This is a genomic window from Flavobacterium sp. UM26 (assembly GCF_057922445.1).
This window is the reverse complement of the sequence record NZ_JBVHCY010000009.1, coordinates 57,672-165,576: the sequence shown is the minus strand read 5'-3', so window position 1 is coordinate 165,576 and position 107,905 is coordinate 57,672. Positions and strand designations below refer to the sequence as shown.

At 34.4% G+C, this 107,905-nt stretch carries 106 protein-coding genes (1 of these 106 running past the window's edge); 4 read left to right on the top strand and 102 right to left on the bottom strand.

The annotated features are described in order from the left end of the window. The 4 genes from ACZ1AQ_RS11930 to ACZ1AQ_RS11915 all read right to left on the bottom strand — a co-directional run. Positions 1–2,477 (bottom strand): DUF7507 domain-containing protein (locus ACZ1AQ_RS11930; protein ID WP_489633116.1); only part of this gene is annotated, 2,477 nt, incomplete at its 3' end. 522 nt (positions 2,478–2,999) lie between these two features. Continuing rightward, positions 3,000–6,875, bottom strand: coding sequence for a DUF8693 domain-containing protein (locus ACZ1AQ_RS11925; RefSeq protein WP_489633115.1), 3,876 nt, complete (start codon positions 6,873–6,875; stop codon positions 3,000–3,002). An 817-nt stretch (positions 6,876–7,692) separates the two neighbouring features. Further along, a complete protein-coding gene (locus ACZ1AQ_RS11920; RefSeq protein ID WP_489633114.1) occupies positions 7,693–8,535 on the bottom strand; it encodes a glycoside hydrolase family 25 protein in 843 nt (280 codons plus the stop codon). 11 nt (positions 8,536–8,546) lie between these two features. Then, positions 8,547–9,272 carry a CDP-alcohol phosphatidyltransferase family protein gene (locus tag ACZ1AQ_RS11915; RefSeq protein ID WP_489633113.1) on the bottom strand — a complete coding sequence of 242 codons (726 nt, stop codon included), beginning with the start codon at positions 9,270–9,272 and terminating at the stop codon, positions 8,547–8,549. Between the two features lie 187 nt (positions 9,273–9,459). On the opposite strand from ACZ1AQ_RS11915, the gene ACZ1AQ_RS11910 reads away from it, so the two are divergent. Then, entirely contained in the window at positions 9,460–10,530 is a 1,071-nt protein-coding gene (locus tag ACZ1AQ_RS11910) for a putative type IX sorting system protein PorV2 (protein WP_489633112.1), read from the top strand. Positions 10,531–11,090: 560 nt separating this feature from the next. After that, entirely contained in the window at positions 11,091–12,218 is a 1,128-nt protein-coding gene (locus tag ACZ1AQ_RS11905) for a lipoprotein N-acyltransferase Lnb domain-containing protein (RefSeq protein ID WP_489633111.1), read from the top strand. A gap of 109 nt (positions 12,219–12,327) precedes the next feature. Here the strand turns inward: ACZ1AQ_RS11905 and ACZ1AQ_RS11900 are convergent, their stop codons facing one another. The 29 genes from ACZ1AQ_RS11900 to rfbC form a co-directional block, all read right to left on the bottom strand. Then, the gene (locus ACZ1AQ_RS11900) at positions 12,328–13,719 is read right to left on the bottom strand and encodes a sugar transferase (RefSeq protein WP_489633110.1); all 1,392 of its coding nucleotides are present in this window, start codon (positions 13,717–13,719) and stop codon (positions 12,328–12,330) included. Positions 13,720–13,762: 43 nt separating this feature from the next. Continuing rightward, positions 13,763–14,779, bottom strand: a complete 1,017-nt coding sequence (locus tag ACZ1AQ_RS11895) for a glycosyltransferase family 4 protein (protein WP_489633109.1) — start codon at positions 14,777–14,779, stop codon at positions 13,763–13,765. Then, positions 14,754–16,091, bottom strand: a complete 1,338-nt coding sequence (locus ACZ1AQ_RS11890) for an O-antigen ligase family protein (protein WP_489633108.1) — start codon at positions 16,089–16,091, stop codon at positions 14,754–14,756. Before ACZ1AQ_RS11890 ends, ACZ1AQ_RS11895 begins: the two co-directional genes overlap by 26 nt. Before the next feature lies 1 nt (position 16,092). Next, positions 16,093–17,169, bottom strand: a complete 1,077-nt coding sequence (locus ACZ1AQ_RS11885; RefSeq protein WP_489633107.1) for a glycosyltransferase — start codon at positions 17,167–17,169, stop codon at positions 16,093–16,095. A gap of 43 nt (positions 17,170–17,212) precedes the next feature. Continuing rightward, complete coding sequence (locus ACZ1AQ_RS11880) at positions 17,213–18,337, bottom strand: glycosyltransferase family 4 protein (protein ID WP_489633106.1); 1,125 nt, start codon at positions 18,335–18,337, stop codon at positions 17,213–17,215. Next, a complete protein-coding gene (locus tag ACZ1AQ_RS11875; protein ID WP_489633105.1) occupies positions 18,337–18,858 on the bottom strand; it encodes a serine O-acetyltransferase in 522 nt (173 codons plus the stop codon). Before ACZ1AQ_RS11875 ends, ACZ1AQ_RS11880 begins: the two co-directional genes overlap by 1 nt. 41 nt (positions 18,859–18,899) lie before the next feature. Further along, positions 18,900–19,892, bottom strand: a complete 993-nt coding sequence (locus tag ACZ1AQ_RS11870) for a glycosyltransferase family 2 protein (protein ID WP_489633104.1) — start codon at positions 19,890–19,892, stop codon at positions 18,900–18,902. Next, positions 19,882–21,435, bottom strand: a complete 1,554-nt coding sequence (locus ACZ1AQ_RS11865; RefSeq protein ID WP_489633103.1) for a glycosyltransferase family 2 protein — start codon at positions 21,433–21,435, stop codon at positions 19,882–19,884. The genes ACZ1AQ_RS11870 and ACZ1AQ_RS11865 overlap by 11 nt, the downstream gene beginning before the upstream one ends. Continuing rightward, positions 21,435–22,583, bottom strand: coding sequence for a glycosyltransferase family 4 protein (locus ACZ1AQ_RS11860; RefSeq protein ID WP_489633102.1), 1,149 nt, complete (start codon positions 22,581–22,583; stop codon positions 21,435–21,437). The genes ACZ1AQ_RS11865 and ACZ1AQ_RS11860 overlap by 1 nt, the downstream gene beginning before the upstream one ends. Before the next feature lie 10 nt (positions 22,584–22,593). Next, complete coding sequence (locus ACZ1AQ_RS11855; protein ID WP_489633101.1) at positions 22,594–23,469, bottom strand: hypothetical protein; 876 nt, start codon at positions 23,467–23,469, stop codon at positions 22,594–22,596. A gap of 187 nt (positions 23,470–23,656) precedes the next feature. Beyond that, on the bottom strand, positions 23,657–25,090 hold the full coding sequence (locus ACZ1AQ_RS11850; protein ID WP_489633100.1) for an MBOAT family O-acyltransferase: 1,434 nt from the start codon (positions 25,088–25,090) through the stop codon (positions 23,657–23,659). A gap of 116 nt (positions 25,091–25,206) precedes the next feature. Beyond that, on the bottom strand, positions 25,207–26,610 hold the full coding sequence (locus ACZ1AQ_RS11845; RefSeq protein WP_489633099.1) for a UDP-glycosyltransferase: 1,404 nt from the start codon (positions 26,608–26,610) through the stop codon (positions 25,207–25,209). Positions 26,611–26,693: 83 nt separating this feature from the next. Then, positions 26,694–27,815 carry a UDP-N-acetylglucosamine 2-epimerase gene (gene neuC, locus ACZ1AQ_RS11840; protein WP_489633098.1) on the bottom strand — a complete coding sequence of 374 codons (1,122 nt, stop codon included), beginning with the start codon at positions 27,813–27,815 and terminating at the stop codon, positions 26,694–26,696. Between the two features lie 432 nt (positions 27,816–28,247). Continuing rightward, on the bottom strand, positions 28,248–29,288 hold the full coding sequence (locus ACZ1AQ_RS11835; RefSeq protein WP_489633097.1) for an N-acetylneuraminate synthase family protein: 1,041 nt from the start codon (positions 29,286–29,288) through the stop codon (positions 28,248–28,250). Between the two features lie 75 nt (positions 29,289–29,363). Further along, positions 29,364–30,032, bottom strand: a complete 669-nt coding sequence (locus tag ACZ1AQ_RS11830) for an acylneuraminate cytidylyltransferase family protein (RefSeq protein WP_489633096.1) — start codon at positions 30,030–30,032, stop codon at positions 29,364–29,366. 264 nt (positions 30,033–30,296) lie between these two features. Continuing rightward, complete coding sequence (locus tag ACZ1AQ_RS11825; RefSeq protein ID WP_489633095.1) at positions 30,297–31,385, bottom strand: glycosyltransferase family 4 protein; 1,089 nt, start codon at positions 31,383–31,385, stop codon at positions 30,297–30,299. A gap of 15 nt (positions 31,386–31,400) precedes the next feature. Beyond that, complete coding sequence (locus ACZ1AQ_RS11820; protein WP_489633094.1) at positions 31,401–32,477, bottom strand: glycosyltransferase family 2 protein; 1,077 nt, start codon at positions 32,475–32,477, stop codon at positions 31,401–31,403. Further along, positions 32,474–33,493 (bottom strand): glycosyltransferase family protein, encoded by a 1,020-nt coding sequence (locus ACZ1AQ_RS11815; RefSeq protein WP_489633093.1) that lies wholly within the window; start codon positions 33,491–33,493, stop codon positions 32,474–32,476. The genes ACZ1AQ_RS11820 and ACZ1AQ_RS11815 overlap by 4 nt, the downstream gene beginning before the upstream one ends. A 2-nt stretch (positions 33,494–33,495) precedes the next feature. Next, entirely contained in the window at positions 33,496–34,485 is a 990-nt protein-coding gene (locus ACZ1AQ_RS11810) for a glycosyltransferase family 2 protein (RefSeq protein WP_489633092.1), read from the bottom strand. Further along, entirely contained in the window at positions 34,478–35,416 is a 939-nt protein-coding gene (locus ACZ1AQ_RS11805) for a glycosyltransferase family 2 protein (protein ID WP_489633091.1), read from the bottom strand. Before ACZ1AQ_RS11805 ends, ACZ1AQ_RS11810 begins: the two co-directional genes overlap by 8 nt. Next, the gene (locus ACZ1AQ_RS11800; RefSeq protein WP_489633090.1) at positions 35,416–36,291 is read right to left on the bottom strand and encodes a glycosyltransferase family 2 protein; all 876 of its coding nucleotides are present in this window, start codon (positions 36,289–36,291) and stop codon (positions 35,416–35,418) included. Before ACZ1AQ_RS11800 ends, ACZ1AQ_RS11805 begins: the two co-directional genes overlap by 1 nt. Positions 36,292–36,295: 4 nt before the next feature. Continuing rightward, entirely contained in the window at positions 36,296–37,147 is an 852-nt protein-coding gene (locus tag ACZ1AQ_RS11795) for a class I SAM-dependent methyltransferase (protein ID WP_489633089.1), read from the bottom strand. Positions 37,148–37,151: 4 nt separating this feature from the next. After that, on the bottom strand, positions 37,152–38,441 hold the full coding sequence (locus ACZ1AQ_RS11790; RefSeq protein WP_489633088.1) for an ABC transporter ATP-binding protein: 1,290 nt from the start codon (positions 38,439–38,441) through the stop codon (positions 37,152–37,154). Between the two features lie 103 nt (positions 38,442–38,544). Beyond that, positions 38,545–38,919, bottom strand: a complete 375-nt coding sequence (locus tag ACZ1AQ_RS11785; protein WP_489633087.1) for a four helix bundle protein — start codon at positions 38,917–38,919, stop codon at positions 38,545–38,547. Positions 38,920–39,116: 197 nt separating this feature from the next. Then, positions 39,117–39,986, bottom strand: coding sequence for an ABC transporter permease (locus ACZ1AQ_RS11780; protein ID WP_489633086.1), 870 nt, complete (start codon positions 39,984–39,986; stop codon positions 39,117–39,119). An 855-nt stretch (positions 39,987–40,841) separates the two neighbouring features. After that, positions 40,842–42,785 carry a polysaccharide biosynthesis protein gene (locus ACZ1AQ_RS11775; protein ID WP_489633085.1) on the bottom strand — a complete coding sequence of 648 codons (1,944 nt, stop codon included), beginning with the start codon at positions 42,783–42,785 and terminating at the stop codon, positions 40,842–40,844. 579 nt (positions 42,786–43,364) lie between these two features. After that, positions 43,365–44,234 carry a glucose-1-phosphate thymidylyltransferase RfbA gene (gene rfbA, locus ACZ1AQ_RS11770; RefSeq protein ID WP_489633084.1) on the bottom strand — a complete coding sequence of 290 codons (870 nt, stop codon included), beginning with the start codon at positions 44,232–44,234 and terminating at the stop codon, positions 43,365–43,367. A 99-nt stretch (positions 44,235–44,333) separates the two neighbouring features. Next, positions 44,334–45,188 carry a dTDP-4-dehydrorhamnose reductase gene (gene rfbD, locus ACZ1AQ_RS11765; protein ID WP_489633083.1) on the bottom strand — a complete coding sequence of 285 codons (855 nt, stop codon included), beginning with the start codon at positions 45,186–45,188 and terminating at the stop codon, positions 44,334–44,336. Positions 45,189–45,980: 792 nt separating this feature from the next. After that, the gene (gene rfbC, locus ACZ1AQ_RS11760) at positions 45,981–46,529 is read right to left on the bottom strand and encodes a dTDP-4-dehydrorhamnose 3,5-epimerase (protein WP_489633082.1); all 549 of its coding nucleotides are present in this window, start codon (positions 46,527–46,529) and stop codon (positions 45,981–45,983) included. An 832-nt stretch (positions 46,530–47,361) separates the two neighbouring features. Between rfbC and ACZ1AQ_RS11755 the strand changes: the two genes are divergently transcribed. Next, positions 47,362–48,195, top strand: a complete 834-nt coding sequence (locus ACZ1AQ_RS11755; RefSeq protein WP_489633081.1) for a hypothetical protein — start codon at positions 47,362–47,364, stop codon at positions 48,193–48,195. Between the two features lie 448 nt (positions 48,196–48,643). On the opposite strand, the gene ACZ1AQ_RS11750 is transcribed toward ACZ1AQ_RS11755, so the two are convergent. The 34 genes from ACZ1AQ_RS11750 to ACZ1AQ_RS11585 form a co-directional block, all read right to left on the bottom strand. Next, complete coding sequence (locus ACZ1AQ_RS11750; RefSeq protein WP_489633080.1) at positions 48,644–48,916, bottom strand: hypothetical protein; 273 nt, start codon at positions 48,914–48,916, stop codon at positions 48,644–48,646. A gap of 238 nt (positions 48,917–49,154) precedes the next feature. After that, positions 49,155–50,315: a DegT/DnrJ/EryC1/StrS family aminotransferase gene (locus ACZ1AQ_RS11745; protein ID WP_489633079.1), complete on the bottom strand. Its 1,161-nt coding sequence runs from the start codon at positions 50,313–50,315 to the stop codon at positions 49,155–49,157. Next, on the bottom strand, positions 50,312–50,902 hold the full coding sequence (locus tag ACZ1AQ_RS11740; protein WP_489633078.1) for a sugar transferase: 591 nt from the start codon (positions 50,900–50,902) through the stop codon (positions 50,312–50,314). Before ACZ1AQ_RS11740 ends, ACZ1AQ_RS11745 begins: the two co-directional genes overlap by 4 nt. After that, positions 50,886–51,497, bottom strand: a complete 612-nt coding sequence (locus ACZ1AQ_RS11735; RefSeq protein ID WP_489633077.1) for a GNAT family N-acetyltransferase — start codon at positions 51,495–51,497, stop codon at positions 50,886–50,888. The genes ACZ1AQ_RS11740 and ACZ1AQ_RS11735 overlap by 17 nt, the downstream gene beginning before the upstream one ends. Positions 51,498–51,603: 106 nt before the next feature. Next, on the bottom strand, positions 51,604–52,731 hold the full coding sequence (locus tag ACZ1AQ_RS11730) for an N-acetyl sugar amidotransferase (protein ID WP_489633076.1): 1,128 nt from the start codon (positions 52,729–52,731) through the stop codon (positions 51,604–51,606). Positions 52,732–52,748: 17 nt separating this feature from the next. Beyond that, positions 52,749–53,510, bottom strand: a complete 762-nt coding sequence (locus ACZ1AQ_RS11725; protein ID WP_489633075.1) for an AglZ/HisF2 family acetamidino modification protein — start codon at positions 53,508–53,510, stop codon at positions 52,749–52,751. A gap of 2 nt (positions 53,511–53,512) precedes the next feature. Then, entirely contained in the window at positions 53,513–54,142 is a 630-nt protein-coding gene (gene hisH, locus ACZ1AQ_RS11720; protein ID WP_489633074.1) for an imidazole glycerol phosphate synthase subunit HisH, read from the bottom strand. A gap of 11 nt (positions 54,143–54,153) precedes the next feature. Continuing rightward, positions 54,154–55,398: a glycosyltransferase family 4 protein gene (locus ACZ1AQ_RS11715; RefSeq protein WP_489633073.1), complete on the bottom strand. Its 1,245-nt coding sequence runs from the start codon at positions 55,396–55,398 to the stop codon at positions 54,154–54,156. After that, a complete protein-coding gene (locus ACZ1AQ_RS11710) occupies positions 55,398–56,501 on the bottom strand; it encodes a DegT/DnrJ/EryC1/StrS family aminotransferase (protein WP_489633072.1) in 1,104 nt (367 codons plus the stop codon). The genes ACZ1AQ_RS11715 and ACZ1AQ_RS11710 overlap by 1 nt, the downstream gene beginning before the upstream one ends. Position 56,502: 1 nt before the next feature. After that, on the bottom strand, positions 56,503–56,958 hold the full coding sequence (locus tag ACZ1AQ_RS11705; protein ID WP_489633071.1) for an acyltransferase: 456 nt from the start codon (positions 56,956–56,958) through the stop codon (positions 56,503–56,505). After that, the gene (locus tag ACZ1AQ_RS11700) at positions 56,959–57,372 is read right to left on the bottom strand and encodes a sugar 3,4-ketoisomerase (protein ID WP_489633070.1); all 414 of its coding nucleotides are present in this window, start codon (positions 57,370–57,372) and stop codon (positions 56,959–56,961) included. After that, positions 57,369–57,776 (bottom strand): sugar 3,4-ketoisomerase, encoded by a 408-nt coding sequence (locus ACZ1AQ_RS11695; RefSeq protein ID WP_489633069.1) that lies wholly within the window; start codon positions 57,774–57,776, stop codon positions 57,369–57,371. Before ACZ1AQ_RS11695 ends, ACZ1AQ_RS11700 begins: the two co-directional genes overlap by 4 nt. Positions 57,777–57,786: 10 nt before the next feature. Continuing rightward, entirely contained in the window at positions 57,787–58,995 is a 1,209-nt protein-coding gene (locus tag ACZ1AQ_RS11690; RefSeq protein ID WP_489633068.1) for a glycosyltransferase family 4 protein, read from the bottom strand. A 46-nt stretch (positions 58,996–59,041) separates the two neighbouring features. After that, positions 59,042–60,169 carry a non-hydrolyzing UDP-N-acetylglucosamine 2-epimerase gene (gene wecB / locus ACZ1AQ_RS11685; protein ID WP_489633067.1) on the bottom strand — a complete coding sequence of 376 codons (1,128 nt, stop codon included), beginning with the start codon at positions 60,167–60,169 and terminating at the stop codon, positions 59,042–59,044. Then, positions 60,166–61,035 (bottom strand): SDR family oxidoreductase, encoded by an 870-nt coding sequence (locus ACZ1AQ_RS11680; protein ID WP_489633066.1) that lies wholly within the window; start codon positions 61,033–61,035, stop codon positions 60,166–60,168. The genes wecB and ACZ1AQ_RS11680 overlap by 4 nt, the downstream gene beginning before the upstream one ends. Before the next feature lie 12 nt (positions 61,036–61,047). Further along, positions 61,048–62,085: a polysaccharide biosynthesis protein gene (locus tag ACZ1AQ_RS11675; protein WP_489633065.1), complete on the bottom strand. Its 1,038-nt coding sequence runs from the start codon at positions 62,083–62,085 to the stop codon at positions 61,048–61,050. 17 nt (positions 62,086–62,102) lie between these two features. Then, complete coding sequence (locus ACZ1AQ_RS11670; RefSeq protein ID WP_489633064.1) at positions 62,103–63,395, bottom strand: glycosyltransferase family 2 protein; 1,293 nt, start codon at positions 63,393–63,395, stop codon at positions 62,103–62,105. Between the two features lie 62 nt (positions 63,396–63,457). Continuing rightward, positions 63,458–64,750: an O-antigen polymerase gene (locus ACZ1AQ_RS11665; RefSeq protein ID WP_489633063.1), complete on the bottom strand. Its 1,293-nt coding sequence runs from the start codon at positions 64,748–64,750 to the stop codon at positions 63,458–63,460. Continuing rightward, positions 64,747–66,258, bottom strand: coding sequence for a lipopolysaccharide biosynthesis protein (locus ACZ1AQ_RS11660; protein WP_489633062.1), 1,512 nt, complete (start codon positions 66,256–66,258; stop codon positions 64,747–64,749). Before ACZ1AQ_RS11660 ends, ACZ1AQ_RS11665 begins: the two co-directional genes overlap by 4 nt. A gap of 133 nt (positions 66,259–66,391) precedes the next feature. After that, on the bottom strand, positions 66,392–67,684 hold the full coding sequence (locus tag ACZ1AQ_RS11655; RefSeq protein ID WP_489633061.1) for a nucleotide sugar dehydrogenase: 1,293 nt from the start codon (positions 67,682–67,684) through the stop codon (positions 66,392–66,394). A 464-nt stretch (positions 67,685–68,148) separates the two neighbouring features. Next, entirely contained in the window at positions 68,149–69,225 is a 1,077-nt protein-coding gene (locus tag ACZ1AQ_RS11650; RefSeq protein WP_489633060.1) for a Wzz/FepE/Etk N-terminal domain-containing protein, read from the bottom strand. A 543-nt stretch (positions 69,226–69,768) separates the two neighbouring features. Then, positions 69,769–72,183, bottom strand: a complete 2,415-nt coding sequence (locus tag ACZ1AQ_RS11645) for an SLBB domain-containing protein (RefSeq protein WP_489633059.1) — start codon at positions 72,181–72,183, stop codon at positions 69,769–69,771. A 491-nt stretch (positions 72,184–72,674) separates the two neighbouring features. Continuing rightward, entirely contained in the window at positions 72,675–73,067 is a 393-nt protein-coding gene (locus tag ACZ1AQ_RS11640) for a four helix bundle protein (protein ID WP_489633058.1), read from the bottom strand. A 260-nt stretch (positions 73,068–73,327) separates the two neighbouring features. Continuing rightward, entirely contained in the window at positions 73,328–73,807 is a 480-nt protein-coding gene (locus ACZ1AQ_RS11635; RefSeq protein ID WP_489633057.1) for a UpxY family transcription antiterminator, read from the bottom strand. Positions 73,808–74,104: 297 nt separating this feature from the next. Further along, the gene (locus tag ACZ1AQ_RS11630; protein WP_489633056.1) at positions 74,105–74,332 is read right to left on the bottom strand and encodes a four helix bundle protein; all 228 of its coding nucleotides are present in this window, start codon (positions 74,330–74,332) and stop codon (positions 74,105–74,107) included. 215 nt (positions 74,333–74,547) lie between these two features. Beyond that, positions 74,548–75,594 (bottom strand): dTDP-glucose 4,6-dehydratase, encoded by a 1,047-nt coding sequence (gene rfbB / locus ACZ1AQ_RS11625; protein ID WP_489633055.1) that lies wholly within the window; start codon positions 75,592–75,594, stop codon positions 74,548–74,550. Positions 75,595–75,909: 315 nt separating this feature from the next. After that, on the bottom strand, positions 75,910–77,196 hold the full coding sequence (locus tag ACZ1AQ_RS11620) for a nucleotide sugar dehydrogenase (protein ID WP_489633054.1): 1,287 nt from the start codon (positions 77,194–77,196) through the stop codon (positions 75,910–75,912). Positions 77,197–78,624: 1,428 nt separating this feature from the next. Then, positions 78,625–80,016, bottom strand: a complete 1,392-nt coding sequence (locus ACZ1AQ_RS11615; protein WP_489633053.1) for a UDP-glucose 6-dehydrogenase — start codon at positions 80,014–80,016, stop codon at positions 78,625–78,627. Between the two features lie 98 nt (positions 80,017–80,114). Then, positions 80,115–81,086: an SDR family oxidoreductase gene (locus ACZ1AQ_RS11610; RefSeq protein WP_489633052.1), complete on the bottom strand. Its 972-nt coding sequence runs from the start codon at positions 81,084–81,086 to the stop codon at positions 80,115–80,117. Further along, positions 81,086–83,554: a polysaccharide biosynthesis tyrosine autokinase gene (locus ACZ1AQ_RS11605; RefSeq protein WP_489633051.1), complete on the bottom strand. Its 2,469-nt coding sequence runs from the start codon at positions 83,552–83,554 to the stop codon at positions 81,086–81,088. The genes ACZ1AQ_RS11610 and ACZ1AQ_RS11605 overlap by 1 nt, the downstream gene beginning before the upstream one ends. Positions 83,555–83,570: 16 nt before the next feature. After that, entirely contained in the window at positions 83,571–84,368 is a 798-nt protein-coding gene (locus tag ACZ1AQ_RS11600) for a polysaccharide biosynthesis/export family protein (RefSeq protein WP_489633050.1), read from the bottom strand. Positions 84,369–84,427: 59 nt separating this feature from the next. Next, on the bottom strand, positions 84,428–85,057 hold the full coding sequence (gene recR, locus ACZ1AQ_RS11595; RefSeq protein WP_489633049.1) for a recombination mediator RecR: 630 nt from the start codon (positions 85,055–85,057) through the stop codon (positions 84,428–84,430). Positions 85,058–85,135: 78 nt separating this feature from the next. Next, positions 85,136–86,290 (bottom strand): DegT/DnrJ/EryC1/StrS family aminotransferase, encoded by a 1,155-nt coding sequence (locus tag ACZ1AQ_RS11590; RefSeq protein ID WP_489633048.1) that lies wholly within the window; start codon positions 86,288–86,290, stop codon positions 85,136–85,138. A 150-nt stretch (positions 86,291–86,440) separates the two neighbouring features. Beyond that, positions 86,441–86,809, bottom strand: a complete 369-nt coding sequence (locus tag ACZ1AQ_RS11585; protein WP_489633047.1) for a CoA-binding protein — start codon at positions 86,807–86,809, stop codon at positions 86,441–86,443. 151 nt (positions 86,810–86,960) lie between these two features. On the opposite strand from ACZ1AQ_RS11585, the gene ACZ1AQ_RS11580 reads away from it, so the two are divergent. Further along, on the top strand, positions 86,961–87,587 hold the full coding sequence (locus ACZ1AQ_RS11580; protein ID WP_489633046.1) for a MarC family NAAT transporter: 627 nt from the start codon (positions 86,961–86,963) through the stop codon (positions 87,585–87,587). A gap of 57 nt (positions 87,588–87,644) precedes the next feature. Here the strand turns inward: ACZ1AQ_RS11580 and ctlX are convergent, their stop codons facing one another. The 35 genes from ctlX to fusA form a co-directional block, all read right to left on the bottom strand. After that, positions 87,645–88,580: a citrulline utilization hydrolase CtlX gene (gene ctlX, locus ACZ1AQ_RS11575; protein ID WP_489633045.1), complete on the bottom strand. Its 936-nt coding sequence runs from the start codon at positions 88,578–88,580 to the stop codon at positions 87,645–87,647. 54 nt (positions 88,581–88,634) lie between these two features. Beyond that, entirely contained in the window at positions 88,635–89,549 is a 915-nt protein-coding gene (locus tag ACZ1AQ_RS11570; RefSeq protein ID WP_489633044.1) for a dimethylarginine dimethylaminohydrolase family protein, read from the bottom strand. A gap of 66 nt (positions 89,550–89,615) precedes the next feature. Beyond that, positions 89,616–90,899, bottom strand: a complete 1,284-nt coding sequence (locus ACZ1AQ_RS11565; RefSeq protein WP_489633043.1) for a citrate synthase — start codon at positions 90,897–90,899, stop codon at positions 89,616–89,618. Between the two features lie 153 nt (positions 90,900–91,052). After that, complete coding sequence (eno, locus tag ACZ1AQ_RS11560) at positions 91,053–92,345, bottom strand: phosphopyruvate hydratase (RefSeq protein ID WP_489633042.1); 1,293 nt, start codon at positions 92,343–92,345, stop codon at positions 91,053–91,055. Between the two features lie 111 nt (positions 92,346–92,456). After that, the gene (gene carA / locus ACZ1AQ_RS11555; RefSeq protein ID WP_489633041.1) at positions 92,457–93,566 is read right to left on the bottom strand and encodes a glutamine-hydrolyzing carbamoyl-phosphate synthase small subunit; all 1,110 of its coding nucleotides are present in this window, start codon (positions 93,564–93,566) and stop codon (positions 92,457–92,459) included. Positions 93,567–93,723: 157 nt separating this feature from the next. Beyond that, positions 93,724–94,209, bottom strand: coding sequence for a 50S ribosomal protein L17 (gene rplQ / locus ACZ1AQ_RS11550; protein WP_489633040.1), 486 nt, complete (start codon positions 94,207–94,209; stop codon positions 93,724–93,726). Positions 94,210–94,248: 39 nt separating this feature from the next. Then, a complete protein-coding gene (locus tag ACZ1AQ_RS11545; protein WP_064716169.1) occupies positions 94,249–95,241 on the bottom strand; it encodes a DNA-directed RNA polymerase subunit alpha in 993 nt (330 codons plus the stop codon). A gap of 21 nt (positions 95,242–95,262) precedes the next feature. Further along, entirely contained in the window at positions 95,263–95,868 is a 606-nt protein-coding gene (rpsD, locus tag ACZ1AQ_RS11540) for a 30S ribosomal protein S4 (protein WP_064716170.1), read from the bottom strand. 92 nt (positions 95,869–95,960) lie between these two features. Continuing rightward, the gene (rpsK, locus tag ACZ1AQ_RS11535; protein WP_007803677.1) at positions 95,961–96,344 is read right to left on the bottom strand and encodes a 30S ribosomal protein S11; all 384 of its coding nucleotides are present in this window, start codon (positions 96,342–96,344) and stop codon (positions 95,961–95,963) included. A gap of 8 nt (positions 96,345–96,352) precedes the next feature. Beyond that, positions 96,353–96,727 carry a 30S ribosomal protein S13 gene (gene rpsM, locus ACZ1AQ_RS11530; RefSeq protein ID WP_064716171.1) on the bottom strand — a complete coding sequence of 125 codons (375 nt, stop codon included), beginning with the start codon at positions 96,725–96,727 and terminating at the stop codon, positions 96,353–96,355. Positions 96,728–96,729: 2 nt separating this feature from the next. After that, positions 96,730–96,846, bottom strand: a complete 117-nt coding sequence (gene ykgO / locus ACZ1AQ_RS11525) for a type B 50S ribosomal protein L36 (RefSeq protein ID WP_002987490.1) — start codon at positions 96,844–96,846, stop codon at positions 96,730–96,732. A gap of 11 nt (positions 96,847–96,857) precedes the next feature. After that, positions 96,858–97,073 (bottom strand): translation initiation factor IF-1, encoded by a 216-nt coding sequence (gene infA, locus ACZ1AQ_RS11520; protein ID WP_026714631.1) that lies wholly within the window; start codon positions 97,071–97,073, stop codon positions 96,858–96,860. A gap of 4 nt (positions 97,074–97,077) precedes the next feature. Further along, complete coding sequence (gene secY / locus ACZ1AQ_RS11515; RefSeq protein WP_489633039.1) at positions 97,078–98,424, bottom strand: preprotein translocase subunit SecY; 1,347 nt, start codon at positions 98,422–98,424, stop codon at positions 97,078–97,080. Between the two features lie 13 nt (positions 98,425–98,437). Beyond that, entirely contained in the window at positions 98,438–98,890 is a 453-nt protein-coding gene (rplO, locus tag ACZ1AQ_RS11510; protein WP_489633038.1) for a 50S ribosomal protein L15, read from the bottom strand. An 11-nt stretch (positions 98,891–98,901) separates the two neighbouring features. Next, positions 98,902–99,084 (bottom strand): 50S ribosomal protein L30, encoded by a 183-nt coding sequence (gene rpmD / locus ACZ1AQ_RS11505; protein WP_024981523.1) that lies wholly within the window; start codon positions 99,082–99,084, stop codon positions 98,902–98,904. A 12-nt stretch (positions 99,085–99,096) separates the two neighbouring features. Then, the gene (gene rpsE / locus ACZ1AQ_RS11500) at positions 99,097–99,621 is read right to left on the bottom strand and encodes a 30S ribosomal protein S5 (RefSeq protein ID WP_064716174.1); all 525 of its coding nucleotides are present in this window, start codon (positions 99,619–99,621) and stop codon (positions 99,097–99,099) included. Positions 99,622–99,627: 6 nt separating this feature from the next. After that, the gene (rplR, locus tag ACZ1AQ_RS11495) at positions 99,628–99,978 is read right to left on the bottom strand and encodes a 50S ribosomal protein L18 (protein ID WP_489633037.1); all 351 of its coding nucleotides are present in this window, start codon (positions 99,976–99,978) and stop codon (positions 99,628–99,630) included. An 11-nt stretch (positions 99,979–99,989) separates the two neighbouring features. Continuing rightward, complete coding sequence (gene rplF, locus ACZ1AQ_RS11490) at positions 99,990–100,532, bottom strand: 50S ribosomal protein L6 (protein ID WP_489633036.1); 543 nt, start codon at positions 100,530–100,532, stop codon at positions 99,990–99,992. A gap of 19 nt (positions 100,533–100,551) precedes the next feature. After that, the gene (gene rpsH, locus ACZ1AQ_RS11485; RefSeq protein ID WP_489633035.1) at positions 100,552–100,950 is read right to left on the bottom strand and encodes a 30S ribosomal protein S8; all 399 of its coding nucleotides are present in this window, start codon (positions 100,948–100,950) and stop codon (positions 100,552–100,554) included. A gap of 102 nt (positions 100,951–101,052) precedes the next feature. Next, complete coding sequence (gene rpsN / locus ACZ1AQ_RS11480) at positions 101,053–101,322, bottom strand: 30S ribosomal protein S14 (RefSeq protein ID WP_026707007.1); 270 nt, start codon at positions 101,320–101,322, stop codon at positions 101,053–101,055. Positions 101,323–101,325: 3 nt separating this feature from the next. Beyond that, on the bottom strand, positions 101,326–101,877 hold the full coding sequence (gene rplE / locus ACZ1AQ_RS11475; protein WP_489633034.1) for a 50S ribosomal protein L5: 552 nt from the start codon (positions 101,875–101,877) through the stop codon (positions 101,326–101,328). Positions 101,878–101,879: 2 nt separating this feature from the next. Then, entirely contained in the window at positions 101,880–102,194 is a 315-nt protein-coding gene (gene rplX, locus ACZ1AQ_RS11470; protein ID WP_026727873.1) for a 50S ribosomal protein L24, read from the bottom strand. Between the two features lie 11 nt (positions 102,195–102,205). Next, positions 102,206–102,574: a 50S ribosomal protein L14 gene (rplN, locus tag ACZ1AQ_RS11465; protein ID WP_007803649.1), complete on the bottom strand. Its 369-nt coding sequence runs from the start codon at positions 102,572–102,574 to the stop codon at positions 102,206–102,208. 2 nt (positions 102,575–102,576) lie between these two features. Then, positions 102,577–102,834, bottom strand: coding sequence for a 30S ribosomal protein S17 (gene rpsQ / locus ACZ1AQ_RS11460; RefSeq protein WP_159687102.1), 258 nt, complete (start codon positions 102,832–102,834; stop codon positions 102,577–102,579). A gap of 17 nt (positions 102,835–102,851) precedes the next feature. After that, positions 102,852–103,043 (bottom strand): 50S ribosomal protein L29, encoded by a 192-nt coding sequence (gene rpmC / locus ACZ1AQ_RS11455; protein WP_031456038.1) that lies wholly within the window; start codon positions 103,041–103,043, stop codon positions 102,852–102,854. An 11-nt stretch (positions 103,044–103,054) separates the two neighbouring features. Next, positions 103,055–103,480 (bottom strand): 50S ribosomal protein L16, encoded by a 426-nt coding sequence (gene rplP / locus ACZ1AQ_RS11450; RefSeq protein WP_017495016.1) that lies wholly within the window; start codon positions 103,478–103,480, stop codon positions 103,055–103,057. A gap of 19 nt (positions 103,481–103,499) precedes the next feature. After that, a complete protein-coding gene (gene rpsC, locus ACZ1AQ_RS11445; protein ID WP_489633033.1) occupies positions 103,500–104,252 on the bottom strand; it encodes a 30S ribosomal protein S3 in 753 nt (250 codons plus the stop codon). A gap of 5 nt (positions 104,253–104,257) precedes the next feature. After that, a complete protein-coding gene (gene rplV / locus ACZ1AQ_RS11440; protein WP_024981512.1) occupies positions 104,258–104,671 on the bottom strand; it encodes a 50S ribosomal protein L22 in 414 nt (137 codons plus the stop codon). A gap of 6 nt (positions 104,672–104,677) precedes the next feature. After that, positions 104,678–104,956, bottom strand: coding sequence for a 30S ribosomal protein S19 (gene rpsS, locus ACZ1AQ_RS11435; protein WP_024981511.1), 279 nt, complete (start codon positions 104,954–104,956; stop codon positions 104,678–104,680). 6 nt (positions 104,957–104,962) lie between these two features. Further along, the gene (gene rplB, locus ACZ1AQ_RS11430; protein ID WP_489633032.1) at positions 104,963–105,787 is read right to left on the bottom strand and encodes a 50S ribosomal protein L2; all 825 of its coding nucleotides are present in this window, start codon (positions 105,785–105,787) and stop codon (positions 104,963–104,965) included. Between the two features lie 9 nt (positions 105,788–105,796). After that, the gene (gene rplW / locus ACZ1AQ_RS11425) at positions 105,797–106,087 is read right to left on the bottom strand and encodes a 50S ribosomal protein L23 (RefSeq protein WP_489633031.1); all 291 of its coding nucleotides are present in this window, start codon (positions 106,085–106,087) and stop codon (positions 105,797–105,799) included. A 7-nt stretch (positions 106,088–106,094) separates the two neighbouring features. Beyond that, positions 106,095–106,724 carry a 50S ribosomal protein L4 gene (rplD, locus tag ACZ1AQ_RS11420; RefSeq protein ID WP_489633030.1) on the bottom strand — a complete coding sequence of 210 codons (630 nt, stop codon included), beginning with the start codon at positions 106,722–106,724 and terminating at the stop codon, positions 106,095–106,097. Continuing rightward, complete coding sequence (gene rplC / locus ACZ1AQ_RS11415; RefSeq protein WP_489633029.1) at positions 106,724–107,341, bottom strand: 50S ribosomal protein L3; 618 nt, start codon at positions 107,339–107,341, stop codon at positions 106,724–106,726. The genes rplD and rplC overlap by 1 nt, the downstream gene beginning before the upstream one ends. A 155-nt stretch (positions 107,342–107,496) precedes the next feature. Continuing rightward, the gene (gene rpsJ / locus ACZ1AQ_RS11410; RefSeq protein ID WP_007803605.1) at positions 107,497–107,802 is read right to left on the bottom strand and encodes a 30S ribosomal protein S10; all 306 of its coding nucleotides are present in this window, start codon (positions 107,800–107,802) and stop codon (positions 107,497–107,499) included. Positions 107,803–107,813: 11 nt separating this feature from the next. Then, positions 107,814–107,905, bottom strand: partial view of an elongation factor G gene (fusA, locus tag ACZ1AQ_RS11405; RefSeq protein WP_489633028.1) — the 3' portion only. 2,065 nt of this gene lie beyond the right edge of the window; 92 of the gene's 2,157 nt are visible here — the last part of the coding sequence; the start codon falls outside the window, past its right edge; the stop codon is at positions 107,814–107,816.

Here is a 107,905-nt window from a genome sequence, read left to right as displayed (position 1 = left end):
CAAGCCGTCAAATTAGAGCCAAAAGGAGAAGTGGGAACCACTGCTGTCACTATAGCATTTTTTGTTGCATCTGGTGCACCATTACTCCATGATGAACCATTCCAAGTAGTACTGGAAGCATCAACAATGGGAACATTAATAGAGCTTGGAGAAATACAACCACTTTCACTTGTTACTCTAAAAGTATAATTTCCAACGGGTAAACCACTTATGATTGTAGTTACTCCTGAACCTGAAGTACCCGATAATCCCATCACAGTTGGTGTTGACGAAATCGACCAATTTCCTGTGGCAGGCAAATTATTTAATACAACACTACCACTTGTTACAGAAGAACAAGTTACATTAGAAATCGTTCCAATAGTAGGCGGATCTAGTAAATTAATCACCGTAGGAACATTATTAAACTCATTAGTTCCTGAAATATCGGATACTTTGCTAAGAGAAGGATCCTCTCCTTCTACTTCGGCACTATTCTCTAACTTTCCAATAGCTACATCGGCAGCAGTAATAATATAGGTTCCTGTAACAGTAGCCGTTGCTCCTGGTGCCAAAAGTGCAATGGTATTAGAAGGAATACTTACTGCTGGATTAAAATCATTTACTTTAATTTTATTAATTGGGACATCTCCTGTATTTTTAACTTCAAAAGTATAGGTTACCGTATCACCCGTTTTACCACAGTCTGTAATAGAGGCTGTTTTGACAAGACTCAATTCAGATCGTTTGAGGGAGCCCTCATTAACCCCAATAAAAGCGCAATCTGAACTTCCTGAAAAAGTAATCACTAAACGATCTACCAAGGCTTCATTCGATGCATTAATTCCAAAATCAGAAAAATCGTAGCCTAACATTCGAATATCTCTAGTTTCATTTGGTGCAAAACCATTAGCTGTACTCCCATCGGCAGCGTTAAACAAATCCAAACGATAAGTACCTACCGCATTGATAGAAGGGAAAGAAATCGTTATGGGATTTCCAATAGTATTTCCATTTACATCCACAAACTTAAAAACATCGGCGATAGCATTGGGTTGTGCGACTTGTGTAATAATAATATCTGGCTTGCCATCTCCTACTCCTGAAATATTGATATTCCCTGTACCGATTTTAAATTCTGAGGTACCTGCTTTAATATTTGCGATACCAGTTCCCAAAGACAAACCCTTCTTCCCATCGGTCAATCGCTGTGCTAATTCAGCCGGAGTTGAACTACTCCCAATTAGCGCAGGTGTCAGTACTCTATTCGACAATGAACCATCAATAGCTGCACCTTGCAAAAAATAGGTAGCTCCTGGAGTAGCATCAATACTGAAAATTTTTAGGGCTCTGAATTTTGTATCTTCGAAAACAACCCCATTGCTTGTCAATACTGCATTATCAACCCCTGTAGCCCAAATTTTACCATACCATTCAAAAGCCAACAAATTGTTCTCTGTATCAGGCTGATTGGCTGCCACTGAAGTAGTTCCTGCTGAAGTAAAAAAACCATTATAATCTGTATAAATGCGATTTACTTCTCGAATAATCAAAATCAAACCTGTTGATGATTCAAAAAAAACATCATTCTTATTGGTGGCGGTAGAAGCACTGCTTCCCCATGTTTGTCCAGTCGAGATTGTACCTCCCAAATTGATGGAACGAGTAGTATGCGTAAAAGTACCTAAATGGGCTTTTACCCCTGTAGCAATAGATAAGGCACTAGCTACAGAAACACTTGATAAAAACGTTTTTGTACCACTATTAGAAAAAGTCAAATTTGTATAGTTGGTACTGAAAACATTTTGACTTAGTCCGTCATAATTCACTGTAGCACTAGTTCCATTTAGAACAATTACATTGGTCGTATTGGTAGACAGGTTAAACGGATTGGCATTACTTAACAACAATACCCCTGTTTGAGCACCTGATGCCATCGTAAAGGTTGAAACCACCCCTGAAGCTTGATTTGTGGTAGTAATTTGTCCGTCGATATCCAATACACCACTTTCTAATCTAAAGTTTGCATTATTACTAAATGATCCAGCTCTTCTACTCACTAACCCAACATTTCCTGAAACATTAAAATTTGAAATTGTTGCTATTAACACTGTCGAAAAATTACCGGAAGGTGTCGCATTCGTTCCTACCTGTACACTAGAACAATTTAATGTTCCCGCACCTTGTATTGCTGTAGTACGATTGCTACTATTAGACGAGTCTACTATTATCGAAGTGATAACATTTAAAATTGAACCTGAATTTACCCTTAATGTACCATTCCCCGAGAACGTTATTGACTGACAAGTTACAGTTGGCGATGATACCGTAATGACATAGCTTGAATTTATAATTACAACATCGTTCACCCCTGGTATTCCAGTCCCACTCCAAGTAGCATCAGAGTTCCAATCTCCTGAGGCAATAGAGGTAAATGTAGCCGCTTTTGAAAAAGAAAAAATAAAGAACAGAATAAAAAAAAGTAATACTTTCTTCATAAAAAAAATTTAGATTTTAAGCTATATAAAGATTTGTTGTGTTAAATAACCAGATTCAACATACTTGTTGAAAATGAGGCAAAAGTAACCATTCAAGACTACTAAACAAATGAAACAACTCATATAAATTCATTAAAAAATTATCCATGACATGCAGACGTGAAAGAACACTATACTTATCAATGATGGCGTTTTGCAAAAAAAGATTAAATGACATGACCTGCCTCTAAACATGGGCAACCCAAAAAAGAACTAATCTGCACAAAAACTTAACTGCAAAGACGCATGATTTAAATTCGTGTATTTTTCTTGCAGAGTCGCAGAACCGCAAAATATAAATTGTGTATTCTGTTTAAAAAATTCAAATAAAATAAAATAAAATATATAAGGCAAAAAAGTTTTTGATTAATGCAGCAATCTTTGAACCATAGAGACAAATAAGAACATATTAAGTGTAAATACCAGTCGAAAACTTTTAACAATAAACAACTAACCATTAACCGATTAAACAATTAAACCCTTCTAAAAAACAATCTTCTTGTTGCTAATCGCGCCGTTGGCCAAAGTGGTTTTGACAATCAAGGTTTGCTCGCTCGAAGGCAAAGTCGAAATGGACCATTCTTGGGCGTTGATTTTCGATTTATCGTACACTTTTCTGCCTAACAAATCAAATACCTGTACTTGGGTAATCGCTTCAGCCGAAGAAGTTAGTGTGATTTTTTTGTTTTTCACACTTACGATAAGCGATGTATCCACCACTTCGTTATCATCAGTACCTAAAGTCTTGTTGGTGTACTTCAACACAAAACGATCGTTCTCTACTCCATTGATGGCGGTAAACGTGTATTTCCCTTTACTCAATTCATGAAGGGTATTCGTTTTTTTATCTTCTAACCAAATGGCTTGATTCGTCAAAGCGCCATCTCTATTATCGATGCTAATATCGAAAGTGCCAGCAATTGTGCTACGGTAGCCTAAAGGCACCACATCGGTATCTACAAACGGCAATGCTCGACCTTGTATCGTGAGGTTTTGTCCTTGGTTGATGCTATAAAAATCCACAAACTCTTGTCCGTCAAATGTTGGTCCATCATACAAGTTGTCCCAATCATTCGTAGCGCCTTCTATATAACCCACCAACAACTGTTTGAAAGCCCCTCCACTATTAGTCAAGTTCAACCAAACTCTGCTTTTCTCGATTCCTATTGCTTTTTTTGCATTAGCCTGTTTGAAGAATTGGGTATTTTGATCTATTATTCGCATACCATTTTTAAATTGAAAACGGCTATTTGCGGCAATCCCCGAGGTAGTTCCCACAAAAAAAGATTGACCTGATGCGATTTTTCCAGAAGGGACTTGCCCTCCAGACAGCGCTGCTCCTTTTGTCGTTCCCGTACCACCCGTTCGGTTATAGGTCGCATAATCATCGGCAGTATAAATGTAATCCGAACCACTTTGTTGGATAGGTGTATTGTGCGTCCAGAAATACAAAGCCCCATACATAATCCCAGCATTATTGGTGTCAGTCATAAACAAATCAGCATCAATAGCCGATGGATAAGGATTGCCTATCAAATTGTATTGATCACTTCCTACTGCAAAATCGTAGACCCCATTATTCGGAATTCCTGAAAAAACCGCTTCAAACACCGAAGGGAGCGTGGTCGAAAAATGTTGAGGCCCTCGGATGATATAGCCCTTTGCCATAGTCATTACCGATGTCGGAGCTTCGTTTTTCCAAGTACCATTGGCTCCATCAAAAGAGAAAAATTTATCCGAAAGTGTTGCAGGAGACACATCGATTAATCGCTGACTTTGAACAGGACTCGACCAATAGGTGTAATCCATTTTCCGAATGGGAGTTGTCTTCCTGTTCAATTGAATGACACCAGAATTACTAATCTGATCGTCTATTTGATGCAAACTGGCTCCATCTTCGATAACCAAAAGTCCAGTTCCTTCATATTGATAGCGCAAGGCTAAAGTTGTTCCAGCACTCACTTTTACTTCAACACCTGAAGCAATTGCACAATGACACGCGTAAGTTGTATAGGTAATAGTGTAATCTTCTTCAAAAAGCAATTCCTTTCCGGGTGTAGGTCCGCCATTGCTCCAATTCCCCGCCACTCGTTTCGTTTGATCCACACAGAGCAACAGTCTAGCAATTCGATGTTTGGTCGTGCCAGAAACAGAATTAAAAGCACCACCAATCAACACTTTCTCATCGGAAGTCATTGCCGTTGTCGACAAGGTGCCATTCAAATTGACCGAAAAACTTCCATCAACAGCGCCATCCGCTTGGACTCGAAGCATTCGTTTCACCCCTACTCCATTATAGGTACCAGAAAATGTACCTCCAATTAGTATTTTACCATTGGGTTGTACCAAAATAGTTCTCACCGTTCCGTTACTGAATCCTGTCCCGATGTCGAAACCCGCATCCAAAGCACCATCAGATTGTAGCCGGACAATTCTTCGCCTTGCATTTCCATTAAAAGCAGTAAAAGAACCGCCCACTAAGATTTTACCATCCGATTGCAAGCTCACATTATAAACAATTGCATCAAATCCAGTACCTACTGAAAAACTGGAATCCACACTTCCATCAGCATTCAAACGAATAAGTTTTGAGGACGAAATCCCATTGAATAGTGTAAAATGTCCTCCCAAAATCATCTTCCCATCCGACTGCAAAGCTACTGTTTCGACTATTCCGTCTTCGGCACCAGAACCGGTAACAAAACTAGTGTCTAAAGTTCCATCGGGTAATAAACGAGCAATTTTTACAGCAGGAATTCCATTGTAAGTAGAAAAATTACCCACGATAACAATCTTACCGTCCGACTGAATCGCTACTCCATACACCTGTCCGTTGCAACCCAAACCCACATTGAATGTAGTATCTAAACTTCCATCGGGTAATAGACGAGCTATTCGATTAACCACTATTTCGTTATATGCCGTAAAATTTCCAACAATAATAATCTTCCCATCTACTTGTAGCGCCGCATTACGAATAGTTGCATTGGCTCCTTCTTCTAAGGCATTAAATGAACTATTCCTTTCGCCTGACTCGTTGAGTTTGGTTATTCTTGGGGCTGCTTCACCATTAAATTGGGTAAAATTTCCAACCACAATTACACTTTTATCAGATAATGGGAGTACTTTCGAAACACTGTTATTAAAACCCACTCCCGAGGTTAAATATCCAATATCCAAAGTGCCTTGGAAATCAATTTTAGCTAACTTGCCTTGATTCTGGTCATCAAAAACCGAGAAAGAACCACCAATATACCAAGAAGTATCCATAAAATTTTCTAAAGCATATACTGTGGCTGAAGCGGGACCATTACCAATATCAAATCCAGTATTGATCGTTCCATCGGGATGAAAAAGTTGCACTCTGTTAACCGCTACACCATTATAAGTTCCAGAAAAAGAACCTCCCAGCATAAATGCTCCACTCGAATTCATCTTAATCGTCTCCACCGCTCCTGAATTAAATCCAGTACCAGAGGCAAAAGAAGCATCTACAGTTCCATCCACGTTTATCCTTACAATTCGATTTGCAGCAGTGCCATTAAAGGTGGTAAATGAACCTCCCAAAATAATTTTACCATCTGATTGAATACCAATAGCACTAACATTGTTATCAAAACCAACACCAGTCACAAAGCTAGTATCCAAAGTTCCATTGGCATTCAATCGAGCAATTTTTCCCACGCTAACCCCATTGAACGAACTAAAACCTCCACCAATGATAATTTTTCCATCGGACTGGAGTGCAATTTTTTCAATCAAACCAGAAGCGCCCGAACCAACGACAAAGCTTGTATCAACAGCTCCGTTTGGTAAAATTTTCACTATTCTATTGGAGGTTGTTCCATTAAAATTCGTAAAACTTCCCACCAAAAGAATACTGCCATCGGATTGCAAAGCCATATTATAAATGATGTTATTGCTAGCGCCAGGAGTAGCCATAAATGAGGCATCCCGAGTTCCATCTGGATTCAAACGAACCAAACGTCCTACTGCCGTACCGTTATACTGTGTAAAGGAACCCGCAACTAAAATTTTACCATCAGGTTGCAGCAAAGAAGTGTAGACTTTATTATTAAAGCCCATTCCTAAGAAAAAAGATGCATCCTTGGACCCATCGGGCAACAATCGGCATAAATAAGGTGTAGCCACACCATTAAAATTTAGAAAATCGCCCCCAACGATTAATTTGCCATCGTCTTGTACCGACAATGTTCTGACCGTGTTATCAAAACCATCGCCCAAAAGGCCATCATCATAGGTATTAAAAGTAGGGTCAACTTTTCCTTGTTGGCCAAAAACAGAAGCACAACCAAAACTAAAAACTAAAAGTAAGAACAGAGTATTCTTTATTTTCAAAAGCTTTTCAATTAAAATTAGACAATATGCACCATTAACAATAATTAACAGTATTTGTAGTAATAAAAATAAAAAGCCAGACTAAAATAGTCAATACCCAGATTTAGTGATATTTACAATGTTTTGAAAAAAATTTTTAACCGCAAGGAGCGCAAAGAATTACGCATGGAACGCAAAGGTTAAAACCTATAAGCCATTGAAGTTTATGGATTTATGCAGCAATCTTTGAACCATATAAGGCAAATAAGGACATATAAGTGTAAAGATTTATCGAAAATTTTTAACAACAAACAATAAACAATAAACCATAAACAATAAGGCGATTAACCAATAACCAATTAACCTTTTTTTAAATCTGTGAAAATCCGAGTAATCTGCGTGAAAAATTAAACTACTAGAACGCAAAATTGTTAAACATATAAACCATTGAAGTTTATGGATTTATGCAGCAATCTTTGAACCACATAAAGCAAATAAGGGTATATAAGTGTAAAGATTTATCGAAAATTTTTAACAACAAACAATAAACAATAAACCATAAACAATAAGCCGATTAAACATTAACCGATTAACCATTTTTAAATCTGTGAAAATCCGAGTAATCAGCGTGAAAAATTAAACTTCTAGAATGCAAAATTGTTATACATACAAGCCATTGAAGTTTATGGATTTATGCAGCAATCTTTAAACCATATAAGGCAAATTAGGATATATAAGTGTAAAGACTTATCGAAAATTTTTAACAACAAACAATAAACAATAAATAATAAACAACAAACAATAAACAACAAACAATAAACAACAAACAATTAACCTTTTACTCGACCGTAATGAATTGCAATTGTTGCAAATCGCCGTTGTAAATATTGACATCTACGTTGCCCTGAATTCCGGGAACGGCAGCACGTTCTGTAAACTGCCAAAACAACCAATCGTCTTGAATTTCTTCTCGATAAAAATTATAATTGGCTATCCAAAAGAGGTAATCACTGAATTCTTCTTTCAAAAAATCATCATAATATTTCTCTCCAGTGTATATAATGGGTTTGACTTTATAATGATTTTCTATGGCTTGCAACCATCTTCGAAGTCCTTTCTTGAGGTTGGTCATCGACTGATTTTTGGGTAATTTTTCAATGTCCAATACAGGAGGCAAATCTCCCTTTTGCAATCGTACCGTTTTGATAAATAACTCAGCTTGCTCTAAAGAGTTCTCATTCGGACGGTAATAATGATACGCGCCACGAATCATTTTGTTCTTTTTGGCTCCCTCCCAATTTCGTTTGAAACGTCTGTCTACCAAATCATTACCCGCAGTTGCACGGATAAATACAAAATGTAAAGGATATTGGTTCTCAATCGTATCGACATACGACCAACTTATTTTTCCTTGGTATTCCGATACATCAATCCCTACGGTTTTTCCCTCGTGTTTTTCGAGTACTCGCAAATTTCTGGCTTCAGAAAAAACATCGGTTTTACTGAGTTTGTCTGATTTAAAACCTAAATAATACGCAAAAGCCGTACGATAATGATAGATGACACTTCCTAAAAACAGTAATCCAAGAGCTGCCCAGATATATTTCTTGAGGGTAGCTATACCTTGATTGTTTTTCTTATTCGGTCGACGTCTGGGATAGTTTTTGGTCACTTTCCTCATATTGTAATCCCCTATTGCTTGATAAATTTATTGTTAAGGATAGAAAGAAAAATATAAAAAAGGATGACCAATGGAATGCCTAAAAATTGTAGCATAACCAACAGCAAAAGTGAAACCGCCAGAAAGAAAAAGGTCAACTTATTATCTTGAAAGGTCAGTTTTTTGACTTTCAAAGAAAACAGAGGAATTTCAGCATTCAAAATGTAAGCACTCCCAATACTAATCGCCAAAAGCACACCATAATTCGACAATAATTCGAATAACATAAACGAATCGAAATGACGAACAACCAAGGGCAAACTCAGAATAAACAAAGCGTTGGCTGGAGTAGGCAAACCAATAAAAGAGTCGGTTTGACGGGTATCAATATTAAAATTAGCCAATCGATAACAAGAACCCAGTGTGACCAAAAAACCCAAAAAAGCCAACGCATATTGACCTGAAAACGGGTCACTAATCTGTAAACCAAAGGCTTCTAACATCATATAAAACATGGTCAATCCTGGAACTACGCCACTAGTAACCATATCAGCCAAAGAATCCAATTGTAAGCCCAAAGGACTGGCTACCTGAAAGAGACGAGCAAAGAAGCCATCAAAAAAATCAAGAAAAATTCCTAAGCAAACAAAATAAAAGGCCATTTCGAATTGTTGTTGCACCACAAAAGTGATGGCGATACAACCACAAAATAAGTTCAATAAGGTAATAATATTAGGAATGTGTTTTTTGAAAGCCATCGGAATCGGTATTAAAAAAATTGTACCAGCAAAAGTAAGATAATAAGTGGAAGAGAAGTGCGTTTTTTATCAGAGTTTCTTCAGCAATTTTTAAAGAAAAGAGAATTCTCTTGAAAGTGAGGAATAAGCTCCCTAAAAAATTCTATTTTTGAAAAAAAATATTCACACCAACTAGCTCTGCTTGCTTTTGAAAAAGATTCTTTCGTTTTTTTTAGTACTAGGTACTTGCTCCTTATCTGCTCAAACGGTCCGAAAATACTCCAATGAGTTTCTCAATATTGGTGTAGATGCGGCTGCGCTAGGAATGTCGAATACTGCAGTTTCATTTACAGCCGATGTTAATGCGGGCTATTGGAATCCTGCTGGTTTGACGCATCTTAAAGACCATCAAGTAGCGGCTATGCACGCTAATTATTTTGCCAATATTGCCCAATACGACTATTTGGCCTATGCCTCACCCATAGATGACAGAAGCAGCTGGGGTATCTCAATGATTCGATTTGGAGTAGATGATATATTGAACACCACCGAACTCATCGACAATCAGGGAAACATCGATTATAACCGTATTGAATTATTCTCTACTGCCGATTATGGTTTTACTTTTTCTTATGCTAGAAAACTCCCAGTTCCTGGTTTTCAATATGGAGTTAACGCCAAAGTAGTACGTCGAATCATAGGAGATTTTGCCAATTCATGGGGCTTTGGTTTTGATGTAGGTTTGCAATTCGAACGCAATAATTGGCAATTTGGCTTACTCGTTCGTGACTTAACAACCACTTACAATATTTGGAATATTGATGAAGAAAAATACCAAGCCATAGCCGATGCCATTCCTGGTCAAAACCAAGAACTCCCAGAAAGCACCGAAATTACAGCTCCAAAAGCACAACTTGGCATTTCTAAAAAATTCGTTTTTCACTATGACTATAGTCTTTTAGCCGCAGCCAACTTGAATATGCGCTTTACCAAAACTAATGACATTATAGCCACAGACTTCGTGAGTATCGACCCTGCCTTGGGATTTGAATTGGGCTATACAGATTTGGTTTTTCTGAGAGCAGGTGTTGGAAATTTTCAAAAAGTAACCCAATTGGACGCTAGCGAAAAAACCAATTTTCAACCCAATGTCGGACTGGGATTTCAGTACCGAGGCATTCAAATAGATTATGCTTTGACCAATTTAGGTAACCAAGGTGTGGCTTTATATTCGAATATTTTTTCGGTAAAAGTGGATTTGGGACAGTTTAGAAGGTAAAAAGCATTTATCAGTTATCAGCTAACCGCAAGGACGCTAAATTTTAAAACATATAAGTCATTGAAGTTTTGGATTACTGCAGCAAGCGTTAAACCATATAAGGCAAGTAAGGGCATTTAAGCATAAAGACCAATCAAAAACTCTTAACAATAAACAATAAATCATTAACCGATTAAACATTTTAAATCTGTACAATCTGCGTGAAAAATTGAACCGCGAGGGTGCTAAATTTTAAAACATATAAGTCACTGAAGTTTTTTTATTTATTCAACAAGCTTTGAACCATATAAGGCAAATAAGGGCATTTAAGCATAAAGACCAATCAAAAACTCTTAACAATAAACGATTAACCAATAACCAATTAAACAACAAACAATAAACAATAAACAATAAACAATAAACAATAAACAATAAACAATAAACAATAAACAATAAAAAATTAACCGATTAACCGAATCAAACACCCTCCCTCTTGAGAACGTAAATATATTTTCTTTGCGAATACTAACAACTCAAGAGAATGCGCTATTTTTACACCACTTACAAATTTTGCCTTTTTTATGACTAGGACTACAGCATCTACTGCTCTGAATATTTTTTTATTATTCGCACTTTGCTTAATGAGTTTAAATACTTCTGCACAACTTTTACCTCTTTCACCAAAAGCTACAGTAAGTGTATTGACTTGTGCTACAGGAAATGAATCGTATACACTTTTTGGGCATACTGCACTCCGAATTAGTGACCCGAATCAAGCTCTAGACGTAGTGTATAATTACGGAGCCTTTGACTTTTCAACACCCAACTTTGTGGCTAAATTTGCCAAAGGAGATTTAGAATATTTTGTTGTGGCGCATTCGTATTTAGACTTTATCAGTCAATATCAATACGAAGGAAGAAGTGTATATGAACAAAAATTACGTATAACACTTCCGTTGAAACAACAACTTTTTGAAGAACTCACCAGTACTTTACAATCGGAAAAACGGTATTATACCTATAAATTCATCGATAAAAATTGTACTACTATGGTGGTCGATTTACTAAACAAAACATTAGGTTCGAAAGTAATTACCAAAACCAAAGCGACCGATACGACCTATCGAAGCGTTTTGTTTCCTTACTTTGAAAATCATTTTTATGAACAGTTGGGCACCAGTATCATCTTTGGCACCAAAGTAGATGAAAAAGCAACTACCCTTTTTCTTCCTTTTGATTTGTTAGAAAGTCTTAAAGACACAACTTACAAAAATGCCCCACTTAGTGAACCTGTAGTCTCCCTGTTGACAGTAGCTCCCAACAAAGCTCACTCATGGTGGAATAATGCCTATACCTATGGTGCTTTTTTATTACTAATTGTTATCTGGAAAAAAAGAAATGTTGCGTTAACATTTTTGACCCTGATGGGAATCTTGGGATTATTCTTCCTATTCATGGGATGGTATTCATGGCATCCCGAATTAGCCAATAATTATAATGTGCTTTTGTTTAATCCTACTTTGCTCTTATTGGTCTTTTTTGTACTTCAAAAAAACAAAAAAGCTACAAAATGGCTGACTTTTTTTACGTGGGGATGCTTTTTAATATACACTTTGCTACTTATCAACAAAGCACCATTTTTGTTCCTGTTGCCCTTGATCAGTGTCAATTCTTTGGTAGTTTATCGAATTTATAAAGAGAATCTTTAGACTTTAGACTTTGAAATTGAGAACTTAGAATTTGATTTGAGATTTGGGATTTGTGATTTGGAATTTAGGATTTGGAATTTGGAATTTTGAATTTGGGATTTGGATTTTTTTACTGCCCACGATAAAAAATTACGGTAGAAATGGTTTTAAAAATAATACTAATATCGATAAAGACACTACGGTGTTTAATGTAATACAAATCGTATTGGAGTTTGACTAAACTCTCCTCTATAGATTCTCCATAATTGTAATTCACTTGCGCCCATCCTGTTAATCCCGGTTTGATAATATGACGGGTTTCGTAAAAAGGCATAATGGCCGAAATCTCTTCTACAAACATAGGTCGTTCAGGACGTGGACCAATCACTCCCATATCGCCTTTAAGAATGTTCAAAAACTGAGGTATTTCGTCGATGCGCGTTTTTCGTAAAAATTTACCAAAAGGAGTCACTCTAGTATCCCCTACTTTAGAAAATACAGCCCCATTTACCTCAGCATTCGTTACCATACTTCTGAACTTATAAATTTTGAATAAAACCCCATCTTTTCCTACGCGCTCCTGAGTATAAAACAAAGGACCTCGATTCCAAAACCAATTCGCTACCACTAAAAAAGGAACTAAAAGTGCCCCAATTATAATACCGAGGATTGAAAATAGTAGTTCAAAAAAACGTACTTGATACAAGTATAACTTGTTTTGATTGCTACGACTAAATGGGAAAAAACGATAAAAATCTTCGGCAATCTGATGAACGGGTATGCGCTGGGTTTTATTCTCATAGACATGAACATACTCTCGTATACTTTTTCCTGATTCGAGCAAATGCAAAAGTTGCTGATACAGTTCTGTAGTAATTCCATCCGTTTTTTGTGAAGCCACTACAATCTCAGAAACCCCACTTCTGGAAACAAATTTGGTCAATTGCTCTACTGAAATCTCACGTTTGAGCTTGTATTTTGGATCATCCAAATTCGCTTTATCAGAATTAACATAGCCAATAATTTTGTAATAGGGATCGGCTTCTTCTAAATCGAGAACCAATTGCTCTAGCTGACCTTTATCACAAATAAGCACGACATTTTGAACAAAACGATTCGATGCCAAAAACTTTACATAGAAAATACGCCAAAGATATAATGCAAAAAAAACAGCCCCATAAAATACTAATAGTTGCCACCTACTTTTAGGCAATTGAGGCGATAAAATTGGTGTCAATAAATAAACCAATACCGTAGCAGTAGTGGTTAAAATAGTGCTTTTTAAAACCTGAAAAGGATTACTCGCTACTTGAAGATTATACATTTCAAAAACACCACCAAAAAGCAATAAATAAGTAGAAAAAACTAAGGTCCAATAAAAGGTTTTTGTAGAAAATTCGAAATAAGTAAATGAAAAAAAAACCGTTAACAAATACAATACTCCTAGCACCACAATAAGGTCTACTATACGTAATAGAACTTTTCTTTCCGAAAGTTCGAAATGCATTCTCTTCTTATTCATATAACTGTGGTATTGAGACGCAAGTTACTGAATTTTACCTATACTAGCTGTGATTATTAAAAATTATGAACCATTTTTGTTTTACCCTTTCCCATTCAAAAAACAATACCTTTTCTCTCGCTTTTTTGGTAATTTTACTAAATTCGGAAGGATTTTTCAATAAAAATTGAATTGCATTGCACATGGCTTGTGTCTCATTATCACCTACCAAGAGTCCCTCTTTACGATCTTCAATCAAAAAAGGTATTCCTCCTACTCTTGTAGAAACTACAGCCAACCCCAAACTCATGGCTTCAATTACACTCACAGGCATATTATCAAAATGGGTCGTATTCAGAAAAATATCGTATTGTTCTGAAAGTAGCACCCATTCCTTTTTTGACAATTGACCATAGAAAGTAACGGTAAGACCTAAAGCTAGAGCCAACTCTTTTGTTTTTATAAGACTTCCATCCTTATCTGGTCCAATCATACCAAGTTTGGCATCGGGAAATTCTTTAGCCAATGCAGCCAAAACCTCAACTGCCATCGTAGGATTATATATTTCGGCAAAAGCACGCACCCATAATAATTTAGGTTGAATACTTGTTCTTGATTTGAAAGAATAATCCGTTGGCACAACTGGATTGGATATGGCTACTAAGTTAGGACACCCCACTTTCTCAAAAGCATCCATCAAATATAAAGATGGACAAACATTTTGATAGGCATGACAAAAGAGGCGTTGACAACTTTTGGGGTGTGTTTGCCATCTTTGCGGCAAATTACCTCCGTGCAAAATAGGAATATACTTTAGCCTTCGTAAGCGACACAATTGTCCCACCCAGTAAGCATACCAAAAATTAGTGGTGCTATAGGTATCAATCAACACATAATCGACTTTTCTTACCAATGCTGTCGTGATCATCATATGAAGAAATCTTACCCATTTACTTTTATATTCTGAGGCATACGTCAGCTTATAGCCTTCCCCTTCTAACAGTGGCCCCAAAGTATCTATAGCTGTGGGATTTGCTCCCGTACGGGCTAGCTTATTACCTATGTACAGCAGGTGCTTCACGATAGACTTTTAAAAGAGATAAGGCATAGACAAATGCAGGTGCCGATAAACGCATAGCGGCATGATTGATAGTTAACAACCAAAAAATAAAGAAAGAAAGCGCGAGTATATTTTGTCGATCAACTGCAAATAAGTAAAGTGGTGTCACTAACAGAATCAACAATCCTACTACTCCCAACGTACCATGCTCAGCCAACATTCGAGTCATCTCGTTATGTGAAGCGGCTGTTACACCAGTCTCAGTTTCTCGTATTTCTTTATTTTTTCCAACGCCAACTCCTAAAATTGGATTTTCATAAAACATATTGAGCTCCGATTCTATTAATACTTCTCTCCCTGAAAGTTGACTTTGTTTTTCTCTCCCTGCCGCATCCTGATTGGCATAACGCTTATCTAACAACCCATTCGTTTTTATGGAACTATAACTCCAAACCGCCAAAGTTGCTAAAAAAGACAACAGTATAATCCCTGCAATTTTGGGTTTCGTTTGAAAATTAGCTTGAAAATATAAGACTGCTAATAACACCAAAATCATGGCTACACCAGTGTACACACCTCCTCTAGAGAACGTAACCAATCCTCTAAAAGCAAACACTAGCACTAAGCCACCATTGACTAACTGTAGCAATCCATTAGAGGAATTAAGCATCAATTGCACAAAAAAAATAAATATGCCAAACCCCAAAATAGTAGAAACTTGATTAGGGCCAAATCCTCCCGAAGTTTCAAAATTAGATTGCGTACCCGTAACCACATCTTGTATGTTGGGCGTGTAAAAATATAAATAGGTGACCAAACAAAGCAAAGGCAAAGAAAAAGCAGTGATTACACAAAGGAGTCGATTAAAAGTCAGTTCCCGCTTAAAGCAATAAATAGCTGCGATTCCCAAACAAAGAGGACCAGAAATATTAAATACGATGGCCTTTTTGACATCAGTAGTGATATCTAAAGTGACTGTTGATAGCACTACACTAGGCACTAAAAAAAACAAGAACAACCAATAAACCAAAGCACTCCTTGAAAAACCTGAAAAAAGCATTCCTATAAAAAGAAAAATCATAACCAGGTATTTTCCATATTCATTTACAAAAGTTCCGCCTGTCATTCGGAGCATAATTTCGGCACTTACTGCATAAGCCGCCATTACTAATGCTTCGTTATGTTTGTTTTTAGATTGAATAATGAAATACATACCAAAAACCAGTAGCACAATACCATATACTTTACTCAAAAAAGGAAACAAAAAAATGACAAATCCTAGAAAAGCATGTAGGGCTAATAAGTAAAGATAAACAACCTCTTCTTTTTTCATTTTATAAACTTTCTAACCATTGTAAATATTTTTGCAAAACCCCTTTTGAAGAATATCCTTCAAAAACCGTTTGTTGTAAAGCCAATCCCATCCTCGTTCTCATGGAGGAATCCGAAATTAAAGCCAGTAAAGCCTTGTAAAAAGACACCGCGTCGTTAGAAGGCACTAACCATCCTGTAACATTATTATCAATAATACTCGGCAACTCACCAACTGCAGTAACTACTACCGGTATTTGATGCATTCCGTACTCTAGCAAAGCCACAGGTAAGCCCTCTGAAGCAGATGTCAAAATTCCAATATCGCATTGTTTCAAGATGAAATTGACATCCGTTCTTGAACCATACAAAAATACTTGATTTTCTAATTGAAATGTTTTTATAGTATCCTTAATTGACAAAGAATAGGCATCTTCAAAATCTTTTCCCACCAAATGAAACGTCCAATCTGGATGAGAAGCCTTGAGCATTCTTGCGACCTCTAAAAGTAAAAAATGATTTTTTTGAGGTCTTAAATTGGCCAAAAACACAATTCTTTTACCCACATGACCTTCCAAATAAGTAGTTCTTGTATCACATACTTGTTCCGAAGGGATAAAATTAGGAAGATAAATAACATTTTTGGAGTTTAACTTCTGCTCAGCCCATACTTTCAATTGCTGATTTACCGCAATTACACCACTAAAAAAAAACGAAGTACATCGCAATACTCCTGAAGGACGTTCCGATAAAAAAGAAGCATTCCCATAATGATCATGCCGAATAATCTTTATAGATGGTAAAGTCAGTTTGAGAACAAAGGCCATAAAAAAAGAAGTGCTATGAGCATGAACATGGGTGATAGCATGTTGCAAAACAAAAGAACGCAAACGCCACAATGCTCCAAAGTCTAATGCTTTTTTTTTATTCAAAAAGAGATAATTCACTTTCGAATCGATTTGTTCTAACAAACTCCCTTCTTTTCGAGTGGCTACTAGCGCCGAAAACCCAAGTGCATCACCAAGCGCATTGGCATAATTTACTGCCATTCGCTCTGCACCACCAGCCTCTAAGGAGTCAATAAGTTGTAAAATACGCATAAGTACTATTACAGTTAAAGTTAAAATTAAGACTAAAAACCCCTTACTCAGAACCAGAAACAATTCGCTCTATTTCATTTTCAAACACATCCAAAGTGTAATATCGGGACCACTCGGAAGCTTGTTTTCTCTTTTTTAAATAGTCAACCTCATCATTCAGCATAGCCTCAATTTGCTGTACATCTTGGTCTAAATCAGTAGTAAGTAAAACTCCTCTATTGCCATAATCCAACATAAAGGGAACGCAAGAAATTGAAGTCGCCAGCGGGACACATCCCCAAAACATACCCTCTGCTATGGCTTTAGGCCAGCCCTCACTTTGAGAAGGCAAAATCACAAAATGACTGTTTTGATAAGCTGATGTAATGATTTCCTGTGGTTGATTGCCTTCCAATTCGATGAAGTTTTTCAAATGATGGGTTTCAATATACTGTTCTAATACTGCTCTTTCTGTTCCTTCGCCATACAATTCTAACTGAACGTTGTACCCTAATTTAAACAAAGCTTCAACCAAACTTACAGCATACAAAGGACGCTTCCCTTCAGATAAAGTCCCAACAAAAAGAAATCGAATAGTGTTAGAAAAGCCAAGAGGTTGTAGCTGATTTTTCTCACTTTCCCAATAGGTAGCAGTAAAAAATGGTTTGATATTCTTTGAACTTCCCTCCCATTCGCCATATACCAAAACCTGCATATTACGAGTTAGAAAGGGATTACTCAAAAGCCATTTTTGCAAGCGATAGCTCCAAGGTTGCTTCGCTTTAGGGTCCCAGTTACCAGCATATTTCGCAGTTTTAGGCTTGAAAGGAAATAAAATTTGTACCAAACATCCTAATAGTCCAATATTCCCAGGACAACGTAAGTGAATATGATCGGCTTGATACATGGCTTTGAAAATAGTAAAACTGTTCCTGAAAACATAAAAAAAAGCCTGAACGAGATTTGCAAAGTTAATTAAGTTAAACTCAATTAATTTAAAATGCTTTTCTATTTCAAATGAAACTTCTTCAACTAATAATCCATTTTGATTTTGCCAAACTGGACAGCAAAATAAAATTTCATTAGCATATTTTTTCCAAATGACTAACTCCTTTACATACGGACTGTAAGCAAAACATTTTTCATCTTTAAAAATGAATGGAGCTGTTGAAACAATAAGTAACTTCATTAGATATATCCTTTAGATCCCTTTTGAGAAATGATTACGGCTGGAACACCCAAAACCACCGAATTATCAGGAATAGATTTATTTACTAATGAACAAGCCCCAATCAAAACTTCATTACCGATGGTAATATTTCCTAAAACAACTGCGTTGGCACCAACATACACTTTATCACCTATGATTGGAGTCCCTCTTTTTGCTTCTCTTCCACTAACACCAATAGTAACCCCTTGTGAAATATTACAATCATTCCCAATTAAAGCATCAGCATTAATGATGATTCCCCCAAAATGCCCAATATAAAATGAATGTCCTATTCTTACAGAAGCAGGAATTGAAATTCCAGTAGTAATTTCTATAACTTTTTGCCATATCAGAAATAACAACAAAAATAAAAAACGAAAAGGTTGCCATTTTATTTGGCAATAAGCAAAATGAGCTAATCGATATTGAAAAATAGCCCAAAACCCTTGAGTAAAAAATACAATACCAAAAAAATGTCCTCCATATTTTTTATACTTCATAAAATCAGAATATAGAAGTTGACATAAATTCATATATTTTATTATTTTGGTTTATTAAACATCAAACTCCACCACCCTAGAGTTCTACCACAAGCTTCAGTAAAAGCCGCTTTGCGTTGGTTGGAAGTAAAGGTATTGCTAAATCGAATGAAAGTCAATAGCAAAGTAATCGCATGCCATCTCCATCGATCTTTAAATATGGGGTTGGGATTTTTAACCCGCCAAACGTACCAACCATTGCGCACCACCATTTCCCCATAATGGAATTGATTCGGGCGACCAGAGGTAGCATGATAATGGTTCAATCTTGCGGCTGTATTCAAATACAACTTACCTGTTTTAGCAACTCGCAAACAAAAATCTGCATCTTCATACAAACCATAACCTTCAAAATAAATCGAAAACTGATGGGTTTCAAACACCTTTTTTCTAAACGAAGAAACGCCTCCCATCAATTGTTCTACTTCATAAATTTTACCGCTTGGAGGTAAAAAACCTACACTTCTTCCGTGTGAATACAAGGAAGAAAATCCTGGCGGGCAATCACTGTCTAATCCTAACTTTTTCCTTAAAATAAATCGACTTCCGTCTTTTCTTTTCCATCCATCAAAACAAAACTCATTGATTTGAGGTTTATAAATAGCATCTACAGGTTCCCACTTGGTTTCGTTGTGAATGTACCCACCTACTCCTAACGCATCAGGATATTTTTGGTATGTGCTTAATAATTGCTCAAAATAATCGTTAGATAAAACCGTATCATCATCCAAAAAGCAAACAATTTCTATTGCTGCACCTACTCTAGCGATACCAAAATTGCGTTGCTTGGTCAATCCTCTTTGGTCTTTAGGGACTAAAAAATAGTGTAAGTTGTTGAAATGATTTTGCTCCAAAATAACCTGAGTCGCCTCGTTAGTTGACCCATCAATAATCAGAATTTCATCGGGATACAAAGTTTGTTCCTGAACCGATTGCAACAATTGCAACAAAGGCTTCGGACGCTGGTAGGTACAAATGATTAAACTAAATTTCATTTATTTTTCTTAATTGTTTAGCCCAAAAAACGCTTTTATTCCATTGCCTTTTAATTTTTCTAAGGTATGCAAAAGGGTTTCTACTATTTTGCAACTTATAAAACTTTAGAAACAAAACCGTTTTATAGCCTAAAATCTGCTCGTTGGTATCGTATTTTTGCTTAACATACATAATTGTTGGCGAAGGTTTCGGTTGTATAACTTCCATATGCCACTGCAGCACAGGCTTAGTTCGAAAACCTCCTATAGGCGCTTTAAGATGTAGAATTTCTGGGTATGGTGTAAAAACAACATCTATTCCTTCATTTCGCAATTGCAAACCAAATTCTGTATCTTCACCATATCCAAACTCAAGTGAAGTAGTATATCTTAATTCATTATTTCCCTTTAATTGAACAATACTACATCCGGAACCAAATGATTTCCACTGCATTATATGTTGTATTTTTTTTTCTTTTGAATAGTTAGCCTGATAGCAACCAAATGTAACAGCTTTAGTGGCATACAATTTTACAAAAGATAGACCTTTTTCTATAAATTGAGCTTCTATCCTAATATCATCATCTGCCATGAATACCGACTCACTTTCTACTTCTTCCAGAGCCAAATTCCTAGCATTACAAGCTCCGGCTTGATGAGTAAAGATATGTTTGATTTTGAATGGCCAGTTTTCATTTTTTAAATAATCCAATTCAGATACACTTCCCTCCATCGGGTTTTGTTCTACTATGATTACCTGATTCGGCAAATGGGTTTGTAGTGATAAATCCTTTAGTACATCATACAAATAGATTTTCCTACCTATCGTAGGTATAATTACATCAATTGTAGTATCATACATCTCTTCTTTACTCGACTGAACAACAATACTATCCAAAGAAATTCCAATATTATTTCTCTTTCTGTACAACAGTGCTCTCAAAAAAGCAAAAAACGGAAATCGTTTTTCGTATACCATCAAATTGAACAACAATAAGAATAACCATCTCGTTTTATAATGTTGGTATACGAATTGAAAAAGAGTGTAAATAGTTACTTTGGGTTGATAACATTTGGGAATAATCTTAAATAATTTAGGCTCCGAATAACAGAACAACCCCAATGGCATTCCCAATTTTGCCATACTATTTAAAAAATAATCAAAATTATGACTCTCCTTAATTTTTCCCTTAAATTGCACTACTACAGAAGCGTGCATCCCTCCGACACTACTACTCATCTGCCAAGTAGGATAGGTTACCTGTTTATTTACATTTATAAAAGGAGAGTCCTCTACATAGCCAATTTCCCTACCTAAATAAATTTCAACACTAGGTGAAAATGATGCCATAATTTTGTCATGGTGCAATACTTTTGGAAATTCATTCCAGTCAACAAAATCCTCAAAATCTTGATGACACCAAGCTATTTTTTTATCAGGAAATCGAAAGGCTATATGCATGAGTACCGAAGCTATTGACTTTGAACCATCAAAATCAATTACTTCAAGAGTATCAGACACAACTCGAGTAACTTGCTTGCTATTGTGGTAGATAACAATCACTATTTACTAATTATAGATTCATAAAACTCAATATTCTGTTGTGCAATTTTTTGGATATCAAAAATAGTTTCGACTCTTTGTCTGGCTGCATCTCCTATTTTTTTACAAAGATGCTCATCTTCTAATAGTGTTACAATAGTTTTAGCAAACTCAGCGTGGTTTGTAGGATGGACTAAAAAGCCACTCTCACCATCTATAATTAATTCTTGTGACCAACCTATATTACTGTTCACTACTGCTTTACTTAAAGCCATAGCTTCAATCGTTACCATCCCAAAAGTTTCTGCAAACGTAGGAAATACGGACACATTGGCTTTTCGAATATACTCTTGTACCTTTGTATAGGGCATCTTACCCAAATACGACACTCGCTCTAGATCATCCTTTTCAAATTCTTTTTTCAGTAATTCCCACGTCGATGAAGATTGTGTTTGAATATCGGCAGCATCACTTCCAATGAGTATCAATTGAGCTTCTGGAATTGCTTCTCTCACTTTATTAAAAATTGCAGGTAGTTCTAATACCCCCTTTTTTCGAATAATCGTTCCAACATATAAAATTACTCCTTTTTCATAAAACAGAGGAGCATCATTTTTAAACGCATTCAAGTCTAAACCATTATAAACAACTTTTACATTTTCACGAGCCAGTCCAAATAATTCCTTTGTCACATCAGCAGCGAAAGCTGTTGGTGCTACAAAGGCACTTGCTTGCATCATTGCTAATTTCTCAAACCAATAATTTTTTTGCTTTTGCTTTCTTCTATCCAAATGACAAAAATACGCATCACTCCCATGAAAACGAATGACCAAAGGTACTTTCAGATGCATAAAAGCAGTGATGCCCGTCCAATCGGGAGCCTCTACCAGATCAATTTTTTCTGAAAGAATATGTTTGTTGAGGTATTTTTGAATATATTTTCGATGCAAATACCAACCAAAAATTTTATACCTCCTACTTTTTAACAAATGAATAGTAACTCCTGTATCCTCAAAAACAGCCGCTTCACTTTGCCCATAAACAAAAACAGAAACTTGTACTCCTTTTATAACTAAAGCCTCAACTAAGTTTTTGATACTAGTACCAATTCCCGCTGCGTATACTACACGAGGATGAGGATATTCAGGAGTTAAGAAAGCGATATGCATAGTCTATTTATTAAAAAAAATCCTTTAAAATTCTGGCCGTATACAATCTCGCACCAGCATCATTCAAATGTCCGCAAGATGAAAAATACTGCTCTCCAATCACTACATTTTCATAATTGTGAATTTCCGGATAGTATTTCTTCACTTTATCAAAATAATCCATCCCTTTTGTGTTTTCACACATCGGAGTCATGACTGCAATAAATGTAATGCCTTTTTGTGCACAAAGTTGCTTTATTTCATAATAATATTGATTCCTTTGCAAAGGGTTCAAATTCGCAATATTATTCTTCATATTGGCATTTGGTTTCTTGCCTAAAGGATAGTAGCCTTTATTGTCTAGATGTGATGTTTTTTTTCCAGTTGAAGTAAAGAAAATTTCACGCACTCCTATTTTAGCATCGTATTTCACATAACGATAAAATGGTATATAATACAACTCCATAAAATCAGCTTCTTTTTCAAAATGCCTTCTTATGGTTTCGGATTCGTGAAGATACGGTAAGAACTTAGCTGATATTCCTTCCGCTTGATGGTCGTTGGACAAATTCAAATCGGCTTCTAAAATGACGTTTTTAATTTGGTAGTTGCGCTCTATCATCAATTTCAATAATAAAGAAGCTTCAAACAAATGCCCGCCACTCATTCCATAATTAAACGTTTTCAACCCTTTGTCTTCAAACAGTTGTGACACAAAATGATTGTTCGCCCTTGATGACCCTAAAATAACCACATCATATTTTTCGTCTTTGGAATTGAAGACTTTTTCAATTTTCCCTCTATTCGTGGACTGTAAAAAAACCTTGGTATAACCAAAATCCAATACTACAGCGATAAGTACTGTAAGTAGCAGTATTTTTAATGTATATCGCAAAAAATGTTTCATTTTTTATTTTTGTACTTATATTTTATTCCTAATATATTTTGATGCTCTCTGTCAGGTCGAGCGCAGTCGAGACCCTTTCATAACAAGAAATTTTATTTACAAACAAACAATCTCGACTGCGCTCAATTTGACATCTAAACCTCTCAACTCACGCTGTCAGGTCGAGCGCAGTCGAGACGCTTTATTCTTAAAACTGAAAATAAATAAACGCCTTATAATCCGAAAAAGTACCTAAAGCCATAATAGCCGCAATAGCTAAACCAAATTTAAGAAGACTAAAGCGTCCTGATAAAGGCTCTACTCGATTTCTATTGTTCCATTCTACCACTACAAAAGCACCAATTAAAAGGAGTATTTCGTAGTTATAGCGTTCGTTAGACAAATATTGCGAACTAAAATCACCATTATCAACCAATTGTTTTAAATACAAAACCGCATCGGTTATGGATTTTGCTCTAAAAAAGACCCAAGCAATAGTACTTAAAAGAAAAGTAATTAAGATGTTCCCTATAGTTTTTAACCCCTTCCAATCGAAGTTAACTACTACAGGACCAGTATTGTTTCTGTTTTTTTGTAACACCAATAAAGGCAGAAAGTAAATGGCATTCAATAAGCCCCAAACTACGTAGGTCCAATTGGCACCGTGCCAAAAACCACTCACCAAAAAAATAATAAAGGTATTGCGAATCTTGAACCACATTCCGCCCTGGCTGCCTCCCAAAGGAATGTATAAATAATCCCTGAACCAAGAGGACAACGAAATATGCCAACGTCTCCAGAACTCGGCGATGTCTCTCGAAAAATAAGGATAATTGAAGTTTTTCAATAAATCAATGCCAAAGAGCTTTGACATCCCCAAAGCCATATCCGAATAGCCTGAAAAATCACCATAAATTTGAAACGCAAAATAAATAGCACCAAGCATCAAGGATAACGAATTCATTGCCGAATAGTTATCAAAAACTGCATTGGCATATGTAGCACAAGTATCTGCTATCACAACTTTTTTGACCAATCCCCAAACGAATTGGGCCAGGCCTTCTTTGGCTTTTTCTAAATCGAAACTACGTTTTACTTTGACCTGTGGCAACAGATGGGTGGCTCTTTCGATTGGCCCTGCCACCAACAAAGGAAAATAACTTACAAACAAAGAATAATCAACAAAGTTATACTCCGCTTTAATGCGTTTGTAATAAATATCAATGACATAAGATAAGCCATGAAAGGTGTAAAAGGATATCCCAACGGGAAGAATCACATCAAGCAGTAGTGGACTAGATTTAAACCCAACAGAAGTAAGTAGTTGAGCAAACGAAGCAGCAAAAAAATTGAAGTATTTAAAAACCCCTAAAAATCCTAAATTGACCACAATGCTGAGCCAAAACCAAAACTTTCGCGCTTTTTCATTAGCGCTTTTTTCGATTCGGATACCCGTGTAATAATCCAAAAAAGTAGAAAATACCAATAGGAATAAAAAACGCCAATCCCAGCAGGAATAAAAGTAATAACTGGCAAGTATCAGTAAAGCATTTTGAGTATTTTTTGTTTTATTGAAAACAAACCAGTACAAAAAAAACACTAAGGGCAGAAATATGGCAAAAGCCAAAGAGTTGAAAAACATATTTTATAGTAAAATAACTAACACAAATCTCACTAATTCCCACTAATTCATTGGGTAAATTACAGATAATGTAGTAGTCTTGATTTGAATTGATTTTTGCTTTGCAAAGAAAAGCATTATTCTTTAGAAATGATAGTTTTTATGGCTTTCCAAATGCGTTGAGAAGCCAATTGCGGTGGATGTTGATTGATCACTTCAAACCATTTTTGAGCATTTTCGATTACCGATGAAGAGGTTGTAATTCCTTTCTCAATGATAGCCGCGATATCATTTGAACTATTAATCCACAAAACGGCTTCTTTGTTGGGCATAGATCTAAAATGAACGTATTGGTATATTTTTTTAACCGACCAATTGGAAATTATCTTTTGGTCAACATCATAATTGATAAAAGCACACGGTTTGTGATGCGCAACATAATCAAATACCATAGAAGAGCCCAAATTGACAACCATTTCCGTATGCTCAATGGTTGCATTTTGTAGCGCAATGTCATCAGACGTAGGCAATATAGTATTCCAACCTTCTCCGATTCGTTCCCAAAGGGGAGAAATTGAAGTAATTACATCTTTATAATTTTTCAGTACTTGATCATAACGAGCAGAAAAATCAACGGGACAACGTCTAAATATAATCCCTAATGCATATCCTTTTTTATTCAATTCACGAACTGCCAAAGCTACATCTTCTAAATATTTTGGATCATCTGGACAAGTAGTCACATCATCACCCGAGTAGCAGATGTATTTTTTATCAAAATCCAAGTGGTGCTGTATACAAAAATCTTCTCTAGAAAGGATTTTGCTATGATCAAAATGCGACTCAAACTGTGGGGTTCCAGTGATGAAAACTTGCGATGCTTTGATGTAAGGATAATACAATAGCAATTCCTTTTTCATCAAATCACTCCAAACAAAATAATAATCCGTTTCAACCACCATTGTGGCTTTGGGCAAATTATCCCAAGAAAAAATAAAAGTGGCTGTCGGAATACCCAATTCTTGAGCTGCTAATAAAGGAGCAATAGCCGTCATCGGACGTTGATTGGTACAAAACACAAGAGCTGGTTGTTCCTTTTGTAAGGTTTCCAAACACTGATGGTAATACAAGGTTTTACGTTCGTTTTGTTTTATTTTTTCCCGAATATGAGTCAATCCAAATGGTGAAGAATGCGTAAAAGTCAATAATTGAGTGATACTACTCTTGATTGCCTTTTTTATACTATTGTAAGAAAAAGGGAAGCGATAGGTATCATAAACCTTGTCTTTAGTTATACGAATAGTAAGGTTTAACTCTATTTGCTTGCGCGCATTCTTATAGGTCTCGGTTAGAGGATGTGATTTGGAATTTACGATTTTAATTTCGGTAAAACCAAGTGTCTTCAAATCAAATGGGGTATTGTTCCAAAACACGAGCTCAAAATTTTCTTTTTCGCCCATAGCATGAAATTCTGAATAAGCAAAGTTTCGGAGTCCAATACCATCAGGCAGTAAGATTACTATTTTGGGTTTTGTTGTCATTAGTTATCTCTTATAAAAATCTTTTTAACCCTGTATTTAACCCTTTCAGAGTTCGAAACTCTGAAAGGGTTAGCGAATAAATCCTACCGATCCCTAAACTGCTTTTGTTGATTCATTTGCCAAAAATTAGTCATCTGAAGACATTCCAAAAACAACTGTGCGCTGTCCCCTTGGCCAAAATCCGAATCACCGATAGTTATTGTATGAGAATCAATAGCTTTAAGCGCCTCTGAAATCGCCTCTTTTTCATAATCCACATGAAGGATATCCGCATGAACCGCTCTATTTTGTTGGCGAGTTCCTATATTGATAATCGGAATTCCGTAGTAGGGTGCTTCACGAATACCTGCACTACTATTACCAATAATAAATTGACTATTTTTCAACAAGGTCAAAAAATATTCAAAACGCAAAGAAGGTATGATGCGGAATCTTGGATTGCCTTTCAAAACTTCATAAGCTTTTAAAATTAATCGGCTTCCCAAATCATTATTGGGATAGACCACCAAATAATTATGATGATCAGCAAGCAGTGCCCCAACAAAGTTTTGAGCGTAAGCTTCCATCTGATCAATCTCGGTCGTTACAGGATGAAACATCGCAATGGCATACGCATCAAAATCCAATTGATAATAGTTTTTAGCAACAGTCACTTCGGGAAGTTGGTCTGAGAACATAATATCGATATCTGGTGAACCGATAGTAAAAATAGATTCCTTGATTTCGCCCATCTGTTGCAATCGTTGCGCCGCCTCAGTATTGGAAACAAAATGAATATGGCTCAATTTACTCACACTATGTCGAATCAATTCATCTACAGTGCCCGAAACCTCTCCGCCTTCGATGTGAGCTACCAAAATATTATTCAAAGAACCCACAATCGCTCCTGCCAAAGTCTCCACTCGATCCCCGTGAACGACGATTAAATCTGGTTGTATTTCTTTTACATACCCTGATAAGCCTTCTATAGTTTTGGCTAGCGTCAAATCCATAGTCGTCTCGTGGGTATGATTAGAAAAAGTATGAATGTGGCTAAACCCACAGCGTTCAATTTCTAATAAGGTGTAGCCGTATTCCTCTTGCAAATGCATACCCGTCACAAAAACAAAAACTTCAAATTCAGGTTGCGCTTCCAAAATTGAAATCAATGACTTTATTTTACCAAAATCGGCACGAGTACCGGTAAGAAATACGATTTTTTTCATTTACTTATTGAATGTGAGATATGATGTTAACTCATCCTTTAAAAGGGGTGTTGAAATTTATGGTTTTGTTCTGATTCCACTTTTCAATTGAACACACACTAACCCCTTTATAGAGGGGATTCGTGAGTGCTAAATTAGCTATTTTGTTCAATAATGGTGAGGTGTAATTTTTAAATTTAGATATTTTAAGTTTTAATTCCACTCATGAAATCGTAGATTCAACGATTTCTTAATAAAAGATAAAAAAGGAGTAAAGGAGGTTAGGAAATAAATGTATAAAAATCACTATTTAAAACACACCCCTAACCCCTCTCAAGAGGGGAATATGCCAATGCTAACATTCACATTTAAGGCTTTATAAGACATTCTTCTATTCCGTTCAGCTGATTATTTGCACTCCTAACTCCCCTCTCGAGAGGGGCTGGGGGTGTGTTAGTCTACATCCTCCCATCGCAACTGCTCGTCATTACTAATAACACGAGTCGCTTTTTTACCTAGTAACGATTCAAAGTGTTCCGCCAAAATCGCACCAGTACCAGGGCGTTTTACCCAAATATTGTCTTTGGTAAACAGTTCCCCCTCTTTGATATCTGCAATAGCACAAACAGTAGCGAAAGCAAAATCAATGGTCACTTGCTCTTCTTGGGCAGGTGCTTTAACACCCCCTCGCATTTGCCAAATCTCATTCGAACTAATAATCAATTCTTGGGTGGTAGACTCGTCCATACTACATACAATATCGGGTCCGGTGCGCTGCATGTGATCGGTAAAATGACGTTCCAAAATACTGGCTCCCAAGGCGACTGCTCCCAAACAAGCATTATTATTCTGGGTATGATCGCTTAGTCCAAACACTTTGTCTGGAAAAGCGTCCTGCATTTGCGTCATGGCTCCCAATCGAACCAAATGTATGGGTGTTGGATACAAATTGGTGGTATGCAACAAAGCCACTGGTACTTGATGACGGTCAAAAATTGCCACCGCTTTGCGAATGCTTTCGATAGTATTCATTCCGGTACTCAAAATAACTGGTTTGCCAAACGAAGCAATATGCTCTAGAAGCGGATAATTGTTGCATTCTCCAGATCCAATTTTGTATGCGGGTATATCAAACTTTTTTAATCTTTCGGCAGCGGCACGAGAGAAGGGGGTTGAGATAAAAATCATACCCTTACTTTCTACATACTTTTTCAATTCCAATTCGTCTGCTTCATGCAACGAGCAGCGCTCCATAATTTCGTAGATAGAAACATCGGCATTTCCTGGAATGACATTCTTGGCAGCTCCAGCCATTTCATCTTCGACAATATGGGTCTGGTGTTTCACCACTTCCACTCCAGCTCTTTGGGCTGCATCCACCATGGCTTTGGCTACTTCCAATGATCCTTCGTGATTGATACCAATTTCGGCAATCACCAAAGGGGGATAATCTGGACCTATTTTTCTTCCTGCTATTTCTATATAGGGATTCATAATTTCTGTTATCGGTTAGGAGTTGTCGGTTGTCGGTTGTCAGTTTTGTTTTCTATATTCTATAGTCTTTTGTCTTTATTCTATAGTCTCTTTCCTCATCAAATAGGCTGCATAATCAAAATCGGCTTGAGTATCAATATCTACTTCCGAAAAAGGATTATCAACCACAAAAGGAAAGGAATGCTCTCCCATAATTTTCCCTTGTCGAATCAAATCGGACTGTAACACATACAACAAGCCATTTTCGAAATACAAAGGCTCTAAATCTTGGCTCCTTTGCCCCAACTCATAATTGTATGGTACGAATTGTTGGTCTACAATTCTTCCTAATTTCTGATGGTTTCTGCTCACCGTAAACAAGCTTTGAAATTTTCCTTCAAAATAAAGGTGCAGCGCCTCAGGCAGCAAAGCATCAGGACGCAAAGGATTGGTAGGCTGCAATAAAACAACATCTTGTACGGTATCCGGTAGGTTGTCCAAGGCATGTTGCAAAGCCGAAATGGTGGTAGCATGATCACCCGCTAAGGCTTCAGGGCGATCAATTACCTGAGCCCCATAATCAAGTGCTACTTGCTTAATCCCCTTATCATTTGTACTGACGAAAATCCCATCAATAAGATCTGGAAATTGCTGCGCATACCGAATACTATGTACCAACAAAGGTAAACCATTGAGAATCTTGATGTTTTTGTCTTTCAATCGTTTCGAGCCGCCTCTAGCGGGTATAATGGCGATGGTTTTCAAATGTTTTTTTTTGGTAGTCAAAGATAATAAAATGTAATAGTCATATTTTTCTAACCTTCAAAATTTTGAATCCTAAAAGTTTTTTTAATGACTACAAAAAAAAATTAAGAAAATGCTTTTTAGAGGAAAAAAGGCTGATTAAGTAAAAATGATAAAAAAAAACGAAAAGCACTACCTATTTATTCATAGAGCGCTTTATTGGATATTTTGGAGGTAATCATGCAAATTGAAAATAATATTTTCAATTTGCATGATTATCAAAAGCTACATTGATTCTTTAGCACGTTTAATAAGAGCATTCATACCCTCATTCCAACTTCTAGAAGAGTATAAATCGGAGGGTAAACTATATTTTGACCTTGGATTTTCTAAAAAATCTAATATGGCCTCTTCCCATGCTGAAACAAAATGAGGGTTTTCTATCAATTTCCCAAACTTACCATACTGCAACACTTCAGGAACACCTCCCAAAGCAGACGCGATACAATAATTTCCACAATGTAACGCTTCAATTAAGCTCAACCCAAATCCTTCATGCCATAAAGTAGGAAATAAATAACAATCGGAGGCTTGGAAATAAGAAGGCAATTCATCATTAGGAATACGACCTAAGTATATTACACCATCCTGTGGAGATTTAGGCTCGCAACCTATCACCCATAACACAATATCTTGCCGTTGCGAATATATGCGTTTCCAAGCATCTAGTATAAGATGCAATCCTTTTTTAGGACGATCTTGTGAACACCAGACAAAAACTGTGGCATCCGCAACAAGCCTTTCAGCTTTTAACCTAGTTTTTTCTGTTGTTGAAAGTGGATAAAATCGTGAGGTATCTATTCCGTTAGGTAAGACCGAAAATCGAGTAGGCAAGACTGTGTAATAATCTCTATGTGCTACATAAGAATCGTGAGTCAACAAAACCATTTCATCAATAATCTCAAAAAACCATCGACCTTGAAAATTTTCATAAAATGGAGAATAGCCATGATAAAAAAATTGTAGATACACATCTTGACGCATTCTCTTAGTTTGCAGAAAATCAACTAGGAATTTTACAATCCCAAAATTATCTACAAGCTGAATAATATATTCTTCATTAGGTTGCAGTATTTTTTCTAAAGCTTTTAAATAACCGAAATAAGGATTTTTGTACCATTTTTTTTGAAAGCTAGTCATCGAATTCCTCGCAACAAAGCTATAGGCAACTTTTTCCCACTTTTCTATTGGTTCAGGGCAGATGAGATAATCAATAGCATGATTACCTTGAATATAATTTTTATACAAAGTGGTCCAACTTCCAATATTGGAAAAAGGCAAAGGCACTTGAGAAATAAGAATCACTTTAGGCATGTTGCAGATTTCAATTTACTTTTTAATAGCAAATGTAATACTTTTCAAATCAGAACTTACTTGATACATATAGGGATAGTGATGATAAAATGAAATAATGTGTAACAATACTTGATCATTTATTTCCTTTAAACTAAAATACTGAGGTACTTTTTTACCTAAAAACTTTTTTACAAAATACTTCAAGGTTTGGGCATAAGAATCCTCTTTAAAACAAACTTTTAAGATGCCTCCACGAAATTTAGGTAATTCAACAAATAAAAAATGAGTGACTGATGCTGAACTATTTAAAATAATATAGGTTACCGGCTCGCTTTCCAGAGTCTCAAATGTTTTTTTATCGACCAGAATCCCCCAATTAGGTTGTTCAATACAAATTTTATCTGAAATATCGTTATGTAATAAATGCTTATGATTCAGGGCAACAATAGACGACAACTGTAAATCAGTTGTTAAATATTTTGTTTCACTATTTCGATAGGTTGGATGCCATTGATGCAGCATCAAAATAGCCGCCTCATAAAAAAAACTAGTAAGCCCCAATCGCTCTAATCGATTATGAATATCAATATCCTCTGCTCCCCAAAAATGTAGAAACTCGTCATATCCGTTAATCGCTTTCAAAGCTTCAACTGCAAAGAACGACAACCCTTGAGCACCAACATCACTTGTAAAGGCGACGGTATACTCATCAAATGGTTTTTCTACTATTGATTCTTCTTTAGATAAAAGACCAACCTTGAAATAAATAGCCTTTTGAGAATGCTTTATTTCATGTAATGTACTGACCAAATCCGGACTAAAAATCATATCAATATCGGCCGTAAACACAAAATCAGTAGTTACTTGTTGCAACCCTACATTGAGTGCTTTCGCTCTGGACCATGGCTGTAATCCAGTATAAGTGTACAGATAAATGGCAAAAGCATAATTATTTATCAATTGCTTAACAAGATATGCTTGTTTTGGAGTTGACCCATAATCTACAAAGAGCACTTTAAAACGCTGATCCGTTTGCAATGCTAATGAATCCATAGAACGTTTTATACGTTCTAATTCTCGGTTGCGATAAGGGTAAAGTATGGTGATCATGTCAAATACTCTTTAGCTTCTTGCCTAGATAAGCCTTTCCATATTAAAAAATAACGCATTATTTTCTTATTCAATATAAATTTCGAAAATAATCTACTTTTGATAAAATAAGCTATTTTGGAACTAGGTTGAATAGGCTGTAGTTTAAAATTACTATCAGAATTATTTTGCTTTAATTTAGAAACCGTTTCAAACATCCAATCCTCAAGAACATTCCCCATATGATATGCATAATTATCGTCTGTAGAAAGACGCCAAAACCCCTTTTTAATTATTGGTAAATCAAATATATCATCACTTCCTCCTCCTAAAACAAAATCAGTATAACGAACTTCAAAACTATTAAATACCGAAGACCTGTATGTGACTACAAAATGACCTGCTCCAACAACAGCATTACATTTTTTTGAAGTAATACATAAATTTTTTTTTAATTGTATAGGATTATAAAAACCCTGATTACCAACACTTTCTGCAAATGCTTTAAGTGCATAAGGATTTTTCACATCAATCAATTTTAATGATTTTGAAAATAAATTATCCCAATAAACATTTGAAGTATATGTTCTAAGAGACCGAGATGAAGGTGTAGGACATACAGCACCAACTTTAGGGAAACTTTCAAAAATAGAATAAGTAGCATCTTGCCATCCATTCAAAAATAATACATCTGCATCTGATGTAGTAACAAGAGAAAAATTTTGCCCAGTTATCCCTTTCAGCATCGCATTAATATAACCAATATTTGTTGTATGAATAATTTCTTGAATCTTATTGGCTGTGTATAAAACATTTAAATAATCGACTACTAAATTACAACTTCCATTATTAACAATCGTAACATAGGTTTTTTTATGCATTGTAGAAAACAATGAATTCAAACACAATTTCAAAATTGCAAAACTATCTTTAAAATAGCCTTCCTGATTAGGAATGTAAACAGGAATAATTACCTGATGCAAGTAATTAGATGCTTCTTGAATTTTGTCTTTATGAGGATTGTGACCTACTCGCATATTTAATTGATAACTTCTTCTCTAATATTCAAATTTCCTTTAAGGAAAGTATACCCTTTACCCAAAAAAAGAAGTAAAGCAAAACCAATACTTAACCTAATTCTAGTTTGAATTTTAATTCCTTTTTGAAAAATTAAAAAATTAATTTTCTTTTTATATTGAGTTAAAATATCAAATCTTGAATTGAAAGTACATAATTCATAAATAGCAATTGAAATTCTATAGGTTAAATACTCCCTTATCAAATCCTTATCTTTAACATATTGCCCATTAATTAATTTTATGGCTTTAGAAAAAAAAATAATTTTTGAATCTAAACTTACTTTTTTATTTTCAATACTTTGAGTAATACTCTTATTACCTCTTCTAACAGAATAAAGAAAATCTTCTAAATAAACGTATTTTGGAAAATACATTAACATTCTAAAATGAAAATCTGATTCATGAGAATCCGACAATTCCTCATCAAAAAGAGCTTTCCCTTTTAAAAAAAATTTCCTCCATAATGGAGCAGCAGTTAAAAAATAATGATTTTTTACCAAATAACTTAAAATCAAACTCTCTTTGGGATTTCTATTTGCGCGATTGAAAATAATTTTAGAAGAATTTTCATAGAAATTTACCGATTGACAAATGCAAAAATCTAGAACTAAGTTACGTTCTAAAACCGCAACTTGCTTCTCCAGAAATTGAGGATGCATTATATCATCACTATCAAACCATTTTATATACTGGCCTTCGCTCAATTCAAAACCATAATTTCTACAAGCATTAGCTCCTTTTAACCGGTCTTCTGGTCTCGTATGATATTTAAATCTATTGTCTTTAAGTATGTATTCAGCAATAAGAGTAGCGGTATCATCTGTACTACCATCATCTACTATTATACACTCCCAATTGGGATAGGTTTGTGCCACAATACTATCAAGGGTTTCACCAATTAAGTGCGCTCGATTGTAGGTAGGGATGATAATGGAGACTAAACTACTCAAGATTCAAATAATTTGAATTAATTAGAACATTTTTATTTCTACTAACCTGAATTAGTTTCAAAGATTTATTTAAAACATGTAATTGTTTAAAAAAGCCTCTAACCTTTTTAAAGTCAAGTTTTAAAAAATTATACAATATAATTTTATGGTTTTTATTTTTTTCATTAAAAATACTTTTGGCATTAAATTCTAGATTTATATCGGCATATTTGACAGCAATTTGTTTTTTATAAATATTAAAATACTTTTCTGAAAACAATTCAACCTTTTCGAATTTTGGTTTATGACTATCATGCCTAATATATGTATTAGGCACAACTCCTATTTTCATTTTATGATACAACAATCGCTGACAATAATTATTATCTTCACCATAATGAAAAAAGATAGGATCGAATCCTCCAATGTTTAAAAGTGTTTTCTTGGGTAAAAGCCATGCTGCAGCTTGGATAAAATCAATATCATAAACATCTTTTAATGAATTAGCTAATACAAAATCGGAATAAAAGGATTTTGAATTATCTTCTGCCATAAATCTAAAAAAATAAGTCTCCAGAAGTTTTCCTGAATTATCCAGCTGAATTGGGCTTAAAATACCATATTCAGGTTTTTGCTGAGCAACTCTCACAAGATTTTCAATGGTATTTTTATTTACAAAAGCATCTTGATTTAATAAAAACACAAAATCCGCATTTTGTCTCAATGCATATGAAATACCAATATTATTAGCTTTTCCAAAACCTAGGTTTTCCTTTGGCTCAAACAACATAATGTTTGAAAACTTACTCTTGATAAAACTAACAGTTTCATCTGAACTATAATTATCTACTACAATGACCTCAAGTGGTAGAGAACTACAATAGAGAGATGACAAACACTCTTCTATCCATTTCATCCCATTATATGTTACAACTATAGCAAAGATTTTCATTACTTTAACTTACTTTTTAATAATCTATAAAAGTCTCCAATTTTACTTTGGCTTTTAAAAAGTTTAATTTGTCTTTTTCTATCTAATTGCCAAAAGATATTGTCGTAAATTTTATTTTTAAACAAATTTTCTTCATCCAATTGGTTTCTTTTGTTAACAAAAGTAGCTTGGTTTGAATGTAGTCTAAATGTAACTAACTCATCATCTATAAAACCAACTTTGAAAAATTTCATCAATCTATACCAATATTCTAAGTCAAGAGTTTGTTTCAAATCTTTATCAAAATAACCAACTTTTTTAAAGCATTCCCTATTTAATAAAACTGCAGTAGGTTCGCCAATTTTGTTCAAAGGTTCATTTAATAATTTTTTATCTTTTAAATATATCTTTCCGTCTAAAATTTCCTCGCCAATAACAAGATCAAACCAGTTTTTATGTAAAACTCCACAATCCTTAATCCAATTCAAGTGTTCAAGACTAGTTGAGTCGTAAATAAACTTTCTTTTGCAATATACCAATCCCACATTAGGAGAACTCAACATCAAATTCATCATTCTTTCAACACAATCATTATTTAATAAATCATCTTGAAAAAGAAATTTTATATACTGCCCGTTTGAATTTTTAACACAATTATTCCAATTTTCACCAATTCCTTTAGGAATATGATGGTGTATATAAAATGGTTTTTCCGAATTACTTAATATACGTTCAACAATTAACAAAGTATTATCTGTAGAATTATCATCTGATATAATAATTTCTATATTTGGATAAGTTTGTTCCAACGCAGATAATATTGCAGATTCTATGAACTCTTCACCATTATAAGTAGGTATACATATTGAAACCAAAGGCAGATTAACAGTAGACATAAGCTTACTTTATTCTTTTAATCAACTTTTTAAAGAAGAAAAAAGGTGCTAATAAAAAATTTCCAACTTTATACGAATTTGTATCATAGATTTTTCCTTCATAAAAAGTTTTTTTTACACTCAAAATATTAGCTAATTGAAAATCAGATATTTTTTTACCATTAAACAAGGATGGTTTAACCGATATCAATCTTTCATTTGAAGCAATAGCAATATTATAAAGAGGTTCAAGTACATCCTTCTTAACTAAATTATAATCTCCAGTAAAAACTTCCATTTTAAAGAATAAATCTTCATTTGAAATAAAAGAATTAAAATTAAAAGCTTTTTGAAAAAGAAAATTAGAAAACTTAAAATTTTTATTTACCATATCTTTAAATTCTTCAAAATAAAGTTCTTTGACATGAAATTTATTCTGAAATTTCGGAATATCAGAATAATATTTTTTATCTGGAGAAGACATAATTAAAATCCCATCAGACTTCAAAACTCTTTTTATTTCGAAAAACATTTCATCATGTTGATCATGATGTTCTATTGTTTCAAAACTCACCACAACATCAACAGAATTAGAATCCACTGGAATGTTATCTGCTGAGCCAAGTATATAATTTAAGTTATTACTTAAATATTTTTTTTGTGCATTAAAAACTGTTTCTTTATCAATATCAACTCCTATAACCTTGGATGCATACTTAGATAAAATAAATGACCCATAGCCTTCACCAGAAGCAATATCAAGAACCACTTTATCTCTAACTAATTCATTTGCTATAGCATAACGATGTAGATGTTCCACTGTTACATCCGAAAAATCATAAAATTCTAATCGTTCTCCTGTTGATATTTTTTTCATCATTTTAATTTTTCCATTCTAATTCAGGTCTAATTAATCCTGGGTAATGTCCAGAATAATTACCTCTTACAGTTTTATCGCCAAATTCATCAATAATATTAAAACTAACAATGTCCATCTCGTGAAACTCTATATGAAATGGACTGTATCTCATAATAGCAAAACTACATGAGTAACTTCCTTCTGACAATAAATTCCCTGGTATTATTACTGATTTTCTATGTATCCCAATTCCTAATGGTTTTTTTAATGTAGAGGATTCTTTATCATGAGAACTTAAAATATGAATATTTTCAACATTAAACAAATTAAAGCCATGAGTAAAAATCTCCCCCTCTTTAACTATTTCATAAACAAATTCAACACACACACTATGATAAATACTATGATTAATTGAGATTTCTCTTTTAGAATTTAAAACTTTGACCTCAATCATTTTAAGAAAATCAGATTTAGGTCTATTTTTATCATCCTTGGTCCAAATTCGATGTGCTGTTGAATCTTCATTTTCTAAATAGTTTTCAATACTCTCCTCAATCCCTCCATCAAAAACCACTCTCCCCTGCTCCATCACTATCCCCCTAGTGCACAAACTCTTCACCGCCGCCATATTATGACTCACAAACAAGACCGTTCTTCCTTCGCCTTTGGAGATGTCTTGCATTTTACCGATGGCTTTCTTTTGGAATTCGGCGTCGCCAACGGCTAAGACCTCATCGATTACTAAGATTTCCGGTTCTAGGAACGCGGCTACGGCAAAGGCCAAACGCACGGTCATTCCGCTACTGTAGCGCTTTACGGGGGTATCGATATAACGCTCACAACCCGAAAAAGCAATGATTTCGTCTAACTTGGAGGTGATTTCTTTTTTGGTCATGCCCAAAATGGCGCCGTTCAGGTAGACATTCTCGCGACCAGTGAGTTCGCCATTAAAACCCGTGCCTACTTCCAATAAAGAGGCGATACGGCCTTTCGATTTAATACTCCCCGTGGTGGGTGCAGTTAATTTGGATAATATCTTCAGCAAAGTCGACTTACCAGCGCCGTTCTTTCCTATGATTCCCAGCACTTCGCCTCGTTGTACCTCAAAATTAATGTCTTGCAAGGCCCAAACATAGTCGGAAGTGCCTTTTGTGGTTCGGTCATTAGTTTCTCCAATTCTCAAATAAGGATCTTCTTTGCCACGTATCTTATGCCACCAACGGTTCAAGTCGTGACTGAGTGTACCCGTCCCAACGGTACCTAAACGGTATTGCTTGGAGATGTTTTCGGCTTTTAGGATAATGTCTTTCATTTTTTGTTGTGGGTTGTGAGTTCTCAGTTGTGTGTTATGGGTTGAGTTGTAGATATTAATTATTCATTTCTCATAACTCATAACAGACAACTCACAACTATTTCTACTTCCAATTCTTTTCTACATAACTCAAAAAGTTAAAAATCTTACCTCCCAAGTTTTCATACGTCTGAATAAAGGGATCAAATTCAGCTTTCAAATTAGGATACAACACGGTTACTTTATAGATATGTCCAATAGTTTCTATACAACTCGAATGTAAAAAAACCAAAAAACGAATAAAATCAGCTTTGTACCTCCTCCTGCCATAACCTTCAACGATATTAGAAACAACACTATCTGAAGAACGTCTAAGTTGACTCCCTAACTCATACAATTCATATTTAGGAAGTTGTAAAGTTTTTGGATGTACTTTTAAAAATAAATCCAAACTTATTGTGTAAATATCTAAATCTTTATAGCTTTTAAAATCACTCATAACAATGTTTATTTAAGTAAAACTAAACTCATAACTCAAAACCAATAACACACAACTCCCAACCCACAACTGAAAACTGAGAACCGAGAACTCATAACACACAACCCACAACCCACAACTGAGAGCTCAAAACTCATAACTCACAACTCATAACCCACAACTCAAAACTCACAACCCACAACTCAGACCCCACAACCCTACACCGTATCAATAAAACTTTTCTCAGTTCGATTAAAAACAAGCAGACCCAGCAAGAAAATGAGCATCGTAACTACAAAAGTAAACAGTACCCCTTTTACAGACAAAGTCCCCACATTCAACAACATATATCGTGATGTTTCAATGATATAGGCCAATGGATTGTAATGAACTAACCATCCGTACTTGGGTAATTTCTCTTCTATAAGCGCTAAAGGGTACATCACTGCCGATAAATACATCAACAACTGCACTCCAAAACCAATAAGATGCGTAAAATCTCTGTATTTAGTAACCAAAGATGAGATAATCATGCCTAGCCCTAAACCTAGAATACCCATAAGTAAGACTAAGAATGGAAAAAAAACTGCCGACCAATGAAAACCTACTTCGGCTCCTTGAACATAAAAATAGGCATAAAAAACTAGAAAAATAAAAACCTGAATCCCCAACTTTATTAAATTGGAAACTACGATCGAAATTGGAGTGATGATTCTAGGAAAATACACTTTTCCAAATATAGCCGCATTAGCTCTAAAGGTATCCGAGGTACCGTTCAGACAGGCCGTAAAATAATTCCAAACGGTAATCCCAGCCATATTGAATAAAAAAGGAGGAACAACTCCTGTTTCGATTCCAGCAACGGAATTAAAAATAATGGTAAAAGTAATCGAAGTAAATAAGGGCTGAATCAAATACCATAATGGTCCTAAAACAGTTTGCTTATAGACTGTAACAATATCCCGCTTCACAAACAGGAACAACAAATCACGGTACTGCCAGACTTCTTTCAGAGGAAGTGAAAAAAAGGAATTCTTGGGTGTTATTTCAAACAACCAATCTTCGTTTTGGGTAGGTGTGGTATTCATTTTGGGTACAAAAGCTAAAGCAAAAAATCAGTAACAACCGATTTTTACATTTGTTTACGACAAAGATAGTTATAATCTTTCAATCCAAGTAATGAATTATAGCTTCTCGACTGCCCTCGACCAGACACTTTTAGTGATAAGTAGTTCAAGGTTTAAAAACCTAAGTTGTCTTTGCATCGAATCTAAAGAAAATAAAAAGGAGCGAAACCGATTGCTGATCGTATAGAGTATTGGGTTTAATATAAAAATACCCTACTAATCATGAAAACGAAGCCACTACTTTAGCACCATCGAATTCACCTCTTGAAATCGAAGATTCAACGCCTCCAAATTCAAATCATTTTTGAAGTATGGATTAAGCCATTATAGCTCCTTTTAACCACTACATTCTAACTTTAACTGTCAGCGCGAGTAGTTTATGCTAAGCGAAGTCGAAGTACAGTTAAGAGGCCTTGTCAACCTAAACATATAGGTTCAGGCAAACCTTGCGGTTCAACTTTTGGAAGGACAAATACCAACTACTACATTTTCCCTTTTTCGGTATTCTTTAGAATTGAAATCAAAAAGAAACCCTTTCAAAGCACAAGGCGCTGAAAGGGTTGTATTTATGTAAAATAGTGATAGTGTTTTATAGTAAACTTCGTGCCGACTTCCTGCACTTAGTGGTTAAAACAAAACGCATAACCTATCACCAATTAATATTTAAACATTAACCGATAAACTTTTAACAAGTAAACAGCTAACTAATTAAACTACAAACTACAAACTATAAACTACAAACTACAAACTATAAACAACAAACTATAAACAACAAACTATAAACTATAAACTATAAACGATTAACCAATTAACCATTTAATTATCCAAAAACTGATAGGTAGAATTCATGCTCTTAAACTCAGGGACTATCTTTTTCATTTTTGCTACTATATCCTCATTACCAAAGAAAGGTGACATACCAATAAGTTCTTCTATTTCAATATGCAAATTCTCAAACTCATCTTGAATTTCCTCAGCAATCATAATCTTTTCATGATAAGTAGGAATTGTCTTAGAAGTGTCATTCAGCAATTCCTCATATAGTTTTTCTCCGGGACGTAAGCCCACAATCTTTATTGGAATATCTTTATCTGGAATAAACCCTGCCAACTTAATCATTTTACGAGCCAAATCAATAATTTTCACGGGTTTGCCCATATCAAATATATAGATTTCACCTCCCTTTCCCATAGAACCTGCTTCTAAAACCAACTGACAAGCTTCGGGTATGGTCATAAAATAGCGAATAATATCCTGATGCGTAATGGTTACAGGCCCCCCAGCTGCAATTTGCTTCGTAAATAAAGGCACTACAGAACCATTAGAACCCAACACATTTCCAAAACGAGTAGTAATAAATTTAGTACCCTTCCCTTGATTTTCTTTAATACTTCTCAACTGTAAGGATTGCACATATTTCTCTGCAATTCGCTTACTTGCTCCCATTACATTACTAGGATTCACCGCTTTGTCTGTAGACACCATGACAAACTTTTTCGCTTTGTATTCACAAGCCAAATCAGCGACATTCTTGGTTCCCTCCACATTGGTTTGAATGGCCTGTGCTGGGTTATCTTCCATCAGTGGAACATGCTTATAGGCCGCGGCATGGTAGACTACTTGAGGTTGATGCTCCTTGAAAATACGTTTCATAACCTCTCTATTACGAACATCAGCAATAACACTATGCAATTGTGCATCGGTGGTAATAGCGCCTAATTCTAGTGTTAATTGGTGCAAAGGAGTCTCCGCTTGATCCACCAAGATAATCGAATAAGGTTTAAACTGAATGACTTGACGAACAATTTCACTTCCAATAGAACCTGCCGCACCAGTAATCATAATCGTCTTATCTTTCAAATCTTTAGAAATGGTTCTATTATCCAAAATAATCGGATTACGTTCTAGCAAATCTTCGATTTGTATGTTCTTTACTTTATCAGAAATCTCTTTTTGATTTTCCCAATTCGAAATCAATGGTACGGTATATACTCTATAGTTGTACTCCAAACACTTATCTACAATCAATAATTGTTGGTCTTTTGTAAGAGATTTGTCTGCAATGATAATAGCTTCTGCCCCAACAGAACGCATCAACGTTGGCAATTTCTTTTTTTGTACCAAAATAGGCAAATCCAACATACGTTTATTGGAATTCAAATTATTCTTATCCACAAACCCCACTATTTTAAAGCGAGTAGGAGTTTCAAATTTTAAAGCATTCGCTACAGAAATAGCATTGGCATCCGTACCGTAAATAATAGTTCGGATTAATTTATTAGTGCCTTTATCCGAAAAATACAATTCGAAAGTTTGTTTGACTACCACACGATACAAGAACAAACCACAAAAAGAAAGCACAATATTAATAAACAACGCAGTGTTCAATATCGCTTTTTCGCCGGTACTGATTTCATAAAAGAAATTAGCAATTAAAAAAACCACCAATACTGCCATTTGAGAAAACAACAGTTTGACAGCGTCGATATACGAAGAATGCCGAATAATACCTGAATAAGTACGAAATAACCAAAAGAAAAACACATTCACGCCCATCAACAAACTGATGTAAACTAGATAATGTGGCGTAACAATATACTCTAAACCTGTCCCCTTAAAAATGAGCACTGTAAAAAAGAAAGACACATTAAGTACCATGGTGTCCATCACCACGATAATCCATCGAGGCAAATAACTCAGGTTATGAATGCTAAACTTCAGATTCGCTCTTGAAAAAAAATTCTGCGTAGTCGTACTCAAAATGCGATTTCTTTAAAATTAATGTAAACAAAAATACAAATTATTGGGAAAGCATGGACAAGAAAAATGTTAATATATCCTACCGGTAGAGTAATTGGTTAACTGGTTAAGCGTTAAAATCTATTAATTGTATAACTGATTGATTGTTGAACTGAATTTACAATCATTATTCGTTGAGTGCAATTGTTTTTTTTCCACAGAGGAGAAACATAGAAAGCATAGTTCTGTTTAGAAAAAGAAAAATAGCCCTTTTATTATGGACAAAGCTTTTCAGTTTCAGAAAGTGATATTGTAGTTTTTGCTGTGTTGATTTACTTTTATCTATGATTTTAACGAGCAATTAGGAATCAGAGTTGTTTACCTTTCCTTTTAATTGGTCTTTCAACCAAAAGATTACTTCTAGCAAGCAAAACCATTAAACGATAAACCAATTAAACATTAACCAGTTAAACAGTTAACCTTTAACCAACAAAAAATCAAACAGCAACCAGTTAACCAATTAAACAGTTAACCAATTAAACAGTTAACCCATTAAACGATTAAACGATTAACCAGTTAACCGATTAACCAATTAACCCATTAACGGCTCTGCTTCAACAAGCCCAATAAGTAATCTCCATAACCAGACTTACGCAAGGGTTCAGCGATCGCCTTTAATTCGGTATCAGAGATAAACCCTTGTCGCCATGCAATTTCTTCAATGCAACCTACTTTTAATCCCTGGCGCTCTTCCAAAACCTGAACAAACTGACCCGCTTGCATCAAACTATTAAACGTTCCTGTGTCCAACCAAGCAGTTCCTCTACTGAGTATACCTACCTTAAGTTTGCCTTGAGCCAAATAAACTTTATTCACATCGGTAATTTCATACTCTCCTCTAGCACTAGGTGGTATGTTTTTAGCAATTTCGACTACCGAATTATCATAGAAATACAAACCAGGAACGGCATAGTTTGATTTGGGCTCCAGCGGTTTTTCTTCAATAGAAAGAGCTTTTTGGTTTTGATCAAACTCAACCACCCCGTAGCGCTCTGGATCTGAAACATGATATGCAAATACTACTCCTCCCTCAGGGTTGGTATTAGATTGCAACAATTCATACATATTAGCTCCAAAGAAAATGTTATCCCCCAAAACCAAGGCCACCGAGTCGTTGCCAATAAAATCTTCGCCAATAACAAAAGCTTGGGCCAAGCCATTAGGAATTGCTTGCTCAGCATAACTGAATTGGCAGCCAATCTGACTCCCATCACCCAATAATTTTTTAAAATTAGGTAAATCGTGCGGCGTAGAGATAATCAATATTTCATGAATACCTGCTAACATCAAGGTAGACAAGGGATAATATATCATGGGCTTGTCATAAACGGGCATCATTTGCTTGCTCATCGCAAGAGTTAAGGGATGCAAACGGGTACCGGATCCACCGGCTAGTATTATTCCTTTCATTTTTGTTTTAGTATTAATTACTATGTATTAAGTATTAAGACAACTGATAACCGAAAACTGATAACTGATAACTGATAACTGACAACTGATAACCGAAAACTATTGCAACAGCCTCATACAAAGCTCTAGACTCTCCTTATAATCCGGTACAATCACTCCAAAAGTAGTCTTAATTTTATTTTTATCCAATAAAGAATATTGTGGTCGTTGCGCTGGAGTCGGATAGGACGAAGTAGGAATACCGCTTACGTTACAATCAAATCCTCCAATTTCTTGAATAGCTAAGGCAAATTCATACCAACTGATTTCTCCTTCATTAGAAAAATGATAGATACCTGCTTGCCATGTAGGATGGGTAATAATAGTCATAATGGCTTGTGCCAAGTCAGCCGCATAAGTTGGGCTTCCGATTTGATCATTAACCACTTGCAACGTATCGCGTTCTTGCATCAACTTCGACATGGTCTTTACAAAATTAGCCCCAAAACTCGAATACACCCAAGAAGTTCTGATAATGATACTGCTTGGGCAATCCTGAGCACAAGCCAACTCGCCTGCCAGTTTCGTTTGTCCATAGACGTTAATCGGAGCCGTCGGGGCCGATTCTGTCAAAGGTGTGGCAGCGGCTCCATCAAACACATAATCAGTAGAAATATGAATCAACTTACAATCGTTTTTGGCACTCCATTTCGCAAGCACCGCTACCGCTTGATGATTCAATACATCGGCCAGTTCCAATTCAGATTCTGCCCGATCTACAGCAGTATGCGCTGCACAATTAATGACATAATGAGGTTGTATTCTAGATAATTCAGTTGCCAAGCGATCTAAATCACACAAATCCAACTCTCCTCTGTCTGTAAAAACCCACTCAAATTGAGTATACCTTTGAGACAAAACCCTTAATTCAGACCCCAATTGTCCATTCGTTCCCGTAACTAGTATTTTTTTCATATATTTTTTTTAGTAGTTTGTGGTGCTTGGTGCTTGACGCTAAGCAGTACCCTGTAATAAAAGACGAAGTAAGTCAGGTACTCTGTATAACCTTCCATTCAAACAAGTAGACTTAACAACAAAACTTTACGAACCTTGCGGTTAAATCATCAAACCTTTAAACAACCTCAAACAAGTCACCGATTAAGCAGGTAACCAATTAAACCATTTTAAATCATTTTAAGCAATCATCCTCTACCTAACTACAAAGTATAATCGATTAAACACTTAACCGATTAAACGATTAACCTTTAAAACAATCTTTGCGCACCTCGCGTAACCCTTTAAAACTTTCCGGTTAAATTACAACACTGTAACCACCCCACAACTCATAACCGATAACAGATAACTCTCAACTGACAACTGATAACTCACAACCGATAACTCACAACTCACAACCGATAACAGATAACCGACTAACCTGTTAAGCAATCTTTGCGAACCTCGCGTAACCCTTTGCGAGCTTTGCGGTTAAATTACAATACTGTAACCACCCCATAACTCACAACTCATAACTGATAACTCACAACCCGATAACAGATAACTCACAACTGATAACTCAAAACTGATAACTCACAACTGATAACTCACAACCGATAACAGATAACTGACAACCGATTAACCCGTTAAGCAATCTTTGCGAACCTCGCGTAACCCTTTGCGAGCTTTGCGGTTAAATTACAATACTATAACCACCCCATAACTCATAACTCACAACTGAAAACTGACAACCGAAAACCGACAACTTTTCAATTAAAACTGACTATTACACCCTTCAAAACTCGGCAACACCGCATCTTTTTCAGAGACAATAGCATCCTTCAAATCCATTCCCCAGTCAATATTTAACGTAGGATCATCAAAACGAATCCCACCCTCACTGGCTTTATTATAAAACTGATCGCATTTATACAACACTACCGCTGTGTCACTCACAACAGAAAACCCATGAGCAAACCCTTGGGGCACTAGCAATTGTTTTTTATTTTCTGCACTTAATCTAATTGCAAAATGCTGTCCATAGGTCGGGGAATCTTTTCGCAAATCTACAGTTACATCCACAATTTCCCCTTGTAGTACGCGAACCAATTTGGTTTGTGCATAAGGAGGATTTTGATAATGCAAGCCGCGCAAAGTCCCTTTTTGGGAAAAGGATTGATTGTCTTGCACAAATTCGATGTCGATGCCAAGTGCATTGAACTTGTTTTTATTGTAGCCTTCAAAAAAATACCCTCTCTCGTCTTCAAAGAGGTCGGGAGTTAGGACTACTAAATCTTTAATAAATGTTTCTTCTTTATTCATGCTGCAAATTTATATTTTTATTTTAGATGGGAAAGTTAAATGGTTATTCGGCTAATGGGTTAAATGGTTAATCGATTAACGTTTAACTGTTGATTTGATTACTTAGCTAACGGGTTTCTTAGCATTAAAAATGATAACTTGATGAGTGTCACTAGAAGCGCAAGCAGAAAGCTGACAGTTCCTCTTTCTTTCCCCCTACCTTAAAGGGTAGAAAAAGTAACGATGACCAAAAGTTATAAAATTGATTTTTGAAATTTGGAATTTCTTATTTTCGGCTCCCTTTAGGGTTGGGGTAAAACGAAAACTCACAGGATCTTACTTCAAAACACAACCCCAGCCCCTCTCTAGAGGGGAGTGATAACCGTAATCGAAGATTGGTTACGTATAGTTTGAATTTATTAAATTAGACTATATGCTAGCGAACCTTTCGTAATCCTTTGCGCCCTTCGTTGCAAAACTATTAAACTTTCAAACTATTTTAAACAACCTCACAAGTAACCGATTAACCAATTAAACCTTTAAACAATTTTAAACAATTTTAAACAATTTTAAACAATTTTAAACAATTTTAAACAATTAACCGATTAACCAGTTAACCAAGTAACCGATTAACCAATTAAACCTTTAAACAACCTTAAACAATTAAACAGTTAACCAGTTAACCGATAACCGACAATCCCTCATCACAAACTTTTCAAAATTAATTCGTGCATTCGTGGCAAACCACATCGCTTGCACCGAACCATTTGTGACATTTATGTCGTTATGTGTCAAAAAATGACAACCATCAAGAAACGAAAAACAGTATGCAATATCTTGCATCAAAAAAAGTATGGCTATAGTAAAAGCACCCTTTGCAATCACTGGTACGATAGACGACCTAAACTTTTATCTCGATCAAGATAAAATCAACCGCGTTCGCAAAAAAGCAGATTTGACTAAGACAACCAAAAAGAACCGAAATGCAACCAACGATCACCTCATAAAAATGCAAGGCCAAGAAATGGGTTATTGTTCTAAAACTTCCAAAATATTTCGTCGATTAACTCAAGCCTTTAATAATAACGCGAAAGACGGCAGTTATGCTGGAAGAACCAACGCCCTCTTTTTGAACATCGTAAAAGAAGACCATAAAAATGGTCGCGGCTTCCGTTTGGTGACCGAAGGCATCAAATCCAAATACGCTCAAGAACTCCTTTTAGGCTTTGAAAGCAACAAATTGCGCCCCCTTCCATTGGTAATACCTTCAAATAAATGGAACCTAAAAAAACACTGTTTTAAATATTCAAATTGTAATGTAGAAACCGATCTCAATTGGCCAGAAGAAGCAACCCATGTCACCTTCAATTTAGCAGTGGCCAATTGGAACATTGCCACCCAAGACTTCACCACGCATTATGGGGAAGCGCTATTTTTACCAAAAACCAATACCTTACAAGATATCACCATAACTGTCGCTCCACCTACAGAAGAAGACCTCCACCTCACTTTTGTATTTATTGGCTTTTCCAAACAATGCGGTAGCAAACACATCCCGCTCCACCGCAAACACAACACGGCTACCCTCATCGGATACCACTATTTCCCCCCTCAAGCCGACGAATCCACAGCCGACCCAAACGAAACTCCTACCAAAAACTTAGCCCCTCCTTTTTCCTTCGCCTAACCCACAACAAAAAACCCTTTCAGAGTTTTAAACTCTGAAAGGGTTTCAAATATAAAATCAACATTTCAAAATAATTAGAGCATTCGTGGCTTTACCTTCACAACACTTCGCGCCCTTGCGACATCGTGGTAAAACCCTATGGAATTTGGATTCCATACAACGAATTTTTTAAATTTAGAATTTATACGTTTACATTAATGGTATTCTAAATTGGGATTTGGAATTTCTAGATTGGAATTTATCTTTTGTGCTCTTTGCGTAACCCTTTGCGAACCTTGCGGTTAAATCCCTACACAGATTTTCACAGATAAAATTTAATCACATGCACTTCATACATTCTGAGGATCATAAAGACTTGTTTTAAAAAAAACTTTGATGACTTCTATGTTTCCCAAAAAATCTTCGTGACCTTACTTCTACACGGTTCCCCTTTTTGGAATTTGGAATTCTAAAATTTGGAATTTCCATTAGCATATTCGATAGGCCACATCTCCGAAGGAAACCGCACGTCATCCTCAGCCGTACGTTCCAGTGGTAACGTGGAAAATGAAATCAATTTAGAACCCAATTCTATGGACTCAATGGCATTAGCATAACCCTCTGGAATGTGCAGGACTTTACTTTCGTTAGCCGAAAGCAAAACACTTCCCACAGGCAGATCTTTCGAAGGGGATTCCCAATCATCCACTTTTACAAAATGCACCCTAATCGCACCTTGCACACAATAAAAATATTTGTTATCTATTTTATGCCCTTGCCACGCCCGCAAAAGCTGTTCCTCAGAATTACTAATAATATAAAACCTAACTATATCATCAAATTTCATCCCATTGACAAACGAAATTTGCCCTCTATGATCGGTATGGATACCCCCTTCTATTATACGGGGTTGTGAATAATGATTCAATTAAAATGTATTTCTTTAGATTTGTTAAAATTACTTTTTCACTCCAAGTAAATTACAAGAGTATTCTCTTAATAGCATCAACAACATATTGTAGCTCCTCAACAGTCATATATGGATACAATGGCAAAGAAACATTTCCAATCCAAGTTAACTGAGCATTTGGATAATCTTCTTTTACCAAATTATATCTCTCTTTATAATAAGTTAATTGATGAATTGGTTTGTAATGAACCGAAGTACCTATTCCTTGCTCCGACATTTTTTCAATAAACTCGTTTCTTGAAATTGTACACTTCTCATTCAAAACAATTGGAAATAAATGCCAAGCATGATCTTCTAATTTCCCATTACATATTGGTAAATCTATCATAGGTAGATTTACCAAATTTTCGTAATAAAACTCTACAGCTTTTTGTCGCTCAGACCTAAACAACTCAGCTTTTTCTAGTTGGCCTAAACCAATTGCAGCAGCTAAATCAGGCATATTGTATTTGTACCCTGCATCAATTACGTCATACTCCCAAGATGGGGTTTTCGATGTAAAGCGATCCCATATATCCCTGTTAATACCATGCAAACGCATCGTTTTTACTCTTTTGTATATATTTTCGTCATTGGTAACCAACATTCCACCTTCGCCTGTAGTTATTGTTTTATTCGCATAAAAACTAAAACAAGTGATGTCCCCAAAAGTTCCAATCATTTTTCCGTTATAACGAGTTGGAAATGCATGAGCAGCATCCTCCATAATCTTTATACCATGACGATTACAAATATCAATTATTTCTTGCATTTGAGCAGCCTGACCACCATAATGAACAACAATTAATAATTTTATGTTGTCATGCTTTTCTAGCGCATTTTTTAGAATTTCTGGTGTGATTAAATTAGTTCGATACTCAGTATCTATAGGAATTATTTCTGCTCCAATGTATCGTACTACTTCTCCAGTTGCAGCAAATGTCATACTTGGAATAAGTACTTTATCTCCAGCTTTTATCCCAAGAGCATCAATTCCTAAATGCAATGCGGCGGTGCATGAATTTACTGCACAAGCATATTTAACTCCGACAAAATCAGCAAATTTTTTTTCAAACTCGAGTGTTTTCCCAGCGGTAGTTAACCAACCAGAGTCTAATACTTCATTCAAATATTTTCGTTCACTTTCTCCAATAAAAATTTTAGAAAATGGAATTTTTGTTATTGTACTCATTTTATGATTACTTCTTTAATTGTATTAAAAATAATTTTAGCATCTAACATAATTGAATGATTCTGAACGTATTCAACATACATTTTAAGTTTTTTTGGCAAAATCACTTCTTTATATGTTAATTGTGGATCTAGTGAATTGGCTAGTATTTCTTCTTCATTTCTATACATTATAGATGCATTGTCAGTAATACCAGGACGAATACTATGAACAATTTTCCATTCATGAGGATAAACTTGTGTCCATTCCAGAACTTCAGGACGAGGTCCAACTATAGACATTTCTCCAATTAAAACATTTATTAGTTGTGGCAGCTCATCAATTTTTGTTTTACGCAATATTCGACCCAATGGAGTAATCCGAGATGAATCACCTGCATCAAAACTTCCATTCGTTTTACCAGAAGCAACACTCATTGTTCTAAACTTAAACAATTTAAATAATTTACCCTCTTTACCAACTCTATACTGCATAAAAAATACTGGCCCTGGCATCTTAATTTTAATTAAGAGCGCAATCAGTGTAAAGGGTATGATCAAAATAGTTAAACCAAGAAAAGAAAACAAAAAATCAATTATTCGTTTCATCAATGTTTTTTATCAATTTATACATATGTCTGTTGGGATACGCAATGAAATCATAATACACTTTATAGCCACACTTGCTATAAAATCCTATTACACTATCATTATTATTGAAATCTGTCGTCAAAGCTATTTTTGGTACACTATGAGTTTTCACTTTTTTTTCAAATTCTTCTAATAAAACTTTTCCATAACCTGAACCTTTTATATTTGGCAATATAGCTATCGATAGTAACTCAGCATATTGTTTATCATCAATTTTATTAGACTTTTTATTTAAGTTCTTTACTAACCTAATTATTATTTGTGGTCTACTTAATGAAACAAATAATAAACTTTTAAAAAAAGTAAAAGTGTTTTGTAATAAAAGTGTTTTGTGAAAACTTGCTGATTGACTTGTACCTGTGGCAAAACCATATAAATTACCATCACTATCAAACAACCCAATTCCAATACTGGTCGTGTTATTCAAAGAAGCCTTATAGTAAGTAGCAAGAAATCGTTTGCCTAACGATGTTAAGAAAAAATCTTTAAAAGATTTTTCATGCACTTCAACAATCTTTGGCACATCGGAGATATTTAAATCTCTTATTTCCATGTGAGTTTTTTTTAAAAAAATTTCAAACCTCTATTCTAAATTCTAATTTTATTGGTTGCTCGCTAGTTTTTTTGCCTAAACAATCCAATTCATTAAAAATAGATAGTTAACCAACTCTAATAATATAATTTCTCGCTATCCTAATAATGCTATTAAATCGTTTCCATACACTTTCATTGTTTGGATAATCTGCGTATGTTTTATTAGGTGCTTTCAAAATCGATTCAAATTCATCTTCACTTAGACCTAATTTTTTAATTACATAATCTCTATCCTGCTCTAACATTTCTTTAGGAGCCGGTGGCGTACTAATTTCCTCCAAAGCCTCTTCTCTTGATATTTGCCCAGAACAAACCAAAGCCGACAAGTATGACTTTCTTAAATCATAACCAAATTTAACTGGCAAATAATAGGCATGAAAAAATCTGGTAAATATAGACTCATAATGCTTACCTCCATAATCTTGCCATCCAAGCTCGTCAATAAGTGTTTGTTTTGCCTCTGCTTTGTTATAAGGTATATAATTTAAAATTGGCACCCATCTAATTCCTCTAACTAATAAATAATCAACATAATCCATTGTTGACAAACTTGGATATGTTTTCATCTTAACTTTTCCAAATTGGCGATGAATTGATTTTATTAATTTTGAATCTTTAGAACCATACAACCATGATTCAGGCATAATCGATTCTGTAACAACATTATTACCTGCAATGATATATGGAATTTTCATTTTAGCAGCTGTCTTAATTAAAAGTGCCCATATAGCATGATCAGTTGGGATTTCAATGTTAGAAATCGAAGATTTTATAAAAGAAGTCTGAATATCTCTAAATTCTTTCCAATCTAAAACATAAGTACTAAGATCAATATCAAGCCGTTTAACAATCTGTTCAACATTAGCAACTGCTAATTCAGTATTCCAACCATTATCTAGATGAACAGCAAATGCTCTAAGACCATATTTTTTTTTAATAACATAAGCTACGTAAGAACTATCTACACCACCGCTCAAACCAATTAAAACATCATATCTAGAATTTTTACCTTTTTGCTTTATTTTTTCAATTAACTTTTCTAACTTCTCTTCACCTCCCTTATCAGTATGTACATCATTAACAAGTACATTATCATAATTATGGCAAAAATTACAAACTCCATTGTTATCGAAAGTTATTTCTTTCGCTGTTTCATCCATTATGCAACGGCTACATACTTTTACTGTATTCATTTTTTCTGATTATATGATTATTCTTTTAATTCTTGCTCAAGTTGTTCAGTAGTTATATAACTAATTAGAACAGCTTTATGTACTCCCTGAAAAACGAACATTGAACCCGCTGCTAAAGCAGAGGCACCAGCTTTTATACCTTTAACAAAGTCAGATATTGTACCTGCTCCACCAACAGCAACTACAGGAATATTTAGCATACTCGAAACTTTTTCAATAAGTTCTAAGTCATACCCCAACATTGTACCGTCTTTATCGATGTTATTAATTACTAATTCACCAAACCCTATTTCCTGTATTAATTTAATACAAGCATCTAGGCTTAAATTCTGCTTTTTCTTTCCACTATTGCTATAAATTTTATAGTTACCCCATATATCTTTTTTTACATCTAAAGACGCAACAATACTTTGGCTTCCATATATTTTAATAGCCTCTTCAATTAAACCCCTATCTGTAAAAATAGTGGAGTTTAAAACTACTTTTTCTACTCCAATATTAAATAGTTGTTCAATATGTTCCATTTTTGAGATACCACCTCCGTATCCGATAGGCATAAATGCCTCTGAAACAATTTCCTTAATTTCTAAAAAATTAGGGCTTGTCCCATTTCTTGTTGCACCAATATCTAAGAGGACTAATTCATCAACTTCTTTTTGATTAAAAATTTTAACTGCATTAATCGGATCGCCGATGTATTTATCTTTTGAAAACTTTACCGTTTTAACCAATCCCCCATCATTTAATAACAAAATTGGTATTATCCTTGTCCTTAACATTACTATTTCTCTAAAAAGTTTCTAAATAAAGTAACTCCGAAACGATGACTTTTTTCAGGGTGAAATTGTGCTCCTATAAGATTATCAACTTCAAACGAAGAAACAAAATCAAATCCGTATGTGGTTTTTGTGAGTACATCCATTTCATTCTGACATTTTACAAAATAGGAATGAACAAAGTAAAACCTTGAGTCATCATCTAACCCATCTAAAATATTTGATGGTTTATTAATATGTATTTTATTCCATCCCATATGGGGAACTTTCAGTTTCGAATCTAAACCAAAATCGAATTTTTTAACTTCTGCCTCAACAAATGACAGACCAGGCAATACACCTTCATCACTAGATTCACACATAATTTGCATACCTAAGCATATCCCTAAAAATGGCTTTTTCTTAACCATAGCCATTTCTTTCAAGACATCCATCAATCCTAAATTTTTAATATTGGTCATTGCTCGGTCAAAATGCCCTACCCCTGGCAAAATAATTTTATCGGCATTTGATATAACATTAACGTCTGAGCTTATTACAGCTTTGACACCTAAATATTTCAACATATTATCAATGGACCCAATATTTCCCATGCCATAATCAATAATAACAACTTTTTGATTTCTATTTTCCATTGTATTGTATACTAAATTCGATTTATCAATTCAACATAACGCGCAGTCAACAACTTGTAATCGTAATTTTCGGAGGCGTTCCTTGCATTAGCACAAATAGCATTATATTTATCCTGATCCATTAAATAGAAAGACAAGATTGCGTCTGCATATGCTTTAGAATCTTTAAATTCTTCAGCTATCCCAATATTAAATTTTTCAATTGGACAATAATTCATTTTAACGTTTGCACAAATAGGTTTCCCACTTGCCATATATTGAAATGATTTACTTTGACTACCACCATATCGAAGAATTGAACTAGGTTTGTAATTAAGAATATTTAAGGAACTTTTACTAAGTATATAGGGTACATATTTTAGTTCTACCCATTTTTGTTTAAAAACAATATTTTTTAATTGCTTTTTTTCGCAATACTGTTCTAAAGTAGATCTATCCTCTCCATCTCCGTAGATTAAAAATTTAATATCAGTTAAATCTTTTAAATGTTCAGCTGCTTCTACTAACTGCATGACGTTATTTGCGAGTCGAATTGATCCAATATAAATAATTTTAAAAATCTGATCATTTTCTAAATCCTCATCTGAAATTTTATAGTTTATTCTATTAAAGTCAAAGTCCTGTAAATCTACTCCGTTATTAATATAGAATACCTTATTAATATCTATCTTACCGCCTTGATCTAAATCCCATTTTTTCTCTTTAACATAATCTTTACCACCTTCCATTGAAAAAATGAGCAAATCAGCTTTTTTATAAAGCCAATATTCAGCCCAATAGGCAAATTTTAATAATGGATTTTTTTTAGACACTAATCCATAAGCAACAAAAGACTCTGGCCACAAATCAACTACATCAACAATAAATTTAGCTTTAATTTTTTTTGCTACATAAAAAGTGATATTTCCAAATGGAACAGCTGCAATGTGCGAAATAAAATCAGGTTTTTCAAAACTAGAAGCATGCCACCAAAGCCTGAAATAAAACTCTAAAATACTATAGATTCTAGCTAATCCATTAGAGCTATAATTAGATGTTCGAATATGAACAAACTTTTGCCCATCTTCATATTCTGAAAATTTATAAGAAGAATTGTCTTCTATTAGATTTATATTAGTATTATGAAGAAAACTCCCACTAATTATCATTACATCAAAACCATGTGAACGTAAATACTGTGCGCGTTTAAGAGTTTGAATTCTAGCCTCATATTTAGGAGGCATTGCCGCAGGATTAATTAACCAAACTTTTTTCACTATAGATTCCAATTATTAATTGCTGTGATAACGCTTGTAATTTCATCTTCTGTCATAACTGGACTTATTGGCAAACTTAATTCTTCATTATGGATATGTTCCGTTATTGGAAATGACATTTCATTGTACTCTTTGTAACATTGTTGCTTATGAGGAGGTATTGGGTAGTGAATTAATGTTTGTACCTCGTTAGATTTAAGATGCTGTTGAAGCTCATCTCTGTTTTTAGAAAAAATTGGAAATAAATGAAAAACATGACTGCTCCAATCAGAAAGTGCTGGAATACTAACCAATGGATTGTTTATTTCACTCATATATCTTCGAGCGACAGATTTTCTTGCTTCAATATCTCTGTCAAGATATTTTAGTTTTACATCAAGTACCGCAGCCTGAATTTCATCTAATCTACTATTCAAGCCCTTATATTTACTCACATATTTTTCACTTGAACCATAATTAGCCAAAGCTCTAATTGTGTTAGCTAAGTTATCGTCATTAGTGGTTACAGCTCCAGCGTCACCCAAGGCTCCTAAGTTTTTTCCAGGATAAAAACTATGACCCGCCGCATCACCAATTGCACCTGTTTTTACATTTCCAAAATAACATCCATGAGCTTGCGCATTATCTTCTATCAGTTTGAGATTGTACTTTTTGCACAAGCTTCCAATTTTATTAGTATAACTGCATTTACCATAAAGATGGACAATCATAATGGCTTTTGTTTTATCTGAAATGACTTCTTCAATTCGATTATCATCAATTTGGAGTGTTTCAGGATCTGGCTCTACAAATATTGGAACTAAATTATTATCAGTAATAGCTAATATAGATGCAATATATGTATTTATTGGAACTATTACTTCATCACCTTCATTCATTAAACCTAATTCTAAATATGCTCGCAAAATAAGCCTTAAGGCATCTAAGCCATTTGCCACACCAATAGTATACTTTGTCCCGATATAATTAGAATAATTTTTTTCAAAATTTTTATTTGCTTCTCCTTGAAGATACCATCCGGAAGAAATTACGTTGTTAACAGCATCATGAATTTCATTTAAAAATTCATCGTTTAGTTTTTTTAGATTTAAAAAAGGGATCATATTATTTTTCAAGTTTTCTTATAAATTTTGCTGGAGTACCAAACCATAACTCATTATCCGGAATATCTTTTGTAACCAAACTACCAGCACCTACCATTGCGTTTTCGCCAATTGTAACACCTCCTAAAATTGTCGACGCTGCGCCAATAGAGGCATTTCTCTTGATTAATGTTCTTTGCAGTTGAAATGGTGTTTTGGCTCTTGGATATTTATCATTAGTAAAAGTAACATTTGGTCCAATCTGAACATTATCTTCAATCGTTATGCCATCCCACAAATAAACGCCGTTTTTTACTGTTACGTTATCTCCTATTACAACATCATTTTCTATAAAACAAAGCGCACAAATATTACAATCATTGCCAATTTTTGCATTTTTGAGCACAACAACATACTGCCAAATATTTGTACTTTCAGGCACTTGTTCACTAAAGCATTCTGCTAATTTATGTACCATTTATTTTTTATATTTTATAAATTCTTGAAAATCTCTAATATAATCAGATTCATCATATACATGCGAAGCCAAAACTAAACATACCGAGCCAGACGAAAAATCATCCAATTCACGCCAAATTCCAGGCACAATTAACAGACCCACATTAGGGTTGTTTAAAAAAAAAGTCCTTTTAATGTGTCCATCATTCAGCGTAATACTAAAACTTCCACTAGCAGCAACAATTAATTGATGTAATTCTTTATGACCATGACCTCCTCTACTTTCATTACCTGGTACATCATATAAATAATATATCCGTTCTATAGGAAACGGTATATTTTTATTTCCTTCTATTATAGTAATATTACCCGCTCTATTGTGTATTTTATTTAATTCAATTAAACTGCATCCATAAACGGTACTCTCTCTCATAACTGCTTCGTTTTTAAAAATAAGTCATAATCTCTAATATAATCTTCGTCAGAAAAAAACGTAGAGCTTGAAACCATTGCCAGAGAATTAGTTGAAAAATTATTCATTTCCCTCCATAATGTTGAAGGTATATAAAGACCATAATATGATCTATTTAATGTAAAAGTTTTCTTTTGCTTTCCATCATCCACAACTACATCAAACCCACCAGATAATGCAACTATAAATTCATGTTGTTCCAAAAAAGCATGCCCACCCCTACTGTGACCTCCCGGCACATCATATATCCAATAGGTCCTTTTGATCTTAAAAGGAATATGATTACTTGATTCTAAAAAAGATAGATTACCTCTTTGGTCCTCAATTTTAGGAAGTTCAATGATTCTAACGTCCTCTAAAAGCATAATAGACTAGTTAAGTATTAGTTATTTTTTTTAAATAATCAGAGGCAACTTTTCTGTCAGTTAAAAGAGAAGCTGTTTCAATAGCTTTACTTGCCAAATTCATTTTATCATCATAGGACATCTGATTAATCGCTATAAAAATATTTTTTAAAGCTTCTACACTTCTTGCCTCACAAAGAAAACCATTTTTACCATGTTTTATAACACCATCTATTCCTTGCCCAATCGTACCAATGGTAATACATCCTTTACTCATTGCTTCAACATAGACTAAACCAAATGCTTCTGGTTTGCTAACCATAACAAAAACGTCATTGTTGATCATTTTTCTTTGCACTTCGTCTCTAGACAATTTTCCAAGCATTGTAACACACCCTTCAAGTTTGAGCTCAATAATTTTTTGTGCAATTTTTTCCTTGAGCATTCCTTCACCTAATATTTCAAGGGTAAAATTCCGTTCAGGAAAAGCCAAATTCACAGCTTCGAGCAAAATATCAATATTTTTCAAAGGTATCAACATTCCTACGAAACAAATTGAGATCTTTTCTCTAGTAAATTTGCCTTTTGGTGTTTCAGATAAAATATAATTTTCAGGAATTCCAGATGGACAAATAAAAGTAGAATATTCTTTACCGAATAAACTAAAAAAAATATTTCTCATCTCATTAAAGCGAAACCCTATATAGTCCAAATTATTTAACAACTTCTTTGAACTCGAACCAAATAAATCTGAAATTACTTTAGGATTTTCATGCAAAACTAATGAAGTTTTAGCATTTGGATAACACTCTTTAAGTTCTGTAATTAAAGGTAATTGTGGATTAAAAAAATGTGAAATAATGATGTCTGGTTGAAAATTTTTATCCAAATTATCTGAGTAAATAATTTCGGCTTGCTTTCGGATAGTACTATTAAAAAACTTAAAGTGCGGAAATATTTTAAAAATTGGTTGACTAATAACATTGATCCCTTCATGAACAAATTCAACCCTTTTATTCAATCGCTCAACTGGAACAAAATCAGTTTGGAAGATTTTCTTTAGCAATGTTTTCATGGTTTTTGCAAAAAAGTAAAAAAAACTTGGAAAAACGGATCTAAAATGAACAACCCTAACATCATGTCCTAGCTTAACCCATTCCTTGACATAGTAATGTACAACAGGAGTGTCGAAAGTACTATTTGGATTTGGATACTCAGATGTCAATATTAATAATTTCATCTTATATTTATATATTTTTTAGAAAAAGAATAGAAAAAATTGAACTTTATGATTTTTTCCAAATCATCTTGTTGATTATACCCGTATAACTTTGGATAATTTTAATTACTTTGGTCGAAACATTCTCGTCTGCATACGCTGGGACAACACTACCCATTTCTCCATTCTTATGCATTTCAACAACTAAATTAACCGCCTGCAAAATCTGTTCGGCTGTTATCGAACCTATTGTAAAAACTCCTTTTTCCATTGCTTCAGGTCGTTCAGTTGATGTTCTTATGGAAACTGCAGGAAAGTTAAAATACGCACTTTCTTCTGGTAATGTTCCACTGTCAGATACTACACAAAAAGCACTTTGCTGCAATTTATTATAATCAAAAAAACCAAGTGGTTCATTCAAAATAACATTGTCGTGAAATTTAAAACCAGTTCTTTCAATATTCTTTTTTGAACGAGGGTGACAACTATAAAGTATTGGGATTTTATATTCCTCCGCCATTATATTAATAGAGTTCATTAGGGAGTTAAAATTACTTTCAATATCTATATTTTCTTCTCTATGAGCAGAAAGCAAAATATATTTACCACCTTTCAGTCCTAAATTTTCTAATACATTACTATTATTTATTTCCTTTATACTGTCGTTAAGTATTTCTGCCATAGGAGAACCAACCACATGAGTATACTCAGGTTTAACACCAGATTCAAGGATATAACGTCTGGCATGCTCAGAATAACACAAATTAACATCGCTTGTGACGTCTACGATTCGACGAATAACTTCTTCCGGCAAATTCTCATCTTTGCAACGATTTCCTGCTTCCATATGAAAGATTGGAATTTTAAGGCGTTTAGCCGAAATCACACTCAAACATGAATTAGTATCTCCTAAAACAATAACAGCATCAGGCTTAATTTCATTCATTAAATCATAAGATTTCGCTATTACATTCCCCATTGTTTGCCCAAGATTCTCACCAACTACATTGAGATAATGGTCTGGTTCATTTAAGCCTAAATCTTTAAAAAAAACTTCATTTAATGAGTAGTCATAATTTTGCCCCGTGTGAACTAAAATATGATCAAAATATTTATCACTCTTTTTTATTATTGATGACATTTTAATAATCTCAGGTCTAGTTCCTACAATTGTCATCAGTTTTAGTTTTTTCATATTATTTTATTAAAAATATTATAATGCTGATACATATCTTTATGATTTTTAATCCATTCAGCTAGTTCAGCAATCATAGTTTCATAATCTGGAATTAAGAAGTTAAACTCATAATTTGTACGAATAAGTGATTTGTCCACGAATATTCCTTCAACAGGATTTATTTTTAAAGAATCACCTTTAAAATAACGATTGAAAAGATTTAAAAGTTCAAATTTAGAAATAGAATGATCTGGCACAGCATTATAAAGTCCGTATGCTTTTTCCAAAGCCGCTTTTTCAATAGTTTTAGCCAACTGAAGTGTTGTTTGACCTGTCCAAATAGACTTAGTATAACCATTAACTTCATCATTTTGATTCATAAACCAGTTTAAAAGACCAATGCCCTTTAAATTAATATCCGGTCCTACAATTGAATTTCTAAACGTAAGATTCTTTGAATCAACAAGTTCACCTAAAGCTTTAGATCTATCATAAAAAGATTCACCATCACAAAAAGCATCTTCAGTATAACTACCTTTCTTACCAGAAAAAACACAGTCTGTACTCATATGAATTATTTGTGTTTCTGAATTAGCAGTTATTTTTGCTAAAAAATGAGGCAAATAAGAATTTATAAAAGAAGCAGAAGCCTTATCGTTCTCTGCAAATTGATTTAGCATTCCAAGACAGTTAACAACAGCATCAAATTCATTTTCAAAAATAATCTTTTTTAGTAATTCAGTGTCAAAAGCATCTCCTACTACACTATCCACATACTTTGATTTTGTTCTAGCAAAACCAAGAACTGAATGACCTTGTTCTTTTAAATATAAAGATATTAAATGGCCTGCCATACCATTGCATCCTAAAATAAAAAAATTCATATCAATTTATTTCTATTTGTTAAGTCTTTCTCTTATATAATCAATTGAAAGCAATTTACTTTTCACCTGCTCAATATCTAAAAGTTCAGTATTGTTACTATTGAATTCTGTCAATAAGTTTCTTCCAGTGTCTCCGTCAACAAAATACTTCGCATAATTAAGATCACGATTATCAGATGGAACTCTATAAAAATTACCCATATCAACAGCATGAGCACATTCTTCATTGGTTAAAAGTGTTTCATACATCTTTTCACCATGACGAATCCCAATTGTCTTAATATTCTTCTTATCATAATCAAACAATTCACAAACAGCTTCTGCAAGAACTCTAATTGTACAAGCAGGAGCTTTTTGCACTAGTACATCCCCTGTTGTTCCATTTTCAAAAGCAAAAAGAACAAGATCAATTGCTTCATCAAGTGACATAATAAAACGAGTCATTGAAGATTCCGTCAATGTAATAGGCTGACTATTAAGGATTTGATCAATCCATAAAGGAATAACTGACCCCCGAGAAGCGATAACATTGCCATATCTAGTACAACAAATTTTAATTTTATCAGGGCTAACAGTTCGCGACCTTGCCACAATTACCTTCTCCATCATTGCTTTAGAAGTCCCCATAGAATTAACTGGATAAGCTGCTTTGTCAGTTGATAAACAAATTACAGTTTCTACTTCTGCTTCAATAGCAGCTGTAAGCACATTGTCTGTACCTATAACATTAGTTTTTACGGCTTCCAAAGGAAAAAACTCACAGGATGGGACTTGCTTCAAAGCAGCAGCATGAAAAATATAATCAACACCATGCATTGCATTTTTAAGACTTGCCAAATCTCTAACATCACCAATGTAATATTTTATCTTATGAGCAGTTTCAGGCATTTTAGATTGAAACTCATGCCTCATATCATCTTGTTTTTTCTCATCACGAGAAAAAATACGAATCTCTCCAATATCAGTGTGAAGAAAACGAGATAATACTGTATTTCCGAACGAACCCGTCCCTCCTGTAATTAACAGGGTTTTATTTGTGAATAATGACATATTTGTAATTAAATAATTTAAATTTTGGGAAGATCTTCTAATCTGTATTTCTTACTTCTTATTAGTACTTGTCTAGTATTCTTAACAAGTGAAAGAATAGTTTTAAAAGAAAATCTATTATAAAAATTGTAAACAAAATTAGTCGCAAGGGAAGCGTCAAAAATATTTTTAATTCCCAATTCTGTTCCTTCAAATCTAATCGAATTGGTAATCACGAATCCAAAAACTTCATTATTTACATAGACTTTTCGCTTCGTAGTACTTAATAACTTATTGAATAAGTCTAACAAATTATGCTGTATGGCAATTTCTCTCAATATTTTTAATTCTCTAACTAAAACATCTTTTTCAAATGTTCCACCTTGAATTAATTTAAATGATGCACGAATTAGTTCTTCGTAAGAAATCGGATCAAATTTACCTGGCCAACCAGGTAAGTCTTGTGCGGTTAGCAAATAATCTGCTGTCATTAAAGTAACTAACGGTGAATATTCTTGAGAAGCCAACTGTTTATGCATTTTTTTTTGAACATTATCCTTGAAGAATTGTTGTGCTTCTTCTTTTGATTTTTTGTCAGTTCGTTGATAGTTTCTTCCTTGTGACTTAACCGTAGTTCCTCCTATGGATAGTGGTTCAGATGTAAAAGCATAGTCTTGAACTTCTCCTGCTAAAACAACACCAGAAAACCCATCCGGAGTAGCACAATAATAAAAACTATTATCGCTAGTTCTAGACTTTACTCTATCTATCAATGCCGTTGAAACTACCGCTTTCATAAATAACATTGGACACTCATCAATTTGATATAAAAATGTACGTGATATTTTATTCAGAAAATTTGTTGAATTAACAAACTCTATTCCTGTATTTTTTTTTCTTTTAACATAGAATATATTTTTACCATTCTCATGATCAGGATAAGTAAATCCAGCTGGGGTCCATGTTAACAATTCTCTTTTTGTACTCAATAAAATCTCATACATACGCCATATACATCCGGGCACAAGTGCATCATCTCCTCCTAAGGCCATTACATATCCGTCTTTAACTTGTCTTAGCGCAAATTCAAAATTCTCTCGCATACCTAGATGTTGCTGGTGAGCAAATAACTTTATACGAGAGTCTTGTTTCATCAGTTCACGAACAACCTCAACAGAATTATCCTCACTCCAATCATCTGATACAATTATTTCAAAGTTGGGATAATCTTGAATCATACAAGTTTTTAACGTATGTATCAAATATTCAGCCCTATCTTTCTGGGGTATTATAACTGTAAATAATGGATAATCTATATATCTATTGCTCATTATGAAAATTTAAAAACTATTAATTATTGATTAATATAACATTTTAGACATAAAAAAATATATCATATTTTCCTTTGCCTTTTAAGACTGTAAGCATACACTAATCTGAAAAAAAGGAATACAAAAAAATAAACAATAAGCTGTAAATTTCCTCCAACATCAGAAAAAGGATATAATTTCATCCCTCCTAACATACAAAGACTCATTACAAAATGAAGAAGGATCAATTGGTGAAAAAGAATCACATTATTGCGAACAATTGTTTTATTCAAAGCAAATATTACAAAAAATATAAAAATAAAAGGTGTGATAATTGGACCAAAATCTAATGTAAAATCACCTACAAATCCGATAAAAACTTCGTCATTAATTTGTAAATTTGGGTATTTAGATCTTCTTTCCCAAAAATTATCAGGTACATTTTCAAATCCTAAAATTTTTTTAAAAAGAGGAAAAGTTCTATCCCCATATCTTATCCCTCCATTATCAAGACCATAGTTATTAAAATAAAGATTTTCCTGACCAGCATAAAAAAAAACAGATGACTCAGAACCAGCATCACTTTCGCCGAAACGACTCACTGTTAATGCTATTATCGGAATAGATGTTGCTATTAACAAAAAAATTCCAATATTCCTTATTATCTTATTTACTTTTGGATTATAAAACTTTCGAAGAGCAAAATAAGTAATAACCATAGAAAGCATAATTTCAATAATTGGACCTCTTTGCCCCAATGATATATTACTTAAAATACTTATTACGCAAGATATAAATAGCCCAATCAGAATAATTTTATTAGGACTACTTAAAGTCAAATAGTAAAAAAACAATAAAATACCGAAGTTTCCGTATGCATTAGAAATAATTGAAGAAAAATTTGATATACTACCATCACCAAGCGAGGTGCTTTCAGCCATAGCTTCATTATATAAATCTTGACCTCCTGCTGAATCAAGTAACAATCTAATAATACTAACAGCAAAATTAGAAACAATATCTGGAACCTGTATTAGTGATGCAATTATAAAAACCATACATACCAAATTTAAATATATGTCAGGCGGTTTCTGAATTTTATTTATTTTATTATAATCATATCTCAAAATAGGAGAAAAAGTCAACATCAACATCAAAAATAAATAAATAAAAGGGAAAATTTCTATACTATTGAATTTGTAATAAGGGTTATTATACAAGCACAAAGACATAATTGCATAAAATAAATAAGAAAACAAAAGTATACTTCCAGCATCAAAACATTTCTTCTTTTTCTGGTATAAAATAATCGCAATAATCCAACCTAAAATAAAAAGAAATATATTTATATTACTTAAAGTTTTTTCTATTGTCATTTTTTAAAAATTTTACTCTTAAAGTAAACCAATAGCTCTTTTATATCTTCTTTCTCGGTGGTAGATAAACCAAACAGCAAAACCAACGATATAACACTTGTTAAAGATAAGATAATAGATGTAGGCAACCTGAATAACACATTGATATTACTTTTTGATAGGTAAAAAATAAAAATAGAGGAAAATAAAGTAATAAAAAAAGCTGGTAATAAAAAGGATCTAAAATATTCAGAGTACTTAAAATCTGAATAGAACTTTATAAGACAAATTAATCTTATACCGTGTGAAGCAATTGCAGCGACAATCATTACTACATAAGTTGAATATGCAGGAAAACCAAGTTTATACAATAAATAGGTTACAGGTACACACAAAAGAGTAAAAATTTCCACAAATATATGATATTCTTTAACTCGACCTATTGCTTGAATAATTATAGAAATAGGATTATTCAATGACATTATCAATGTGTAAATTAAAATAAGCCTAGAAAATAATACTGTTTGATAATCTGTTTTATTTAACCAAAAAAATAACACAGAATTCATTTCAAAAAAAAGAGGAAGAGAAATTATCAATAGCCCATAATATATAACTTTATTACTCAAATTAAAAATTTTATTCAAATACAAAAATGAACCTTCTGAATATGATTTTATCATTTGTGGTCTAAGTGCCATTAAAAAACTAGCTGTTACTGAACTCAAAGCAAAATTAAATTGAAAAGATATTGCTCTAGAAGCGTTAAACAATGGTCCAAAAAAAACATTAATTAAAATCGTAGTTACCTGAGCCATCCCAATACCTGCCAAAGAACCAAACAATGACCAACCGGAAAAAGTTATTAATTCTTTTAACAAAGTAGTCTCCTTTTGCTTCTTATATCGACATTCCTCATATTTAAAGGAACCCAATAGTATGTATGTCAACATAACTAAAAAAGAAATAAAAAAAAGACCAACTCCATAAACAACAAGTCTGTCTTTTGGAACTACAAAAATTATTAAAGCAGCACCGAATTTCAACAAACACTCTGAAGTACTAATAATTGCAAAAATGCTCATATCCTCATGAGCAATAACAGCTGCCGAATAAGGAACTTGAAGAAACGTAAAAATAAATGAAAAAATTGAGAATTGATAAATCCAATTTGCAGCAACAATCCTATCATCTGGTATTACTAGGTAATGATTAATAAACCACAAACCAAATGTTTCTCCAAAAAATACAACAACAAATGATAATACTATATAAATATTAACACTTGTTGAGAAAATATTTCTTAATCTGACTAACTTGTCTTCGCCTATAGTAGCTGAATAATATCTTTGAGTAGCAGTTGAAAAAACACTTGATATACTAATCAACATAGTAACTACTCCTGCGACGACATCATTAATTCCATAATCGACAGATCCAAGAGCTTTAAGAACAATTCTTACTGTATACAAATTAATAATCATAACAATTATCATTCTTGCATACAAAAGAATAGAATTTTTTGCCAAACGACTACTGTTTAGAGCATTCTTATGCATCTATATTTCTTTACTTTTTGATTTTTATACATTATATTTTCATAATAAAAAATAGAGTCTAGTCAAATAAAATTTATAAAATAATCTAGAATCTAAAGTTAAATTATAACCTAGCGTCAACTAAACTTCTATCAAGAAATGATTTAGTATCATAAATAACGCTGTTATTAGAACTTTTAAGTTCATTGTAATCGATTAATGCAAATTCATTATGCGATACCGCTAAAACTATAGCATCATACCTAGTAGTCAAATCATCCAAAAGCTGAATCCCATAATCAATTTCAACTTCAACTTTATCAGCATGTGGATCATACACATCGACATTCATACCAAACTGAATGAGTTCATTATAAATATCGATAACTTTAGAATTACGAATATCAGAACAATTTTCTTTAAATGTAATTCCTAAAATAAGCACTCGAGTCTTACTAATTGTTTGATTTTTAGCAATAAGTAGTTTTACTAACTTATTTGCTACAAATACTCCCATATAATCATTCACTCGTCGTCCTGACAAAATAACTTGAGGATGATACCCTAAACTTTCAGCTTTATGTGATAGATAATAAGGGTCAACACCAATACAATGACCTCCAACTAAACCAGGCTTATATTTCAAAAAATTCCATTTAGTTGCTGCTGCATCAATAACATCATTCGTATCAATATCCATCCGATCAAAAATTAATGCTAACTCATTTACAAATGAAATATTTATATCTCTTTGAGCATTTTCAATGGCTTTTGAAGCTTCTGCAACTTTTATACTCTTAGCTCTATAAGTTCCAGCCGAAATAATACTTCCATACAATTTATCTACTTTATCTGCTATTTCAGGAGTAGAACCAGAAGTAACCTTCATTATCTTTGTTAAAGTATTTATTTTATCCCCTGGATTAATTCTCTCAGGAGAATATCCACAAAAAAAATCGTAATTGTATTTTAACCCTGAATACTTTTCTAAAACTGGGACACAATCTTCCTCAGTACAGCCAGGATAGACTGTTGACTCGTAAATTACAATATCATCCTTTTTAAGTACCTCTCCTAACATCTTTGATGCCATTAACAATGGATTCAAATCTGGTGCTTTATATTTGTTAATTGGCGTAGGTACTGTAACAATAAATATATTACTAGCTTTTAAGTCATCTCTACATGAAGAAAAAGTAAGTCCGAGCTTTTCAGATGTCTTTGCCAAATCAACTGCAAAATTTAACCCTACAAAATCAGCTTCATTTGTTCTATCCTTACCTATTCTTAGCTGTTCTATTCTAGATCTATCAATATCGAAGCCAAGAACTTTAAATTTTTTTCCAAACTCAATTGCAAGTGGTAATCCTACATAACCTAATCCTATTATGGCAATTCTAATCTCTGATGTATTCATTTTAATAAAGTTGTATTTTATCTATAATAAAGCTTCTTGTAAAACTGTGTCTATTTTTTTTAATCCCATTCCGCTTGCTAATTAAAACTTGAAAAAAAATAATCAATATATTTAAAATTAAATTTACTTTGTCATTGACTTTCTTCACACTTTCAACAAAAATTCAAATAATTATAATTAAAAAAGTTGTTTGAAATAAAACAGAAATTCAGAAATAATAAATGTTCTTAAATAGAACAAAATTTATAAAAACTATTATAAAATATAAATGTCATTTGAAAAAGGATGATAAATAAATCCTTTGCAACAATTATTACAATTAAATCCTTAATTATCTATAAAAAAAATAATTGCCAACAAATTCAAAACACAATAATAAAACATTTTATATGATATTAAAATATTAAACTCCTTTAAATCACAAAATACGGTATTGCGATTTGCGAACATCGCCCAAAATTTAACTACCTATTTAGTTCATCTGACATTTTTTTAAATAGCAAACAGAGAATTAGTATTAACCCAGAAAGTAGTCCTCCTAATACAAACCCTTTTAACTTACCTAACTTATCATTTTTCAAAGGCAAAATAGGTCTATCAATAACTTGAATTAAAGGTGTCTCTTTTCGCAAAGTAACTTTGGCTAATTCCGATTGTTTAACTAGTTCTGTGAGAATAGCCGTATTGGCTTGTACATCTACTTGTCGACGAGCAGAAGGGGCTCTGCGCACATTTAATGCCGGATTCAAATTGAACGTATTGTCATTGGCTACAGCTACTCCGGTAATAGCACTGTTCAACTCGCCACGGATAGAATCGGTTTGACGTATCAAAATATCCATGTTCATTTTGGCTTTCTTGCTTTTTGTGGTCACATAAAAATCTGAAACCGTTTGGGCTAAATTTTCGCAAAACCGCTTAGCGAATAATTCATTGGTATCATTCACGTCAATGTTAATAATGGCAATCTTCTTGTCCTTTTGCGCTACAGATAAACTAGTTTTAGAAAGTTCGTCATACATCTCTCCTAAAATACTGTCGTGGACACGGGTGAAATAGGTTCGTTTCACGTTGGGTGAAAACTGTATCTTTTCTAATTTGGGTTTACCTTCCCATTTATCCCGCCATTCATTATTTTGGATGTAGAGTTCCGCTAAAGTAATTGGCTTACCTTCAGCATCGAGTACGGTACTCAACAAAGTTTTTTCCACCATCGCTCTGGATTTGAACAACTCGGTTAAATTGGAACCAGTAAACATACTACCGCCACCACCGCCTAGATCAAATCCCAAAGAACTAGCCAAACCTAAAGCACCACCTAAACCGCCACCACTTTTTTCATCTTCTAAGGCAAAAGATAAAGTAGCGGTATAGATGGGTTTCTTAATAAAAGAATACGTTAGTCCTAGTACTGCTCCTATTATACCTGCTAATACAATCAATTTCCATTGCGAAAGCAAATAGTGGTACCACTCTTTTCCTTTTTCAAGTAATTCTTTTAACGATATTTCGTCGTTGTTGTTATGTATATTTTCTTCCATAATTCCGTTTTATCGGTTTTCGGTTGCCTGTTTTCAGTTATCGGTTATCTGTTTTCGGTTGTCGGTTGTCGGTTGTCAGTTTTCAGTTATCGGTTATCAGTTGTCCGTTTTCTGATGTCAGTTTTCTGTTTTCGGTTGACAGTTTTCAGCTCCCTTTTGCACTGGGGTAAAACGAAAACTGCCTATAGGTGCTAAACTCTATGTTCTATTTCCCTTTGTCATTTCGAGCGGAGTCGAGAGGCTTTTGCATCCCTGAGCGTCTTGTTTGCGGCTCCCTTTAGTGCTGGGGTAAAACGAAAACTAAGTCTATGATCTATGTTCTACTCTCAATGTTCTATTTTCCATTATCATCTCGATCGGAGTCGAGAGGCGAACTTTAAAAACACACCCCCAGCCCTCTCAAGAGGGGAGTAAAACTGGAATGCTTCGCGATTTATTTATTTTTTGTATTCAATATTCTTTATATACTATTCTTGTTACTTCTCACATCAAAAGTCATATCACACAACTCATAACTGACAACCGATAACAGATAACTGAGCTTTACTTAAACGCTGTGACAATCAACAACGCTAAACTACTGATCACACTTCCTATACTCACCCATTCACCTGTAGTCATTTTCTTGGTTTCTGGCTTTTCAGGCACTACGATTTGAGACCCAGGCAAAACTTTTGGGTAGGTTCTAAACCATAAAAAGTTTCCAGTAACAGCCGCTTTCCCATTGGGGTAAATCACGTAGGCTTTTTTTCTCCAAGCCTTAGCATCGGTACCCCCTACAGCATTTAAATAATAAGCAAAACCGCGTCCTCTTTCATAAGGAATTTCCGAAGTCAACAATACATTTCCAGTCACTTTAACGCTTTCACTTAAAAAAGAAACTTCAATTTCATCCTCTGGCAACAAGGTAACATTAGAAGTACTTGCTGGTTTTTTAAGAATGGCTTTCCAATCTACTGGTATGGTAGCAAATTTTAGCTCTTCCTTTAATTTATTCTCCAATTTATTTTGGATACTGTCTTTCTTACCCAAATTCAAATTGATATTTGCTAAATCTTCAATCTGTTTAGCTTGGATAGGACGCTTAATCTTCACCCCATTAGGATCTGCCAAAGAGGACAATCCACCTGCTCTTTGAATAACATCGTATATCTTTTCTTTCTTTTGCACTAAAGCATATTTTCCAGTATAATTCACCGCCCCTTTAACCAGAACTTGCTGTGGCTTTTCATAAACTGCAACTCTACGGATATTAATCACATCAAAAGGACGCAATTGAAAATTTTTCAATTGTTCGTTAGAATCTGTACTGATTTCAAAATCAAACAACTCTACACGATTAGGATAAGTAACATCTTCCAACTCCGATTTAATCATTCTGGCAATTTCTACACGTTTAGAAGCCGCCCCTGTAAGACCGCCAGCTTGTACAATCAAATCATTTAGTGACAATTTATCAAAGTAGTCATAGGTTCCCGGTTTTTTTACTTCACCTTCAATAGAAATAGTATAATCTTCTTTAAAATCTAAAATAGAATACACCGTAACAATATCCTCTTTTTGTAAAGGAAGATTCGCCAAATCATCACCAGCTAAGGCTTTACCCAAATCTACATTCACAATTTCAGTAGTCAAGTCTGATTTTAAGCGAACAATTCTTGCGCGATTTTTGTAAGCATCTTCTTTGAGACCATCGGCCTGAGTGACTAAGTCGGCTATACGCATCCCTTTATAGTAGGAATAGGTATCAGGTCTGAACACCGCTCCTTCAATTTTGATACGATTCTCAAAACGATTCAAAATTTTGGTAACTTTAAAAACATCTCCTCCCAAAGGCTTATAAATAGCAAACTCATTAGCTTTCACATCTTTAACCTTGAACTCTTTACTGGTTTTTTGTATAACATTAACCGAAGCGGTATAGGCCAAATCCGTAAAACCTGAAGCAAAACGCAACAAATCACTAAAGGATTCTCCTGCTTTCAATTCAAAAATGCCAGGTCGTTTCACTTCGCCTTCAATCGTGACTCTTTTGGTATAAGAAGGAATACGAATCACATCATTATCTTTTAAACCTATATTATCCGATTGATTACCATTTACTAAAAATCGATAAATATCAATAGTACGATATACTTTATTGTTTCGAATCAATTCGATGTTTCGATAACTACCATTTTTTGAAGGCCCACCTCCTAAGTACAAGGCATTATAGACAGTAGCCAATGAAGAAACCGAATAATTGCCAGGTTGTTTACTGCCAATCAACGTTACTTTAATGGTACGTATACGACTCAAACTCACCCCAACTTGCGACTGACCAGAAGCAACAGTACTATATACTCTTGCAATGGCAGCACGTATTTTTTGAGTAGCAGCTTCTATTGTCAAACCCGAAACCGCGATTTGTCCTACATATTGTATGCTCACTTTTCCTTCAACACTTACGGGTATACTGGCGCTAAATTCCTGAATACCATAAACACTTACTTGCAACTCATCCCCTGGACCTAATACATAATTCACAGGAGTCGCTAGTTTCAAATCAGGTTCAAAATTCAAAGTAGGATTATCAAACAACTCCGAACCAAAAACTAAGGCGTTCAATGTATCCTTAACTTTTTTGTTGGTATAAGTCTCTTGTTCACGCAAAACAACTTTTTTATCCGTCCCCTCTTTTTTAAGTGTAGTAGTTACAGGGGTATTCGCAGCTAATCGTGTTTTTAATTTGGCAAACTCGGCAGCAGACATTCCTTTAGCCAAAGCCATAGGTTCTGCTTGCTCAATAGTAACATTATTAGCTTGCAATTGTCCTTTAATTTTTGCGATATCGGCATCTGTCAAATAATCTACCTTCAACGTACTCAAATCCTGACTTTTTAACAGATCCTGTGCCAATAGGAAAGGAGTATTAAACGCACCTAGAACAAAAACAAAAACAAATAGTATTTTCTTCATAACAAAAAGTATATTTTTTCCACGGCTTCGCCACTGTGAGTCCCATAAAAGACTCCCTATTCAAATTTTTTGCGAATTTAAGATAAATAAATAAGAATTATAGTCTTATATAAAACTTAAATTTCGCCTTTTTTTATTGGTTTGATGGTTAATGGCTTAAATGATTAACTGGTTAACTGGTTAATCGTTTAATTGTATAAACGTCTAAATTTGCCAATAATTACCCCTAACAAAACAACAATCAAAGATTAACTCCTTAATCGTTTAACTAAATAACCGCCTAGCTTTGAAACTAACCACCACTAACCGATTAATCTAATTAAGCGTCTATCTTTACCTCTAACTACCTCTAACCGATTAACCGATTAAACAATTAACCGTTTAAACCTATTAATCGTCTAACTTCACCACGAACTACCTCTAACCGATTAAACGATTAACCGATTAATCCCATTAATCGTATACCTTTACCCCTAACTACCTCTAACCGATTAAACCTTTTTCTTTAACGTTTCTTTATTATTAGCTTGATACTTATAAAGCGCGTTAAGTTTATTTAAAATAGCATCTAATTTAATTCTCATAACAGTATATTTTTGCTCGTCAATATAGTGCAAATCTAATGCTGTATTCAAGTGATCAATAGTTTCTAAGCCAGTTGAAAATGACATATTAGTAAAATGAGCTTGATCTAAATTGGAAGACCTACCTGAACCTTCTGCCAAATTTGCTGCAATACTAGCAGATGATCTATTAATTTGACTAACCAATTCAAATCGCTCTTCCTTAGGAAATGTTTGGCTCAACAATTTTATTTCAACTTTAAACTGCCTAGCCAATTGATATACTTCTAATTTCTCAAACGAATAAATTTGATACTTCATACTAGTGTTGTTTTTAATCGCCTATCTTTACCACTAACTACCTCTAACCGATTAAAGGTTAACTGGTTAATCGTCTAACTTTACCACAAATTACCTCTAACCGATTAAAGTTTAACTGGTTAATCGTTTAACTGGTTAATCGTTTAACTGGTTAATCGTCTAACTTTACCACAAATTACCTCTAACCGATTAAACTCCATAAGCGTCTAACTTTACCACGAACTACCTCTAACCGATTAAACAATTAACCGATTAAACGATTAAACTAATCCCCTCTTCTTCTTATCCACTCTCAACACACACCCCAAGGCTTCCAAAACCAGCACATAACTGGAACTTTTCACCTCTTGTACTACGGCCAGTTGGTCTTTAAACACCCCTTGCTCTAACACCACCCGGTCTCCAGCTTGCCAAGTTCGGACTTCAACCTCAAAAGAATCAGGTTCTAAAAGCCATTGTTGAATAGTCTGTATCTCTTGGTTTCTAACGATGGCGGGCTTACCTAACCAAAACAAATAGCGAATCACCCCAGATACAGCAAAAACAGCATTCCGCTCCCTCTCTTCTAGTTGAACAAAAACATAAGAAGAAAACAACGGCATTTCTACTTTTTTCTTGCGATCACTCCATTGCCGTACTCGAATAGTAGTAGGACAATAGGCTTTAATTCCCATCTCCTTCAACTTATCAGCCACCTTCTTCTCCCATTTGGGCTTTGTATAGAGTACGTACCAGTTCATTTTCGGTTTTCAGTTTTCGGTTCTCAGTTTTCGGTTCTCAGTTTTCGGTTCTCAGTTTTCGGTTCTCAGTTTTCGGTTATCGGTTATCGGTTATCGGTTGTCGGTTATCGGTTGTCGGTTATCTATCACGTAAACTGATAACTGGCGACCTTACTCAAACTTATTCCAATTATTTTCTACATATAATAGAAATTTATAGATCTGCGCTCCTAACACATCATAGTCTTTGATTAGTTTTGAAACTATTTCAAAATGCTCAGGATACAATACTAAAATTTTCTCAAGATGGTTGATTGTTTACAAATTACTACTGTGAGAATATACCAAAAATTTTATAAAATCTGCCTGATATCTTTTCCTACCAAAACCTTCTACAATATTTGTAATAACTGAATCCGAAGACCTTCTCAACTGGCTTCCCAATTCGTACAACTCATATTTAGGCAACTTCAAAGACATTTTATGCGTTTCTAAAAACAAATTCAACCCTTTTTTGTATATCTCTAAATCTTTGTAACTTTTCATTTATATAATATAGTTAATTAAAATCAATATAAAACAGTCTTACATTCTAAACTACAACTAATCATATAACGAATAACAGATAACCGACAACTCATAACTGACAACATAACTGAAAACAGATAACCGACAACTCATAACTGACAACTCATAACTGAAAACAGATAACTGAAAACAGATAACTGAAAACAGATAACTGAAAACAGATAACTGATAAATTACAAATACTGCTTTTCATAATAGGATGCATACGCCCCAGACGTCACGCTATTTAACCACTCCTGATTACTCAAATACCAATCGATGGTTTGCTCCAGTCCTTCTTCAAAAGTAACCGAAGGCTTCCAACCTAACTCTTGATTAATTTTACTAGCATCGATAGCATAACGCAAATCATGTCCTGGACGATCTTTTACATAAGTAATCAACTCTTGAGAAGTCCCAGTTGGACGACCTAACTTTTCATCCATGATTCGACACAAAACTTTTACCAAATCAATATTTTTCCATTCATTAAAACCGCCGATATTATAGGTTTCATGATTTTTGCCTTTGTGAAAAACCAAATCAATAGCCACGGCATGATCTTTAACAAACAACCAATCTCTGGTATACTTCCCATCACCATAGACAGGTAAAGGTTTATTATGAATGATATTATTAATAAACAATGGAATTAATTTTTCCGGAAAATGATACGGCCCATAATTGTTCGAACAATTCGTCAACACATAAGGCAATCCATACGTTTCGCCGTATGCACGCACAAAGTGATCCGAGCTCGCTTTCGAAGCTGAATAAGGAGAATTGGGATCATAAGGAGTAGTCTCAGTAAAAAGTCCATCTGCTCCCAAAGTACCATATACCTCATCGGTACTAATATGATAAAAACGCTTGCCTTCAAAATTGTCCTTCCACTGGTTTTTAGCAGCATTGAGCAAAATCATGGTGCCAAAAACATTCGTTTTTACAAAAGCCAAAGGATCGGTAATCGATCGATCCACATGCGATTCTGCAGCCAAATGCAAAACGCCATCAAATTGATGAGTAGCAAACAATTCGTTAATAAACACCTCATCAGTGATATCCCCTTTCACGAAAGTATAATTAGGAGCCTTTTCAACGTCCTTGATGTTTTCTAAATTACCGGCATAGGTCAACGCATCTAAATTAAAAATATGATACGTTGGATAAGTAGTTACAAATCGACGCACCACATGCGACCCAATAAATCCTGCACCCCCTGTAATTAAAATTTTTTTCATTTTCCTATATTTTTATATTTTGCTTAATCGTTTAACTGGTTATTTGGTTAACTGGTTAATCGTCTAACTACCACTAACTACCTCTAACCGATTAAACGATTAACCGATTAAACTCATTAACCGTCTAACTTTACCACTAACTACCTCTAACCGATTAAACGATTAACCAATTAAACACCATAAGAGTCTAACTTTATCGCTAATTACCTCTAACCGATTAACTGAAAACCGATAACCGATAACCGATAACCGATAACCGATAACCGATAACCGACAACCGACAACCGATAACCGATAACTGACAACAGCCTCCCCTTACAACTTCCCATCCACTGGTACCTGCAACACCCCTTTCACATCATACAACACACTTTTTTCTTTTCTCAAAGTGGCGTAGTCCATATCCAAGAAAGCTTGATGTGCCACCCCTAAAACGATAGCATCATAAGTAGTTTCGGGTATATGGTTTATTGTAGTCAAGCCGTATTCGTGTCTTACTTCTTCGGGATTCGCCCAAGGATCATAAATCGTAACCTGTATGCCATAATCAGCTAAAGCGCGAACTACATCAACGATTTTCGTATTGCGAACATCAGGACAATTTTCTTTGAAAGTGATGCCTAACAATAACAATTGAGCACCATTGATAACTACGCCTTTTTTAATCATTAGCTTTACTACTTGAGCCGCTACATACTCCCCCATGCTGTCATTCAATCGGCGACCAGCCAATATAATTTCGGGATGATAGCCTTTCTCTTGGGCTTTTTGTGCCAAATAATAAGGGTCAACCCCAATACAATGTCCTCCTACTAAGCCTGGTTTAAAGGGCAAGAAATTCCATTTCGTTCCTGCTGCTTTTAAAACTTCGGCAGTATCTATATCTAATAAATTGAAGATTTTAGCTAATTCATTTACAAAAGCAATATTGATATCGCGTTGCGAATTTTCGATTACTTTGGCAGCTTCGGCTACTTTGATAGAGGGCGCTAAATGCGTCCCTGCTATGATAACCGAACGGTATAAGGCATCCACTTTTTGACCGATATCGGGAGTAGATCCCGAAGTTATTTTTAAAATTTTTTCTACGGTATGTTCTTTGTCTCCAGGATTAATACGCTCTGGAGAATAGCCAGCAAAAAAATCAACATTAAACTGTAAACCCGAAACTTGCTCCAAAACAGGCACGCATTCTTCTTCGGTTACCCCAGGATAAACAGTAGATTCATAAATAACGACATCTCCTTTTTTTAAGACTTTCCCAACAGTAGTACTGGATTTATACAAGGGCGTTAAATCAGGTCGATTATTTTTATCAACAGGCGTAGGTACCGTAACGATATAGTAGTTACAATCTTGAATGGCTGTTAGATCACTAGAACACAACAACCCTTTTGTGGCGGAATCGAAATTAGGAACTAAAACAGCTTGTAAAACTGCGTCCTCAACTTCTAAAGTACTATCGGTACCTTGTTGCAATTCGGAAATTCGGTTTTGATTGATGTCAAATCCAACTACAGGATATTGAGTAGCAAAAAGTCTAGCCAAAGGCAATCCAACATATCCTAGACCAATTACAGCAATTTTTATATTTGTATCCAAAGTATTACTTATTTAAACCAACAGTCCTTTTCTGAAAGTTCTATAGGATTGCAAATATAACAAAATCTAGAGCGAAAGGCTTTGCTTTTCATTAGCACAAAAAAAACAAAAACGCAACAACATTACAAATCACTGTCTACCAACAAATAAACCATGATAATTTAAAAACCTAAAAGACAAAAATCACTAAAATTAGTGATAGTCTGTTTTATGTTTAGCCGTTTAATTAGTAAGTTATTACATCCTTAATTCAAACACTAGTAGAAAAGAATCAAGTTAATTTTTTCACTACTATGAATATTCAAGAGAAATTATCAATATATATTTTGTATTTAATTACCAAGGGCTTGAGAAAAACTAAAACGTACATTGTTAGCATTTTCTTGCTCAACTACCAAACACCGACTTCCTTTCTAAAACCACACATAAATTACCGCTGAAATAAATGAATTTTCATTTTCAAGAAAGAAGCTTTAGCATGCGTGATATTCATTCATAGTATTTATTGAGAAATAAACACAAAACAACGCATCGATTAACCAAAACCTCCAATACCATGCCCTTAGCGAACTTTGTGTAACTCTTCGCGAACCTAGCGGTTAAGTTTTCAGTCCACAACAACTATAAACCACAAACAGATAACCAATTAATCTGAAACCTCACAACACTATTCACTGGAGAATCTGCGGTCAAGTTTCAGTCCAAACAACTATAAACCACAAACAACAAACGAATAATCAATTAACCGATTAAACAGTTAACCGATTAACCCAAAACTCCCAATACCATACCCCCTAGCGAACTTTGTGTAACTCTTCGCGAACCTTGTGGTTAAGTTTTCAGCCTACAACAACTATAAACCACAAACAACAAACGAATAATCAATTAACCGATTAAACAGTTAACCAATTAACCCAAAACCTCCCAATACCATACCCCCTAGCGAACTTTGCGTAACTCTTCGCGAACCTTGTGGTTAAGTTTTCAGCCTACAACAACTATAAACCACAAACAGATAACAAATTAATCAGAAACCTCACAACACTATTCACCAGAGAATCTTGCGGTCAAGTTTCAGTCCACAACAACTATATACCACAAACAACAAACGAATAATCAATTAAACAGTTAACCAATTAACCCAAAACCTCCCAATACCATACCCCCTAGCGAACTTTGCGTAACTCTTAGCGAACCTTGCGGTTAAGTTTTCAGTCTACAACAACTATAAACCACAAACAACAAACGAATAATCAATTAAACAGTTAACCAATTAACCCAAAACCTCCCAATACCATACCCCCTAGCGAACTTTGCGTAACTCTTAGCGAACCTTGCGGTTAAGTTTTCAGCTTACAATAACTATAAACAACAAACAATGAACTAATAACCAATTAACCGACTAAACAAATAAACCAACCATGATTGCTACGCCCCTATCCCTAAGTATACAAAACCAATGGCTTTCATCTCCTCGGCGTTCAAAATATTGCGCCCATCAAAAACAAAGGCTGGTTTTTGCATGCTATCGTAGATTTTTTGCCAATCATAACCTCTAAATTCATCCCATTCTGTTAAGATAGCTATAGCATGGGCGTTTTGGCAAGCGTCATAGGCAGAAGTCGCGCTTGTAATATGTTCTTGATTTTGTATAGTATGCCTAGATGCTAAGTAGTCGAGATCGGCAAGTACTTTTTTAAACGACACTTTAGGATCATAAACCGAAAGGCGGGCTTCCTCATTAATCAAGTCGTCTGCCACATAAATAGCAGCCGATTCACGTGTGTCATTAGTATCTTTCTTAAACGCCCAACCCAAAAAAGCTATTTTTTTATCGGCTACTGTATTGTACAGTGTTTGCACAATTTTATTTGAAAAACGTCTTTTTTGATGATCATTCATAATGATGACCTGCTCCCAATAATCGGCCACCTCATGTAAACCGTAAGATTTGGCAATATAAACCAAATTCAAAATATCCTTTTGAAAACAAGACCCTCCAAAACCTACAGAAGCCTTCAAAAACTTAGAACCAATTCTGCTATCCATTCCGATAGCTTTAGCTACTTCATTCACATCGGCACCTGTTTGTTCGCATAATTCTGACATTGCATTGATAGAAGAAATTCGTTGTGCCAAAAAAGCATTGGCAGTTAACTTAGACAATTCAGATGACCATACATTGGTCGTCAAAATCTTTTCTTGTGGTACCCAATTCGCATAAACAGCTACTAAAGATTGTATAGCTTGTAGTCCTTCTGGAGTGGTATCACCACCAATCAATATTCGGTCTGGAAACAACAGGTCGTTTACCGCAGTACCCTCCGCTAAAAACTCTGGGTTGGATAAAATTTGAAAATGAACCCCATTGCCCGTATGATCTAAAATACTTTTAATCGCTTCGGCGGTGCGAACAGGCAACGTTGATTTTTCTACTACAATTTTGTTATCTTTCGCTACTTTGGCAATTTGACGGGCACACAACTCGATATACTTTAAATCAGCTGCCATCCCTTTTCCTTTGCCATAAGTTTTCGTTGGCGTATTCACAGAAATAAAAATCAGTTGTGCTTCGTCTATGGCTTTTTCCACATCCGTAGAAAAAAACAAATTTCGACCTCTGGCTTCTTGTACTACTTCGGCCAAACCTGGCTCATAAATGGGAATATTATTTACATCTGCATCATTCCATGCCGCGATTCTTTCTTGATTCAAATCCACCACAGTCACTTGGATATGGGGACATTTTTGTGCGATAACCGCCATCGTTGGTCCTCCAACATATCCGGCGCCTATACAACATATTCTTGTAATGGTCATTTTTTGTTATTTATCTTTTAATTCTAAAACTTAAACCTACTTCTCTTTTTTACAACGGATGGAAACCATTGCTACATCATACTGTATTGCTTTTGCAACTATTTTAGGTTGTTCCAATACCACTGAACCGCTTCTTTTAATCCTGCTTGCAAAGAGAACTTAGGATCATAACCCAATATGCGTTTGGCCTTGTCGATACTTGCCAAAGAATGAGGAATATCACCCGCACGATTAGGGCCGTACTCAACTGCAATGGATTTTATTCTCTCATCAAATTCTCCTAAATAGGTTTTTAAATAACCAACAAGATCATTAAGCGTATTACGATCCCCAAAAGCCGTATTAAAAACTGTATTTATAGCCTCAGGATTTGTAGTAGTCATAGCCAATTCATTCATTTGAATAACATTGTCGATATAGGTAAAATCTCTAGAATAATTCCCATCACCATTAATCTTTGGACTTTCAAGAGTCATTAATTGTTTTACAAACTTAGGAATCACTGCTGCATAAGCCCCTTGCGGATCTTGTTTCCTTCCAAAAACATTAAAATACCGCAACCCAATGGTCTCCATACCATACGTTTTCCCGAATATTTCGGCATACAATTCATTGACATATTTGGTAATCGCGTACGGCGATAATGGTTTCCCAATAACCTCTTCTACTTTTGGCAATCCTACCGAATCTCCATAAGTTGAGGAACTAGCCGCATAAACAAATCGTTTTACCTTCGCCTCTCTAGCCGCAACCAACATATTCAAAAAACCAGATACATTAACCTCGTTAGTTGTAACCGGATCACCTATAGAACGAGGCACAGAACCAAGAGCTGCCTGATGTAAAACATAATCCACACCTTCGACTGCATTTGCACAATCGCTGGCGTAGCGAATATCACCTTCAATCAATCTAAACTTAGGATGAGATGCAACCGCTGAAAGATTGTGTCGATGTCCTGTAGCAAAATTATCCAACACCACAACCTTATATCCTTTTGATAAAAAATATTCGGTTAAGTTAGAACCAATAAAACCAGCACCTCCTGTGATTAAAATCGTAGCCTCCATTATACTTTCCTTTCTTTTTTCAACCAATCTAATACTTTTGCAATCAACTTTTTCTCTGGCTCACGGTCATGATAGCCTTGAGCATAAGTATTGTTTCCGTAACCATAGCCATAACCATAACCATAGCCCGTTCCGTATCTTGCCTTATTTTCAAAACCATTCAATACAATGCTTACGTTCTTCAATTCTCCTCTTTTAACTCTATTATTCAATAAAGTTATCATATCTTTCTTTGAAAAATTCTGACGTACAATATATAATGTCGCATCACAGTATTGATCTAACTCCAGCGCATCCGAAACCAATCCCACAGGAGGTGTATCCAGGATAATATAATCATACTTTTGCTTTAACGCCTCCATCATTTCCCCCATGCCTTCACTAATAATTAACTCACCTGGGTTAGGAGGAATAGGCCCCGAAAGAATAACGTCCAGGAAAGGCACATCAGTAGCATTGGTAATCTCCTCTAAGGTATTTTGATGAATTAAATAATTAACAACCCCTTTATCATTATTCAAATTAAACTCTTCGAAAAGTTTAGGCTTACGTAAATCTAACCCAACAATTACTGTTTTCTTTTCGCTCAATGCAAAAACGGTCGCTATGTTAATAGAACAAAATGTTTTGCCTTCACCACTAACTGAGGAAGTAATCATTAATGTTTTTGCCCCATCTACATTCTGTTTTTTATACATAAATTGTAAAGAGGAACGTATCGCTCGAAAGGATTCTGACAACGCTGATTTGGGTTTATCAAATACCGCTAAACCTGTCTTGTCTCTATTAACACCAACAACTCCTATAAGAGGTATTTGGGTCAAGTTACCCAATTCGTCTGTATTTTGAATCGAATTATTGATAAAGAAAATAATCAAAACAATTATCAACGGAATTAAAATCCCTAAGAATAGTGCCAAAACATAATTAACAGATGTCTTGGGCCCTATAAGCCCACCTCCTACATCCTTAGCAGGGTCAATAAAATGAATATCGGACAAATTAGCTGCTTTTACAATATCAGCTTCGCTTCGTTTTTGCAAAAATGTATTATAAATATTGTCACTCAAATCATATTTACGTTTGATTTTTATCAATTCTTGTTGGTCTTCAGGCAATTGCTTTATCACACTTTCTGATTCTCCAATCTTACTATTTATGGTGGCTAAATCATATTGTAACGATTGCTTTGCGGTGACAATATTTTCTAATAAAACATTTTTTACCGCCATCATTTGGTTGTCAAAATCTTTGAAAATTTTCTCGCTTTTTACAGCATAAGCCATTTCTGAACGTTGCGTAGATAAAGCTATCAATTTAGAGACGTTTACAACAATATTTGGGTCTTCAATCCCAGCCACAGAAGGGGCTGGAAGTTTAGAATAATCAACACTGTTTTTCAAATAAGATTTCAACGAATTATAGTAAGCCATTTTTCGTGTAATTTCATCCTTCTCAACATCATATTTAAGGATTTTATCCGAAAATTTAGCTCCTCCATCTTCTACATCAATAATATTTTTATCTTTTCTGAACGATTTCAATTCATTACCCGTTTCTTTTAATTGGGATTCCATAGACACCAAAGTACTATCGATAAAGGCAATTGTATTAGTAGCAAATTGATTCTTACTGTCTAACTGTCTTTTTATCAGCATTTTTACTGTAGCATTTAAATAGTCAACCAAACGTGCTTTGTTGGTACCTTGCATACTCAAAGTTAATATGGATCCTCCTTTATCATCTGCTCTTACACCAATCCCTTTGTAAATTGAAACAGTAGCATCAAAATCATTAAAACGCACAAAATATTCGTTCCCTTTATAGAACCCAGGATTTTCTTTAATTTGTAACTTCCAATTCAAAAAAGGTAACGCCACCACTTCTCCTACCCTATATCTTTTCTTAAACTCACCTACAGCGACTGCAGTAGTAGTATTAGCATTATCCACATAATGAATCAATGAAACAGAATTGTTCTCAAATGGGATTTTAATCTCATATACTGATTCAGACACAAACGTAATGCTAATGAGAGTACCTGCCAATTGTCCTTTCTTTTTATCCAAAATCAATTCGAAGGGCACAGCACCATATGCATCAATCAGATTGTATTCTCCTTGAACCAAATAGTCTATGTAATATTGTAGTTTTTCGACCACCAACTCATTATGAGATCGAGATTGTAGTGTAGTGGTTATGGTTTGAACTTCATCTGAAACACCTCCCCAATTAAAAGTCAAACTAGTATTTGATGTAAACAAAGGATTACTTTCTTCCTTAACAGAAATTACCGTTTCTAAACCATATATTTTTTCTTTTCGAATATTTACTTGATAAGCAATAAAAAAAGAAATAACTAAACTTATCAAAAACCACTTCCAGTATCCTGCTATTTTTATCAAAAAGCCTTTGAAATCAAAAGTGGATTGATTTTCAAAAATGGAAAAATCTTTTAGGTCAAGCATTTTCTAGAAAAGGGATTTAATTTTTTAATAATAAATAAGTTGTAGTTACTAAAGACAACAAAGTAATAACAGTACCCAGTGATTCTATCCCAGTCTTCCCAGTTCCCCAAGACTTTTGCTTTAGTGGTTTTACGTAAATATAATCATTAGGTTGAAGATAATAATAAGGCGAATTGATTACATTTCTATCGGTAAGGTCTACATCGTGCATTTCAACACCTGTTGGAGTTTTTCTCATAATAGTTACTTCTTTTCTATTACCAACCATAGTTATATCTCCTGCATTGGCAATCGCTTCAAGTATATTTACATTTTCTTGATAGAGTGTTTTTGTTCCTGTATTTCCCACTTCGCCATTAATGGTATATCTAAATCCAGAAAGTTTCACGTTTACAAAAAGATTAGCTTCTTTATTAAAGTATTCCTCTAGTAACTGTTTTTCAATTTTTAAGCGCACTTCTTCTAATGTATAACCTAATACATTTATCTCGCCTAAAATTGGAATACGAATATTACCATGATCATCAACACGATACCCATTAAAATACAAACCGCTTTCAGAATTTTGAACCATATTTTCGTTTGTATTAGCACTTGCATTAAATATAGAGACTAGTTTAGGATCAATGGCTTTTAGATTGATACTTAATATATCATTGGTTTGCAAACGATACGGTTTCAATTCAATAGCTGCAATAGCTTTTTCAGGAGACTCAGACTCTTTTTGCTGTAAATAAGTTAAATCTTTTGTTGGTATACAAGAAGTTAAAAGCAAACCACTCATCATCACCAAAAAGAAAATCAATTTGTTCATGCTGTTTATTTTGTTACAAATATAGTTTATCATTCACAATTAATAGAAAACTAAAACTATTAATTGGAACCCGTTGCCTTGAATGAAGACTCAAATGGAACGCGTTGCAAAATACTTCGTCCAAGTGTTACCTCGTCTGCGTATTCTAACTCATCTCCCACCGCTATTCCTCTAGCTATGGTCGAAACAATCAAATCTGTATTAGCAATTTGTTTGTAAATATAAAAATTGGTTGTATCTCCTTCCATAGTAGAGCTTAACGCAAAAATCAATTCTTTTACTTGTCCAGAATTTACCTTTTCCAACAACGAATTAATGTGTAATTGGCTAGGACCTACACCATCAATTGGAGAAATTTTACCCCCTAAAACATGATATACACCTTTGTATTGTCCTGTGTTCTCAATAGCCATAACATCTCGAATGTCTTCGACAACGCAAATTAATTGGTGATTTCTGGTATGATTGGAGCAAATTTGACACAATTCTGTATCAGAAATATTATGACACTTAGAACAAAATCGAATATCATTTCGCATACTAGTCAAAGCCTCTGCTAGAAAATGCGTTTGATCCAAAGGTTGTTTAAGCAAATGTAGCACCAAACGCAAGGCTGTTCTCTTCCCTATTCCTGGCAATTGAGCCATTTCGTTTACCGCTTTCTCTAATAATTTTGAAGAAAATTCCATAGGGACAAAAATACGTTTAAAATTGAAAAAAAAACTAGTCCTAAAAACAAACTCGCGTTTTACATTTACCAGAATGTATTACAAACACTGGTACTTGTTCAACAGAACTTGACAACTCTCTTTAATTCTATTTTTGCTTTCTTGGGTTAAATTAGAACTTGAAGGAAGACATAATCCCACTTCGAACAAAGAGGCAGCTATTTTTTTTCCATAATATGGATATTTTTCAAATACCGGTTGCAAATGCATAGGTTTCCATAAATGTCGTGCTTCTATATTGTATTCTTCTAAAAACAAACGAAAAATTTCAGGAGTTAACCCATTGGTCTTTTCCTTATCTATCAAAATCGTAGTTAACCAATAATTGGAAAAAAAAACAGCATTTGGCTCAGAAAAAACAAGTATTCCTTTGGCATTAGAAAACAGTTCATCATAAAATAAATGATTGTCTCGCCTTGCTTTCAACCGCTCTCCTAATACTTCTAATTGCCCTCTTCCAACTGATGCTGCTATTGAACTCATAGCATAATTATACCCAATTTCACTGTGCTGATAATAAGGTGCTACATCACGAGCTTGGGTAGCCAAGAAAAATGCTCTCTCTTTTTTCAACTTATCCGAAAGTATTAAAGCCCCGCCGCTAGAGGTGGTTATAATTTTATTACCATTAAAAGAAAAAACACCTATATCCCCGAGTGTACCACATGGCATCCCTTTATAACTACTCCCCAATGCCTCGGCACTGTCCTCCAAAACAGGAATAGAGTACTGCGCTGCAACTGCACGTATTTTTTCAACTTGAAAAGGCATCCCATAAAGATCAACCACAACTATACACTTAGGTTTTTTACCTTTGGAGAGTCTATCCTTTATTGCTTCATCTAAGGCAATCGGACACATATTCCAAGTTGAGGGTTCGCTATCAATAAAAATAGGTGTAGCACCAATATAAAGAATAGGATTTACAGATGCAGAGAATGTCATCGTTTGACACAAAACTTCATCACCAGACTCCACACCTAGTAACAACAAACCTAGATGTATCGCTGCTGTTCCAGAATTTGTAGCATAAACATAAACCTTGTCTTCAAGATACTGTTCTAAATCTTTTTCAAATTCACGGACAACACTTCCGCCAGAAGTAATTGCCTTGAGCTGCAACGCCTGCTGCACATAAGACAATTCCTTTCCGCTAGGATGAGCTTCAGACAGAAAAATTCTATCTATATTCATAAATACTACTAGCTTTAAATATAAAAAAGAGTTCCTTTTTTCTTTTTATCAAACCATCAAAATTGAGACAGTAAACAAACTTTACTAAATTCTTATCCTTTAATAAATAGAATTACAAATTCATTTGCCTACTCAAGAAGGATTAGATTTTTAATACTGATTCGTAGCCAACAAAACCAAAGTACAAGCCACTTCAGCTTGAATACCATTCAATTCTAATAACTGATACAACTCTGGATTTTCAGTTCCCGGGTTAAAAACTACTCGTCTAGGCTGAGCATCAACTATATAATTATAATACGCTCTTTGACGTACTGGATTTAAATACAAGGTAACGGTATCAATATTTTTTAAAGGTATTGCTTTGGTATGAATTTTAACACCTGCTACTTCACCAGCGTTTTGCCCTATAGCTATTACTGAATGCCCTTTTTGTACCAACATTGAAATAGCTTTATAAGCATACTTTTCTGGTTTAGAAGTAGCTCCTAAAACTACTGTCTTTTTACTTTTTGTCATTTCTCAAAATATATATTACAAAAGTAGCCAAAAATAAGTGAGCCCTAACTCTTTTACCCTTCGAAAATCATTGTATTTAAGAAACAATTAAATAACAAACCAGTAAGATTTATCATTCTAAAAATTGTAGCTTTGTGATAAAATCTTAGGTATGGAATTATTTATTTATCTATTTGCGGCTTTATTTTCTGTACTAAATCCGATTGGGACAGTACCAATTTTCGTGGGGTTAACACAAAATGATGCACAATCCGAACGTAACAGACTCTCGCTTTGGACTTCCATTAACGTTTTTATCATCTTAGTTGTCTCTTACTTAATTGGTCAATACGTCCTTACTTTCTTTGGCATAAGTATTGACTCTCTAAGAATCGCTGGTGGAATTGTAATCGTAAGTTCTGGTTTCTCTCTATTATCTGGAAAATTCAACAAAAAAAGGGGGATCAACAAAAAAATTGAAAACGAAGCACAACAGAGAAACGACATCGCATTGACTCCATTAGCTATTCCAATGCTCGCTGGACCAGGTTCTATGTCATTACTAATCGCTTTTTACAACCAACACAAATCGACCAACGAGATTTTGATTTCGATTGCGGCCATTCTTGCCATTTCGGCAACAATTTATATTATTTTAAGAAGCGCACACTATCTAGCAAGAGCGTTAGGAGCTTCAGGCATTGTTGCCATTTCTCGTATCGTTGGATTTATTGTCATCGCCATTGGAATACAATATATTGTAAGTGCCTTAATTAATATTATAAAAGCTAATTTTTAAGCAAAAAAAAACCTGTCAAAAAAGAATTTCTGACAGGCTTTTTTTATAACGTTTTAACTAGGCTCTTGGCAGAAAAATCTCTGCCATCATACAACGAGCGCTTCCGCCACCACAAGCCTCAATAGTGTCTAAACTTGAACTTAAAATAGTAACATGTTCTTCTAGTAGCATAATTTGTTTTTTGGTCAATGCTTGGTGAGCAGCAGCACTCATTACTAAATATCTTCTGTCGTCTGCACCTTTTACCTCAAGCATGTTACCTGCAAAATTATTCACTTGATCTTCTGTAATCAAAATCACTTGCTTATCATCGTTTTTGAGACTATCAATCACCATCTTGCGTTCTTTTTTATCATCAATTGCATCGGCACACAAAACGGCAAAAGTTTCTCCCAAACACATCATCACATTAGTATGATAAATCAGTTTTCTTTCTTCATTTACGGTTTGAAAAGCTTCAAAAATTATTGGTGCAAAATCAAAATCTTCACAAAACTCAATAAATAGTTCTTCATCAGCCCTTGGTGATAATGCGCAATACGCTTTACCATTGGCACGATCTAACAACAAACTCCCTGTTCCTTCCAAAAATATCCCATCTTTTTCAGCCTCAGTATAATCCATGATTTCATTAATCACAAATCCCTCGTCTTCCAAAATATCTAGAATATCTTCTCTTCTTTCCAAACGACGATTTTCTGCAAACATTGGATACAAAACAACATCTCCATTTTCATGAAAGGAAATCCAATTGTTTGGAAAAATACTGTCTGGGGTGTCTGGAGTTAATGTATCATCAACAACAATAACGTTCACTCCAACAGAACGTAATTTTTTCACAAAAGCATCAAATTCCTCCTGCGCCTTAGCATTAACAGTAGCTGGCAACAACCCATCTAATACTTTTTGGTAATAATTATTTACTGCCGTTTGCTCATTCATTCTAAAAGCAACTGGACGTATCATCAAAATTGAATTGGTAGTCTGTTTCATTTTTTTTCTAATTTATTTGATTCAAATCAAAACTTTGAACCTATAACATTTTTTTTAATCTCTAACTAACGGAAGTGTAGAACAACGCAACAATCCTTCTTGCTTTGCAATCTCCGCATAAGGTATTTCTTCAACTACAAAACCTTGATTTCTTAACCAGTTGTTTAATCTAGTGAAATTCCTTTCAGAAACCACCACATTGGGAGCAATAGAAAACACATTAGAATTCATATCATACATTTCGTCTCTGGTAATATGAAACAAGTTTTCCTTACCAAAAAGATTCACTAAGAACAAATAATCAGCCTCTTCTCTAAAGCCATTTTTATAAATAATACCTTTATCGTTTCCTACTGGCTGAAAACAACAATCCAAATGCAAGGCATTGTCTCTTGCTTCCAATTTTGATTTAACTAAATCAAAATCTTTGACTATTTTGTTTGGAAAAAGTTGTTTAATAAATTCTACTCCTTGCCAATTGGTTCTGGCGGTTATATAATCTTTATAATCGCTTCCTTTATAAGTTCCAATAAAAATATACTCATTCCAAAGCATTACATCTCCACCTTCTATATGAACTTCCTCAGGAGGCCTAACCACCTTAGAAGGGTCAATTTGATCAATTATATATTGAATAGCATCTAACTCCCTTTCTCTATCTGGCAAAATATTGGATTTAATGAAAACATCATCAATTACAAATCCAATATCTCTCGCAAAAATTTGATTATAATTAGGAATCAGTTCAGGCCTTAGAACATCAACCTCATATTTTTGAAAAACGGCATTAAAAGCATCCATTTCAGAAACCATGTCTTTTTCAATAGGATAAGTACCTGCTAAAATATGCTCCAATGATTTTGGATCATAGGCCTCATCAATTGTAGGGGTTGGTCCATTACTATTTGCTAATCCTAAAATCACCTTTCTTAAGCGCGCCGTTTCATTTTTTACATTTAAATCTAACATTCTTATTTGCAATTGTTTATAACCAAAAAAGCTTCGCAGATTCGCGAAGCTTTTTAGTCAAATATATTATCTTTTATCTACACTTTTAAATTCCCGTAGTGGGTACCCAACATAAACTTGTCTTGGACGACCAATTGGTTCTTTATTTTCTCTCATTTCCTTCCATTGCGCAATCCAACCTGGTAAACGACCAATAGCAAACATTACCGTAAACATATCTGTAGGAATCCCTAAAGCTCTGTATATAATTCCAGAATAGAAATCCACATTAGGATACAAACTTCTTGATTTGAAGTACTCGTCTTCTAAAGCAGCTATTTCTAGTTTTTTAGCTATTTCTAGAATTGGATCTTCAACACCTAAAGTAGCTAATACTTCATCAGCTGCCTTTTTAATAATTCTAGCTCTAGGATCAAAATTTTTATATACTCTATGACCAAATCCCATCAAACGGAAAGGATCGTTTTTATCTTTTGCTTTTGACAAATACTTTTCAGTATCCCCACCGTCTTTATGAATTTCTTCAAGCATTTCTAAAACCGCTTGATTAGCACCACCGTGAAGAGGCCCCCAAAGTGCTGAAACTCCAGCAGAAATAGAAGCAAATAAACCAGCATGAGAAGAACCTACCATACGCACTGTTGATGTAGAACAATTCTGCTCGTGATCTGCATGTAGAATAAACAATTTATCTAAAGCACTTACTACAACAGGATCTGCTTTGTAAGGACCTGTTGGTAATTCAAACATTAATCGCATAAAATTCTCAACATACCCCTTTGTATTATCATAATAATTCAATGGGAATCCCATGCTTTTTCTATACGTCCATGTAGCAATAACTAAAAATTTACCCATAGTTTTGCAAACAGCCTCGTACATCTCCTTCTCATTTTCAACATTAACCGATTTCGGATTAAATGCTGTCAATGCACTAGTTAATGCTGATAAAACTCCCATTGGATGCGCAGTTTTTGGAAAACCATCAATGATATTTTTCATTTCTTCGTTAACCAAAGTATGTTTACGAATATCATTTTCAAATTGCTCTAATTGTTCTGTAGTTGGTAATTCTCCAAAAATAACAAGATAAGACACTTCTAAAAAATGTGCTTTTTCAGCCAAATCTTCTATTGAATACCCCCTGTAACGAAGAATTCCTAATTCACCATCTAGAAAAGTAACTTCACTCTTACAAGAACCAGAATTTTTGTATCCTGGATCAATTGTAATTACCCCAGATAAGTCTCTTAATTTACTAATATCAACAGCTCCTTCATTTTCACTCCCCACTATAAATGGAAGCTCAAATTTATTGCCATCAATTTCTAACGTTGCTATTTTTGACATAATATTATATGGATATACTTTTAATTAAATATTTCCCAAATCTAATGAATTTAGAACTAAATTAAAAACGATTTCAATCTCTAACTTGTTAAATGTTTACAAAAAAAGCCATCTGAATTAACAGATGGCTTTTAGTATAAAAAACTGTTGTTTTTATTTCACATTAAAGGCATTTTTACCAGGAAAATAAGCTGTAGCTTCAAGTTCTTCCTCAATTCTTAACAACTGATTGTATTTTGCCATACGATCAGAACGAGATGCTGATCCCGTTTTAATTTGACCACAATTCAAAGCAACTGCTAAATCAGCAATTGTATAATCTTCAGTTTCTCCAGAACGGTGAGACATTACAGAAGTATAACCAGCATTCTTAGCCATGTTTACAGCAGCAATCGTTTCAGTTAAAGTACCTATTTGGTTAACTTTTACAAGAATTGAATTGGCAATTCCTTTTTCGATACCAGTAGATAAACGCTCAACATTAGTAACAAACAAATCATCACCAACTAACTGCACTTTATCACCAATTTTTTCGGTTAATAATTTCCAACCTTCCCAATCATTTTCTTGCATACCATCTTCGATAGAAATGATTGGATATTTTGCTGTAAGTTCTGCTAAATACTCAACTTGTTCAGCTGATGTTCTAACTTTTCCAGTTGGACCTTCAAATTTAGAATAATCATACTTTCCATCAACATAGAATTCAGAAGAAGCACAATCTAAAGCAATCATAACTTCATCTCCAAAAGTATAACCTGCGGCTTCAACGGCTTTTTTGATAGTATCCAAAGCATCCTCGGTACCACCAGCTAGATTAGGTGCAAACCCACCTTCATCACCAACTGCAGTAGAAAGCCCTCTATCATGCAATACTTTTTTAAGGTTATGGAAGATTTCAGTACCCATTTGTAAAGCATGAGTAAACGAAGTTGCTTTTACTGGCATAATCATGAACTCTTGAAAAGCAATAGGAGCATCTGAATGAGAACCACCATTAATGATATTCATCATTGGCAATGGTAAAGTATTAGCCGAAACTCCACCTACATATCTATACAAAGGAAGTCCTAATTCATTAGCGGCAGCTTTTGCCGCTGCAAGAGAAACTCCCAAGATAGCATTTGCACCCAATTTTGATTTATTTGGAGTACCATCTAAATCAATCATTAATTGATCAATCTTATTTTGTTCAAAAACAGAAGTTCCTACTAATTCTTCAGCTATAATAGTGTTTACATTATTAACAGCAGTCAAAACTCCTTTTCCTAAAAAGGCTTTACCACCATCTCTCAACTCTACCGCCTCATGTTCACCAGTCGAAGCTCCTGATGGAACTGCAGCTCGTCCTATAATCCCATTTTCTGTAACTACATCTACCTCAATAGTTGGATTACCTCTTGAATCGAAAATTTGTCTTGCGAAAATTTTAACAATAATACTCATTATTCTTATATTTTATGTTATTAATTTGTATTTTACTCAAAATTACGGAAATAAAATGATAATCATAAATAAAGAATGGACTATATTTTATAATTTATTAACGATAACGTTTTAGCTTTTTGCTTTCTCTATATTAGCAATAAACTGATCAAATAAATAAGAAGAATCGTGTGGACCAGGACTAGCTTCAGGATGATATTGAACAGAAAAACAGTTCTTGTTTTTCATTCTCATTCCTGCAACAGTAGCATCATTCAAATGTAGATGGGTAATTTCTAATTCGGGATGTTTTTCTAATTCTTCCTTATTAACTGCAAAACCATGATTCTGAGATGTAATTTCACCTCTACCTGTAATCAAATTAGTTACAGGATGATTTATACCTCGGTGTCCATTAAACATTTTGTAAGTAGAAATTCCGTTTGCAAGAGCAATAACTTGATGTCCCAAACAAATTCCAAACAATGGTTTGTCATTTGCAATTATTTGTTTTGCAACATTGATGGCACTATGAAGCGGATCTGGATCACCAGGCCCATTAGACAAGAAAAAACCATCTGGATTAAAAGAATTCAAATCTTCATAAGTTGCGTCGTAAGGAAAAACCTTTATATAACAATCTCTTTTTGCTAAATTTCGTAATATATTTGTCTTTATACCCAAATCTAAAGCAGCAATCTTAAACTTAGCATTTTCATTTCCATAAAAATAAGGCTCCTTAGTAGAAACTTTTGAAGCCAACTCGAGACCTTTCATATCAGGCACATTAGAAAGAGCCACTTTCAATTCTTCAATAGGCGTTCCATCTGTACAGATTACAGCATTCATAGCACCATGCTCTCTGATGTATCCAACAAGAGCTCTAGTATCAACATCGGAAATACAAATCAAATTTTGATTTTTGAAATAACTCTCAAGACTCTCGGAAGCATCAGAACGAGAATAATTAAAACTAAAGTTTTTACAAATAAGTCCAGAAATCTTAATAGAATTTGACTCAACTTCTCTATCATTTACCCCATAGTTCCCAATGTGAGCATTTGTAGCCACCATTAATTGACCATAGTAAGACGGATCAGTAAAAATTTCTTGATAACCAGTCATTCCGGTATTAAAACAAACCTCACCATAAGCGACTCCACTCAAACCTATAGATTTCCCATAAAAAACAGTCCCATCACTGAGTAAAAGTAAAGCTTGTTGTCTAGTTGTATATTTCATATGTAGTTAAAAATTTTGCAAATTTAAATTTTAAAAGAAGGCGAAACAATTTAAATCTACAATTAGTATATAAAAATCGAATCTTAAAAAACAAAAAAAAAGGATAAACTATAAATAGCTTATCCTTGATTTATTTATCGAATGATTATTTTCATAATTATTCAGCAGCTTCAGCAGTTGGCTCAGCACTTGCAGGAGCTTCAACAGCTTCCTCACTTTTTTTGGCTTTACCACCACGACGGCTTTTTGCTTTTTTAACTTCTTTTTTACCTCCGTTATAAAGTTCGTTAAAATCTACTAATTCAATCATCGCCATATCAGCGTTGTCTCCTAAACGATTACCAACTTTAATAATACGAGTATATCCACCTGGACGGTCTCCAACTTTTGCAGCAACATCTCTGAACAAATCTGTTACAGCATATTTGCTACGTAAATAAGAGAAAACGATACGACGATTGTGAGTAGTATCAGCTTTAGATTTTGTTATAAGCGGCTCAACAAATTGTTTAAGCGCTTTGGCCTTAGCAACAGTAGTGTTAATGCGTTTGTGCTCAATAAGAGAACAAGCCATATTAGCCAACATAGATTTTCTATGTGAGGTCTGTCTGCTTAAGTGATTATTTTTTTTTCCGTGTCTCATTGCTTTATGAATTTAATCTCACCTAAAAGGCGGATTAGATTATTCTTTATCTAGTTTATATTTTGTTAAATCCATACCGAAAGTAAGGTTCTTTACCGCTACTAATTCATCTAGTTCAGTCAAAGATTTTTTACCGAAATTACGGAACTTCATTAAGTCATTTTTATTAAAAGATACTAAATCACCAAGTGTATCAACTTCAGCCGCTTTCAAACAATTTAATGCTCTAACAGACAAGTCCATATCAACAAGCTTAGTTTTAAGCAATTGTCTCATATGCAATGACTCTTCATCATAAGATTCTGTTTGTGCAATTTCGTCAGCCTCAAGTGTAATTCTTTCATCAGAAAACAACATGAAATGGTGAATCAAAACTTTTGCAGCTTCAGTAAGAGCATCTTTTGGATTAATGGAACCATCAGTTTTAATTTCAAAAACTAATTTTTCGTAATCTGTTTTTTGCTCAACACGGAAGTTTTCAATAGCATATTTTACATTCTTTACAGGTGTAAAAATAGAATCTGTAAAAATAGTACCAATGGCCGCATTCTGTTTTTTGTTCTCTTCTGCAGGAACATAACCTCTACCTTTTTCAATAGTCAAATCAAAACTTAATTTGATTTTACTGTCTAAATTACAGATAACAAGTTCTGGATTCAAAACTTGAAAACCTGAAATAAATTTTTGAAAATCACCAGCTGTCAATTGATCTTTACCTGAAACAGAAATAGTAACTGATTCATTATCTATATCTTCAATCTGACGTTTGAAACGTACTTGTTTAAGATTTAAGATAATCTCGGTAACATCCTCAACAACTCCTGAAATAGTGGAAAACTCATGATCTACACCTTCGATACGAACAGATGTTATTGCATATCCTTCTAATGCTGAAAGCAAAACTCTTCTAAGTGCATTACCAACAGTCAATCCATAACCAGGTTCCAAAGGTCTAAATTCAAATTTACCTTCAAAATCGGTTGAATCGATCATGATAACTTTATCGGGCTTCTGAAAATTAAATATTGCCATAAATTTCGACTAAGTCAATTATTATTTGTTGTACAACTCTACGATTAATTGTTCTTTAATGTTTTCAGGAATTTGAAGTCTTGCAGGTACAGAAACAAAAGTTCCTTCTTTAAGATCATTATTCCAAGTAATCCATTCATAAACATGACTTGAATTAGACAAAGAACGTTCGATAGCTTCTAATGATTTAGACTTTTCACGAACAGCAACTTTATCACCAGGTTTAAGGTGGTAAGAAGGAATATTAACAACTTCACCATTAACAGTGATGTGTCTATGAGAAACGATTTGACGAGCACCTCTTCTAGAAGGAGCAATACCCATTCTAAAAACTACATTATCTAATCTTGACTCACACAATTGTAATAAAACCTCACCAGTTACACCTTTAGTAGCTGATGCTTTTTCAAATAAATTTCTGAATTGTTTTTCTAAAATTCCATAAGAATATTTAGCTTTTTGCTTTTCCATCAATTGGACAGCGTACTCAGATTTTTTTCCTCTTTTTTTAGCCATCCCGTGTTGCCCAGGAGGGTAGTTTCTTTTTTCGAAAGCTTTATCATCTCCGAAAATTGCTTCGCCAAATTTACGGGCGATTCTTGTACTTGGACCAGTATATCTTGCCATTTTAATTTGTTTAAGATAGAGATTATGAATTCAGGTCTTATCCTTCGATAATCTATATTCTATCTAGGTTATACTATAAATAAATTTGAGTATTAAACTCTACGTCTTTTAGGAGGACGACATCCATTGTGAGGCATTGGAGTAACATCGATAATTTCGGTAACTTCAATTCCACCATTATGTATAGAACGGATAGCAGACTCACGTCCATTACCTGGTCCTTTAACATATACTTTAACTTTTTTAAGACCAGCCTCAAGAGCTACTTTACTACAATCTTCTGCTGCCATTTGGGCTGCATATGGAGTATTCTTTTTAGAACCTCTAAAACCCATTTTACCAGCTGAAGACCAAGAAATAACTTCACCTTTTTTGTTTGTTAACGAAATGATGATGTTATTGAAGGTAGCAGAAATATGAGCCTCTCCCGTTGATTCAACGATAACTTTACGTTTTTTTGCAGTTGCTTTAGCCATATTACTTATTATTTAGTTGCTTTTTTCTTGTTAGCAACAGTTTTTCTTTTACCTTTTCTTGTTCTAGAGTTGTTTTTAGTTCTTTGACCTCTCAATGGAAGACCAGATCTATGACGAATACCTCTGTAACATCCAATATCCATCAAACGTTTGATGTTTAAAGAAACCTCTGAACGTAATTCACCTTCAATTTTGAAAGCTGAAACCGCCTCACGAATTGCTCCAATCTCATCATCGTTCCAATCTTGAACTTTTTTATCTTGGCTTACTTGAGCTTTCTCTAAAATCTCAATCGCTCTACTTTTTCCTAATCCGAAGATGTAGGTAAGTGCTATAACACCTCTCTTGTTTTTTGGGATATCTACCCCTGCTATTCTTGCCATAATTATCCTTGTCTTTGTTTAAATCTAGGATTCTTTTTGTTGATTACGTATAATCTGCCTTTTCTACGCACAATAATGCACTCGGCGCTTCTTTTTTTAACTGATGCTCTTACTTTCATTTGGAATATCTTTAATATCTATAAGTAATTCTTGCTTTTGACAAATCGTAAGGACTCATTTCAAGTTTCACCTTATCACCAGGTAATAATTTGATGTAATGCATACGCATTTTACCAGAAATATGAGCAATTACGACATGTCCATTTTCTAACTCTACACGGAACATTGCATTAGATAATGCTTCGATTATTGATCCGTCTTGTTCTATTGCTGATTGTTTTGCCATAAAATTAAGCTACTGCTTTTCTATTTTTACCACTCTTCATCAAACCATCATAGTGTTTATTCAACAAATATGAGTTAATTTGCTGCATTGTGTCAATAGCAACACCAACCATAATGATTAATGAAGTACCTCCAAAAAACATTGCCCAAGATTGTTGTACATCCATAAGACTTACGACAATAGCTGGGAACACAGCGATTAAAGCAAGAAATAAAGACCCTGGGAAAGTAATTAAAGACATCACTTTATCAAGATAATCAGATGTTTCTGCACCAGGTCTTACTCCTGGAATGAAACCTCCACTTCTTTTTAAATCATCAGACATTTTATTTGTAGGTACAGTGATTGCGGTATAAAAGAATGTAAAGATAACTATTAAGCTAGCAAATACAAAATTATACCAAAAACCAAAGATGTTACTAAATGCACTAACAATTGTTTGAGAAGTTTCTGATTTAGACAAACCAGCAACAGCTGCTGGAATAAACATAATAGCTTGGGCAAAGATAATCGGCATAACACCAGAAGCATTTAACTTCAAAGGTATCCATTGTCTATTACCACCCAACATATCTTGTTCAAAATCACCAGATGCTGTTCTGCGAGCATACTGAACAGGTATCTTCCTTACTGCCATAACAAGCAAAACACAGGAAATAATTACTAATAGCCAAATAATAACTTCAATAACCAAAAGCATTGGACCTCCATTATTATTGGTAACTCTTGTAGTAAATTCTTGAATAAAAGCCTGTGGCAATCTTGCTAAGATACCTACCATGATCAAAAGTGAAATACCATTTCCAATCCCTTTATCAGTGATTTTCTCACCTAACCACATTGCAAAAATTGTACCTGTTACTAGGATAACAACTGAAGAAAATAAGAATTCAAAAGAATTAAAACCTAATAAAAAGGCATTACTTGGTAATGTTCTGTAAAGATTGTAGATGTAAGTCGGCCCTTGAACTAAAGTGATACCAATAGTCAACCAACGAGTAATTTGATTGATCTTTTTTCTACCACTTTCACCATCACTTTGCAATTTTTGTAGATAAGGAATAGCTATCCCCATTAACTGAACAACAATAGATGCTGAAATATAAGGCATGATACCCAACGCAAAAACTGAAGCTTTCGAAAAAGCACCACCAGTAAACATGTCAAGTATTGAACCGATACCATCTTTTGTTTGACCTGCTAAACCAGTCAATTGCGTTGCATCAATTCCAGGTAAAGTTACATGTGCGCCAAAACGATAAACTAAAAGAAGACCTAAAGTAAAAAGAATTCTATTTTTTAGTTCCTCAATCTTCCAAACATTACTTAATGATTCAAAAAATTTCTTCATATTAGTTGAAAAATTATAATGTTACAGCTTCACCTCCAGCAGCTTCAATAGCAGCTTTTGCAGTAGCAGTAAATTTGTGAGCAGATACCTTTAATTTTGCTTTTAATTCACCTCTTCCTAAAATCTTAACGATCTCATTCTTAGTAGCTAGACGATTTGCAACAAAAACTGACATATCAACAGTATCAGTTACAAGACCATTATCCACTAATAATTGAAGTGTATCTAAATTAACACCTTCGTACTCTTTACGATTGATGTTTTTGAAACCAAACTTAGGAACACGTCTTTGAAGTGGCATCTGACCTCCTTCAAAACCAATCTTTTTAGAGTATCCTGAACGAGATTTAGCTCCTTTGTGTCCTCTTGCAGAAGTACCACCTTTACCAGAACCTTCACCTCTACCTAATCTCTTATTTTGATTGTGTGTAGAACCCTCAGCAGGTTGTAAATTACTTAAATTCATACGAGTATTTGTTATTTAATTTCTTCTACAGAAACTAAGTGTTTAACTTTATTTATCATCCCAAGGATAGCAGGATTTGAATCATGCTCTACAACTTGTCCCATTTTACGTAAACCTAAAGCCTCTAAACCTCTTTTTTGAGTAAGAGGACAGTTAATTTTACTACGTACTTGTTTTACTAATAATTTAGCCATAATTTCCTTAAATTAACCTTTAAAAACTTTCTCTAATGAAACCCCTCTTTGTCTTGCAACTGTATGAGCACTTCTCATTTGTAATAAAGCATCAAAAGTTGCTTTAACAACATTATGAGGATTAGATGATCCTTGAGATTTTGATAATACATCGTGAATTCCCACTGATTCAAGAACTGAACGAACAGCACCACCAGCAATAACTCCTGTACCATGTGATGCAGGAATCAAAAACACACGCGCACCACCAAATTTACCTTTTTGTTCGTGAGGAACAGATTGTCCATTCAAAGGAATTCTAACTAAATTTTTCTTTGCATCTTCTACTGCTTTAGCAATAGCTTCTGAAACATCTTTAGATTTACCTAATCCGTGTCCAACCACTCCATTTTCATCACCTACAACTACAATAGCTGAAAAACCGAAAGCTCTACCACCTTTTGTAACCTTAGTAACACGATTTACACTTACCAAACGATCTTTTAATTCAAGACCACTTGGTTTTACTAACTCTATATTCTTGTATTTATTAGACATACTATATTAGAATTTAAGCCCAGCCGCTCTTGCGCCTTCCGCTAATGATTTAATACGACCATGATATAAATAACCTCCTCTATCGAAAGTTACTGTTTCAATACCAGCTTTCAAAGCTTTCTCTGCAACCAATTTACCAACTGCAGTTGCAACTTCAATATTCGTACCTTTTCCTATTTCTTTTTCTCTTGAAGAGGCAGCTAACAAAGTAACACCATTTACATCATCAATTAATTGCGCATAAATTTCTTTGTTACTTCTAAAAACAGAAAGTCTTGGTTTAGTAGCAGTACCACTAATCGTTTTTCTAATTCTGAATCTAATTCTCTGTCTTCTTTCAGGTTTTGTTAATGACATAATCTTATTTTTTAAGCTGATTTACCTGCTTTTCTTCTTAATACTTCACCTACAAATTTAACCCCTTTACCTTTGTAAGGCTCTGGTTTACGGAAACTTCTTATCTTGGCAGCAACTTGTCCTAATAGTTGTTTATCAAAAGAAGTTAACTTCACAATTGGGTTCTTTCCTTTTTCAGAAATAGTTTCCAAAGTTACCTCAGGAGCAATTTCTAAAATAATATTATGAGAAAAACCTAAGGCTAAATCTAGTTTTTGTCCTTGATTTGAAGCTCTATAACCAACTCCAACCAATTCTAAAGATTTAGTAAAACCTTCACTTACACCAACAATCATGTTATTGATTAAAGAACGATATAAACCGTGTTTTGCTCTTTGGTCTTTGTGATCAGACGATCTTTCAATTGTAACTTGACCGTCTTCAACTTTTACAGTAACATCTGAAAATTCCTGTGTTAGTTGACCATTTTTTCCTTTTACAGTAATAATACCATCTTTAACTTCAACAGTTACTCCGGCAGGGATTACGATTGGACTTTTACCTATTCTTGACATCTTATCTAGTCTTTAAAAATTAGTATACGTAACAAATTACTTCTCCTCCAACATTCAATTGCTTAGCTTGTTTTCCTGTCATCAAACCTTTAGATGTAGAAACAATAGCAATACCTAATCCATTAAGGATTCTCGGCAATTTAGAAGCACCTGCGTATTTACGTAAACCTGGTTTACTAATTCTTTGGATATCTTTAATTACAGGCTCTTTAGTAACTTTATCGTACTTCAGAGCAATTTTGATAGAACCTTGAACAGTTTTGTTCTCAAACTTGTAACTTAAGATGTAACCTTGATCAAATAAGATCTTAGTTATTTCTTTTTTTAGATTAGATGCGGGAATTTCAACTACTTTGTGGTTTGCAGCCACAGCGTTTCTAACTCTCGTTAAATAATCTGCAATTGGATCTGTATACATATGTATTAATTTGCGGTAACGGTTTTCGAACTATTCGAACCTGAAACCAGTTTATAAATGTGAAAAAACAGACGTGGTTACTCACGTCTGAATATTATTATTCTACCAAGATGCTTTTTTAACACCTGGTATCAATCCATTGTTAGCCATTTCACGGAATGTAACACGTGAAATACCGAATTGACGCATATACCCTCTTGGTCTACCTGTTAATTTACAACGATTGTGCAAACGAACTGGTGAAGCATTTTTCGGTAATTTTTGCAAACCTACGAAATCTCCAGCTTCTAACAAAGCTTTTCTTTTCTCAGCATACTTAGCTACCGTTTTTTCTCTTTTCACCTCACGGGCTTTCATTGATTCTTTAGCCATATCTTAATTCTTTTTAAAAGGTAAACCTAATTCAGCCAACAATGACTTTGCTTCTTTATCTGTTTTTGCAGAAGTAACAAAGGAAATATCCATACCAGATATTTTGTTTACTTTATCAATATCAATTTCTGGGAAAATGATTTGTTCTAAAACACCTAAGTTATAATTTCCTCTTCCGTCAAAACCTGTAGATTTAATACCATTGAAGTCTCTTACACGAGGTAAAGATGAAGTAATAAGTCTATCTAAAAACTCATACATTCTTTCTCCACGTAAAGTCACTTTTGCACCAATAGGCATCCCTTTTCTAAGTTTAAAAGACGCAACGTCTTTCTTAGAAATAGTGGCTACTGCTTTTTGTCCAGTAATCTTAGTCAACTCCTCAACTGCATAGTCAATTAGTTTTTTATCAGATACTGCCGCACCAACTCCCTTACTCAAAACAATTTTTTCCAATTTTGGAACTTCCATAATATTTGAGTAACCGAACTCTTCTTTAAGAGCAGCAATAACTCTACTCTTATATTCTTCTTTTAGTCTAGGTATATATGCCATTACTATAGTACTTGATTAGATTTTTTTGAAAATCTTACTTTCTTATCTCCTTCTACTCTAATACCAACTCTTGTAGTTTCCTTTGTTTTAGGATCTATAAGAGCAATGTTAGAAATTTGTATAGAAGCTTCCTTTTTTACAATACCACCTTGAGGGTTTTTAGCACTTGGCTTCGTGTGTTTAGAAACCATGTTTACACCTTCAACAATCGCTTTGTTTTTCTCACGGTAAACACGCAAAACTTTACCTTCAGCACCTTTATGGTCTCCAGCTATTACTCTTACAATGTCTCCTGACTTTATTTTTAGCTTTATCATCTTATAACGAATTAAAGCACTTCTGGTGCTAATGATACAATTTTCATGAATTGTTTTTCACGAAGTTCTCTTGCTACCGGACCAAAAACACGAGTTCCTCTCATCTCACCAGCTGCATTTAACAATACACAAGCATTGTCATCAAATCTGATGTATGAACCATCGGCTCTTCTTACTTCTTTTTTGGTACGTACAACAACTGCAGTTGAAACAGCTCCTTTTTTTACGTTTCCGTTCGGAGTTGCATCTTTGATAGAAACTACAATCTTGTCACCAACAGAGGCATACCTTCTTTTGGTACCTCCTAAAACACGGATAGTTAAAACTTCTTTAGCTCCAGTGTTATCTGCTACTTTTAGTCTTGATTCTTGTTGTACCATAATTATTTAGCTCTTTCAATGATTTCAACTAATCTCCAACATTTTGATTTACTCAAAGGACGCGTCTCGCTAATTCTTACAGTATCACCAATGTTACAGTCGTTTGTTTCGTCGTGTGCTACAAATTTCTTTGTTTTTAACACGAACTTACCATATAATGGGTGCTTTACTTTAGTTACTTGCGCAACAACAATAGACTTATCCATTTTGTTTGAAGTAACTACACCAATTCTTTCTTTTCTTAAATTTCTTTTTTCCATCTTTCAGCAGATTACAATTATTGTAACTCTCTTTTAGTAAGTTCTGTAGCTAATCTAGCAACCGTTCTACGTACACTTCTAATTTGAAGTGGATTTTCGATCGGAGAAATAGCGTGAGCCATTTTTAAATCGGCATAAACCTTTTTAGTTTGACTTAGTTTTTCTTGCAACTCCGCTGCAGAAAGATCTTTTATTTCTGATTGTTTCATAAAAATATAGATTATGCTTCGAAATCTCTTGCAACAACGAATTTAGTTTTAACTGGAAGCTTTTGAGCTGCTAGACGTAACGCCTCTTTAGCAACTGACAAAGGAACTCCTCCAACTTCGAACATAATTCTTCCAGGTTTAACTACAGCTGCCCAATATTCAACGGCACCTTTACCTTTACCCATACGTACCTCAAGAGGCTTCTTAGTGATTGGTTTGTCTGGAAATATTTTAATCCATAATTGTCCTTCTCTTTTCATATAACGAGTTGCAGCGATACGTGCAGCTTCGATTTGACGAGAGGTTAAGAACATTCCATCTTCATGTACAGATTTAATTCCAAACATTCCATTTGAAAGTTCATGTCCTCTTTGAGAATTCCCTTTCATTTTACCCTTTTGTACCTTACGATACTTTGTTCTTTTAGGCTGTAACATTTTTCTTTAGTTTAAAAATTTACTTTCTTTTACGAGCGTCTGGTTTTCCACCTTTATTAAAAGATTTTCTGTCTCCTCTAGAAGAATCTCCTCCTTTACCTCCGGCTTGTTTTTTATCCATGCCAGCTAGCGGAGAAAGCTCTCTCTTTCCGTAAACTTCACCTTTCATGATCCACACTTTCACTCCCATTCTACCATAAGTAGTATGAGCTTCTGCAAGTGCATAATCAATATCAGCTCTGAAAGTTGATAGAGGAATTCTACCCTCCTTGAAACCTTCTGAACGAGCCATTTCAGCACCATTCAAACGACCTGAGATAAGCACTTTAATTCCTTCAGCATTCATACGCATAGAGGCTGCGATGGCCATTTTAATAGCTCTTCTGTAAGAAATTCTGCTTTCGATTTGACGACAGATGCTTGTAGCAACTAGATACGCATCAAGTTCAGGTCTTTTAATTTCAAAGATGTTAATTTGAACCTCTTTGTCTGTAATTTTCTTAAGTTCTTCTTTCAACTTGTCTACCTCTTGTCCACCTTTTCCGATAATTATACCAGGTCTAGCAGTAGTGATAGTAACGGTTACAAGTTTCAAAGTTCTCTCGATGATTACTTTTGATACACTAGCTTTTGATAAACGAGCATGTACATACTTTCTGATTTTGTGATCTTCGGCTAATTTATCACCGTAATCATTTCCACCATACCAGTTTGAGTCCCATCCTCTGATGATACCAAGTCTATTTCCAATTGGATTTGTCTTTTGTCCCATGCTGCTTAAGAATTGCTTTGTGTGTTATTGATAGCTCCCAACACGATTGTTACGTGATTAGAACGTTTTCTTATTCTGTGTGCTCTTCCTTGTGGAGCTGGACGAAGTCTTTTCAACATCATTCCACCATCTACACGGATTTCCTTAACAAATAATCCTGCTTCTTCTAAACTAGCTTCGCTATTCTTTTGTTCCCAGTTATTGATAGCTGATAACAATAGTTTTTCTAATTTTCTTGAAGCTTCTTTAGAACTAAATCTTAATATGTTAAGTGCTCTTTCTACCTTCTGACCTCTTACTAGATCTGCTACTAAGCGCATTTTTCTAGGTGAAGTAGGGCAGTTATTTAACTTCGCGAAAGCAATAGACTTATTAGCCTCTTTTCTCGCATCTGCTGTTTCTCTTTTACGAACTCCCATTGCTTCTTATTTTTTACCTTTATTTTTTGCTCCAGCATGACCTCTAAAAGATCTAGTTGGTGAAAATTCTCCTAATTTATGTCCTACCATGTTTTCTGTAACGTAAACAGGTACAAACTGACGACCGTTATGAACTGCGATAGTTTGACCAACAAAGTCTGGTGTTATCATAGAAGCTCTAGACCAAGTCTTAACCACTCCTTTATTTCCACCTGCAATGTTTTCTTCAACTTTCTTTTCTAACTTATAATGAACGAAAGGTCCTTTTTTTAATGAACGTGCCATATCTTATTATTTCTTTCTACGTTCTACGATATACTTGTTACTCGGGTTTTTCTTAGAACGTGTTCTATAACCTTTAGCTGGTATTCCATTTCTTGAACGTGGATGTCCACCAGAAGAACGTCCTTCACCACCTCCCATTGGGTGATCTACAGGGTTCATTGCAACAGGTCTTGTTCTAGGTCTTCTTCCTAACCATCTTGTTCTACCAGCTTTTCCTGATACTACTAATTGATGATCTGAATTAGAAACTGCTCCTATAGTAGCCGAACACGTTAACAAAATCAATCTTGTTTCACCTGATGGCATTTTAATAGTTGCATATTTTCCATCTCTTGCCATTAATTGAGCAAATGTACCAGCTGAACGAGCAATTACAGCTCCTTGACCTGGTCTCAATTCAATACAAGAAATTACAGTTCCTAGCGGAACTTTACTTAAAGGTAAAGTGTTACCAATCTCAGGTTGAGCATCTGCACCAGAAACAACTTTCTGACCAACTTTCAATCCATTTTGCGCGATAACATAAGTTTTCTCACCATCAGCATAAGCTAATAAAGCGATAAAAGCAGTACGATTTGGATCATACTCAATCGACTTAACCGTAGCTGGAATTCCATCCTTGGTACGTTTAAAATCGATAATACGATATCTCTGCTTGTGACCACCACCCGTATAACGCATGGTCATCTTTCCTTGACTATTTCTACCTCCAGTGTTTTTTATCGGCGCTATCAAAGAGCGTTCCGGCTTATCAGTTGTAATAGCGTCATAACCATTCACAACTCTAAATCGCTGACCTGGGGTAATAGGTTTTAATTTTCTTACTGACATTTTTCTATCTTAGATATTGTTGTAAAAATCAATTGTTTCTCCTTCTTGTACTTGTACAATTGCCTTTTTCACAGCATTTGTCTTTCCACTGATTAAACCACTTTTAGTGTATTTAGTAGTTCTGTCTGGTCTAACATTCATAGTGTTTACACTAACAACATTTACTCCATAAGCAGCTTCTACAGCTTTCTTAATTTCAACTTTGTTAGCCTTTCTGCTCACCTCGAATCCAAAACGGTTCAAAACTTCACTTTCTTTGGTTACTTTTTCCGTTACTATAGGTTTAATTATGATGCTCATATCCTAATTATTTACTTAAATTTTCTTCAATTACTTCCAAAGAACTCTCTAAAAGCACTAAATTATTTGCATTTAAAATAGCATAAGTACTTAATTCTGAGCTACTTACAACGCTAGAAGCCTGCAAATTACGTGAGGACAAATATACATTTTTATTCGTATCACCCAACACAAACAGTGATTTTTTGTTTTCTAACTCTAAAGCTTTCAAAACATTAATGAAATTTTTAGTGCTTGGCTTTTCAAAATTAAAATCTTCTAAGACGATAATATTTGATTCTTTTGCTTTAATAGAAAAAGCAGATTTTCTAGCCAATCTCTTCAAATTTTTATTCAATTTGAATGAATAACTTCTTGGTCTAGGACCAAAAACTGTTCCACCACCTTTAAACAAAGGACTTTTTGCACTACCCGCACGAGCAGTACCTGTTCCTTTTTGTTTTTTAATCTTACGCGTACTACCTGCCACTTCAGCTCTCTCCTTAGCCTTGTGAGTACCTTGTCTTTGATTAGCTAAATATTGCTTAACATCAAGGTATACCGCGTGATTGTTTGGTTCAATTGCGAATACTGAATCAGAAAGTTGAACTTTTCTCCCAGTATCTTTTCCGTTGAAATCTAATACTTTTACTTCCATTACTTCTGAATGATTACATAAGAGTTATTATGACCAGGAACACATCCTTTAATCACAAGTAGATTCTTATCAGTAACTACTTTTAACACTCTAAGGTTTTGAACTTTTACATTTACTCCTCCCATTCTTCCTGCCATACGCATTCCTTTGAATACTCTAGACGGATAAGAAGAAGCTCCTACAGAACCTGGCGCTCTTAAACGGTTATGTTGACCATGAGTTGCTTGACCAACACCACCAAAACCGTGACGTTTCACAACCCCTTGAAAACCTTTACCTTTAGAAACACCTTGCACATCCACAAATTCCCCTTCTTCAAAAATAGACACATCAATAAGATCACCTAATTTTTGTTCAGTTGCAAAATCTTGAAATTCAACGACTTTTTTCTTAGCAACAGTTCCAGCTTTTTTAAAGTGACCTAAAGCCGCTTTTGTGGAATGTTTCTCGTTTTTGTCATCGAAACCAAGTTGCAACGCTTCATACCCGTCAACCTCTTTGGTTCTGACTTGGGTAACAACACATGGACCAGCTTCAATTACTGTACAAGGAATATTCTTCCCGTTTTCATCAAAAATACTAGTCATGCCGATTTTTCTACCAATTAACCCAGACATAAATATTAATTATTAATTATTAAAATATAAATATAGAACGCAGCTTTTGAGCAAATCCTATTTTTTTTCGAGGTGCAAAGGTATAACTTATTTACACACAATCCAAAAAATATTTTTTTTGCCCAAAAACAGCGTTCTTATTACTTTAGAACTACTTAAACTTTGATTTCAACTTCAACTCCACTTGGTAATTCAAGTTTCATTAAAGCATCGATAGTTTTAGATGAAGAAGAATAAATATCAATTAATCTCTTATATGACATTACTTCAAATTGCTCTCTAGCTTTTTTGTTAACGTGCGGAGAACGCAATACTGTAAACAATTTTTTGTGAGTTGGCAACGGAATTGGACCAGTTACAACAGCACCAGTAGTTTTTACTGTTTTTACAATCTTTTCAGCAGATTTATCCACCAACATATGATCGTAAGATTTTAATTTTATTCTGATTTTTTGACTCATTTTCTTAAAGATTATGCGTTTCCTTTTGCTTTTTTGATAACTGCTTCTGAAATGTTAGAAGGTGTTTCAGCGTAGTGTGAAAATTCCATTGTTGATGTTGCAC

Bases quoted from the DNA above. Each gene is read 5' to 3' on its own strand.
- ACZ1AQ_RS11920 (WP_489633114.1), bottom strand. From the start codon at position 8,535: ATGAGGAAAGTGACCAAAAACTATCCCAGACGTCGACCGAATAAGAAA.
- ACZ1AQ_RS11915 (WP_489633113.1), bottom strand. From the start codon at position 9,272: ATGGCTTTCAAAAAACACATTCCTAATATTATTACCTTATTGAACTTA.
- ACZ1AQ_RS11905 (WP_489633111.1), top strand. From the start codon at position 11,091: ATGACTAGGACTACAGCATCTACTGCTCTGAATATTTTTTTATTATTC.
- ACZ1AQ_RS11900 (WP_489633110.1), bottom strand. From the start codon at position 13,719: ATGAATAAGAAGAGAATGCATTTCGAACTTTCGGAAAGAAAAGTTCTA.
- ACZ1AQ_RS11890 (WP_489633108.1), bottom strand. From the start codon at position 16,091: ATGAAAAAAGAAGAGGTTGTTTATCTTTACTTATTAGCCCTACATGCT.
- ACZ1AQ_RS11885 (WP_489633107.1), bottom strand. From the start codon at position 17,169: ATGCGTATTTTACAACTTATTGACTCCTTAGAGGCTGGTGGTGCAGAG.
- ACZ1AQ_RS11880 (WP_489633106.1), bottom strand. From the start codon at position 18,337: ATGAAGTTACTTATTGTTTCAACAGCTCCATTCATTTTTAAAGATGAA.
- ACZ1AQ_RS11875 (WP_489633105.1), bottom strand. From the start codon at position 18,858: ATGAAGTATAAAAAATATGGAGGACATTTTTTTGGTATTGTATTTTTT.
- ACZ1AQ_RS11870 (WP_489633104.1), bottom strand. From the start codon at position 19,892: ATGAAATTTAGTTTAATCATTTGTACCTACCAGCGTCCGAAGCCTTTG.
- ACZ1AQ_RS11860 (WP_489633102.1), bottom strand. From the start codon at position 22,583: ATGCATATCGCTTTCTTAACTCCTGAATATCCTCATCCTCGTGTAGTA.
- ACZ1AQ_RS11855 (WP_489633101.1), bottom strand. From the start codon at position 23,469: ATGAAACATTTTTTGCGATATACATTAAAAATACTGCTACTTACAGTA.
- ACZ1AQ_RS11850 (WP_489633100.1), bottom strand. From the start codon at position 25,090: ATGTTTTTCAACTCTTTGGCTTTTGCCATATTTCTGCCCTTAGTGTTT.
- ACZ1AQ_RS11845 (WP_489633099.1), bottom strand. From the start codon at position 26,610: ATGACAACAAAACCCAAAATAGTAATCTTACTGCCTGATGGTATTGGA.
- neuC (WP_489633098.1), bottom strand. From the start codon at position 27,815: ATGAAAAAAATCGTATTTCTTACCGGTACTCGTGCCGATTTTGGTAAA.
- ACZ1AQ_RS11835 (WP_489633097.1), bottom strand. From the start codon at position 29,288: ATGAATCCCTATATAGAAATAGCAGGAAGAAAAATAGGTCCAGATTAT.
- ACZ1AQ_RS11825 (WP_489633095.1), bottom strand. From the start codon at position 31,385: ATGCCTAAAGTGATTCTTATTTCTCAAGTGCCTTTGCCTTTTTCCAAT.
- ACZ1AQ_RS11820 (WP_489633094.1), bottom strand. From the start codon at position 32,477: ATGATCACCATACTTTACCCTTATCGCAACCGAGAATTAGAACGTATA.
- ACZ1AQ_RS11815 (WP_489633093.1), bottom strand. From the start codon at position 33,493: ATGCGAGTAGGTCACAATCCTCATAAAGACAAAATTCAAGAAGCATCT.
- ACZ1AQ_RS11805 (WP_489633091.1), bottom strand. From the start codon at position 35,416: ATGAAAATCTTTGCTATAGTTGTAACATATAATGGGATGAAATGGATA.
- ACZ1AQ_RS11800 (WP_489633090.1), bottom strand. From the start codon at position 36,291: ATGTCTACTGTTAATCTGCCTTTGGTTTCAATATGTATACCTACTTAT.
- ACZ1AQ_RS11795 (WP_489633089.1), bottom strand. From the start codon at position 37,147: ATGAAAAAAATATCAACAGGAGAACGATTAGAATTTTATGATTTTTCG.
- ACZ1AQ_RS11790 (WP_489633088.1), bottom strand. From the start codon at position 38,441: ATGAAAGACATTATCCTAAAAGCCGAAAACATCTCCAAGCAATACCGT.
- ACZ1AQ_RS11785 (WP_489633087.1), bottom strand. From the start codon at position 38,919: ATGAGTGATTTTAAAAGCTATAAAGATTTAGATATTTACACAATAAGT.
- ACZ1AQ_RS11780 (WP_489633086.1), bottom strand. From the start codon at position 39,986: ATGAATACCACACCTACCCAAAACGAAGATTGGTTGTTTGAAATAACA.
- rfbA (WP_489633084.1), bottom strand. From the start codon at position 44,234: ATGAAAGGAATAATACTAGCCGGTGGATCCGGTACCCGTTTGCATCCC.
- rfbD (WP_489633083.1), bottom strand. From the start codon at position 45,188: ATGAAAAAAATACTAGTTACGGGAACGAATGGACAATTGGGGTCTGAA.
- rfbC (WP_489633082.1), bottom strand. From the start codon at position 46,529: ATGAATAAAGAAGAAACATTTATTAAAGATTTAGTAGTCCTAACTCCC.
- ACZ1AQ_RS11755 (WP_489633081.1), top strand. From the start codon at position 47,362: ATGGCTATAGTAAAAGCACCCTTTGCAATCACTGGTACGATAGACGAC.
- ACZ1AQ_RS11745 (WP_489633079.1), bottom strand. From the start codon at position 50,315: ATGAGTACAATAACAAAAATTCCATTTTCTAAAATTTTTATTGGAGAA.
- ACZ1AQ_RS11740 (WP_489633078.1), bottom strand. From the start codon at position 50,902: ATGAAACGAATAATTGATTTTTTGTTTTCTTTTCTTGGTTTAACTATT.
- ACZ1AQ_RS11735 (WP_489633077.1), bottom strand. From the start codon at position 51,497: ATGGAAATAAGAGATTTAAATATCTCCGATGTGCCAAAGATTGTTGAA.
- ACZ1AQ_RS11730 (WP_489633076.1), bottom strand. From the start codon at position 52,731: ATGAATACAGTAAAAGTATGTAGCCGTTGCATAATGGATGAAACAGCG.
- ACZ1AQ_RS11725 (WP_489633075.1), bottom strand. From the start codon at position 53,510: ATGTTAAGGACAAGGATAATACCAATTTTGTTATTAAATGATGGGGGA.
- hisH (WP_489633074.1), bottom strand. From the start codon at position 54,142: ATGGAAAATAGAAATCAAAAAGTTGTTATTATTGATTATGGCATGGGA.
- ACZ1AQ_RS11710 (WP_489633072.1), bottom strand. From the start codon at position 56,501: ATGATCCCTTTTTTAAATCTAAAAAAACTAAACGATGAATTTTTAAAT.
- ACZ1AQ_RS11705 (WP_489633071.1), bottom strand. From the start codon at position 56,958: ATGGTACATAAATTAGCAGAATGCTTTAGTGAACAAGTGCCTGAAAGT.
- ACZ1AQ_RS11700 (WP_489633070.1), bottom strand. From the start codon at position 57,372: ATGAGAGAGAGTACCGTTTATGGATGCAGTTTAATTGAATTAAATAAA.
- ACZ1AQ_RS11695 (WP_489633069.1), bottom strand. From the start codon at position 57,776: ATGCTTTTAGAGGACGTTAGAATCATTGAACTTCCTAAAATTGAGGAC.
- ACZ1AQ_RS11690 (WP_489633068.1), bottom strand. From the start codon at position 58,995: ATGAAATTATTAATATTGACATCTGAGTATCCAAATCCAAATAGTACT.
- wecB (WP_489633067.1), bottom strand. From the start codon at position 60,169: ATGAAAAAACTAAAACTGATGACAATTGTAGGAACTAGACCTGAGATT.
- ACZ1AQ_RS11680 (WP_489633066.1), bottom strand. From the start codon at position 61,035: ATGAATTTTTTTATTTTAGGATGCAATGGTATGGCAGGCCATTTAATA.
- ACZ1AQ_RS11675 (WP_489633065.1), bottom strand. From the start codon at position 62,085: ATGTCATTATTCACAAATAAAACCCTGTTAATTACAGGAGGGACGGGT.
- ACZ1AQ_RS11670 (WP_489633064.1), bottom strand. From the start codon at position 63,395: ATGAGCAATAGATATATAGATTATCCATTATTTACAGTTATAATACCC.
- ACZ1AQ_RS11665 (WP_489633063.1), bottom strand. From the start codon at position 64,750: ATGACAATAGAAAAAACTTTAAGTAATATAAATATATTTCTTTTTATT.
- ACZ1AQ_RS11655 (WP_489633061.1), bottom strand. From the start codon at position 67,684: ATGAATACATCAGAGATTAGAATTGCCATAATAGGATTAGGTTATGTA.
- ACZ1AQ_RS11650 (WP_489633060.1), bottom strand. From the start codon at position 69,225: ATGGAAGAAAATATACATAACAACAACGACGAAATATCGTTAAAAGAA.
- ACZ1AQ_RS11645 (WP_489633059.1), bottom strand. From the start codon at position 72,183: ATGAAGAAAATACTATTTGTTTTTGTTTTTGTTCTAGGTGCGTTTAAT.
- ACZ1AQ_RS11640 (WP_489633058.1), bottom strand. From the start codon at position 73,067: ATGAAGTATCAAATTTATTCGTTTGAGAAATTAGAAGTATATCAATTG.
- ACZ1AQ_RS11635 (WP_489633057.1), bottom strand. From the start codon at position 73,807: ATGAACTGGTACGTACTCTATACAAAGCCCAAATGGGAGAAGAAGGTG.
- ACZ1AQ_RS11630 (WP_489633056.1), bottom strand. From the start codon at position 74,332: ATGAAAAGTTACAAAGATTTAGAGATATACAAAAAAGGGTTGAATTTG.
- rfbB (WP_489633055.1), bottom strand. From the start codon at position 75,594: ATGAAAAAAATTTTAATTACAGGGGGTGCAGGATTTATTGGGTCGCAT.
- ACZ1AQ_RS11615 (WP_489633053.1), bottom strand. From the start codon at position 80,016: ATGACCATTACAAGAATATGTTGTATAGGCGCCGGATATGTTGGAGGA.
- ACZ1AQ_RS11610 (WP_489633052.1), bottom strand. From the start codon at position 81,086: ATGGAGGCTACGATTTTAATCACAGGAGGTGCTGGTTTTATTGGTTCT.
- ACZ1AQ_RS11605 (WP_489633051.1), bottom strand. From the start codon at position 83,554: ATGCTTGACCTAAAAGATTTTTCCATTTTTGAAAATCAATCCACTTTT.
- ACZ1AQ_RS11600 (WP_489633050.1), bottom strand. From the start codon at position 84,368: ATGAACAAATTGATTTTCTTTTTGGTGATGATGAGTGGTTTGCTTTTA.
- recR (WP_489633049.1), bottom strand. From the start codon at position 85,057: ATGGAATTTTCTTCAAAATTATTAGAGAAAGCGGTAAACGAAATGGCT.
- ACZ1AQ_RS11590 (WP_489633048.1), bottom strand. From the start codon at position 86,290: ATGAATATAGATAGAATTTTTCTGTCTGAAGCTCATCCTAGCGGAAAG.
- ACZ1AQ_RS11585 (WP_489633047.1), bottom strand. From the start codon at position 86,809: ATGACAAAAAGTAAAAAGACAGTAGTTTTAGGAGCTACTTCTAAACCA.
- ACZ1AQ_RS11580 (WP_489633046.1), top strand. From the start codon at position 86,961: ATGGAATTATTTATTTATCTATTTGCGGCTTTATTTTCTGTACTAAAT.
- ctlX (WP_489633045.1), bottom strand. From the start codon at position 88,580: ATGAAACAGACTACCAATTCAATTTTGATGATACGTCCAGTTGCTTTT.
- ACZ1AQ_RS11570 (WP_489633044.1), bottom strand. From the start codon at position 89,549: ATGTTAGATTTAAATGTAAAAAATGAAACGGCGCGCTTAAGAAAGGTG.
- ACZ1AQ_RS11565 (WP_489633043.1), bottom strand. From the start codon at position 90,899: ATGTCAAAAATAGCAACGTTAGAAATTGATGGCAATAAATTTGAGCTT.
- eno (WP_489633042.1), bottom strand. From the start codon at position 92,345: ATGAGTATTATTGTTAAAATTTTCGCAAGACAAATTTTCGATTCAAGA.
- carA (WP_489633041.1), bottom strand. From the start codon at position 93,566: ATGAAATATACAACTAGACAACAAGCTTTACTTTTACTCAGTGATGGG.
- rplQ (WP_489633040.1), bottom strand. From the start codon at position 94,209: ATGAGACACGGAAAAAAAAATAATCACTTAAGCAGACAGACCTCACAT.
- ACZ1AQ_RS11545 (WP_064716169.1), bottom strand. From the start codon at position 95,241: ATGGCAATATTTAATTTTCAGAAGCCCGATAAAGTTATCATGATCGAT.
- rpsD (WP_064716170.1), bottom strand. From the start codon at position 95,868: ATGGCAAGATATACTGGTCCAAGTACAAGAATCGCCCGTAAATTTGGC.
- rpsK (WP_007803677.1), bottom strand. From the start codon at position 96,344: ATGGCTAAAGCAACTGCAAAAAAACGTAAAGTTATCGTTGAATCAACG.
- rpsM (WP_064716171.1), bottom strand. From the start codon at position 96,727: ATGGCAAGAATAGCAGGGGTAGATATCCCAAAAAACAAGAGAGGTGTT.
- ykgO (WP_002987490.1), bottom strand. From the start codon at position 96,846: ATGAAAGTAAGAGCATCAGTTAAAAAAAGAAGCGCCGAGTGCATTATT.
- infA (WP_026714631.1), bottom strand. From the start codon at position 97,073: ATGGCAAAACAATCAGCAATAGAACAAGACGGATCAATAATCGAAGCA.
- secY (WP_489633039.1), bottom strand. From the start codon at position 98,424: ATGAAGAAATTTTTTGAATCATTAAGTAATGTTTGGAAGATTGAGGAA.
- rplO (WP_489633038.1), bottom strand. From the start codon at position 98,890: ATGAATTTAAGTAATTTACAACCTGCTGAGGGTTCTACACACAATCAA.
- rpmD (WP_024981523.1), bottom strand. From the start codon at position 99,084: ATGGCTAAATTATTAGTAAAACAAGTACGTAGTAAAATTAACTGTCCT.
- rpsE (WP_064716174.1), bottom strand. From the start codon at position 99,621: ATGTCTAATAAATACAAGAATATAGAGTTAGTAAAACCAAGTGGTCTT.
- rplR (WP_489633037.1), bottom strand. From the start codon at position 99,978: ATGTCATTAACAAAACCTGAAAGAAGACAGAGAATTAGATTCAGAATT.
- rplF (WP_489633036.1), bottom strand. From the start codon at position 100,532: ATGTCAAGAATAGGTAAAAGTCCAATCGTAATCCCTGCCGGAGTAACT.
- rpsH (WP_489633035.1), bottom strand. From the start codon at position 100,950: ATGTATACAGATCCAATTGCAGATTATTTAACGAGAGTTAGAAACGCT.
- rpsN (WP_026707007.1), bottom strand. From the start codon at position 101,322: ATGGCTAAAGAATCAATGAAAGCCCGTGAGGTGAAAAGAGAAAAAACG.
- rplE (WP_489633034.1), bottom strand. From the start codon at position 101,877: ATGGCATATATACCTAGACTAAAAGAAGAATATAAGAGTAGAGTTATT.
- rplX (WP_026727873.1), bottom strand. From the start codon at position 102,194: ATGATAAAGCTAAAAATAAAGTCAGGAGACATTGTAAGAGTAATAGCT.
- rplN (WP_007803649.1), bottom strand. From the start codon at position 102,574: ATGGTACAACAAGAATCAAGACTAAAAGTAGCAGATAACACTGGAGCT.
- rpsQ (WP_159687102.1), bottom strand. From the start codon at position 102,834: ATGGAAAAAAGAAATTTAAGAAAAGAAAGAATTGGTGTAGTTACTTCA.
- rpmC (WP_031456038.1), bottom strand. From the start codon at position 103,043: ATGAAACAATCAGAAATAAAAGATCTTTCTGCAGCGGAGTTGCAAGAA.
- rplP (WP_017495016.1), bottom strand. From the start codon at position 103,480: ATGTTACAGCCTAAAAGAACAAAGTATCGTAAGGTACAAAAGGGTAAA.
- rpsC (WP_489633033.1), bottom strand. From the start codon at position 104,252: ATGGGACAAAAGACAAATCCAATTGGAAATAGACTTGGTATCATCAGA.
- rplV (WP_024981512.1), bottom strand. From the start codon at position 104,671: ATGGGAGTTCGTAAAAGAGAAACAGCAGATGCGAGAAAAGAGGCTAAT.
- rpsS (WP_024981511.1), bottom strand. From the start codon at position 104,956: ATGGCACGTTCATTAAAAAAAGGACCTTTCGTTCATTATAAGTTAGAA.
- rplB (WP_489633032.1), bottom strand. From the start codon at position 105,787: ATGTCAGTAAGAAAATTAAAACCTATTACCCCAGGTCAGCGATTTAGA.
- rplW (WP_489633031.1), bottom strand. From the start codon at position 106,087: ATGAGCATCATAATTAAACCTATAGTAACGGAAAAAGTAACCAAAGAA.
- rplD (WP_489633030.1), bottom strand. From the start codon at position 106,724: ATGGAAGTAAAAGTATTAGATTTCAACGGAAAAGATACTGGGAGAAAA.
- rplC (WP_489633029.1), bottom strand. From the start codon at position 107,341: ATGTCTGGGTTAATTGGTAGAAAAATCGGCATGACTAGTATTTTTGAT.
- rpsJ (WP_007803605.1), bottom strand. From the start codon at position 107,802: ATGAGTCAAAAAATCAGAATAAAATTAAAATCTTACGATCATATGTTG.